Annotated in this window: 98 protein-coding genes, 1 tRNA gene and 7 pseudogenes (2 of these 106 cut by a window edge); 54 read left to right on the forward strand and 52 right to left on the reverse strand. The window is 68.0% G+C overall.

The window, feature by feature from the left end:
• A protein-coding gene (locus SALPAC4_RS0112615) for a type VII secretion protein EccC (RefSeq protein WP_019870634.1) crosses the window boundary here: on the reverse strand, window positions 1-2981 show its 5' portion. It extends 982 nt beyond the left edge of the window; only the first 2981 of its 3963 coding nucleotides appear in the window; its start codon is at window positions 2979-2981; its stop codon lies beyond the left edge, outside the window.
• A gap of 137 nt (window positions 2982-3118) precedes the next feature.
• Between SALPAC4_RS0112615 and eccD the strand changes: the two genes are divergently transcribed.
• A complete protein-coding gene (gene eccD / locus SALPAC4_RS0112620; RefSeq protein ID WP_019870635.1) occupies window positions 3119-4507 on the forward strand; it encodes a type VII secretion integral membrane protein EccD in 1389 nt (462 codons plus the stop codon).
• Between the two features lie 9 nt (window positions 4508-4516).
• Here eccD and SALPAC4_RS0112625 read toward each other — a convergent pair whose 3' ends face one another.
• Entirely contained in the window at window positions 4517-5278 is a 762-nt protein-coding gene (locus SALPAC4_RS0112625; protein ID WP_027644562.1) for an SUKH-3 domain-containing protein, read from the reverse strand.
• A gap of 134 nt (window positions 5279-5412) precedes the next feature.
• On the opposite strand from SALPAC4_RS0112625, the gene eccB reads away from it, so the two are divergent.
• The 3 genes from eccB to SALPAC4_RS0112640 all read left to right on the forward strand — a co-directional run bounded on the left by eccB (window position 5413) and on the right by SALPAC4_RS0112640 (window position 7643).
• On the forward strand, window positions 5413-6861 hold the full coding sequence (gene eccB, locus SALPAC4_RS0112630) for a type VII secretion protein EccB (protein ID WP_019870637.1): 1449 nt from the start codon (window positions 5413-5415) through the stop codon (window positions 6859-6861).
• 145 nt (window positions 6862-7006) lie between these two features.
• A complete protein-coding gene (locus tag SALPAC4_RS0112635; RefSeq protein WP_018731503.1) occupies window positions 7007-7336 on the forward strand; it encodes a WXG100 family type VII secretion target in 330 nt (109 codons plus the stop codon).
• Window positions 7337-7355: 19 nt separating this feature from the next.
• On the forward strand, window positions 7356-7643 hold the full coding sequence (locus SALPAC4_RS0112640; protein ID WP_018731502.1) for a WXG100 family type VII secretion target: 288 nt from the start codon (window positions 7356-7358) through the stop codon (window positions 7641-7643).
• Window positions 7644-7751: 108 nt separating this feature from the next.
• On the opposite strand, the gene mycP is transcribed toward SALPAC4_RS0112640, so the two are convergent.
• Window positions 7752-9047 (reverse strand): type VII secretion-associated serine protease mycosin, encoded by a 1296-nt coding sequence (gene mycP, locus SALPAC4_RS0112645; protein ID WP_033664946.1) that lies wholly within the window; start codon window positions 9045-9047, stop codon window positions 7752-7754.
• A gap of 135 nt (window positions 9048-9182) precedes the next feature.
• Here mycP and SALPAC4_RS0112650 point away from each other — a divergent pair, with 135 nt between their 5' ends.
• The 11 genes and pseudogenes from SALPAC4_RS0112650 to SALPAC4_RS0112690 all read left to right on the forward strand — a co-directional run bounded on the left by SALPAC4_RS0112650 (window position 9183) and on the right by SALPAC4_RS0112690 (window position 25442).
• Window positions 9183-9593: a YbaB/EbfC family nucleoid-associated protein gene (locus tag SALPAC4_RS0112650; RefSeq protein WP_019870639.1), complete on the forward strand. Its 411-nt coding sequence runs from the start codon at window positions 9183-9185 to the stop codon at window positions 9591-9593.
• The gene (locus SALPAC4_RS0112655) at window positions 9590-9928 is read left to right on the forward strand and encodes a hypothetical protein (RefSeq protein WP_018733852.1); all 339 of its coding nucleotides are present in this window, start codon (window positions 9590-9592) and stop codon (window positions 9926-9928) included. The genes SALPAC4_RS0112650 and SALPAC4_RS0112655 overlap by 4 nt, the downstream gene beginning before the upstream one ends.
• Window positions 9929-9973: 45 nt before the next feature.
• Window positions 9974-13429: pseudogene (locus tag SALPAC4_RS28490) on the forward strand (YwqJ-related putative deaminase); the annotation flags it as partial.
• Window positions 13430-14378: 949 nt separating this feature from the next.
• Window positions 14379-14717: a hypothetical protein gene (locus SALPAC4_RS28495; RefSeq protein ID WP_019870640.1), complete on the forward strand. Its 339-nt coding sequence runs from the start codon at window positions 14379-14381 to the stop codon at window positions 14715-14717.
• Window positions 14718-15578: 861 nt separating this feature from the next.
• The gene (locus SALPAC4_RS0112665; protein WP_019870641.1) at window positions 15579-15902 is read left to right on the forward strand and encodes a hypothetical protein; all 324 of its coding nucleotides are present in this window, start codon (window positions 15579-15581) and stop codon (window positions 15900-15902) included.
• Between the two features lie 57 nt (window positions 15903-15959).
• Complete coding sequence (locus tag SALPAC4_RS28500) at window positions 15960-16286, forward strand: hypothetical protein (RefSeq protein ID WP_027644561.1); 327 nt, start codon at window positions 15960-15962, stop codon at window positions 16284-16286.
• A gap of 281 nt (window positions 16287-16567) precedes the next feature.
• Window positions 16568-16885: pseudogene (locus SALPAC4_RS29130) on the forward strand (toxin glutamine deamidase domain-containing protein); the annotation flags it as partial.
• Window positions 16886-17027: 142 nt separating this feature from the next.
• On the forward strand, window positions 17028-17318 hold the full coding sequence (locus SALPAC4_RS0112675) for a hypothetical protein (protein ID WP_019870643.1): 291 nt from the start codon (window positions 17028-17030) through the stop codon (window positions 17316-17318).
• 152 nt (window positions 17319-17470) lie between these two features.
• Window positions 17471-23125 (forward strand): calpain family cysteine peptidase, encoded by a 5655-nt coding sequence (locus SALPAC4_RS0112680; protein WP_020629225.1) that lies wholly within the window; start codon window positions 17471-17473, stop codon window positions 23123-23125.
• Window positions 23126-23178: 53 nt separating this feature from the next.
• Window positions 23179-24756, forward strand: coding sequence for a DUF6406 domain-containing protein (locus SALPAC4_RS0112685; RefSeq protein ID WP_033664945.1), 1578 nt, complete (start codon window positions 23179-23181; stop codon window positions 24754-24756).
• A gap of 23 nt (window positions 24757-24779) precedes the next feature.
• Window positions 24780-25442 carry a hypothetical protein gene (locus SALPAC4_RS0112690; protein ID WP_019870645.1) on the forward strand — a complete coding sequence of 221 codons (663 nt, stop codon included), beginning with the start codon at window positions 24780-24782 and terminating at the stop codon, window positions 25440-25442.
• Here the strand turns inward: SALPAC4_RS0112690 and SALPAC4_RS0112695 are convergent.
• The 3 genes from SALPAC4_RS0112695 to SALPAC4_RS28505 form a co-directional block, all read right to left on the reverse strand.
• On the reverse strand, window positions 25412-25957 hold the full coding sequence (locus SALPAC4_RS0112695) for a hypothetical protein (protein WP_019870646.1): 546 nt from the start codon (window positions 25955-25957) through the stop codon (window positions 25412-25414). The genes SALPAC4_RS0112690 and SALPAC4_RS0112695 overlap by 31 nt on opposite strands.
• A gap of 160 nt (window positions 25958-26117) precedes the next feature.
• A complete protein-coding gene (locus SALPAC4_RS0112700; RefSeq protein ID WP_027644559.1) occupies window positions 26118-27419 on the reverse strand; it encodes a choice-of-anchor A family protein in 1302 nt (433 codons plus the stop codon).
• A gap of 63 nt (window positions 27420-27482) precedes the next feature.
• A complete protein-coding gene (locus SALPAC4_RS28505) occupies window positions 27483-27716 on the reverse strand; it encodes a hypothetical protein (RefSeq protein WP_223874748.1) in 234 nt (77 codons plus the stop codon).
• Window positions 27717-28022: 306 nt separating this feature from the next.
• Between SALPAC4_RS28505 and SALPAC4_RS0112710 the strand changes: the two genes are divergently transcribed.
• Together SALPAC4_RS0112710 and SALPAC4_RS0112715 are read left to right on the forward strand one after the other, a co-directional pair.
• Entirely contained in the window at window positions 28023-29171 is a 1149-nt protein-coding gene (locus SALPAC4_RS0112710) for a branched-chain amino acid ABC transporter substrate-binding protein (protein ID WP_019870649.1), read from the forward strand.
• Window positions 29172-29321: 150 nt separating this feature from the next.
• A pseudogene (locus SALPAC4_RS0112715) lies at window positions 29322-29744 on the forward strand (class I SAM-dependent methyltransferase); the annotation flags it as partial.
• 118 nt (window positions 29745-29862) lie between these two features.
• On the opposite strand, the gene SALPAC4_RS0112720 reads toward SALPAC4_RS0112715, so the two are convergent.
• The 10 genes from SALPAC4_RS0112720 to SALPAC4_RS26525 form a co-directional block, all read right to left on the reverse strand.
• Window positions 29863-31968 carry a recombinase family protein gene (locus tag SALPAC4_RS0112720; RefSeq protein WP_019870651.1) on the reverse strand — a complete coding sequence of 702 codons (2106 nt, stop codon included), beginning with the start codon at window positions 31966-31968 and terminating at the stop codon, window positions 29863-29865.
• Between the two features lie 28 nt (window positions 31969-31996).
• Window positions 31997-32443 (reverse strand): hypothetical protein, encoded by a 447-nt coding sequence (locus tag SALPAC4_RS0112725; protein WP_223874749.1) that lies wholly within the window; start codon window positions 32441-32443, stop codon window positions 31997-31999.
• Between the two features lie 17 nt (window positions 32444-32460).
• Complete coding sequence (locus SALPAC4_RS27955) at window positions 32461-32616, reverse strand: hypothetical protein (protein WP_016815046.1); 156 nt, start codon at window positions 32614-32616, stop codon at window positions 32461-32463.
• Between the two features lie 167 nt (window positions 32617-32783).
• Window positions 32784-32996 carry a hypothetical protein gene (locus SALPAC4_RS27750; protein ID WP_032718128.1) on the reverse strand — a complete coding sequence of 71 codons (213 nt, stop codon included), beginning with the start codon at window positions 32994-32996 and terminating at the stop codon, window positions 32784-32786.
• Window positions 32997-34553: 1557 nt separating this feature from the next.
• Window positions 34554-35678, reverse strand: coding sequence for a hypothetical protein (locus tag SALPAC4_RS0112750; RefSeq protein ID WP_018794742.1), 1125 nt, complete (start codon window positions 35676-35678; stop codon window positions 34554-34556).
• Between the two features lie 123 nt (window positions 35679-35801).
• Window positions 35802-37019, reverse strand: coding sequence for a methyltransferase, FxLD system (fxlM, locus tag SALPAC4_RS0112755; protein WP_012180843.1), 1218 nt, complete (start codon window positions 37017-37019; stop codon window positions 35802-35804).
• Entirely contained in the window at window positions 37016-37885 is an 870-nt protein-coding gene (locus SALPAC4_RS0112760) for a thiopeptide-type bacteriocin biosynthesis protein (RefSeq protein ID WP_019870653.1), read from the reverse strand. Before SALPAC4_RS0112760 ends, fxlM begins: the two co-directional genes overlap by 4 nt.
• Window positions 37886-37899: 14 nt before the next feature.
• Window positions 37900-39162: a lanthionine synthetase C family protein gene (locus SALPAC4_RS0112765; protein WP_027644557.1), complete on the reverse strand. Its 1263-nt coding sequence runs from the start codon at window positions 39160-39162 to the stop codon at window positions 37900-37902.
• Entirely contained in the window at window positions 39159-42188 is a 3030-nt protein-coding gene (locus SALPAC4_RS0112770; protein ID WP_027644556.1) for a lantibiotic dehydratase, read from the reverse strand. The genes SALPAC4_RS0112765 and SALPAC4_RS0112770 overlap by 4 nt, the downstream gene beginning before the upstream one ends.
• A gap of 110 nt (window positions 42189-42298) precedes the next feature.
• Window positions 42299-42433 (reverse strand): FxLD family lanthipeptide, encoded by a 135-nt coding sequence (locus tag SALPAC4_RS26525; RefSeq protein ID WP_016815038.1) that lies wholly within the window; start codon window positions 42431-42433, stop codon window positions 42299-42301.
• A gap of 516 nt (window positions 42434-42949) precedes the next feature.
• Between SALPAC4_RS26525 and SALPAC4_RS0112780 the strand changes: the two genes are divergently transcribed.
• Together SALPAC4_RS0112780 and SALPAC4_RS0112785 are read left to right on the forward strand one after the other, a co-directional pair.
• Window positions 42950-43825, forward strand: a complete 876-nt coding sequence (locus SALPAC4_RS0112780) for a helix-turn-helix domain-containing protein (RefSeq protein WP_012180838.1) — start codon at window positions 42950-42952, stop codon at window positions 43823-43825.
• On the forward strand, window positions 43822-44031 hold the full coding sequence (locus tag SALPAC4_RS0112785; RefSeq protein ID WP_012180837.1) for a DUF397 domain-containing protein: 210 nt from the start codon (window positions 43822-43824) through the stop codon (window positions 44029-44031). Before SALPAC4_RS0112780 ends, SALPAC4_RS0112785 begins: the two co-directional genes overlap by 4 nt.
• 113 nt (window positions 44032-44144) lie before the next feature.
• On the opposite strand, the gene SALPAC4_RS0112790 is transcribed toward SALPAC4_RS0112785, so the two are convergent.
• The 7 genes and pseudogenes from SALPAC4_RS0112790 to SALPAC4_RS0112820 form a co-directional block, all read right to left on the reverse strand.
• Window positions 44145-44540, reverse strand: a complete 396-nt coding sequence (locus tag SALPAC4_RS0112790; RefSeq protein ID WP_012180836.1) for a hypothetical protein — start codon at window positions 44538-44540, stop codon at window positions 44145-44147.
• 1 nt (window position 44541) lies between these two features.
• Window positions 44542-45876: a hypothetical protein gene (locus tag SALPAC4_RS0112795; protein ID WP_018794749.1), complete on the reverse strand. Its 1335-nt coding sequence runs from the start codon at window positions 45874-45876 to the stop codon at window positions 44542-44544.
• Window positions 45877-46448: 572 nt separating this feature from the next.
• The gene (locus SALPAC4_RS0112800) at window positions 46449-50906 is read right to left on the reverse strand and encodes an NACHT domain-containing protein (RefSeq protein ID WP_019870656.1); all 4458 of its coding nucleotides are present in this window, start codon (window positions 50904-50906) and stop codon (window positions 46449-46451) included.
• Between the two features lie 411 nt (window positions 50907-51317).
• Window positions 51318-51390: transfer RNA gene (locus SALPAC4_RS0112805), tRNA-Arg, on the reverse strand.
• Window positions 51391-51767: 377 nt separating this feature from the next.
• Window positions 51768-52220, reverse strand: coding sequence for a SitI3 family protein (locus SALPAC4_RS0112810; RefSeq protein WP_019870657.1), 453 nt, complete (start codon window positions 52218-52220; stop codon window positions 51768-51770).
• Window positions 52221-52377: 157 nt separating this feature from the next.
• A pseudogene (locus SALPAC4_RS25310) lies at window positions 52378-52592 on the reverse strand (SitI3 family protein); the annotation flags it as partial.
• Window positions 52593-52936: 344 nt separating this feature from the next.
• Window positions 52937-53833, reverse strand: a complete 897-nt coding sequence (locus SALPAC4_RS0112820; protein ID WP_019870659.1) for a PhzF family phenazine biosynthesis protein — start codon at window positions 53831-53833, stop codon at window positions 52937-52939.
• Window positions 53834-54092: 259 nt separating this feature from the next.
• Between SALPAC4_RS0112820 and SALPAC4_RS25315 the strand changes: the two are divergent.
• The 5 genes and pseudogenes from SALPAC4_RS25315 to SALPAC4_RS0112855 all read left to right on the forward strand — a co-directional run.
• Window positions 54093-54398 (forward strand): annotated as a pseudogene (locus SALPAC4_RS25315) (transposase); the annotation flags it as partial.
• Between the two features lie 877 nt (window positions 54399-55275).
• The gene (locus SALPAC4_RS0112835; protein WP_223874865.1) at window positions 55276-55470 is read left to right on the forward strand and encodes a SidA/IucD/PvdA family monooxygenase; all 195 of its coding nucleotides are present in this window, start codon (window positions 55276-55278) and stop codon (window positions 55468-55470) included.
• Between the two features lie 151 nt (window positions 55471-55621).
• Window positions 55622-56761 carry an ATP-grasp domain-containing protein gene (locus tag SALPAC4_RS0112840; RefSeq protein WP_223874750.1) on the forward strand — a complete coding sequence of 380 codons (1140 nt, stop codon included), beginning with the start codon at window positions 55622-55624 and terminating at the stop codon, window positions 56759-56761.
• A complete protein-coding gene (locus SALPAC4_RS0112845) occupies window positions 56754-57644 on the forward strand; it encodes an MFS transporter (protein ID WP_019870663.1) in 891 nt (296 codons plus the stop codon). Before SALPAC4_RS0112840 ends, SALPAC4_RS0112845 begins: the two co-directional genes overlap by 8 nt.
• A 253-nt stretch (window positions 57645-57897) precedes the next feature.
• A complete protein-coding gene (locus SALPAC4_RS0112855; protein WP_019870664.1) occupies window positions 57898-58830 on the forward strand; it encodes a 2-dehydropantoate 2-reductase in 933 nt (310 codons plus the stop codon).
• A gap of 589 nt (window positions 58831-59419) precedes the next feature.
• Here SALPAC4_RS0112855 and SALPAC4_RS0112860 read toward each other — a convergent pair.
• Window positions 59420-60706: an APC family permease gene (locus SALPAC4_RS0112860; RefSeq protein ID WP_027644555.1), complete on the reverse strand. Its 1287-nt coding sequence runs from the start codon at window positions 60704-60706 to the stop codon at window positions 59420-59422.
• Window positions 60707-60761: 55 nt separating this feature from the next.
• On the opposite strand from SALPAC4_RS0112860, the gene SALPAC4_RS0112865 reads away from it, so the two are divergent.
• From SALPAC4_RS0112865 to SALPAC4_RS0112880, 4 genes are all read left to right on the forward strand, one after another.
• Window positions 60762-61418: a helix-turn-helix transcriptional regulator gene (locus tag SALPAC4_RS0112865; RefSeq protein WP_027644554.1), complete on the forward strand. Its 657-nt coding sequence runs from the start codon at window positions 60762-60764 to the stop codon at window positions 61416-61418.
• Window positions 61419-61432: 14 nt separating this feature from the next.
• On the forward strand, window positions 61433-61801 hold the full coding sequence (locus tag SALPAC4_RS0112870) for a cupin domain-containing protein (protein WP_018820021.1): 369 nt from the start codon (window positions 61433-61435) through the stop codon (window positions 61799-61801).
• Window positions 61798-62094: an antibiotic biosynthesis monooxygenase family protein gene (locus SALPAC4_RS0112875; RefSeq protein WP_019870667.1), complete on the forward strand. Its 297-nt coding sequence runs from the start codon at window positions 61798-61800 to the stop codon at window positions 62092-62094. The genes SALPAC4_RS0112870 and SALPAC4_RS0112875 overlap by 4 nt, the downstream gene beginning before the upstream one ends.
• Before the next feature lie 403 nt (window positions 62095-62497).
• Entirely contained in the window at window positions 62498-62965 is a 468-nt protein-coding gene (locus SALPAC4_RS0112880) for a DIP1984 family protein (protein ID WP_027644553.1), read from the forward strand.
• A gap of 373 nt (window positions 62966-63338) precedes the next feature.
• Here SALPAC4_RS0112880 and SALPAC4_RS29220 read toward each other — a convergent pair.
• A pseudogene (locus SALPAC4_RS29220) lies at window positions 63339-63440 on the reverse strand (SitI3 family protein); the annotation flags it as partial.
• A gap of 202 nt (window positions 63441-63642) precedes the next feature.
• Between SALPAC4_RS29220 and SALPAC4_RS0112890 the strand changes: the two are divergent.
• A complete protein-coding gene (locus SALPAC4_RS0112890) occupies window positions 63643-64020 on the forward strand; it encodes a zinc-binding dehydrogenase (RefSeq protein ID WP_019870670.1) in 378 nt (125 codons plus the stop codon).
• Between the two features lie 29 nt (window positions 64021-64049).
• Window positions 64050-64712, forward strand: coding sequence for a DsbA family oxidoreductase (locus SALPAC4_RS0112895; protein ID WP_019870671.1), 663 nt, complete (start codon window positions 64050-64052; stop codon window positions 64710-64712).
• Between the two features lie 96 nt (window positions 64713-64808).
• On the opposite strand, the gene SALPAC4_RS0112900 is transcribed toward SALPAC4_RS0112895, so the two are convergent.
• Window positions 64809-65738, reverse strand: coding sequence for an adenosine kinase (locus SALPAC4_RS0112900; protein WP_027644552.1), 930 nt, complete (start codon window positions 65736-65738; stop codon window positions 64809-64811).
• Window positions 65728-66009 (reverse strand): hypothetical protein, encoded by a 282-nt coding sequence (locus SALPAC4_RS0112905; RefSeq protein WP_223874751.1) that lies wholly within the window; start codon window positions 66007-66009, stop codon window positions 65728-65730. Before SALPAC4_RS0112905 ends, SALPAC4_RS0112900 begins: the two co-directional genes overlap by 11 nt.
• Before the next feature lie 7 nt (window positions 66010-66016).
• Here SALPAC4_RS0112905 and SALPAC4_RS0112910 point away from each other — a divergent pair, with 7 nt between their 5' ends.
• Window positions 66017-66382 carry a VOC family protein gene (locus SALPAC4_RS0112910; protein WP_018740248.1) on the forward strand — a complete coding sequence of 122 codons (366 nt, stop codon included), beginning with the start codon at window positions 66017-66019 and terminating at the stop codon, window positions 66380-66382.
• Between the two features lie 96 nt (window positions 66383-66478).
• Here the strand turns inward: SALPAC4_RS0112910 and SALPAC4_RS28975 are convergent, their stop codons facing one another.
• Window positions 66479-67138, reverse strand: a complete 660-nt coding sequence (locus tag SALPAC4_RS28975; protein ID WP_080640893.1) for a GNAT family N-acetyltransferase — start codon at window positions 67136-67138, stop codon at window positions 66479-66481.
• Window positions 67139-67147: 9 nt separating this feature from the next.
• Between SALPAC4_RS28975 and SALPAC4_RS0112920 the strand changes: the two genes are divergently transcribed.
• The 6 genes and pseudogenes from SALPAC4_RS0112920 to SALPAC4_RS0112940 all read left to right on the forward strand — a co-directional run bounded on the left by SALPAC4_RS0112920 (window position 67148) and on the right by SALPAC4_RS0112940 (window position 73254).
• On the forward strand, window positions 67148-67498 hold the full coding sequence (locus SALPAC4_RS0112920; RefSeq protein ID WP_027644551.1) for a hypothetical protein: 351 nt from the start codon (window positions 67148-67150) through the stop codon (window positions 67496-67498).
• Between the two features lie 358 nt (window positions 67499-67856).
• Window positions 67857-68543: a heme ABC exporter ATP-binding protein CcmA gene (ccmA, locus tag SALPAC4_RS0112925; RefSeq protein WP_027644550.1), complete on the forward strand. Its 687-nt coding sequence runs from the start codon at window positions 67857-67859 to the stop codon at window positions 68541-68543.
• Entirely contained in the window at window positions 68540-70108 is a 1569-nt protein-coding gene (locus SALPAC4_RS0112930) for a DUF6297 family protein (protein ID WP_019870677.1), read from the forward strand. The genes ccmA and SALPAC4_RS0112930 overlap by 4 nt, the downstream gene beginning before the upstream one ends.
• Before the next feature lie 207 nt (window positions 70109-70315).
• Window positions 70316-70563, forward strand: a pseudogene (locus SALPAC4_RS28980) (helix-turn-helix domain-containing protein); the annotation flags it as partial.
• Between the two features lie 53 nt (window positions 70564-70616).
• Window positions 70617-71975, forward strand: a complete 1359-nt coding sequence (locus SALPAC4_RS0112935; RefSeq protein WP_019870678.1) for an MBL fold metallo-hydrolase — start codon at window positions 70617-70619, stop codon at window positions 71973-71975.
• Between the two features lie 73 nt (window positions 71976-72048).
• Window positions 72049-73254: an NAD(P)/FAD-dependent oxidoreductase gene (locus tag SALPAC4_RS0112940; protein WP_019870679.1), complete on the forward strand. Its 1206-nt coding sequence runs from the start codon at window positions 72049-72051 to the stop codon at window positions 73252-73254.
• A 40-nt stretch (window positions 73255-73294) separates the two neighbouring features.
• On the opposite strand, the gene SALPAC4_RS0112945 is transcribed toward SALPAC4_RS0112940, so the two are convergent.
• The 3 genes from SALPAC4_RS0112945 to SALPAC4_RS0112955 are packed head-to-tail and all read right to left on the reverse strand — an operon-like array spanning window position 73295 to window position 76058.
• Window positions 73295-74404: a HAMP domain-containing sensor histidine kinase gene (locus SALPAC4_RS0112945; protein ID WP_019870680.1), complete on the reverse strand. Its 1110-nt coding sequence runs from the start codon at window positions 74402-74404 to the stop codon at window positions 73295-73297.
• Complete coding sequence (locus tag SALPAC4_RS0112950) at window positions 74401-75093, reverse strand: response regulator transcription factor (RefSeq protein ID WP_027644549.1); 693 nt, start codon at window positions 75091-75093, stop codon at window positions 74401-74403. The genes SALPAC4_RS0112945 and SALPAC4_RS0112950 overlap by 4 nt, the downstream gene beginning before the upstream one ends.
• Before the next feature lie 26 nt (window positions 75094-75119).
• Window positions 75120-76058, reverse strand: coding sequence for a F510_1955 family glycosylhydrolase (locus SALPAC4_RS0112955; RefSeq protein WP_027644548.1), 939 nt, complete (start codon window positions 76056-76058; stop codon window positions 75120-75122).
• Between the two features lie 207 nt (window positions 76059-76265).
• On the opposite strand from SALPAC4_RS0112955, the gene SALPAC4_RS0112960 reads away from it, so the two are divergent.
• On the forward strand, window positions 76266-77822 hold the full coding sequence (locus tag SALPAC4_RS0112960; RefSeq protein ID WP_019870683.1) for a multicopper oxidase family protein: 1557 nt from the start codon (window positions 76266-76268) through the stop codon (window positions 77820-77822).
• A gap of 136 nt (window positions 77823-77958) precedes the next feature.
• Here the strand turns inward: SALPAC4_RS0112960 and SALPAC4_RS0112965 are convergent, their stop codons facing one another.
• Together SALPAC4_RS0112965 and SALPAC4_RS0112970 are read right to left on the reverse strand one after the other, a co-directional pair.
• Entirely contained in the window at window positions 77959-78609 is a 651-nt protein-coding gene (locus SALPAC4_RS0112965) for an HAD family hydrolase (RefSeq protein WP_019870684.1), read from the reverse strand.
• A 92-nt stretch (window positions 78610-78701) separates the two neighbouring features.
• On the reverse strand, window positions 78702-80045 hold the full coding sequence (locus SALPAC4_RS0112970) for an MFS transporter (RefSeq protein WP_223874753.1): 1344 nt from the start codon (window positions 80043-80045) through the stop codon (window positions 78702-78704).
• Between the two features lie 105 nt (window positions 80046-80150).
• Between SALPAC4_RS0112970 and SALPAC4_RS0112975 the strand changes: the two genes are divergently transcribed.
• Complete coding sequence (locus SALPAC4_RS0112975) at window positions 80151-80615, forward strand: DUF885 domain-containing protein (RefSeq protein ID WP_019870686.1); 465 nt, start codon at window positions 80151-80153, stop codon at window positions 80613-80615.
• Here the strand turns inward: SALPAC4_RS0112975 and SALPAC4_RS0112980 are convergent.
• The 3 genes from SALPAC4_RS0112980 to SALPAC4_RS0112990 form a co-directional block, all read right to left on the reverse strand.
• The gene (locus tag SALPAC4_RS0112980; RefSeq protein WP_027644547.1) at window positions 80612-81052 is read right to left on the reverse strand and encodes a hypothetical protein; all 441 of its coding nucleotides are present in this window, start codon (window positions 81050-81052) and stop codon (window positions 80612-80614) included. The genes SALPAC4_RS0112975 and SALPAC4_RS0112980 overlap by 4 nt on opposite strands.
• A 208-nt stretch (window positions 81053-81260) precedes the next feature.
• A complete protein-coding gene (locus tag SALPAC4_RS0112985) occupies window positions 81261-82475 on the reverse strand; it encodes an MAB_1171c family putative transporter (RefSeq protein WP_019870688.1) in 1215 nt (404 codons plus the stop codon).
• A 2-nt stretch (window positions 82476-82477) separates the two neighbouring features.
• The gene (locus SALPAC4_RS0112990; protein WP_027644546.1) at window positions 82478-82996 is read right to left on the reverse strand and encodes a hypothetical protein; all 519 of its coding nucleotides are present in this window, start codon (window positions 82994-82996) and stop codon (window positions 82478-82480) included.
• 104 nt (window positions 82997-83100) lie between these two features.
• On the opposite strand from SALPAC4_RS0112990, the gene SALPAC4_RS0112995 reads away from it, so the two are divergent.
• Both SALPAC4_RS0112995 and SALPAC4_RS0113005 read left to right on the forward strand, forming a co-directional pair.
• A complete protein-coding gene (locus SALPAC4_RS0112995; RefSeq protein ID WP_019870690.1) occupies window positions 83101-84168 on the forward strand; it encodes an FAD-dependent monooxygenase in 1068 nt (355 codons plus the stop codon).
• 876 nt (window positions 84169-85044) lie between these two features.
• Window positions 85045-86376 carry a hypothetical protein gene (locus SALPAC4_RS0113005; RefSeq protein WP_223874754.1) on the forward strand — a complete coding sequence of 444 codons (1332 nt, stop codon included), beginning with the start codon at window positions 85045-85047 and terminating at the stop codon, window positions 86374-86376.
• Window positions 86377-86512: 136 nt separating this feature from the next.
• On the opposite strand, the gene SALPAC4_RS0113010 is transcribed toward SALPAC4_RS0113005, so the two are convergent.
• Window positions 86513-87085 carry a GNAT family N-acetyltransferase gene (locus SALPAC4_RS0113010; protein ID WP_019870693.1) on the reverse strand — a complete coding sequence of 191 codons (573 nt, stop codon included), beginning with the start codon at window positions 87083-87085 and terminating at the stop codon, window positions 86513-86515.
• 70 nt (window positions 87086-87155) lie between these two features.
• Window positions 87156-87932, reverse strand: a complete 777-nt coding sequence (locus tag SALPAC4_RS0113015; RefSeq protein WP_019870694.1) for a hypothetical protein — start codon at window positions 87930-87932, stop codon at window positions 87156-87158.
• A 225-nt stretch (window positions 87933-88157) separates the two neighbouring features.
• Between SALPAC4_RS0113015 and SALPAC4_RS0113020 the strand changes: the two genes are divergently transcribed.
• Window positions 88158-89357 carry an RtcB family protein gene (locus SALPAC4_RS0113020; protein ID WP_027644545.1) on the forward strand — a complete coding sequence of 400 codons (1200 nt, stop codon included), beginning with the start codon at window positions 88158-88160 and terminating at the stop codon, window positions 89355-89357.
• Window positions 89358-89399: 42 nt separating this feature from the next.
• On the opposite strand, the gene SALPAC4_RS0113025 is transcribed toward SALPAC4_RS0113020, so the two are convergent.
• The 4 genes from SALPAC4_RS0113025 to SALPAC4_RS0113040 form a co-directional block, all read right to left on the reverse strand.
• Entirely contained in the window at window positions 89400-90197 is a 798-nt protein-coding gene (locus SALPAC4_RS0113025) for a phosphotransferase family protein (RefSeq protein WP_019870696.1), read from the reverse strand.
• Complete coding sequence (locus tag SALPAC4_RS0113030; RefSeq protein WP_019870697.1) at window positions 90194-90967, reverse strand: class I SAM-dependent methyltransferase; 774 nt, start codon at window positions 90965-90967, stop codon at window positions 90194-90196. The genes SALPAC4_RS0113025 and SALPAC4_RS0113030 overlap by 4 nt, the downstream gene beginning before the upstream one ends.
• A gap of 276 nt (window positions 90968-91243) precedes the next feature.
• Entirely contained in the window at window positions 91244-91564 is a 321-nt protein-coding gene (locus tag SALPAC4_RS0113035) for a DUF397 domain-containing protein (protein ID WP_019870698.1), read from the reverse strand.
• The gene (locus SALPAC4_RS0113040) at window positions 91561-92379 is read right to left on the reverse strand and encodes a helix-turn-helix domain-containing protein (RefSeq protein WP_019870699.1); all 819 of its coding nucleotides are present in this window, start codon (window positions 92377-92379) and stop codon (window positions 91561-91563) included. Before SALPAC4_RS0113040 ends, SALPAC4_RS0113035 begins: the two co-directional genes overlap by 4 nt.
• Window positions 92380-93112: 733 nt before the next feature.
• Between SALPAC4_RS0113040 and SALPAC4_RS28515 the strand changes: the two genes are divergently transcribed.
• The 6 genes from SALPAC4_RS28515 to SALPAC4_RS0113070 all read left to right on the forward strand — a co-directional run bounded on the left by SALPAC4_RS28515 (window position 93113) and on the right by SALPAC4_RS0113070 (window position 98705).
• Complete coding sequence (locus tag SALPAC4_RS28515; protein WP_080640895.1) at window positions 93113-93529, forward strand: flavin reductase; 417 nt, start codon at window positions 93113-93115, stop codon at window positions 93527-93529.
• A gap of 43 nt (window positions 93530-93572) precedes the next feature.
• Window positions 93573-94409, forward strand: a complete 837-nt coding sequence (locus tag SALPAC4_RS0113050) for a polysaccharide deacetylase family protein (RefSeq protein ID WP_050564982.1) — start codon at window positions 93573-93575, stop codon at window positions 94407-94409.
• The gene (locus SALPAC4_RS0113055) at window positions 94406-95581 is read left to right on the forward strand and encodes a UDP-N-acetylglucosamine--LPS N-acetylglucosamine transferase (protein WP_019870701.1); all 1176 of its coding nucleotides are present in this window, start codon (window positions 94406-94408) and stop codon (window positions 95579-95581) included. The genes SALPAC4_RS0113050 and SALPAC4_RS0113055 overlap by 4 nt, the downstream gene beginning before the upstream one ends.
• Before the next feature lie 61 nt (window positions 95582-95642).
• Window positions 95643-96146 (forward strand): S-ribosylhomocysteine lyase, encoded by a 504-nt coding sequence (locus SALPAC4_RS0113060; RefSeq protein WP_019870702.1) that lies wholly within the window; start codon window positions 95643-95645, stop codon window positions 96144-96146.
• Between the two features lie 136 nt (window positions 96147-96282).
• On the forward strand, window positions 96283-97311 hold the full coding sequence (locus tag SALPAC4_RS0113065) for a hypothetical protein (RefSeq protein ID WP_019870703.1): 1029 nt from the start codon (window positions 96283-96285) through the stop codon (window positions 97309-97311).
• An 86-nt stretch (window positions 97312-97397) separates the two neighbouring features.
• Complete coding sequence (locus tag SALPAC4_RS0113070) at window positions 97398-98705, forward strand: MFS transporter (RefSeq protein WP_019870704.1); 1308 nt, start codon at window positions 97398-97400, stop codon at window positions 98703-98705.
• Window positions 98706-98712: 7 nt separating this feature from the next.
• On the opposite strand, the gene SALPAC4_RS0113075 is transcribed toward SALPAC4_RS0113070, so the two are convergent.
• Window positions 98713-99165: an Lrp/AsnC family transcriptional regulator gene (locus SALPAC4_RS0113075; RefSeq protein WP_019870705.1), complete on the reverse strand. Its 453-nt coding sequence runs from the start codon at window positions 99163-99165 to the stop codon at window positions 98713-98715.
• A 95-nt stretch (window positions 99166-99260) separates the two neighbouring features.
• Between SALPAC4_RS0113075 and SALPAC4_RS0113080 the strand changes: the two genes are divergently transcribed.
• Window positions 99261-100181, forward strand: a complete 921-nt coding sequence (locus SALPAC4_RS0113080) for an SMP-30/gluconolactonase/LRE family protein (RefSeq protein WP_019870706.1) — start codon at window positions 99261-99263, stop codon at window positions 100179-100181.
• 913 nt (window positions 100182-101094) lie between these two features.
• Here the strand turns inward: SALPAC4_RS0113080 and SALPAC4_RS0113090 are convergent.
• The 5 genes from SALPAC4_RS0113090 to SALPAC4_RS0113110 all read right to left on the reverse strand — a co-directional run bounded on the left by SALPAC4_RS0113090 (window position 101095) and on the right by SALPAC4_RS0113110 (window position 107043).
• Complete coding sequence (locus SALPAC4_RS0113090; RefSeq protein WP_080640897.1) at window positions 101095-102366, reverse strand: MFS transporter; 1272 nt, start codon at window positions 102364-102366, stop codon at window positions 101095-101097.
• 126 nt (window positions 102367-102492) lie between these two features.
• A complete protein-coding gene (locus tag SALPAC4_RS0113095; protein ID WP_019870709.1) occupies window positions 102493-103332 on the reverse strand; it encodes an SDR family oxidoreductase in 840 nt (279 codons plus the stop codon).
• Window positions 103333-103427: 95 nt separating this feature from the next.
• The gene (locus tag SALPAC4_RS0113100) at window positions 103428-104207 is read right to left on the reverse strand and encodes a glucose 1-dehydrogenase (protein ID WP_018728930.1); all 780 of its coding nucleotides are present in this window, start codon (window positions 104205-104207) and stop codon (window positions 103428-103430) included.
• Between the two features lie 26 nt (window positions 104208-104233).
• Window positions 104234-106024, reverse strand: a complete 1791-nt coding sequence (locus SALPAC4_RS0113105) for a glycoside hydrolase family 15 protein (protein ID WP_019870710.1) — start codon at window positions 106022-106024, stop codon at window positions 104234-104236.
• 35 nt (window positions 106025-106059) lie between these two features.
• Window positions 106060-107043 carry an NAD(P)-dependent alcohol dehydrogenase gene (locus SALPAC4_RS0113110; protein ID WP_019870711.1) on the reverse strand — a complete coding sequence of 328 codons (984 nt, stop codon included), beginning with the start codon at window positions 107041-107043 and terminating at the stop codon, window positions 106060-106062.
• Window positions 107044-107179: 136 nt separating this feature from the next.
• On the opposite strand from SALPAC4_RS0113110, the gene SALPAC4_RS0113115 reads away from it, so the two are divergent.
• The 4 genes from SALPAC4_RS0113115 (at window position 107180) to SALPAC4_RS0113135 (ending at window position 110094) form a co-directional block, all read left to right on the forward strand.
• Window positions 107180-107887: a TetR/AcrR family transcriptional regulator gene (locus SALPAC4_RS0113115; RefSeq protein ID WP_019870712.1), complete on the forward strand. Its 708-nt coding sequence runs from the start codon at window positions 107180-107182 to the stop codon at window positions 107885-107887.
• 231 nt (window positions 107888-108118) lie between these two features.
• A complete protein-coding gene (locus SALPAC4_RS0113120) occupies window positions 108119-109297 on the forward strand; it encodes an alpha/beta fold hydrolase (RefSeq protein WP_019870713.1) in 1179 nt (392 codons plus the stop codon).
• A gap of 145 nt (window positions 109298-109442) precedes the next feature.
• Window positions 109443-109733 carry a putative quinol monooxygenase gene (locus tag SALPAC4_RS0113130; RefSeq protein ID WP_019870715.1) on the forward strand — a complete coding sequence of 97 codons (291 nt, stop codon included), beginning with the start codon at window positions 109443-109445 and terminating at the stop codon, window positions 109731-109733.
• 70 nt (window positions 109734-109803) lie between these two features.
• Window positions 109804-110094 (forward strand): putative quinol monooxygenase, encoded by a 291-nt coding sequence (locus SALPAC4_RS0113135; protein WP_019870716.1) that lies wholly within the window; start codon window positions 109804-109806, stop codon window positions 110092-110094.
• Between the two features lie 55 nt (window positions 110095-110149).
• Here the strand turns inward: SALPAC4_RS0113135 and SALPAC4_RS0113140 are convergent, their stop codons facing one another.
• The 3 genes from SALPAC4_RS0113140 to SALPAC4_RS0113150 all read right to left on the reverse strand — a co-directional run bounded on the left by SALPAC4_RS0113140 (window position 110150) and on the right by SALPAC4_RS0113150 (window position 112802).
• Window positions 110150-111247: an AEC family transporter gene (locus SALPAC4_RS0113140; protein WP_020113497.1), complete on the reverse strand. Its 1098-nt coding sequence runs from the start codon at window positions 111245-111247 to the stop codon at window positions 110150-110152.
• A gap of 160 nt (window positions 111248-111407) precedes the next feature.
• Window positions 111408-111992: a ClpP family protease gene (locus tag SALPAC4_RS0113145; RefSeq protein WP_019870718.1), complete on the reverse strand. Its 585-nt coding sequence runs from the start codon at window positions 111990-111992 to the stop codon at window positions 111408-111410.
• A 204-nt stretch (window positions 111993-112196) separates the two neighbouring features.
• Window positions 112197-112802, reverse strand: coding sequence for a helix-turn-helix domain-containing protein (locus SALPAC4_RS0113150; RefSeq protein WP_019870719.1), 606 nt, complete (start codon window positions 112800-112802; stop codon window positions 112197-112199).
• 211 nt (window positions 112803-113013) lie between these two features.
• Between SALPAC4_RS0113150 and SALPAC4_RS0113155 the strand changes: the two genes are divergently transcribed.
• Window positions 113014-114036 carry a potassium channel family protein gene (locus tag SALPAC4_RS0113155; protein ID WP_027644543.1) on the forward strand — a complete coding sequence of 341 codons (1023 nt, stop codon included), beginning with the start codon at window positions 113014-113016 and terminating at the stop codon, window positions 114034-114036.
• A 102-nt stretch (window positions 114037-114138) separates the two neighbouring features.
• On the opposite strand, the gene SALPAC4_RS0113160 is transcribed toward SALPAC4_RS0113155, so the two are convergent.
• Window positions 114139-114633: the 3' end of a 2-oxoacid:ferredoxin oxidoreductase subunit beta gene (locus SALPAC4_RS0113160; protein ID WP_019870721.1), read on the reverse strand. It continues 540 nt past the right edge of the window; 495 of the gene's 1035 nt are visible here — the last part of the coding sequence; the start codon falls outside the window, past its right edge — the gene reads right to left on this strand; its stop codon occupies window positions 114139-114141.

Below are 114633 nucleotides of genomic sequence, written 5' to 3' on the forward strand. Positions count from 1 at the left end.
CCGAAAACGTCCCGGACAGCCGGGCGCAGGTCCATCCAGCGTCCGGCGGTAACGATCAGGTGAATGCCGAAGGAGAGCCCCCGGTTTGCGATGTCGCTGATCGCTGGCTCAAGGTCCTCGAACTCGGTACGAATCGTGGACCAGCCGTCAACGACGAGGAAGACATCGCCGAACGGGTCGTCGGTGTGCTGGCCGTGCCGGCGAGCGCGCCGGTACGCGGCCATCGAGTCCACCCCGCGCTCACCGAACCGCCGCTCCCGCACACCCATCAGCAGCTGCAACTCGGCGATCGTCCGCCGGACCAGACCGGCGTCGAGCCGGGTCGCCACCGCGCCGACGTGCGGCAGGTCGCGCAGGGAGGAGAGCGCGTTGCTGGTCAGGTCGAGGCAGTAGACCTGTGCCTCACGTGGCGTGTGGGTCAGCGCCAGGGAGGTGACGATCGTCCGCAGCAGGGTGCTCTTGCCGCTCTGTGGACCGCCCACGATCACCGCGTGGCCGGCGGCGCCCGCCAGGTCAAACCAGAGCACGTCCCGACGCTGCTCGAACGGCTTGTCGATGATGCCGGTGGCCACCTGGAGCTCGCCGACCAGGCCGGCGTGCGCCACCGTCACCCCCCGGTCCGGGTCCGCGGTCAGCGGTGGCAGGAGCTGGTCCAGCGTCGGCGGCTCCGCGAGTGGGGGCAGCCACACCTGGTGGGCCGGCGTACCGCGGCCGGTGAGCTGGCTGACCAGGATGTCCAGCAGGCTTTCGCCGCTGCCCGCGGCGGCGTCGGGTTCCGGCGTCACCTCCTTCTCGGTCGGTGTCACCGGCGGCGCGACGTAGCTGGTGCTGTACTCCAGCACCCGTGTCTCGCTGTCACCGGCGGCGACCGCCGTCGCCGTCTCACTGCGGTAGACGCCGGAGACGTACGAGGCCCTGAACCGGACCAGCGGTTCGGTACCAAAGCGGAGGTAGCCGTGGCCCGGCGAATTGGGCAGCTCGTACGCGTCGGTGGCGCCGAGTACCGCCCGGCTCTCCATGGCGGAGAAGGTCCGCAGCCCGATCCGGTACGACAGGTGGGTGTCCAGGCCACGCAGCCGGCCTTCCTCCAGCTTCTGGGTGGCCAGCAGCAGGTGGACACCGAGCGACCGGCCAACTCGACCGATCTGCACGAACATTTCAATGAAGTCTGGCTTGTCCCGAAGTAGCTCGGAAAACTCGTCGCAGATGATGAGCAGGCTCGGCAGGGGAGCCAGGGGCGCCCCCGCGGCCCGAGCCTTCTCATAGTCGCGCTGCGAGGCGTAGTTGCCCGCCGCGCGCAGCAACTCCTGCCGGCGTACCAGCTCACCGTTGATCGCGTCGGCCATGCGGTCCACGAGTGGCAACTCGTCAACGAGGTTGGTAATGACCGCGCTGCTGTGTGGGAGGGCGTCCAACCGGGTGAAGGTCGCGCCACCCTTGAAGTCGATCAAAACGAAGTTCAGGTTCTCCGAGTTGTGCGTGGCGGCGAGCGCCAGCACCAGCGTACGCAGCAGCTCCGACTTACCGGAGCCGGTCGCGCCGATCAGCAGGCCGTGTGGGCCCATGCCGTCCTGTGCTGACTCCTTGAGGTCGAGTTCGATCGGAGCGCCGTCGGTGCCGGTACCGATCGGCACCCGCAGCCGGTCCCGGTTCGGCCGTGGCTGCCAGGCTGCCTCCAGGTCGAACTCGTGCGGGTTACCGATGTTGAGCAGGTCGACCAGGCCCACATCGGCACTGAGGGAGCTGTCACCGCCACGGGACGCGGCCGACAGCCGCAACGGGGTCAGCTGCATGGCGAGGGCCTCGATCTCGGTGAGCCGGCACTGGTCGGCGCGCCCGATCTCAGTCGTGCCATCCACAGTGGTGCTCTCGAGCTTGTTGTCCGCGGTGACCTCGAGCACCAGTCGAGTCCGATCCAGCAGCCGCGGCGCCGGGTTGGAGAGGTCGAGCAGGGTGACGCCCTCCACGCCGCCCTCGGTCATCAGGTGATCTGAGGCAGCGATGTCGCCGCCGTCAATGACGACCAGGACGTGCGGCCCGTTCACCTGGGAGGTGCTGCCGGTGGGGTTGTAGCGCGGCCGGCTGGCCAGCACGTCGTCGAGCATCGCCTCCAGCCCGGCGGCCGAGGGCGCGACGAGCCTCAGCTGGCCGAGCGCGTCGGTACGACTCGGGTGCAGCCCATGCGGCAGCCACTTCGTCCACTCCCACGCAGCCCGCTGATCCGGGGCGACGCAGATCGCCACGAGTAGGTCGTCCGGGGCGTGGAAGGCGGTGGCCTGGGCGAGCATCGAACGGACCAGGCCTCGTACCGCCTCGTCGTCGCCGCGCAGGTGCACCCGGGCGAAGCCGTTGAGGGCCATCGTCAACGGCAGGTCCGGCACCTCCCCGTAGGTAGTCAGGAAGCGGCGCAGGGCCAGGGCGCACATCGGCTCGAGCTTTTCCAACGTCGTCCCCGGTGGCGGGACCAGTGGGGTGGAGAGTTCCTGCGACCCAAGCCCGATCCGAACGGTCGCGAAATCGACGTCTCCCCGTCGGCGCTCCCACAACCGTGGGCCGACCGGAACGGACCAGAGTGCACTCGGCTCCGGGTGCCGGTAGAACGCGGCTTCGCGTTGCTTCTGAACGGTCTTGAGAACCCGACGGCGCTGCCGAGACAGGTGCGTCATGTACTCGCGTCGTTGCTGCAGCATTTCCTGCTTGCTCGGACCACCGGAGTTGTTGGCGATCTGCGAGGCGAGCATTCCGATCGCGGAGAGGCCGAAAAGGCCTCCGGCGACGTAGCGAATGGTGTTGCCACTCTGGCCGGCGAACATCAGCGCCATCGCGAACGAACCGGCGAGCATCGGCAGCATCATCAGCATCTGCCCCCAGCTGCGCCCGCCCGGCGCTGGCACCTCGGGCGGCGCCTCCAGCAAGACCTCGCCGGACGGGTACTCCGGTTCCGGTTGCCGAGCCGGGCGTTTCACAACGATGGTGCTCACTTGTCAGACCTCCCCGCTGATGCCTGGACTCGATCGAAAGGAACCGGTGCCCACGCCACCGCACATGGTAGGTAGCCTCTTCTCGTCATGACAGCCGCGGGCCCGTTTTGGTCCGCTCCTCGTCGGAGGGGGCGTCAGTGGTTACCCAGGCCGGAACCGGACTCGCACGCATCGCCATCGTCGCCCCAGACCGGCGACTCGATCTAGCCCTACCGGAGCACCTACCGCTGGTTGGAATGCTGCCTGCCGTGTTACGCCAGGCAGCGGAGCACCCATCAGACGGGACGGCCCACGGGGGCTGGATGCTACGCCGCACCGACGGCACTGCCATTGATCTGAACCGTACGTTGGCGGCGCAGAACATCCGAGACGGGGAGACGCTGCACCTGGCGCCGCGCCGTACCGAATGGCCAGAGCTGTCGTACGACGACCTGATGGAGGCGGTCGCCGCCGGCGCGCGGCGCCGCGGGATCGCCTGGAATCCACTCGCGACTCGCCTGACCGGGCTGATTGTCGCCAGTGCGCTGCTGCTGACCGGCCTGGCCGTCATCCTCGGATCGGAGGAGCCCGGCTGGCTCGGTGGCGTGATCGCTCTCAGCGCCGCCGCCGGGCTGCTACTGGGCGGGATTGTGCTCTCCCGGGCGATGGCCGACTCGCTCGCCGGGGCGGTGCTGGCCGCCGCCGGCCTGCCCTATGCCTTCGTCGGCGGGGTCCTGGTGATCGGGACCGGGGAATCCGTCTGGGCGCTCGGCGCGCCACACATACTGCTCGGCTCCGCCGTCCTGCTCCTCACCGGCCTACTCGGCATCCTCGGGGTGGGGGATGCTGCCCGGGTCTTCGTCGCGGCGGTCTACGCCGGAATCTGGGGCATGCTCGGCGGGTTGTTCGCCCTTGGCTCGCTCGACGCCGTACAGGGCGCGGCGATCGTGGTCAGTGGGGTGACGCTGCTGCTGCCGGCGATGCCGCTGCTCGCGGTGCGGCTGGGCAAGGTACCGATGCCGGCGCTGCCCCGGACCGTTGAGGACCTGCTGCGCGACGAGCCGCAGCCGCGGCGGGAGGCGGTCTACCAGGCGACTGCCCGGGCCGACGAGGTGCTCACGGGCATGATCTTCGGCTCGATCGTGGTCACCGTCGGTTGCCTGATTGTGCTGACCGCGGCGGGTTCGGTCTCCGCTCTGGTGTTGACCGGAGTCGTCTCCCTCGGCTACCTGCTGCGGGCCCGACTGGTGTCGACCGTGCGGCATCGGGTGCCCATGCTCGTCGGAGGGCTCGTCGGGCTGGCCCTGTTGCCCCTGGTCGGCGCGGCTGATGCCGAGACGGTGGTGCGGGTGCTGGCGGTGCTGCCGGTGGCGATGGTCGCGGCCGGGATCTCGGTGAGCGCTGGGCTCGCCTACAGCCGACGAGCCCCGTCCCCACGCCTGGCCCGGTTCGGGGACTTCCTCGATATTCTGCTGCAGCTCGCGGTGGTGCCGGTGGCGTGCGGTGTGTTGGGCCTGTACACGTTCATGCGTGCCTTGAACGGCTGAGCCGCCGGGCTAGTCGTCGGTGCGCCAGGTGAGGTCACTCGCCTCGGGGACATCGTCGCCGCGGATCAGGGTGATGAGGGCGCTGTCGATGTCTGGGCCGATGAAAAAGTCGTCGGCCCAGTGCAGTTGGAACACCCTTCCCTGAGCGTCGATGACAAGCTCGGATGGCCCGTCGGCGTTGTTGCCGAGTGGGAAGACAGGGTTGTCGTACTCTTCGGCGAAGATCTCGGAGCCTTCGGCTAGCACTCCCCCAGTCCTGGTGGGTTGAATGCCGCTTGCGAATCCACCGCCTGGCTCCCCGTGTCCCCCAAACTGCGGAAGGATCAGCCCACCGAACTCGACCAGGGCGGCCCGGGCGGCGGGAAAGCACTCCAGGCCCGCGAGTTCGTCGGCGAAGCGCCTCAGCCACAGGTCGACGGCGGCGGTCATGTCCCGACCAGGGAACCACCCGGCTTGGTCCAGGATCTCGCGCACGTCCGGCGGGAAGCGGCCCTCGGCGGCGCGGTACCGCGCGTACTTCTCGGCGACAACCGCGCCGGGCAGCGACGGCCACTGGGACACCTCCCCGGTCTCTCGGTCGACGACCACGACGAGGTGTCCGGTTTCCGCTGGGGGCAGGGGCGTTCCGTCCGCCGCTCGCTTCAGGGGTTCGGAGTGGGAGATGACGAAGCCGAGGTCGAACTCGTAGAGGTTGAGCAACGGCAGCGGGCCGGGCAGAGTGACGGCGGCCCATCGTCGGAATCGGGCCATCGCCTCGCTACGACTGATCAATGGAACTCCTCGGGCAGTTGAGGTGATCTGAAGGTGGCGTCGGCCGGGTGCCGGGCCCACGGTTGTCGTCGCGGTGCCTATCGTAGGCATCGCGGTCCGACTCCACCTGTGCCGACCGCGCAAGGGGAGGTGCCATGCCATCGCGGCGGGACCAGGTCCAGTCGTACCAGTTCTTCGTCCAGCGGATGACCTCCGCGCTCGTGGCTCGGGAGCCCGATCCGGAGACCGCCGCGCCATTTCGGCGGCTCGGTGGTGCTGGCTTCGCGAGCCTCATGGTGGCGGTGCTCTGCCTCGCCGCGGTGGGTGTCTACGGCTTGCTGCGCCCCGGCGGCGCCACCAAGTGGAAAGAGCAGGCGGCCGTCATTCTGGAGAAGGAGACCGGTACTCGGTTCATCTACCGGGAGGGCCGCCTGTACCCGGTGGTCAACTACTCGTCGGCGCTGCTGGCGTTGGGGAAGGCGGCGCCCACCGTCTCCGTTTCCCGCAACTCGTTGGTCGGCACGCCGCGCGGCACCCCGATTGGCATTCGCGACGCGCCGGATGCGCTGCCCGACCCGAAGCGGCTCCGCTCCGGGCCGTGGACGCTCTGCACCCAACTGTCCCGCGACCCGGCGGGTGGGGACGTCGCCACCACGGTGCTGATGGTCGGAACGGCATCCGACGGTGGGCGGGAGATGGGCGACACCGCGCTCTTGGTTCGCGCCACCACGACGAACGGCCTGTATTTGATCTGGCATGACCACCGGTACGAGATCAGTGACGAAAATGTGGTCCTTGAAGGACTCACCATGACCACGGAGCCCGTGGTCGAGGTGGGCGGAGCGTGGCTGAACGCCCTACCCGCCGGTGAGCCGATCGAGATACCGGAGGTGGCCGACCGAGGTGAGCGATCCGAGGCATTGCAGGAAGCTCGGATCGGCCAGGTCTTCGTCGTGGAGAGCCAGAACGGTGGCCGTCAGTACTACCTCGTCGAGCGAGGTCAGCTGCGGCCGCTCACCCAGCTTCAGGCCGAGGTGCTGTTGGCGGACCCGGCGGCCACGCGGGCCTATCCGGATGGGGCGCTACCGGAGCCGATCTCGCTCTCGGCCGGCGCCGCGGCGGCGGCGCCCAAGGCGCCACCGCCAGCTGGGGGGCCGCACCGCGCACCTGGCGAGCGTCCCGAGATCGCCCAGGAGGCCGACGACCGGCCAGCCATCTGTGCGGCCTACCAGCCGGGGCGGAGCGAACCGACCCTCCTGTTAGGAAATCAGTTAGAGCCGGTGCAGGATCCGGTGCGCACCGCCGAGCAGAGCAACACGGGCATCCCTCTCGCTGACCGGGTGGTTATCGAACCCGGGCACGGTGTCTTGGTTGCGGCCATGCCGGCGCCGGAGGCTTCGACGGGAGCGCTGAGCCTGGTTACCGATCTCGGCTACCGGTATCCACTGGCCTCGAAGGAGGTGGCGGAGATGCTCGGCTATCGCGATGTGCGTCCCGTTGAACTACCAGCGAGTCTGGTCGACCGGCTACCTGCTGGTCCCGCACTCGATCCGGCCGCCGCGAAGCAGGCGCTCGGCCCGGACCAGCCAGGGCTACCACAATAGAGTCTGCCGCTTCAGAAAGGTTGGCTGGCCTAGCGCAGGCTGGACAGAACCCGTTACGGTTTGTATGGCAAGCGGTGCGAGCGCGCCGCAACGAGGCCGCCTCTGCCAAAGTGAGGCGATCGATGAGGACGGGGGTGACTCCAGCATGACGATGCGTACCGACACCGGCTTGATGGTGAAGACCGAGGGCGAGGTAAACGCCGTCGCCGACCGGCTCACCGGCAATCTGAACCAGCTAATGGACCAGCTTGCGCCGCTGTACGACCAGTGGAAGGGCGCCGGTGCGGGCTCCTTCCAGCAGGTGCGCCAGCGTTTCGACCAGGACATGGCGCGGCTGAACGTGGCACTGCGAGCGATCGCCGAGGCGGTTGGTTCTGCCGGTAAGGACTACGACGTCGCGGACGAAGCGATCAAGTCCGACATGGATTCCGCGGGCGCTACCGCCGGGCAGATCACCGCGGCGCTGAAGCTCTGACGGGGAAGAAGGTTCCGAGATGGAGATTCGGTACAACTTCGGTGCGCTGAACGCCGCGGCAGACAGCTGTGGCAGTAGCATGAAAAACATGAACGGCGAGCTCGAAGGGCTCAAGTCCAGCATCGCACCCATGCTCGCCACCTGGGATGGTGACGCACGCGAGGCGTACTTCCGCCGGCAGAGCGAATGGGAGTCTGCCGCGAACGACCTGCGTGACCTGCTTGGTCGGATTGAGCGAGCGCTGCGTGAGTCGGCGGCCAACATGCAGGCCCGCGAGGCGGCAAACCGGGCGAAGTTCGGCGGCTGAGCCGCTGCGAGTGATCCGATGGCCTGGCCCTGTGCCGGGCCATCGGCTTTTGCGGTCCAGCCCGACTCCTGGCCGACCCGAGAGTGCGGAGGCCGCGTCGAAGGGCTGTCAGTCGCGGGGTAGCGAGCTGGGCACCCGGAAGAACACCTCTTCGGGCTCATCGATCTCCGGACCCGAGGGCGTCGGCTCCCCAGGGCGAGTCGGGTGCCAGCGGAGACGCCGTCCCCGCGGTAGCAACGAAACGATTGCGCCGACCACGAGCGCTATAGCCGCTAGTGACAGTCCACCCCAGAGCCCCGCTCGGCGGAAGTCGTTCCACCGCTTTGTCCGCTCCTGAGCCGCTGCGTTGTAGGACGGCTCGGGCAATGGGTCCGCGGCCACCGGACCTGCGCTGCTCAACCGCTCGGTAACCGCGCGGTAGGGGCTGAGCACACCCTGCCCGTACCCCTGCTCTGGACCTCCCCGGGCCGGGTCGGCCGTGGCTAGCAGCCGGCGCGAAACCTGCGAGGCGGACAACTGTGGCTCGGCGGCACGGATCAGGGCCGCCGTCGCACTCACCAGTGGGGTCGCGAAGCTGGTGCCGCTCCAGACATCATGGCCGTTCACGCGGGTGGCCGCGACCACCGCACCACCCGGGGCCACCAGATCGACATAGGGCCCGACCTGTGACTGCTCCACCCGTGTGCCCTGCTCGTCGATCGCGCCGACACCGATCACACCGTCGTAGGCAGCCGGATACGGCACCGGGTCGGGGTACTCGCCGTTGCGATGGAGGTTTCCGGCGGCGGCGACCAGGACCACATCCTTCGCCCGCGCGTAGCGGATCGCGCTCTCGACAGCGGAGTCGGGGCGGTAGAGCGTCACCGACATGTTGATCACATCTGCTCCGTCGTCGGTAGCCCGACGGATAGCCTGTGCGAAGACCTCGGGGGAGACGCTCTCACCTTGGGCCTCGTCGCCCTCGTTACCGGCCTGTTCGCTGACCCGGATCGGGACGATGGCGGCTTCCGGAGCCATCCCATGGAAGCCGATACCCTCTTGTGGGCGGGCGGCGATCAGGCTGGCAACCGCGGTGCCGTGGGAAACACAGTCGAAGTCGCCACCGCTGGAACCACGGAGGGCATCGAACCCGGAAGTGACCTGACCGTCAAGCTGTGGATGGTTGCCGTCGGAGCCTGAGTCCACAACAGCTACTGAGACACCAGCTCCGGTGCTGAAAGGCCATACCCGTCGTGGGGCTAGCCACTGCTGGTGCCAAGGGGTGTCACTGATGATTTGACCCGGCTCGCTCGGATTGGTGCAGGAGCCCGGGGCGGCCGCGGCTGGCGCGTGTGGCATCAGGATGGTCGAGCTGACCAGCGCTAACAGGAGTGCACCAACACGCTGATGACGGTTGCGGAGCATGTCGTGCTCACCTCTCCTTCGCACAACGCCGCTGCATCCTAACGATTTCGGGACAGTCGCCGGGGCCCCGGTATCGCGACAGGTTCAGTATCGTGGGCTGTGCCGAGTGCCGACGGCTGGTGACGCCGGGTAGACGTGCGGGGAGAGGACGTCGTGGACATTGAGGCCTTGCGCGCTCGCGCTGATGAGCTGATGGCCCAGTTCGAGCGGATGCGGTCCGGCGTGGGCGATCTACAGCAGCAGCTGAAGGCGGTAGACGTCACTATGGTATCGGAAGACGGCTTCGTGACAGTGACGGTTGGTCCTAATGGACATGTAACCAAAGTGGAGTTCGACCCGCGGATCTATCGGCGGCCGGACTCGAAGGAACTTTCCGCCACGGTAACGGAGACGATCCAGCGGGCGACGGAGGCGGCGCTGGCGGAGGTTGAGGAGCTGCTTCAGCCGTTCGTGCCGGATGGTCAGTTTCAGGCATACCTGGATCATGATCTGGCGGGTGTCTTTGGTCAGCTTGACCGCGACATCTCCCGGGAGGGGGACCGATGAACGGCCCGAATGACACGTTTGTCAACCCGGACGGCGCGCGTGATGGTGCCCGTCAACTCGATGCGGCCGGCGCAGCGCTGGCTCGCGGTTGGGCGGAGCACGCGGCCACCATTTCCACGCTCAATGCGGCTTCGCCGTGGGGCACTGACGATTACGGCAAGGAATTTAACAAAAACTACCTGGAGGGCGAGGCGCCTGCTGCTGGTGTTCTTGAGGGTGGCCAGGCGATTGTGGGACGGGTTCAGGTGCTTGGTGCGATTGCTTTGGCGGCCTTGGCGGGGACTGTTGAGGTGGATGAGGCGGTCGCGGAGTCTTTCGGCGGCGGTGACGCCTGACATCCCGGCGGGCTCGGGTGTGTAGGGGAACGGGGGCGTGACGGGATGGCGGTGCCTTTTCCCGAGAGTCTGATTGCCGAGTATCCGACGGTGTGGGAAGCCGTCTGTTGGGTGAGTGCTGGTGAGGCGTGGCCGAAGGGCGACGAAGATCAGTTGCGGGAGCTTGCTGAGGCGTGGCGGGGGCTCGCTGAGGTGGTTCGTGGTGCCCGCCTTGACGCTGATATGGGGGCTTTGAGGCTTCTTCAGAGTTGGGGTGGGGGTACGGGGGAGGCGTTTAGTCAGGTCTGGAATCAACTGGGTGTTGATCCGGATATGGGGTTGCCGCTGATTCAGGAGGCTGCTGCCGAATTCGCGTTTCGTGCCGATGATGCCGCGATGGAGATCGAGTATGCGAAGCTGACGATTGTCATCGCTTTCTATGTCACGGTGATCGCGGTTTTCGTGTCGATGATGATGGCCTTCCTGGGCGGGGTCTCGGCGGTGGGTATTCCCGCGGCTCTGGCGGCGGGTCGGCAGGCGGTTACGGTCGCGGCTCGGCGGCTGGTCGCTCAGTTGGGGCGGCATGTTGCTACTCGGGCTGGGCGGCAGTCGGCGCTGCGTGGTCTTGGTGGTCAGATCGGTCAGCGACTCACTCGGGAGGGGCTGCGGGGGGCCGGGCGGCGGTTCGCCCTGGAGTTGGCTGAGGAGGTAGGTGAGGAACTCCTGATTGATGTGGCTGCGCAGGCGTATCAGATGAATGCGGGTACGCGGACGCAGTGGGATGTGAGTCGTACTGTCACCGCGGGGTTGGGCGGTGCTTTTGGTGCGGTCCTCGGTACTGGGCTGAGCGCTGGTACTCGTTTCGCTCGTAATAATGTGGCGCCGCGGCTACCGGTGTCGTTCAGTCCGCCGTTGATGGACTTTCGTGGTGCGGGGGTTGTTCGGTGGGGTGGTAAAACCCTTGCTGCTGGGGTGCAGAACGCGATTATTTCGCCGGCCGCCAGCGTTTTGGCTCATCGGGTGGTTGCGTCGGAGTGGAGCGTGCCGGGTGGGGACGCGCTGCTGGGCGGGTTTGCCAGTGGTGCTGGTCGTGGTGGTGCCACGATGGCAGCCAGTAGCGGTGGTAGCGCGTTGGCGGACCTCAAGAACAGGTTGACCGGGTCCGACCCCGGTCAGCTCAAGGGTGCTGGACCGGACGCCGGTATAAGTAGCGTACCGACTACCGGACTCGGGTCGATCTCACTGGCCCCACCACCAGCGGTGGACCCGGCAGCCCCCACCGGTACTGGTCAGGGACAGACCCCCACCGGTACTGGTCAGGGACAGACCCCCACCGGTACTGGTCAGGGACAGACCCCCACCACTGGTAGTGCCGGGTCTGCTGCCTCGCCCACGGGCGACACCGCCAACGCCAGCCTCAGCACCGATCGAGCTACTTCTGACGCCTTCGCCGCCGACCCCGGTGCCGACCCGGGCACCCACACCAGCTCGGGCCCCAGCATCCACACCAGCTCGAGTGCCGGCACTGCTTCTGAGGCCGGCACTGGTCGAGGTGGCGCCGATGCGGGCTTCGAGGCCGGTTCCGGAGGGCGGTCAGACCTGGCTACCGGCGGGGTCAGGGACGGTGGGTCCAACGCCGACAACACAGTCAGCTTGGCGGGGCACTCCGCTGCCTCCACCATTCAGAGCGCTCTGTCGCCGTCCACCGACGGAAACACTCGGGGACACTTCCCACCGGCACCACAATCCGCAACCCCAAACCCGGTCCCGGCGCCTGCAGCCGCCCCCAACGCCACAACGGGCACCTCCACCACCAGCGCCTCCGTCCCCGGCCCTGGTCTCACGCCCGCGGCTCCCCACAGCGGTGCCACCACAAACCCGACAACGACCGGGACGCCCGCACCATCACCTAGGCAACCAACACCCACCCCCGCCGCTCCGACCGCTATCCCTCCCACCAGCGGCGCTTCGGGCACGAGCACTTCCCCAGCCAGCGTGAGTAGCCGGAGCGGGACATCCCACCCCCCGGCGGCAGCAGCGGCCTCGCCTGCCACGAACCCTTCGCCGACCAACAGCCAACCGACATCCACCAGCAACCCGAAAGCGACACACGCAGCCCGGCCCACCCCACCCACCGCCAACAACCCCACACCGACCACCACACCAACCGTGCCGACAGCAACCGGCACCAACCCTTCGGCCACACCCGACCCAGCAAGCCGCATTCCCAATCAACGGACACCGACCAATAGCCCGACGACCACCGCACCAACGCGCACCGGAGCGCCGGCTGCTGACACGGCTACTGGGGTCAGCGGCGGCATCGAAGCAGACGGCCCGACCGGGGTTGCCCGCTCCACGCGTCCGACCGGGGGCGGTACCCACAGTTGGCAGGGCGAGTCATTCACCGTTAGCGGAGATCCGAACGGTCGGGCGGCCAAGCAGACGCTTGTCGAGGCCTCTCGGAGATTGGCTGAGGCCGTTCGGAAAGCGGTCAAGGGTAAGGCTATATCCAAGGCCAAGATGCCGGGTGTGGCGGGCGCGTTGATGATGCCGAACGGGGAGATCACGACCCACACCAGCATGGCTGCAAACAAGAGCACGAAGCCGCCGACCCGGCCGGCGGTGCATCCGCTGGTGCAGGCCACCCTCGATCGAGTCAAGGCCGCCCTCGATGCGAAGCCGGGCAAGGGGCATGGCACGGGGGCCGGGCACGGCAAGTGCGCTGAGGTCGCTCTGGTTTCTGACCAGCTCTACCGGCTGGAAGTAGAGTGGCGGCAAGCGGGCGAGCCCGGAAGACTGGAGCAGTACGCCCTAGACGCGCTCAGCGGCGCGAAAATCGTGACGCACCAGGTCAGTACCGGTTGGGATGAAAAGGGCACCCGTCACGACTTGGGCCACTATAGAGCGCCGTGTCGCTCTTGCCGGCACCTCTTGCCCCAGTTCGGCATCGAGCCGATCTCTGATCCCGAGCGGTCACCGACTGTCTACCAGCCGCCGGTGCCAGGAGTGGTGGGCAACGGGCCGCCCCTGAGTGACCGGCGTCCTTACGGTGAGCCCGGGGGGTTGGTCCCGCCAGAGTCGGCCCATCAGCAGGCACTGGAAGAAGCCGTGCCGCGCGATCCGAAGACCGGGCGGCCGGAAGTGCACCCGGATCCGAGGCAGCGAAACTGGGTGGGCAAGGTCAACGACGGAGGCCCGACAGTTGTCGGTAGAAGCCGAAACTGTGCCGATGTCGGGCTCTCCTTCCTCTCCACCTGGTTCGGCCGACCCGAAGTGGCGGCAGCCACCCCCCAAGGGGCGCAGTTAGAGCACGGCAGCACCGCCCGGCAGGAACAAGCATTGCGTGGCAGCTTCAGCTATCACGGCACCGGCCTGTCCGGGTTGGGCGGCGTCGTTGCTGCGCTCCGGGAGGCCGGCGCCGGATCGGCTGCCCTGATTATCACCACGAATACGAATTCTGATGGTCCGGGTCACACCTGGAACGCCGTAAATCTGGATGGAGAAGTTTTATGGGTCGATGCCACCTCGGGGGAATTCACTGAGGGTGAGCCGATCCACGCATCCTATCGGGCAAATGTATTTGCTGTTACCCTCGATGCTGAGGGTGACCCTTTCGTGTCCAGTGGCGTTCCGCAAAACATCGAAAGCGTGGCCGGACAGTATCTTCCCGCCTTGTCGGATGCTGACCGAACGGCCTTGTTTGGTGAGCGTGATGCGGCGCGGTCGGATGCCAAAATAATCCTCGGCGAGCTGCAGGCCGCCGCTGCGGCGGTTAATACGCGATTTGGCCTGACCGGTGACGATGCGCTGCGTACGCTGGGCGAAGAAAATATGGTCAAGGATGCGGAGTCGCTTGCGCGAAAGTACCAGACAGATTTCGCAACTGTCGGGTATGACGTGCCCTCGGCCCTGGCCGCGATTAATGACGTGGTCCGGTTTTCGCTGCGGGGGCCGGAGTCCGAGTTGTACGGCCCGACTGTCGATGGCGTTATTTCCTCACTCGAGGAAAAGGGCTACCGGTTCGCGAACGCAAAAAACTTTTGGCGGCCTGGAAATCGATTCTTTGGCCTGAACTGCACGTTCGTATCTCCGGGGGGTCGTACCTTCGAACTGCAGTTCCCGACCGCTACCAGCTACGCCATCGGTAAACGCACCCACGTCCCCTACGAAATTATGCGGGATCCGATGCAGTCGGTGGCGGACCGGGTGCACGCGTTCCTGGACATCCTCGCGACAAACGTTTCTCAAGGCGTTGCCACACATATGCCGGGTGGCCTGGACGCGAAGCGATTTGGTCAGGCGGTCGACACTACCTTCGCTAAGTGGATCATGGGTAACAGCCCGTTGTGGAGCGAGTACCTCCACTGGCTCGGCGAGCAGCCCCACACGTTCGCCGATGTAGCCGCTGCGCGAGGATTGACCGCGTCCGACCTTCCGGGTCTGGACTTTGACCGGATTGGGGACACGCATGGAGACGCTGAGGTTCAGATACTTCCTCCTGAGACGGCCGGACGACCCGACCGGCCCGCCGGCCAACCTGATCGCGGAGGCCATCAGTCTGGGCCCGACGCAGGCGGTGATCTGGGATCGGGCGACCAACGCGTGGACCTTCCGTCCGGACGTGGCGGCTTCGTTCCTCTGGTCGAAACCGGAGGAGCGCGAGGAGCACGAGGTCCAGGCAGTCGACCGGGCCACGGTGGAACGGGAGGCGATCCACTTCACGACGGTTCCGCTGCCGACGGAGGCGGAGTTGACGGAGATCTGCCGCGAGGCGCTACCGAGGTGGCTTCGGGAGGCTCGGAAGTAACCAGCCCCGAGTCCCTGTCGGGGCGCCCGGGGAGCGCGGAGGGCGAGTATCTCGGTGTCCTGTCGGACGCCGAGCGGGTGATTCTTTTTGATGGGCTCGCCACGGCTCGTCAGGATGCGGATTCGCTCCTCGGCGAGTTACGGGGGATCGCTGCTGAGGTCAACGCGCACCTTGGGCTGACCGGCACGGATACGCTGCGGACGCTGGGTGAGGAACACCGGGTCAAGGGCGCGGAGTCGCTGGCCCGGAAATACCGCACGCAGCTGGCGGCATTGGGGGAGGGTATCGGGTCTGCTCTGGCCACGGTCAACGACGTCGTTCGCTTCTCACTGCGAGGGCCAGAGTCCGAATTGTATGGCCTGGCTGTAGACTCCACTCTTACCGCCTTGGAGGCTAGGGGCTATCAGGTCGCTAGTCTGAAGAATTTCTGGCGCTCCGGTAATCGATTCTTTGGCCTGAACTGCACGCTAGTCTCCCCGGGTGGTCGTACCTTCGAAATCCAGTTCCCGACCGCTACCAGCTACATGATCGGGAAGCAGACCCACACCCCGTACGAGATCATGCGGGATCCGGCAGAGCCTGCGGCGCGCCGGGTGCACGCGTTTTTGGACATTCTTAAGATCAACAACTCCTGGGATGTGGCTGCCCGGATGCCGGGTGGTATGCATGCTGTGCGATTTGGTCAACCGACCGATAACAGCTTTGCGAAGTGGATCGGGGCAACTAAGCGGGCCCGCTTGTATAAGGAATACCTCGATTGGCTCGGACGGCAGCCCCACACGTTCGCCGATGTGTGCGCTGAGCGAGGATTGACCGCGTCCGACCTGCCGGGTCTGGACCATGACCTGATAGGGGAGACGCGTGGAGACGTTGACGTTCGGCTATTTTCTCCTGACGCGGGACCCGGACGGCCCGCCGGTCAACCTGATCGCGGACGCCGACACCATGGGCCCGACACAGGCGGTGATCTGGGATCGGTCGACCGACGCGTGGACGTTCCGCCCGGACGTGGCGGTGGCATTCCTTTGGGAGGACCCGGAGGTGGGCGAGGTCCAGGAGGTCGACCGGGCCACGGCGGAACGGGAGGCGCTCCACTTCACGACGGTTCCGTTGCCGACGGAGGCGGAGTTGACGGAGATCTGTCGCGAGGCGCTACCGAGGTGGCTGCGGGGCGCCCGCAAGTAGCCAGCCCCGAGGTCCTGTCGGTACCCGAGACAAATCCCGCCGCCCTGGGGAGTGCCGATGGCCGAACCGATATTCCGCTACCACCTGATGTTTCGTCTCGACGCTCCGGAGATTCCGGTCAACGTGATCGCGTTGCTCCGGAGCAGCGGACCCACGCAGGCCGTGATCTGGGATCGGCCGACGAACGCATGGGCGTTCCGCCCGGACGTGGCGACAGCGACGCTGTACATGGAGTCGGAGCACGCCCTGACCCGAGCGGTCGACCGGGGCACGGCGGAACGGGAGGCGCTCCACTTCACGACGGTTCCGTTGCCGACGGAGGCGGAGTTGACGGAGATCTGTCGCGAGGCGCTACCGAGGTGGCTGCGGGGCGCCCGCAAGTAGCCAGCCCCGAGGTCCTGTCGGTACCCGAGACGAATCACGGGATGCCCGATACGCGATCCATTGGGCCGGGGGAGCTGGCTCCACTGGAGGATCCGCGCTATCAGCAGGACGTCCAGCGGAGCCTACGGACGGCCGAGGGCTTCGCCTACCTGGCCGACCCGTCCACCCATCCCTACGGTCAGTTGATCAATGACGGTGGACCGACCGAGCAGGGCCGCAGCAACAACTGTCTGGACTGTTCGCTGTCCGCGTTGTCCAGCTTCTACGGTGACCCGCAGGTGTCCCAACCGCGCTGGCCGGACCTTCGTCCTGACGGCTCCGTCGATCGGGAGTCGGGGGAGCGCAGCGGGCTGGACCGTGCCGAGGCCTGGCTCGGCGGCGACATTTTGGCCGGCTGGACAGGGGATTTGCCGGGCGCGCCCGCGGAACGGGCGGCAGCCGTCGCGCAGCAGTACGAGTACCTGCACCAGTGGATAGCGGACGCTGGTCCTGGCGCCTCGGCATTGGTGGTGGCGGAATGGCTTATGGTCGACTGGGGTACCGGCGAGCTGCTGCTGGATGAGCAGGGCAACGTCCAGAGCGAGGGCTCTCACGCGTTCGTGGTGGTGTACCCGTATGGGGCGACTGGGCCCGTGTGGTGGGACCCGCAGCACGGCATGACATCGCCGGAACCACCGGCTGACTATCGCGCCGATACCTCCGCGCTATGGTCGCTCAACCTGTCGATAGAGGGGACATCCAGTGACCGAGAACGAGGCGATGGCCCTGATCAGGCGTCTGCTGGGAACCACCAACGACATCAATCTGTACCCGTTCGAGTTCGGATGGCTGGCCAAGGAGCAGCTGTCGGCGGAGGAGCGGGCAGCCGGGATGCACGTCGGTCATGGGAGCTTCATCATCGACCAGACGGGGATCGTGACCGCGCAGTCGAGTCTCCCGGTGCGGTTACTGATCAAGCGCTACATCGAGGCGCGGCGGGAGGGCCGGATCGCGGGGCGACAGGTCTGGCCGAGGGTCAACCAGCCGGGCTGAGCCCAACCGGCGCAGAGCCGACCGCAGCGAGCACGGTCGCGGCCCGGTCCGCCGACTCGAGGGCTGATCAAGGGTCGGGGCAGGAGCGTTCGGGCCAGGGGCCGTCACCGGCCGCGGGCACTTCGGTTGCGCCGCCGCTGACCCCCGCTGACGTGGCCGAGCTGGCGACGATCACACACCAGGTCCGGACGGCGAACAACTTCTCCCGTGCGGCTGTCCGGCGCGAACTCGCTGCCACTGTGGATCGCCTCGGGCTGCGCGACGGCATGCTCGGCGCGGAGCAGCGGATGGCCACCCTGCCCACCGAGGTGCGGGCGGCGCTGGCTGATGTGACCAACCAAGCTTCGAGCCAACCGAGCGAACGTTCCCGGCTACGCCCGGATCGCCGTACCGCCGAGGCGGAGGGGCGTCCCGTCGGCCTGCCGCGGATGCGGACGTACCTCGGCACGCATTTCACCGTGAACTCGCTCCTGCTCGGCCTGGCGACGACGTTCACCCTCACCGCCGGCGGTCGACCCGAGCTGGCCCTGATGCTGGGTGCCGGTGCGTTCGTGGGCGCTGTCACCACGGGTCCGGCGAAGTGGCTGGCCAAGCGAGCGGGGCTGGCGGCCGAGGACCGTCGGGCCCGGTACGACGCCCGCCAGGAGGCCCGAACCGCGGCGGAGGAGGACGCCACCACCGCGGCGGCGCTCGCCGCCGGCACCGCCGATGTGACCTCGGCGGCCCAGGAGCTGGGTACGGCGGCCACCGGGCTCGATGGACAGGTATCGGCGGTTCAGGAGCAGCTACGCCGGGACGAGCACAGGTATCGGTTCAGGGGCTCTGCTCGCCAATTCCCGCCGGCGAGTAAGGACGCTGCGGCAGTGGCCGACGACAGCCCCGGAACCGGTACGACCTCGGCTGGCGTCCCTGGTGGTTCGACCGACGCCGGACTGACCCCGCGCGAGCAGGAGCGCCTCGCCGAGCTGCGTGGCCTCGCCGCACGCCACGACGGGGCGCGGCCATGGGCTCGGTTCGGCACCGGCCGGGAGATCCGGGCAGTGCTGGACAGCCTCGGGTTGCGGCAGGGAACGCCCGGCGTGGAACAGCGCCGGGACCTGGTGCCAGCAGACGTACGACCACTCGTTGATCGCTTTGGCGACTCGCGTACGGCCGCCGTTCAGGATCGGGTTCGGGCCGCCGTTGACCGCTACCCGGCCGACGGGCAGCGGCCGAGCGTGGTGGCGCCGTGGTGGTCGTCAATGGTGGAGAACGTGCCGAACCTGCTGACAGCCGCCACCGTGGCGGGAGTCGGTAACGTCCTCGGCGAGCTGAGACTCGGTTGGTTCGGGATCGCGGGCGCGCTCGCCGCGGCGGCGAGCGGGGTGGCGGTTGACCCGGTGGTCGCCCGGCGGGAGGCCACCGCCAGGGATGCCCGGGACAGCTGGGATACCGACAACCCCGCGATGCCGGCAGCGGCGCTGCTGTCCCAGGCCGCCGAAGCGGTCGCCGATCCAATCAGCGCGGTGACCGACCGCGCCGCCACCGCCGTGCGCCGCACGACCGAGCTGGAGCAGCGCCTCGCCGACCTGGAGCGCCGGGTCGCCGACTCGCAGCGGCGCAGCGGCCTCGTTGGCTCATTCCGTCGCCTGCTCTTCGGCGACCCGGCCTGGGCCGGACTGCCCGCGTCGAAGGACGCCAACGCAAGGTCAACGGGCGCCAACCCCGAGTCGACGGGTGCTACTTCCGAATCGCGGGTGTCCACCGGCTCGGAAACACCGACCGTTCCGGGCGCCGCGGCGTCGGTCGACCCACGTGGCCGGGCGTCGCTGCAACTGCTTGCCGAGCTCGCCGTACGGCATGAATCCGTCGGCCCGTTGGCACGCCTGTCGGTGGCCCGGCAACTGCGGATCTTAGTTGACCAGCTCGGTCTGCGCGAAGGGACACCTGGTGCGGACCAGCGGCGTGAGCAGGTACCGGCCGAGCTGCGGCCAGCGGTGGAACGGCACGGGCGGCTGAGCGTGACCAGCCGGGCGATCGAGCGGTTCAGTAGCCCGCCGCCCTCGGCGACGGACAGCGCTCAACGGCCGAGCGACGTGCGGAGCCTCCGGGTGCGCGCGGTCGAACAGACTCTCGGGCCACTGGTACAAGGCGGCGCTTGGGTCGGGGCGGCCAAGGCCGCCCAGGTCGCCGCGGGGGCCGCGCCCAGCAAGATCCTGGCGGGGGGACTCCTCGGCCCGCTCCGCACCCTACTGCTCGATCGTGCCGAGGCCCGGGTCAGAGACGCTCTACGGGCCTGGGACCTGGCCAACCCGAATCCGGCGATGGAGCCGCAGGCGCGGGTGGCGAGGCTCGCCGACCCGTCGGCGACGGCCGTGACCAACGCCGCTGGGCAGCTCGACGTGACGTCCCGGCGCCTCGAGGAGATCAACGCGGCGCTGGGCCGGCTGGCGCACGAATCCACCCCCGCCGCCGAACCGGCTGTCGGCCCGGCCGACCCGGTTGCCATCCCGGGCACCGGGGAGACGTTGGACGTAGCCGTTCCTGTCTCGCTGAGCAGGGCGGATGCCTGGGAGTTGCAGACGGCCGCACACCAGGTACAGACGGCGGACACGCTCTCGTTGCGGCCGGCCCTGCGCGAGCTGCACGCGGTGATCGACCGGCTGGGTCTGCGGGCGGGCATGCTCGGGGCACCGGACCGGATCGCGCAGCTGCCGGACGCGGCCCGGCAGGTGGTCACCGAGTTCGGCGGTGACCGCGCCGGTCGTGGGCGGCAGCTCCGGACACTCCGGGCCGGGCGGCAGACCGCCGAGAACGCTCGTCCGCCGGGCGTACCGCGCCTTCGGACGTACCTCGTCTCGAGCGCGCTGACCACCGCTGCTACCGCCGGGGCGGCCACCGCAGTCGCCATCGCGGTGGCGAGCCCGCTGGCACCGGTGATTCCGATCGCGGCAGCCGTCGCCGCTCCGGTGGTCGGGGCCGCGAGGTGGCACGCCCTGCGGCAGGGTCTCGCCATTGACGACCGGCGCAGCCGGTTTGACGCGCGTGTCAACGCCCGGGACGCCGCTGATCAGGTGGACCAGGTCGTTGACCGGCTGAACGAGCCCCTCGCCGGGTTGGGGCAGGCGGCCAACCGGCTCGAGGGCCAGCTCAGCGCTGCCGAGGCGGCCACCGACCAGCTGACCGAGCGGTTGGCGGAAACCCATCGCCGGGTGGGCCTGCTCGCTCGCCTCTTCGACATCGTCGGCTGGGGATCGGCAGCCCGGACGGGGACCCACCCGGAAACCGGCGCGGTCCGGGAGAACAACGGCAGCCCAGCAGGTTCTCCCGACTCCGGGCGGATCACGGCGGCGGCCGTACCGAACTCGGACTTCCACGGTCTGGGGCGACCCGTCGCCGACCCGGCTGCGGTGCTGGCCACCGCCCAGGCCGCACTGCCGCGAGTGGGTCCCTACGCCGGGGTGGACTACATCGGCCAAACCGGACCGAGTCGCTTCGAGATCTACGCGGCCGGACGGTTTTCGTTCCGGGTGCTGCTGACCGCCGGCCCACTGGCCGATGGGGTGGTGGCCCAGACGACGCGTAACTCGGACGGGTCGTTCACGGTCACCGTCTCGGACCGGGCGGTGGACCGTGTGGTCACCCGCGCGCTCGCGCACGAGATCGCAGAGCTGGCGGCGCTGTACGATTCCCGGCAGATCTATGCCGGACCCCTCGACCCGGGGAACGTCGACGGGCTGATCGACCCGGCCGGGCTCACCGCGCACGACCACGGGCGGATGGCCGAGGTTCGGCTACTCGCCGCCGAGTACGAGTCCGCCGACGCGGGTACCCGACTCGCCCTGCGTACCGAGATCGATGCCCTCGCCGATCACCTTGGCCTGCGAGCGGGGGATCCGGCGGCACCCGCCCGATGGGCCGTTCTCCCGCGGGACGTAGGTGCGCAGCTGATGCGCCTGAGTGCGGCCTCGGTGACGCAGGAGTCGGTCGCCAAGGTCGTGCGTGGTATCCCGGCGACAGAGGTCGAAAAGTATCGGTGGATCGACTATCGCGCCCGACTCGCCCCGGACTTCCAGGTGCCGTCGAGCACTGAACTCCAGGCCCAGCTGCATGAACTGATGCTCCAGGGTGAACAGGAGCAGGCCAGCCTGCCCCGAATGCCGGCCTACGCCGGGCAGATTATCGACCTGCCGCCGGCTCAGTTGAGCCTGATCCGGGACGTGGACCCGAAGCTCGCCGACCGAATCGCCGCCGAAGGCATCTACGTCAACCTGGTAGGCCGGTTTGACGTGCGCCCGTACGTGCTCGCCCACGCCCCGGAGTTCTCGCTGGCAGACTCGCGGTCCGCCTTCGACCTGGGCGCGGAGGCGGGGCGGCAGTCGCTGCTCGCGGAAGACCGGACCCGAAGCTATGTCGCGATCCGCGCCAACTTCGGCGCGCGCCCCGCCGCCATGGCGCAGCTGAACGCGAATGAACTTCACTACATGACCAACGCTCGGGCACTGGCACTGGTGCCGGGCGTCCTCGCTCGGGCACTGCACGCGCTGGTGCCCGGTGCGCCGCCGCTGGACCTGGAGGTGACCCCGACAGCCACCGCTGGCGAGGTCACTGTGATCGCCGACCGGGTCGCCCTGCCGGCTGAGGAGCCGGGTGAGCCCGCGCCGGAGTACGGCCGGGCGCGCGACGTGCGGACTGGGCAACCAGCCCCACTCTTTGACGGGCCGCCCAAGCGGGAGCAGGTGCGGCAGGGAGTGCTTGGCGACTGCGGGATGTTAGCCAGCATGGCGGCTGTAGCCGGGCACCGTCCGGAAGCGATCGCGCAGCTCTTCCAGCCAAACCCGGACGGCACCGTGGACGTGCTGCTGCACGAGAGCACCCTGCTCGGTGATTCGATCGAACCGACCGGCCGGCGGCTACGGATCACCGTGCACCCCGACGTGCCGATCTGGGATCCGGTGAGCGGCGAGTCGGCCTACGCCGACCAGAGCATGAATGGCAGCTCGTGGGCGGCGCTGCTGGAGAAGGCACTCGCGGCAGTGGATCGGACCTGGAGCGTCGAACGCCACCTGCAGTGGCAACGGACCTGGGCCGGATGGGAGAGCCCGAACGACCCGCTCGTGGCCGCGCCGACCGGATACGCCCGGTTGAATGTCGGCAGCCACCGGCAGATGCAGGCCGAGCTTCTCACCCAGCTCACCGGAGTAGCGAGCCATGTTGCATCCTTCGACCCGACGCCGGGGCGGGAAGCCGCTGTCGAAGCTCGGCTGGAGGCATTGCTGGCTGCGCGTAGCCCGGTGCTCACCGCCACCTTTGGCGAGGATCATTATCCGGTCGCGATCCGCGATCAGCTTCCGCATGGGCTCGTCCCCGGACACGCATACGAGGTGGTGGCGGCCGGCGACGGCCTGGTGCAGCTGCGTAATCCCTGGAACGTCGATCATCCGACGCCGATGACGGTGCGGGAGTTCCTTGATCTGATGAGCGAGGACTTCGCCTACCTGGAGCCGCCGCAGAGCCCGCCGACTCCGCCCACCGCCTCGGTCCAGTTCTCCCACCCGCACACCCTCGGGCAGACCGTGGTGGAGGAGCTGGGGTATGCCATCGCCTACTACGCCCTGTTCGCCGGCGACGGTACGGTGATTGGCTTGGCGGTGTCGGAGTCGTCTGCAGGGAGAGAACGCACCCGGCGCTGGACGGCGCCTGGGGCGCAATCCGCTGCGGGAAGCGCGCTGCCGGTCAGCCGGGCCGAGGCCGAGCGGATCGCGTCGGAGGTGCTCGGCTTCACGCTGCCCGACGAGGCGGCACTGCACGACATGCTGGAGGGATGACCGTGCCGACACAACAGCGGGGAGGAGAGCCGTTGCGCTCCTTTACGGACAGGATGTCCATCCGAAACAACACGGTGTCGAGTATCGGGCCGGCGCGGCTCGCCGTTCCACGGCTTGATGGAGGTCCCCCGGTCCGGGCAGAAGTCGTCGTGATGCCCCATGGGGCTGAGGAGTCCCCTCATTACGTAGTCGTCTTGGGCGATACCTTCCCCGTGGGGGAGGAGACCTGGCGCTTCGCGGACGTCGACATGAAGAACGCGCACGAGTGGCGCGTCGTCGTCCGGCGGGTCGACGAGAACGAGGTGATGACGCCACCGACTGGCCGGGTCTGGAAATCCGCCCGGCTGTGCTCCTATGGTCAGCTCGACGAGGCGCAGCTTCAGGCGGTGGAGGCCGAGCTCGGCACTCAACTGCCCCCGAGCTACCGGAGGTGGCTGAAGCTAAACAACGGGGCGCAGCCCGAGATGGAACATCACATCCCCGGTCGGCCGTTCCTGTTCATCCCGGAACGCCCCCTGTTCGGGGTGCATCCGCAGCATCCGTCACTGGACCTGGTGCAGGCCCAGCGTGAACATCGGGACCCCTGGTTGTCGCCGGACTGGTTGGTCATCGCAAACCTCGCCGGAGGACTCCTGGTCCTGTCGCTGCGGATGCGCGACATGGAGCGGGAGGGCATCTACTTCCTGCCCGACACCGGGTTGAGTGGACCGATCGGTCCCGAGGGTGCCGCGGGACGGGAGCGGCACCTCGTTCCGGTGACCCGCTCGATGGGAGACCTCCTCGGTCGGATCACCCCGGTTGACGTCTCCGACCTGCCGCCGGCTGAGATCGTCTGGCCTGGGCAGCCCGGCCACTCCGCCCAGGAGGCGCAGTCGTGGGCCCTCCGCCCGGAGGAGTTTCCCCCGCCGGTAACCCTCCGCCCGGAAAAGCACCCGCCGTCAGTGAATCGGCCGCAGGAGCACCCGCCGTTGGCCGTCCTGCCGGACAGCCGACCGCCGGCCGCGGAGACTCCGCCCGGGCCGGCTCAAGTGGTGCCGGTGGGGGAGTTCTTCGGCACCTTCTACCCGACGGTCGGTTCGCCCGAGCGTATCCACCGGGTCCGGCTCGGCGCGGAGGTGTGGGAGTTGGACAACGAGCGCTTCATTCTCTGGGCGCTGGCGCATGGGGCTGGTGCCCAGCCGGCCGAGCAGCCCCGGACCGTCTCGGCGGTACGCGACGCGGCGGCCAGACAACTGCCCGGCGTTGACACTGGGCCGTTGTTGGACGGGCTGATAGCCGAAAGACTCCTCGTTGAGGTCGCCCCGGCGGAGGCGGTGGAGTTCGCGCGTCGGCACCGGGTCGGCGCCCGTCTACTCGGGCTGGGCAACAGCGCCGAGGAACCCTGGCTCTGGTCGATCGGCTTCTTCGAGCACCCGATGGTGAAGGTGACGCGCACCGTCTACAACCTGTGGGAGCGGGCCCCGTCCGGGGAGAGTCTCTGGGCGATCTGCCAGGCGCTCGCCGCCGAAGAACGGGAGGCCAACGCCACCGACCCAGACCTGTTCGACCCGGAACGGATGCTCACCGCGTTCCTGCAGGAAATTCACCAACTGCTCGTGGCCAGCGTCATCTACCTGGAGCCGCTGCCGTGACCGACACGACGAGGAACCCCACGATGGTCGAGCCGTTGATCCTGCCGGTGGGGCGCTACACCGGGGAGTTCTTCCCGAGCGTCGGCGCCCCGATGAAGTACAACGCCCTGAGCATCGGCCGGTTCTCGATAACCATTCCCGACCCGGAAGCCTTCGGGGTGTGGGCCGCGGCGCACTGCCCGGTGGATCGGCCCGGCGCGACCTGGAACCGGGCGGCGGTGATCGAGGCCGCTGAGCAGATCGGTGTGGTCAACCCGAATCGATTCGTGACGGAGTTCCTGGAGGATGGCCTCCTGCTGGAGATCGACCTGGACGCGCCGGACCTGGAGGACTTCGCTCGCGCGTACCGGGTGCTGCCGCTCATGGTGTCGCTGGGTAACACCCCGGACGATCCACTGAACTACGGCATCGGAATCTTCGGTGCCGCCCCGGTGCTGCGGCTACCGGCGTTGGCCCACGACGTGTGGCAGTGGAGCAGCACCGGCGCCAACCTCTGGGAGGTCTGCACGGCCTTCGCCGACGCCGGCGCTCGAGCGGAGGTGGCGGATGCCCGTGAGCACAACCCCCGGTGGGTGCTGCGTGAGTTCCTGACCACCCTGCCCCTGCTGGTCGGGGCGTTCGCCGCCTGCCTGGACGAGGCCCGTCGCGATCCGGCTCAACCGATCGGCGGCAGCATCTCGGTGTAGGCGTCACGAACCGCGGCCAACCGGTCGCGCCGGAAGCGGCCCGGGTCCCGTCGGTGTAGGTCTCGTCCCCGTTCGCTGGTGAAAGCGCTGGCCGGCACGGACTCCGCGCCGGGTGGGACGAACTTGAGCACCTCGTCAACGGCCGCGACGGCCCGGAACAGCGTCGCCTGGGCCCGCTGCCCCGCCTCCGCGGTCGCCCTGCCCGCCGGCACCAACCGGGCGTACGCGTCGGCCGCCCAGAGCCACTCGCCCGGGTCGAGAAGCTGCGACGGCTCGGCCGCGCCGTAGTGGAAGCCGCCGGACGGGGCCAGGGTGGGCTCGGCGGGCAGTCGGAAGGTGAACTCACGGGCTCGGCCGCAGGCCGGGCAGGGGCCGCTGTAGCGGGCCGCCAGGTCGCCGTCCTCGAGCGCCACGACCGCGCTCTGCCGGTCGAACCGGGTCTCCCCACAGGTGCAGGGCCGCAGGTCCATGTAGAGGTGCGCCTCTGCGTTCGTGCGACTCGCAGGCAGGATCATGCGCTACACCGTACCGATTCTGGTGCTCAAGAGAGCCCCGCGCCAGGTGGCGGTCGTCGCGGACCGGCGCCACCTGGCGCGTTCACGGGTTGGTTACGGGACGGTGGGACGGCGGGGTTGGTGTCGGGGCGGCACTCGCTGCTGCCGCCCCGACACGCGCTCAGCTTCCGGCGTTGCGCCGTCGCCGGTGTGTGAGCCCGAGCGTGAGGAGGAGGGCGGTGCCTGTCAGCACGGCCAGGCTGCCGGTGAAGAGCATTGACCCGCTGGACGAGCCGGTGATTGGTAGGCCGGTCCCGGTCGGGCTTGGCGTGACGGTCGGGGTCATCGTCGGATCGGCGGTCGGCGTGCCCGTCGGTGTGGCGGTCGGCGTCGCCGTCGGGCTGGCCGTCGGGGAACTGCTGTCGCAGGCGAGCGTCGTGCTGAAGGGGTAGTCGTGGATTTCCCCGCCGCGGTGCTCCAGGGTGCGCGCGATGATGCTGCCCTCGGTGTTGCTCTGGTCAAGGTCGGTGAAGTCGGCGCGGGGCGCGTAGATCGTTCCTTCGACCGTGGCGCCGCCGGGCGCCAGGGTGAGGGCGGTGGCGGTGGGGAAGTTGAACAGGATGAATCGTGCTTCGGGCCCGCCGATGCCGGCGAAGTTCGGTGCGGTCCAGGCGAAGGTGTCCCCCACGTCGGTGGTGCTGACGTTGACCAACAACGGGCTGCTCGCGGTCGGCTGGTCGGCGAAGGTCAGGATGCCGATGTTGTCCAGATCAGTCGAGTTGATGTTGAGCACGTTGGTGGTGTTCGCGCTCAGGTTGATGACGGCGTTGGTCCCGGGCGGGATGGGGGAGGAGATCGGGTCGCCGTTCGGGTCCCGCAGCACGACGGTGTTCTGACACGTCGCGAGCTCGGTGGAGTTTGACCGGAAGGTCTGGAACGCCTCCGCGAAGTCGATCACCGAGACCGGCCCGACACTCGGTACCGACTGGTTGGTGACGAGTTCGATCCGGGGCGAGGCGTCGTAGTCGTTGGCCGGCAGGATTCGGGTATTGGCCGGTACGTTGTTGTTGTCAAAATCCCGGACGAAGGTGTCGTTCAGGTTTCCGATCTTCGCGTACCCGTTCTGCAGGACTTGGAGGCGGGTGGCGGGCTGACTGTTCACGAAGTCCACCTGCCCGTCCACCACGAGCGCCGTTGGGTTGTTCTCCCCGGGGGCGAAGAAGTTTCCCGCGCTCACCGTGGCCAACTGGTACTGCGAGAATACGAGGTTCCCGCCGACGGCGAGCGTCCCCTCGTTCTCCGTACCGATCAAATTCGCGTTTCCCTCCGTCATGACCAGGAATCCTTGGGTGGCCTGGACGGGGTTGATCGGGCCGACGGGCGCGGCACTGACCACGTTGCCCATCATCACGAGTGCGGTGGCGGCGGCGACCGCGGCGGTCGCGGCGGCGCGGGTAGTAACCACCCTTGCGCTCTTGTTCATGATTTCCCATCACATTGACGACTATTTGCCCTACTCAGAGATAATAGGCGGCAAATGGTCGATTCATGTGTCTTGGCCTGCCCGGGCCTGTCGAGCCGAGACCGCGTGACCAGGCCGCGAACAGCGCGCCCGCCACGACGGCGCATAGCTCGTCGCCAGCGCGACGGCGCCGGCGAATGTGGTCAGTGACTTCAGGAGAAGGCGTCCGTGCTTCGTGGCAACCTCGCCGACCAGTCTGGCTGGCACGAACAGCACCGGCACCAGGATGGCGCCCAGCACGGCCACAAGCAGCACCATCAGCGGTCCGCCGAGCGATCCACCCAGCGGTGGCTGGATCGGCTCGTCGCCGCCGATGTACGGGCCTCGGGCCAGCTGAGAAGGATGGTGCAGGTTCAGGTCATATCGGCGTTTGTGTTCGTAACGGTTTGACAAGCGTGGCTTCGAGGGCTTCCGGGACTGTTTGTCGGCCCAGTACGCTCCGCCATCACGAGCCGTAGCGGGTGTGCGCGCTCACATCGAGGTGGGGAGGCTGTCGTACTGATGCGGGTCGCCTTTGCCTCGGGGTGGGCGCGGAACTCCTGCGACTGGAGGGGGTCTACAGCCATGAGGCGTAAGTACGTACGGGCGCTCAGCGCCGTTGGGTTGTCGGCAGTCCTCATTGCCGCGACGGGCTGTCAGGCGGCGGAGGACGACACCGCCGGCAGCAGTGACTGCGGTGGCAAGATCGCCATGTTCGGTGCCTACAGTGGCCCGAACTCGGGCCTGGCGCTCCCGGCACTCAAGAGTGCCCAGCTTGCGGTGGAGCAGCACAACGAGGCGAACCCGGACTGCGAGGTGACCCTGCAGGAGTTCGACACCAAGGGGGACCCGACCGAAGCCACGCCGGTCGCGAACAGGGTCGCTGGCGATGAGTCCTTCGTGGCCGTCATCGGTGGTGGGTTCTCCGGTGAGAGCAAGGCGACGATGGCGGTCTACGAGGCGGCCGAGATGGTGATGGTCAGCCCTTCGGCGACCGCGATCGAGTTGACCGCGGGCGGCAACAAGGTGTTCCACCGGGTGGTCGGTAACGACGCCGTCCAGGGGGCCGCCGCCGCCGTCTACCTTCGGGACGTGGTGCAGGCCAAGAAGGTCTTCGTGATCAATGACGGCACCACCTACGGCGCCGGCATCACCGATGAGCTGACCGAGGCCCTCGGCGACTTGGCGGGCGGTGCCGACCAGGTGCAGGAGAAGCAGGTCAACTTCGCCGCCACCATTTCGAAGATCAAGGCTGCCGCGCCGGACGCGATCGCCTACGGCGGCTACACGAACGAGGCGGCTCCGCTGGTGAAGCAGATGCGGGAGGCCGGTATCACGACGACCTTCCTCGGCTTGGACGGAATCTACGACCCGTCCTTCCCGAAGGGCGCCGGAGCCAGCGCCGAGGGTGCGATCGTGACCTGCCTGTGCCTGCCGTCGGAAAAGGCCGGTGGCACCTTCGCCGCCGACTTCGAAGCGAAGTACGGCATTGCTCCAGGTCCCTTCGGTGCCGAGGGTTTCGACGCCGCGAACGTGTTGATCGAGGGCCTGGCCGAGGGCAACACCACGCGTGCGGATCTGCTGGCGTGGGTCGACTCGTACGACAAGGAGGGGGTCTCGAAGTCCCTCAGGTTCGATGAGAACGGTGACGTGGACGAGTCCCGGGTGGTGACGTGGGCCTACGAGATCAAGGATGGTGAGATCACGGCCCAGCAGGAGATCAAGCTCAGCTGAGCCAGGCTTACCGTCGCGCGGTCGGGGCTTCCCCGGCCGCGCGACGGTGTCGTGTGGCGTCGGCTGCTCCGCCAACCCGAGAGCCCGTACCATCGGGCGTGGTGAACCTGGAGCAGGTCCGGCAGGCATATGGTTCCGTCGCGGAGCGTCGACGTGGTCCCGGAGTTCATCGCCCTTGCGCGGCGAGTTCACCCGAGCGGCAGCTACCAACTCGGGTCGTTCGAAAGTCTCGCCGTCGCCGACCACTCCATCGCCGGCATCCTGGCCTGGGGCTCGGCAATCCATCTGCCGCCGGAAGATCTCGACGGCGTGCTCACGGAGTTCCGGCGGGTAATGGCCCCGGCCGGAACGTTGGTGCTGGCCTTCTTCATAGGTAACGAAGTCGCCGCCTTCGACCACAAGGTGGTGACCGCCTATCACCGGCCCGTTGACGATTTCTCTGAGCGACTCGCGCGAGCTGCCTTCGCGGAAGTTGAGCGCCTCCAACGGCCCAACGAGGGCACTCAGCGGCCGCACGCCGCCATCGCGGCGATCGCGGCGATCGCGGCGATCGCGGCGATCGCGACCGAATGATGAGCTGAGTCGGCAGGTCACCGCGCACTCACATCGACATGGCAGGAAGGTCGATTGGTGGCTGACCTCCGCGCCAACACCTCGGGCGGCGATCCAACGGCGCGGGTCACAATCACGGTCACGCATGGCGGCGATGGTGATCGGGTACTTGCTCCTGATCGTGCTCGGTCGAGGAAGGGCGTTCGTTGGGCATGAGTGAAATGATCGATGCCGGCGATGCCGGCGAGGTCGATGCCGGCGAGCGGGGCCGGATCGCTCGTGGTGAGCGCCGGTGGCGGCACAACACCGCACGGGTCAATCGGCCGACGCGGGATCTGTCCGCTGCCCAGTTGGCGCTTTGCTGATCTTTGAGGTGCCCCCGGCGGGGCATGTCACAGAACTGCAAATGGTCGCTGCCCCCGCCGTCGTTGTCGGCGGGGGCAGCGTCGTTTGCGCTGGTATGGCGGTGGGTGGCGGGGCGGGGGCCATCTGCGGTAGCGCGGGTTAGCCGGGCCAGGTGTGGGGCGGCGTGTTGGCTGACGGTGGCTCGGAACGCGACCTGGTTGGTGCGGACGTCGTGGTAGATCTGCACGGCGAAGGCGTCCAGAAGGCGACGAAGACGGTCCGTGGGTAGCAGGCTGAGTTTGATTTCCATCTCGGGGAGGTCGGCGAGGATGTCGGCGTTGCCGGGGTCGTTCGGCGTGGTTTCTTCGAGGTGGGCGAGTTCAGCGGTCTTGATCTCGCGGTCACGGTCGAGTTGGGCTCGGCGTTCGGAGATCTCCGCGAACACGCTGCCGTCTGGGTCGTCGTTCTCCTCGATGACCCGTAGGAGGCGACGGCGGCGGGTGGTGATGTCGTCCAGAGTCCGCCGTAGTACGGCGATCTGTTGCCGTTGCTCGTCGGCTGCCTGTTGGGCGGTGATGTCGAGGCTGCGTTCGGCGAGTCGTACCCGGTCGGGGCCGAGGACGTAGGTGTTGAAGAACCGATCGGCGAAGTCGAGCAGCACCTCCTCGGTCACGGAGATCATGCTCGGGTGCCCCTCGGGGATGGCCCTCTCTCGGGGTTGGCAGGAGTAGTAGGTGTATCCGGTGACGGTGCGGCCGAACATGCGCCGCTGGCACGGGGTGCACCAGACGTAGGAGCGCAGCGCGTAGACCCGTTTGGTCTGCCTATGCCGGTTGGGGGTCCCGTGGTGGGCGTCGGCGCGTGACCGTTCTCGGGATCGGCTCACGTTTTGGGCGGCGAGGAACGTCTCGATCGGCACGATGCCCGGGTGGGTGGGCTGCGTGGAGACGACCCACTGCTCACGGGGGTTGACCTTGCCGGGGTGAAGCTTGTCTTTGGTCGAGCGCCGATTCCACACCATGTGGCCGGTGTACTTGGGGTTGACGAGGATCTCGCGGACCGCCGAGCCGGTCCATCGTCCGACCGCGCGGGTGGGGTCGACGGGTTGTGGGGGCGGGTAGCGGTCGAGGTCGGTGTTAAGCCGCTCGGCGATGGCCCGGTAGGACAGCTTCTCGTCGATGCGCCAGGCGTAGATCTGCTCGACCACCGGCCCTCGGTCGGGGTCGATCTTCAGCTTGGTCTTGTGCTTGCCCTCGGCGCGTTTGGCGGGGACCGGGTGTTTGTGCTTCTCGGCGAGGTAGCCGTACGGGGGCTTGCCGACGTTCCAGCCCTGGGTGGTGTGTTCCTCGAAGCCGTCCCACGACTTCTCCAGCATCTCGATCATGTACCACTCGGCGACGCCCTGCTTGGTGCGACGCAGGAGGATCTGGGCGGCCCGTTTACGGCTGTTCGACTGCATGACCGGCTCGTCGGCGGCCAGCAGCGGCACTCCGGCGAGTTCGAGGTCGTGCTCGATCTTGGTGCCCTGGTGGGTCCAGCGGGCGATGCGGTCGATCGATTCGCAGATGACGACGTCGAAGCGGCGATCGGGTGAGGTGGCCTCGTCGAGCATGTCGGCGAGGCCGCCGTCTCGTTGCACGGCGATGTCGAACTTCTGCCACGCGGTGCCCCGGCCGCGTTGGCTGAGTTCCTTGCGGGAGGATTCCACGTCCCAGAACCACGCCACGATGACCATGCTGGGCAGCAGAGCCCGTTCGGAGTTGGTCAACTGTCGGGGGATCGACAGGGTGGGGTCCTGCTGCTCCTCGGTCGAGGTACGCCCGAGGAACGCGACCCGTATCGTCCGCTTCGGGGCGGTGGTGGCGGGTGGGCGGAGCCAGTCGGGCAGGGTGCTCGTCACAGGTGGCCTCCGTCGCGGATGAGTTGGGTCAGCACCTTGATGTAGTCGACGCTGCGTAGTCGCCAGGGCATGACTGGCAGTCGGTCACACCGTCGCGGATCTCGGGGGCGTGGAGGAACTCGATGCCGGCGACCGCGAGCGTGCGCAGGAGCGCTGTACTCGTCACCGTGCAGCGGGACAGGCGGTGGACGTCGGTGCTGATCACGAAGTCGAACCGGCGTTCTGGCCGGTTCGCCTCGGTGAGCAGGGCATCCAGACCACCGTCACGGCTGATCTCCCGCTCGTTGTCGAGGATCAGGGTGGCGGGTGCCCGCCGGTAGTCAGGCCGGGTACCGAGGTCGAGGAACACCGCCGTGATCGCGCCGTCAGGCAGCACCGAGACGCACTGCTGGTACTGACCGCCGACCACGAAGGCCGCCGTGGCGAGGTCGCTGGCCTCGACGGTCCGGCCGTAGAACGCCACACGCGGGAGCACTGTCGTGGGGTGGATGTTCATGCCTCGGCCAGGGCGCCGGTCGTGCGGTCAGCGACTCCCGGTGAGCAGATGGGGACGATGACTGCCCCATCGTTCGGCGCGATGGCCGGTGTGTCGCGGGGGCCGTAGACGACGATGCGCCCGGTGTCGTCGCGGGTGACGGTGGCGTACATGACGCGCGTACCTCCTGGGGCGGTTGGTGTCTGGTCAGGCCCCGGGCCGACCGCCGGTGCTGCCGGTCGACCCGTGGACGTCGATCACCGCTCAACTCCGTGCATGGATCAAGACCGCCCCGAGGGCCACACCGGCCACGGCACACCGAGTGGCGGAGGGCGACCGGTCAGGCGGGCTCGGCATGATGCTGCTGGTCGTGCAGCCAGGTCAACACGTCGAGGACCACCTCGGCTTGCAGCACGGCCAGCCGCCGACCGGCCTCACCATCGAGCACGGTGACGTCGAATCGCACCTCCGGCGCATCACCGCAGGCAATCGTGCCCTCTGCCGACTGCCCGTCACCGCAAGCCGGAGACTCGCGATCGGGCGAGGTCGGCACCCCGCGATGTCTACCGTCGTCCGCCTGCGGGGCGGACGGTCCGTGCCCGTCCGGTACTTCTGGATCGGGGGTGCAAGGGACGTGGATAGGGGGAAGGAGCAAACCGTCCGTTGCCGGCTGGGGCCGGTCGCCGGGGGTGGTGGAGCTGGGTTTCGGCATGGGCGTGTGGGCCACGTCCGCCGACAAGCGCTGACACTAAGGGATTACAAATTCGGGCCTCCAATTGGAAAGCGCGCTCCGTGCCGAACAACTCGCATCGCCCGCCGACGCCCGGTTGAACAAGATCCTCAACGGGTTGAACACACAGGTCAGACCCCTGATGTGCCGACTTCCGGTGGCACGGGAGCGGCGTGGAGCGCCAATGTGATCAGTGACAGGTTGCACAGAATCTTCGCCCACTTGAACAAGATCATCTTCTGCTGGAGTGCGTGTCCTGGCCGACCGCCTCGGGCCGTGGACGAGATCGCCTTGTGGTGCGGTGCGCCGGCACGACCCGTACGCGCCCCCATCCGCCGCCCCGGACGGTCGGTGACCCCGTCCGCTCCTCGTCCTGCGAGGCCGTCCGCACCAACCAGCACGACCCCGCCGTCCCCGTCCGCCGTCCGCCGTCCGCGCCGGACGGCCTCCGTCCCCGTCGCCTGCTCGCCCTCTCCGACCGTCCCCACCGCATCAGCGCTCGTCCCATTGAGGGGTGACCAGCTGTAAGCCCCAAGCCCGAATCCTCGGCGCCCGCTGAGCTTGCATCGGTCGAGCTATCGGCCGCGAAACACGTGCTGTTCAGGGATGAGGGTTCTAACGAGAGGTCTAACGAGCGATCCAACGAGGAACGCAACGACCACGAACAGCCGGGTCAGAACGCCCCCTTCAACACGTCATACAAGCACGTCAACGGGGGTGAGGAGGGCCGGTGGACCGGAACCGACTGATAAGAGATATCCCTCCTACCCGCACATCTGCCACCGGCAGTCCCCGCCTGGCGGCGTCCGTCGTGGCCACCGAACTCGGCCGACTCACCCCCGAGAACGCCCCCTGCTCGGCGCACTTCCAGTGACCGAACTGCGGGATGCCCGTGCGCGCCTATGCCTCGGATTCCGTCCCGGGCAGCTCGTGACCGTCGCCGTCGGTCGCCGACGCGAACCACGAAGTCGGGGCAGCACCCACCGTGGTTGACGCGGCGCGGCGTACCCCCGAAGCGCCCGGTCGACGGCGCGGCAGAAGTCCATACTTGATGATCGTGGTGCCGGCCTCTTGGCGTCCGGAGCACGGCTCGACCTCACCGCACGTCACACACTCTCCGGACGGTCGGACCGTGAGGTGGCGTTCGAGTTCTGCCTGGGCTCGTTCGACCTCTTCCAGTGCCACGCTGGCCAGATAGGTCGTGCTCACCGTGGCCTCGACGATGGCGTAACGCGCAAGGCGCGCAATCGAACGAGTGCCGGTCGCGGGCTTGGGCCGAGCGGCGTGCCGTCTACCCGTAGCGCGAGACCTTCCTCGTTCGACGACTCGTGGCCGTGCATCCGGACCTGGTCACCGACACGGGTGACTCGTGGCGTCAGATCACTGCGTCCGTGCATGTAATCCTGCTCCCCGACCTCGATCACGTTGCCTAGCGATTACGGCTCCGGCCAGATCGAGCGCCACGGAAAACGGATCAATCGCCCTAGCGGGCAGGGAGCCCTGGTCTAGCCCGCTCGCCTTCAGCAGCGGGCGTAACGCCTCTTGGTGTTCGACCTCGACAGCCGGGTGATTGATGAGGTCACGTGCCGCCTTGGCGTCCTCGTCGTGGATCGCATCTGCCACCAGCTGTTTGGTCAGGTTGTCTACGACATCGATTGGCAAGCCCACCGAGAGGTCCAGGGCCGTCAGCCCGAGGCGAACGCGGAACACTGCGAGCCCGGGAGTTCGCGGTACGGCAGACACTCGCTCGATGAGGTCAGCGTGGTCGACGGCGACCGTCCCCACGGCCAACTCCTGCCAGATCTTGAGGAGCCCATGCACTGTTTGCTCCCACGGCGCCTCGATCTCGGTGGCCGCAAGGAGAGCCGCTGCTGACGGCCCTTCGTCCCGCAGCAGATGAGCGACGATCGCGACCTGTCGTCCATCAACGAGCGTCGGTCCGATCCCGTCGTACCGGCGTACATGGGTCACGGCGTCGTCCCACCGTCCGGCGAGGGTGAGGGCACGGGTTCCGTCGGAGAGCAGCGTGCCGCGCAGCCAACTGATAATCGGACTCAGTTCTTCGGGATCGGCGGGAAGTTGTCGAGGATGTATCTCCAGGCCGTCCAGAAAAGCGGGAGTGCCGCCGACGATGGCCGTGTACAGGTGGGTGAGTAGGCGGTACGCGCCGTCGCCGTCGCCGTCACGAATGCTCAGGCGAGCGAGGTTGACGACTGGTTCTAGAGCGAAGCGGGCCGTGTAGCCGTTCAGCGGGGCTCGGCTGAGGTAGAGGCTGGCGTGGCGGCGGCACCAGGCGCGTGCAAGATTGGGGTCCCCGCAGTCGGAGGCGACGAGGGCCGCCCCGTTGAACACCATGGACGCCTTGTCCGGGTCGCTCTCGCGGTGTGCGGTCTCGGCGAGCCTGACGAGCCGGTCTACCCGAGCGTCCAGTGGTTTCGCGGGCGGTCGTTTGCGGGCGACGAGAGGGAAACGGGCCGCAATGGTGGCGGCACGAGACGGAGTCATGGTGTCCTCATCCGCTGCGGAAGGGCCGCATGTGGGCAACGAGGTGTGTTCAGGTCGTACGTGACGGCTCAGCTGCGCTCGTCCACCGGGGCGGGACAGGACACCGCCCCGGCCTGGATGCGGTCAGAAGGAGATCGTAAGGATGGTGTCGGCTCGGCTGATGTCGCCGTGGTCGGCGGGCCGGGTTCCTGCGCGGTGCGCGGTGACGGTGAGCTGGTTGGGGCGGTTCGCCTCGTCCCATTGGTCGAGCAGGTTGGTCAGTTCGGTGGCGAGCGTGTTGGCGTCCGGGCCGTGGGCGATTGCGCCGAGTTCGTGGTGGCCGTTGCCCGCGTCCTGGAAGGCGAGGTAGGCGACGGTGCCGCCGTGGTAGATGGCGGCCCCGGCCCACCGGTAGGCGGGGGTGACCAGTCCGCTGGTGCGGGCGGTATCACCGACGCCGAGGCGGCCGAATGGCTTGTTGGCGTGCACGAGGAGCCACAGGTCGAGGTGGCCGATCGGGTCGGCGTCGCTGGCCTGGATGCCGGTCCAGCGTTCAAGCCGGGGGTGACTCAGCGCCTTGGCGAGGGCGGCGCGATCGGGCTGGTCGGTGGCGTCGAGTTTGAGGACAACGTCGGCGTCGAGGCGTACGTGATGATCGATGTGTTCGGTGCTGCCGCGCATGGGGACGAATCCGCAGACCAGCGGCGTCGTGGTGCTCACCATCGTCGTGGGGCTGGTGCGGTCGAAAGCGAAGCAGCGGGTCAGGCCGCTTTCGTGTACGCGCAGGGGTACGACGATGCGGCCGTGGTCGGCGAGTTGTTCCCACCAGGCGGCGGCAATGTCCCAGGCTCCGGCGGTGACGATGATCCGGTCATAGGGCCCGTGCTTGGGATCGCCGAGGGCACCGTCGCCGCAGATCACCTTCACCGTGTCGTAGCCGGCGCGGTCGAGGCTGACGCGGGCGCCGTCGGCGAGGTCCTGGTCGAGTTCGATGGTGACGACTGTGCCGTCGGGGCTGGTCAGTTCGGCGAGCAGGGCGGCGTTGATGCCGGTGGCCGCGCCGATCTCCAGGACACGGTGTCCGGGTTGTGGGGCGAGTTGTTCGAGCATGTCCGCGACAAGGCTGGGGCTCGACGCGGACGACAACGCGGCACCGCTGGGGTCTCGTTTGGTGACGATCTGGCGGCGGGTGTACACGGTTTCCAGGTCGACGCCGGGGAGGAACTGCTCGCGGGGCACCGTACGGAATGCGTGCGCGACGGCAGCGGAGCGGATGTGGCCGCGCTGTTCGAGCGTGCTGGCGAGTTGTTCGCGCAGCGTCGCGGCACTCGACGTTCCCGGTGCGGTGGGGGAAGTGTTCACTGCGTTGACCCTACTTCCGATCTTGGCGGCGGGTTGATAGCCGGATGGGTGTCCAAGGGGTGGTGGAAGGTGACGGTCACGGCCGCCGTCGCGAGTAGCCAGGTGTCAGCGGCGGAGATGCCGAGCCGGTTGAACAGGAACAGGAGGTGGTGGGTCAGCACCTCGCGTAGATCGCGGGTCAGCGCCCCACGTCGGTCGAGGAGGCCGAGGTCCGTGCCCGCCTGCTCGTGGGCTTGTGGCCATTGCGGGGTGATGGCCAGAGGGCTTCTGGCCGTGTCGTCGGCTGCGGTGATCAGGCGCTGCACGGCCGCGATGAGCCGTGGGCTCGGCGCGGGGGCGTTCGGTTGGTGCCGGCGGGAGGCGAGAAGCCGCCAGACGTCGCCCTGCTCGGAGAACTCCAGTCCGGCGGCGCGCATGAGGCGAGTGGCGAGCAGGACGCCGAGTTCACGCCGGTGGGTGCCGCCGGCGGTGGCGAGATGGCCGAGGATGTGGCGGCTGTCGGCGTGGAAGAGGGTGTGGGCGATCGTCATGGCCTGGTCCCCGCCGAAGGCGTACGCCTCGGGCCGGTAGATGGGCTCGGTGACATCGCGGATGCGGTCGTCGTCGGTGATGGCGGCGAGGAGGGCGTAGACTTGGGCGAGCCGGTCGCCCGGCAGTAGCCGCAACCGCCACGTCTCGCTCTTGCGGATGAACCAGAAGGCGACGATCGCGCGGTGGTCTTCCGCAGCGGTGAGTTCGGGGGCGAGCCGCGTTGCGGCGTAGTCCTCAGCGGTCTGCCAGTCCGGAAAGATCAGGTTGAGCTGGCGCCATCGGCTCACCGGCGACACGCCTGGTGGCTCGGTGTCGGGTTCGGATTCGAAATCCACGACGCTCTCCTTGTCTAGTTGATCAGCAGGCTGGTGGCCCAGCGGACGTCGGTGCCGGTCGCGACGGTGTGCAGGGTGAGGGCGATTCCGGCGGGGCCGGTGATCAAGCCGGATCGTGTCGGGGTGGTGTCCGTGGCGTGCTGGATCAGCAGGCGCACGATCTGGGGTAGCTGTTCCTGGAGGCTGGTGGTGCGGGCGTCGGCGGCGGCAGACCAGGCCGTAGCGGCAAGCCCTGCCCAGCCGTGACACAGCGACGGATCGACGATCCGGCTGAGTTGGCGGGGATCGGCCAGGCAGAAGGTCAGGGCCTCTTCCGCCGCCTCTTGCCGGGCGGCGTCGTCGAGAGCGATCCCGGCCAACTGCTGGGCGCGGGCGACTCCAGGGGTGCCGTAGCACCAGGACGGCCGCGCCGGTCCGCCCATGGAGGGCCTCCCGGCGTGCAACTCCGCGAGGGTGACCTTCTCCGGCCACCATGGACCCGCAGGGCTTGCCTGCTGCCAGCAGTCGAGCCACGCGCAGATCCGGCGAATGGCCTCCGCGTGCCCCGGTACCCGAATGTCCTGCCGCATCGCCAGCGCCAGGAGAGCCAAAGGGCCGGCGATGCCGTGCGCCATGCCGACGTTGGCATGCCCACCCTGCTCCGAACCTTCGCGGTCGGCGGGGTCTGCGCTCCACCACCCCGGCGCGAGTCGACCTGCGGCGTCGTCGGTCTGCACCGGCTCGGTGAGCCGGACCAGGTACGCCAGTACCCGCCGGAGCAGATGTCCGTCCGGGGCGCGGCGCAGCAGGTGGGCTCCCAGGCCGGTCAGCCCACGTACGAGATCGAACTCCGACAGCGAGGGCCGGGTACGCGCCGCGAGGCGTGCCGTGGCAGCGACCAGGCGGCGTTCCACCAGATCGTCGAGGGCATGATCAAGCGCGTCCAGGGCTGCCGGGCGGGAGTGCGGCATGGCCATGGTCAGCGCGTGGGTGACAGCGGGTGCGCCGAACCAGAGTCCGGCTCCGCTGCCGTTGTTCAGCGGGTCAACGGTCGCGCGTCGCAGCCATTCATGGACCGGTCCCCACCCACCGTGTCCGGTCTGCGCTCGCACCCCGTGCAGGAGTGCCACCCCAGCGGCACCCCGGGACAACGACTGGGCGTACCAGCGGGTACTGCGTGGCCCGTAGTCGTCTGCTGCGAAACCCGGGGGCGGCGGCTCGGTCAGGGTGTCGGTGATACATGCGGCCATCGCCTCGGCCGCCCGTAGCAACGGTGTTCTCAGCGCTTTTCCGGTCATCGGGATGCTCCTACGGCGCGAACCCGGCGGCGCACCGCCGCCAGCGCGACATGACGGGCCAACCGATACGTGAGCTGCTCGGCGTCTTCGTCCGGGCCGAGAGCGCGAACGACGTGCAGGTGCATCAGCGACGCGAGCACCGAGGCGGGGGTGAGCGGGCCGGCGACCGCGGACAGCTCGGCGGCGTACCGGGTTGCGGCCCTGGAGCGTTCCTGCCATGCCTGCTGGATGGGCTCGGGAAGTTTGCCCGGGTCGAGGGTGACCGCTTGACGCAGCACGGCTCGCTGGATCGGTGCCTGCCCGGTCTGCTCGGGGCGCGCCACCAGCCACTCGCATCCGTCGGTGCGACTGCCGAGCATCGAGGCGGCCAGATCGACCATGCTCAGGGCGGTCAGCGCCTGCCGATCGATCCCAGACTCGGGCTGCGCTACCAGCTGCTCCAGGGCTGCGGTGGAGTCGGCGGCGAAGAGTTCCTCGGCCGCTGCCAGCGCGGTGCCGCAGCCGTAGCGACCGGACTCGGGATGGTAGGTGTCCAGGCTCCAATCGCCAGCAAGGCGTTGCTGTCGGAGCCCGGCGACCCACCGCCCGACCCGTACCGCCGCGTCGCCGTAGTCATCGGTGTGCAGTCGTAGTCGAAGATGCGGAGTGGAGCGGCGCAGGCGCACGAACCACCACAGCGGCGGCTCGGGCCAGTCGGCGAACAGCGCGGGCAGCCCCCGCATCAAGACCAGCTCCATCGTCGAAGGCTCGACGGCCACCGAAGCGGACAGCAGGCCACTGGCACCCGGGATAATCGGCTCGGGGGGAGCGGGTGGCGGCCATGCGCCTCGCGCGGTAACCGCAGCCGGCGCGGCAGCGGGCGCAACCGTCGAGGCAACGGGCACGACGATCTCGTGGGCGCGGCCTGAGAGCCAACCGAAGTCCTCCGGGCTCGCCGCGTCCACCACGGTCACCGGTCCGGCGCTGGCGTCCAGGTGGGCACGCAGCAGGGCACGATCCATGGACTGATCGAGGTGGAGCCGAAGCCGCTGGTCGCCGTTGCCGACCTGCACCCATGCCGGCAGCCGCAGCCTCGTCCGCAGTGCTTCCCAGGCCGTCAACCATTCGTCATCGCCTGCTTCCGCACCGGGCAGGGCCGCCGGATCGACCCGCCACCGGGCCGCCGCCAGGAGGACACGGCCGTACCTCAGCGCGGGTCGAAACGGCAAGCAGGACGCCGCACCCCAGTCGAACGGTTTCAGCCGGGCATCCGTGGCTCGCGGCAACTCCAGGAGAAACCGGCCGAGCAACGGCATCGTGTGTACGGCAGCCGCGTGCCCCACTGTCGGCTCCACCACCCGCCGCCGCGACATCGACACCAGCACCAGCCGATCGCAGCCGGCGGTCACACCGAGGTCGTCGAGGCCAATCACGTTCTCGGCCACGTGCCGGTGCTCGGCCAGGCTGACCAGCCACGGCAGTACCTGCCGGGAGTTGAGCACGTTCTGGCTGTGTAGCTTGCGCGGCGGGAAGCTCAGCTGCGCCGGCATGGCCCCGGCCACCGCGACCGGAAGGCGGGCGAACTCCCGGCACATCAACTCCCGATCGGCGTAGGGCAGCCGGTCGAGGAAGCGCCCACTCGTCGCCATCGCCGAGCGGCCCATCCCGGTCAGCGCGACAGTGAACCGTCCCTGTGTCAGCGCCTCCAGCGAGACCGCGCGGACCTCTGCCGAAACGTCGACGTGAGGGCTGACAGACCCGGTGACCCGGCCAGTGCCGGCAAGCCATTCGACGGCCGCGTCATCGAGAACCACCTCACGAGCACCATCGATCACCACCTGCTGAGCCATCGCGAGCAGACGCTCGTCACGGTCGGACAGCAGAGCCACCGGCGCATCGGCCACAGTGGCGAAGTGTGCTGGGAAGCCCAACCCGACGAGCGGATCTACCAGCCGAGCGAGCGGCACCACAGCCGTCATCCCGTAACGGTCGACGAACCGGGCACGGTACGCACACCACTCGGGCCGCCCCGCCGGATCCGGCGTCAGCCGTCGTAGCACCTCCACCGAAGCGGCGATCTCGGCGGCGAGCTGCTCCGGCAGGGCGACCTGATCCGCGAGCTGAAGGTCCACCGCGAGCGGCTGGGTGGCCGGTGCCACTCTGCGCATATCGTCGGCGAGCCCACAAAGGTACGTCGTGCTTCCTGCGCTGGTACCACCGAGACGATCACGCAGCGAGCGCAGTTCGGCCCGAAGGGCTCGCTGTCCCCCAGGAGCACCGTCGAACATCGCATCGAGGGTGTCCAGGACATGCCTGATCGGGTCTGTGCACGTCGATGGTGGTCGGAGAGCGGAGATCAACACGCCGTGGTCCACCAGGCCGGCAACCATCGCGTCAGCGGACGCGCGTGGGAAGCCGGGAAACGCAGCAGCGACCGCGTCGACCAGCTCAGCCCACGGCAACGGGGTAGGGGTGAGTGACATCGCCAGCCGTACCGCTGCGGTGCTCCTGACCGAGGTCGACTCCGTACGTGCGGAGGCGTGCGGCCGGCGCGCCCCGACGATCCGAGACCCGTTCACCAGCGCCAGGTTGTTCGCCTGCACGGGCAGACGGCGGTGTACGTCGGGATCAGCTTCCAGGCGCGCGATCAGGGACGCGAGCCAGCTCGCGTCCGGCCGTACCCGGATCGCCGGCTGTCCTGCCGGCACCACCGCCGCCACCGTGTCGAATCGCAGGGTCGCCACCCCCGAGAACAACCCGAAGGGCGTCGCACGCCGCTGCGCACGGACCAAGTACCGCGCCAACGCCAGCGCCATCCGCCACCCTCGGTCCGGAGCAGCGCTTCCGCTGGCGAGGACTGCTTCTACGCGAGCAGCGAACTCGGGGCTGGCGGCCCAGACAGCTTCGGCCAGGCCGACCTTCCGCCACGTCGCTTGCAACCAGTACGCGATACCGGAGGCACCGCTCCGGCCCGGCCAAGGCGCTGGGCTGTCGGGCCATGAGTGAGCGGCAATGCGGATGGCCGCGGCATCGACCGACCGAAACATGGGCTCCTCCTTCCGTTCCGAAGCGTTCCTCCGGGGGACTGGCTGGTTGTGGGGGTGCCGGTTCCGGCAGGCATCGGGGGAACGCCTGCCGGAACCAGCGGGGGTGTTCGTCAGCAGTCGCTGCCCTTCACGGTGTCGCAGCCGTCGTCCGTGTCGGCCAGCAGCGCGGCGGCGACCGGACCCTCCGTGACGATCTGCACGTCGAGCTCGAACGGGTCGTTGCTGACGGCGAGCAGGCTGTTCATGGAAGCCTCCAATGGGACTGGGATGATGGTGGGCAGGTAGCCCCCGCAGCTACCGGCACGTTGGCTGGCGGATCGATCCGCCTTTGTGGAACGGCGTCCATGAGAACTCGCGACGTTCGGCCTGCCCGCCGCCACGCCCTCCTTGGCAGTGACAGCGGGCAGGGGCCTCAGGTATGCCGGATGGCGATCAGCGCTCGTGGCGTCCATGCCGCTCCTCCCGCACCTTGGACGTGGGGGTCCGCCGCGAAACTGTCGCCACGTGACCCCACTTCAAGCCGTATACACATCGCTTGTTGTGTTTCCACGATCGCGGTTTGTGCGTAACCCCGGGAACACCGACCAATGGGGAAAGTTATGGGGAGACTTACCGGTCGTCGTGTGCTTGAACAGGGGTTTCTACGCGGAGAGGCATGGTCGGCGCTAGCGATGATCGGTAAAACAGGCGTTACGCTCTCGTCGCCGGGGTCCAGGCAGGATGGAGTACCTGGCTATTCGCGTCTCTCGCCGGGGGTATCGGTGATCAGTCCATATGTCCGTCGTCGCCGGCTCGCTACCGAACTCGTGCGACTACGAGAGGAGCACGGCTACTCCGCCGAGCGGCTCTGCAAAGAGGCAAAGATCGCCAAGCAGAAACTGAGCCGTTTGGAAAACGCCAGAGTCCGACCAGATCAAGACGAGATCATGCGAGTCCTCGACCACTTTCGGGTTGACGAAAAGCGGTGGGAAGAGATCATGGCCATCGCTCGCGAGTCCCAGGAGAACGGCTGGTGGGAAAAGTTCCGCGTCGAGATGGGACCACGCCAGGCCCTCTACGCGGACCTGGAAGCCGGTGCGGAGCACATCGCCGAGTACCACATCACCCTGCTGCCGGGCCTGCTGCAGATCCCGGCGTACACCGAGGTCCGCGCGGTGGCAGATCGTGCTGCCTACCCCACGAGATTCACGGTGGAGCGAGCGCTGGAAGCACGAGCTGCCCGGCAGCGGGTCCTGGACAGACCCGGCGGACCCACCTACGAAGTGATCATCGACGAGCTCGCGATCCGTCGGCACGCCGCACCGCCGGAGATTGTCCGCGCGCAGCTCGATCACCTGATCAACGTCGGTCACGATAAGCAGAAGACCACGATCCGGGTACTGCGGCTGACCGCGCGAATCGCTGGCAACGCGGTACCCCGGTCGTCGTACTTCAGCTACCGATACCCCGACCCGAGCGATCCGGTAGTCGTCGCGGTCGACACCATCACCAGCGACCTCGTCCTCACCGACCCGGACGAGGTTGCCAACTACGCCTCCCTGTACGAGCGACTGCGTTCCGCGGCCCTCAGCCCTGCCGACAGCCTCGACTTCCTCGCCAGCGTGGCGGAGGAACTGCCCGACTACACCAGGAGATGACCATGCACCCCGAAAAGTTCACCAACTGGCGGAAGTCCAGCCGCTCCGGCGGTGGCGACAACTGCATCGAGGTCGCCGTCGCGCTCGACGGCACCGTGGGCATGCGGGACTCGAAGGACCGGACGGGACCAGTGCTGGGGTTCACCCGAGGTGAGTGGACGGCGTTCACTGACGCCATCCGCGACGGTGAGTTTGACGCCTACTGAGCTGCTGCCTCGTCGGCGCGCCCGGGAAGCCGGGCGCGCCGTGCTGACCTCGGCCGACGTGCGTTTCACCCTTGCAGGCGCAGCTCATGCTGGTCGGCGTAGTGTCCGTCCGCTCAGCGCGTCGAGACGAGCGCCTGCTCAATGTGTTCGAAGATGTCTGAGTTCGTCTCCTGGTGCCACTCCGGCATGTCTGACCAGTCGGCTACGTAGGAAGCCTTTGGGCTTGCGAAGTGTTTGAATATCTGCACAATCCAGCACAGTGCGACGAAGCGTCCTTTCTGCTCACGGGTCAGCTTCGTGGTTGCGCCGTCGGCCACCTCGATGAACTGGCGGACCTGCTCATACACAGCAGCGGCACTCTCCCGTTCCCATTCGGGCGTATCTTCCCAGGGCGTGACGTAGCCCGGTTTCGGTGCGCCGGGGTAGTGCTTGCGGACACCCGCGATCCATGCCTCGCGGAACACGCGCCCCGGTTCTTCGACCTGCACGCTGGTCCTCCCTCTGGTCATGTCAGTTCCCTGCCCTTGTCAGGGCGCTGATCTGGCGGTTGAGATGCCGTACGTGAGTGTCGGCAAGGAACGGCTGCAAGCGGTGGTGTAGTTGGTTAAGTTTGGAGCCGACCACGCCCGAGCCGCTTTGGCGGGCAGTGTCGAGGGCGGCGCTGCCGTAGAGCACGATCTGGTGTACGTCGCTACGTTGGACTCCGACCAAGGCGAGGTCCGTCAGAACGGTTCCGCGTCGTCGCGTGGAGAGGGTCTGCGACAGAGCGCCGGACAGCACCGGCTCGGCCAGGTCTGGCCGCCTCAACTCGACGTAGCAGGCTCCGCGTTCCTCGGCGAGCCGGGAGCCGTCGAAGCGCAACCAACCGCCGTTGTGAACCTGGCCGGGCAAGTGGTTGACCTCTTCAGCTTGGTCGAGCGCCCGCCGGCATCCGCCCAGGTCACCGAGGCCCGCGAGAGCCTGCGCCTGCACAGTTCGTGCCCAGTGCCGGGTCGACAGCGCGCTGTCGCCGTTCTGGGCCAGGTCGGCGGCAACGGCCAGCATCGGTGCGGCGTGCCGGAAGTCGCGCTCGTAGACGCTGATGAAGGCGTGACGGATCATCGCGCACGTCCAGAGGTCGTAGGCAGCGGCTTCTCGCGCGGCGGTCGCTGCCAGGGTGTAGCAGTGCGCGGCCTCGCTGTACGAGTTCGCGTCGAAAGCGACCTCGCCGGCGAGCTGAAGCAGGTCAGCGGTGACCCCGCAGAGCCGACGGTGCACGGGTGTCGTGTGGGATCGGCGTAGGTTGGCGGTGAGCATCGTCAGCTGACGGTTGACCAGCGGTGATATTGCCGCCTTGGACTCGGCCGCGCCGAAGGCCGCCCACAGCTGGGCGTTGAGCCCCTCGTACTCGTCGAGGGTCGCTGGGTCTAGTCGCCTGTTCCCGTCACTCGAGGACTCGATGCGCGCCCAGTCGAGCTGGCTGCCCGGGACGGGCGCGGCCAACAGCGCACCTGTCAGACTCAGCAGGCGTAGCAACTCGCGGCGGTTCATATCGCCAGTGTCCGTGATCTCCCCGCCGATCAGCGACTCACCCGGGTCATCATCGGCGGCGGCGAGCGCCTCACCCGGAAGTATCCGTTGCGCAACGGGGTCAGTATGGCGTTGGCCACGGGTGATGTAAAAACCTAGGTCGGCGTCCCGCGATGCCTTCAGCACCGCACGGAACGCCTCCCGGGTCGTGGGCTTGGGCCAGCGGTGTTCTCCCCGCTCAAGTTTGCCGACGTGGTTGGCGTCCATGCTGGTTCTCGTGCTGTAGGTGTCCCACAGGTAGTTGTTGACCGCCTCGGCGACCTCCTGCCGCGACATCCGACGGCCTGAACCGCTCGGGGACAGAAGTCGGCGGCGGGCGTCGCTGAGCAGGGTGTTGGGGCCATCTGACACACCCGACTTCCGTGCCAACCCATCGCCGCCCGTCGAACTCGCTGGTAGTCCTATCAGGCGGCCCTGCGAGATCGCTGCCACCCTCATCCCTGGCCTGCCGGACCTCGGCTTCCCCTGCCGAACGAGGCGATCCGACGGTCCGGTTTGCCGGAATGCCACGCCAGAATGCCAGCGTGACTACCTGATTACAAGACGAACTACCATCGGAACGTCAGGCTGACGGACCGCAACCGTCCGGGTGGCCTGCTCGCCCCTGACAGGCACGGCAGTGCCACCAAGGGCTGCCGCAACCAAACGGGCCTACTGATCTGCCGCCGAGCGAGCGTCACGGTGAGTGATGGAGTTCGGTGGAGATCGACGTGCGGTCGTGTCGAGATAATTGCGGTGGGAGACACCTCGACCAATAGGCAGCCGGATCGCGCGATGTTCGATCCGAGGTGTGTTTTTCTGCTCCTTTAGCGCAAACCATTCGGTCAAATGACGAGACAATCTCGCGCTTACCGCTCTGATTCCCTAACGACGTCGGTGACGCCATATGCTCCGGCAGCAAGCAGCCGATCCAGCAGGTCGAGCACCCTTGAACGGCTTTCTTTTGATGTCGTCTGGGCGTACGCCCGCACCAGCAGCTTCCCCACTTGCCGCGCATCAGCCGCGGCACCGGTCCTGACATCTCCGGCGTCTGCGCCGGAGACATCAACGAACCGCTCGCAGCACAGCAGTACCAAGTCATCGACCTGATCCGGTGCGCGCTCCAATGTGATCAGCAACTGCGGCAGAGCGTCGACGAAAGCGGCAGATGCGATAAGGCTGGTGAGCGTTGCCTTAAAGGAACGGAGTTTTTGTCCCCGCAGCGCGCCGGCGACTTTGGCAGCTGCCTTGTGGACGTCCTCCCGCGAGTCCTCCATGAATTGTTCCAGGGCCCGCCTCGCCACCTCGATGTTGCCGGTCTCCAGGAGGCCGAGAGCACATGTGGTGGCCGCTCCTGCGCGGGCGGGAACGTCGTCCATGCCGAGTACATAGTCGAGCAGGTCCGACCTGCCCCACTGCATGGCTGCCAGAGCAGCCAAATGGCCGCCGACCTGTCGGGTCTCGTAAACAGGCGATCTAATCATCCGCTCGATCACCGGGCCTGCGACATCGGGATTCTCGTAACCGAGGTGTGCGGTTAGCCGTCCGACCGCTTCGGTGGCCAGTAGCATGTCATCTGCATCGACAAGAAGGTGGAAGGCGCGCAGCGCGTCTCGTCGAGCATGCCTGATGCTGGCATGGATGAGGTGAGCCACACAGGCGCGCACCGTGGTCGCCCGGTCCGACGCCAGGCGATCGAGCATGGGCAGGACCAGTGCCGTCCGGGAGCCATCGGCGTCGTGCACAAGGAGATCACCCAGAACCTCCGCGTTGCTGCCACGTGCAGAGTTGGCCCCTGAGCTGTAAAGGTCCTGACCGCCAGTATGGTCACGGTTGGTATGCCACACCTTCAGGCTGCCGTCTATGGGATCACTGGCGTTGGCTGCTCGGTCGAGCACGATCTCCATCACATCCTGCGGTACTAGCTTGAGGTACTTCCGCAGCGCCCAGCCCACCCAGCGGTCGTTGGCTGGCTGGCCGAGCGCAGCAATGTGGCGGACCGTCTCGAAGACTGCGGCAGGGTCTGCCCTGCCCTCCCCCTGAGCTAAGCCAATTAGGACGGCAGTCCCGTAGGCCGGGTGGGTCTCGGTGGTGAATCGCAGTGCCAGGCGTGCAAACCTCTCTGGATCGGCAGCAGTCTGTTCTTGGAGAACGCCTGCCTGTTCCTGAGCACCGCCGGTAAAGGTTCGCCAGTCGATCTTTCCGGCGTTGTGCTTGACCATCGCGCGCAGCCACTGCTCGTCATTCATTTTTTCGGCAGCATCGCGAGGGATTGGTGGGCCGACTGAACCGCCCGTTACGCCTTCCGGCTCAGGCGGCTGGTCGGTACCTATCCTCCGCCGCAGTTCGCCGAGGCGACGTCGTCCCACTTCCGAGAGACGCGTTTCATGCAGTGCCGATAACAAGCAGAACATGTACCAACCTGGACGGCGCTTCTCCCACGAAAAGCGGAGTGCCAGGATAGCGCTTTCGAGATGCCGGAAGGACTCTTCGGCAACGAACGGACTCATAGCCTGGATGACCTGCCGTGCGGACCAAACTCCGTTCGAGATGTAGCCACTCATGAAACGGTGGCTGCCTTGAAGCAGGAGGTCTGCTGCCCACTGCGCAAGCGGTTGCCCTGCCGTTCTCAATCCTTCGTATAGCAGCCATTGCGCCGCTTCATGTGAGTCAGCCGCAAGAAGGTCCAGAGTGGGCCGCGCCGCAGCAAGATCGCGCTCCACCTCTAGGCGAATCGCCGCTGCCGCCCCTGCCAGGAGCGCCTCATCCAGCTCATCTGGGTTGTTGTTCGGTAACCGATAGCTGAAATGCCTGTCCCGCAGGGGACGCTCATCTCGGTCCTTGTACACCGTCAGGGCCATCACCCGCAGCATGTGGGGAATGATGAGCTCACAAAATGACTGCGGGGCACCATCAGCGGCCAGTTGCACCAGCTTGACTGCGCCGTGATCCCGGTCGAGCAACGCAACAACCTTGCACTCATCGTTCAAATTCAATGCCCCGGGTCGATCAACCAGGAAGGCGGCGAGTAGCTCTACAGCCCATGCCGGTTGATGCTCGCCTAGGTCGTTCGCAGCAAGCCAAAGTTCGTGCTCTGCGCCGTCGTACTTCCCTTCTCTGACAGCCTCCAGAACGAGGTCGAAAAGATTCCGGTTTTGGCGGAGATCAGCGAAGCGCACGACCCATTGAAGCCAACCCGGATATTCGGCCTTCGTAAGGTGAGATCGCAAAATATGCGCCAGCCGATCGGGGTGACGCTTGGCTGCCGCCGCCATAAGATCCAGAGCGTGCGAATGATCTACCTGATCCGCCGCGCCTAACCACTCCTCGATCATGCCTTCGGTGTCGAGGCGTTCGAACCAACTGACGTGGCCGAGTGAACGCCATAGCTGATTTTCAAAGGTCGGGTGTGCCTCCAAAACATTGGACACCATCGCCCATTCGCCCGCCGTCGGGCTATCGAGTGCCCCAACGAGAGTGAGGGCCACGTCCTTTATGTGATAACGTACGGCGGAGCTCGTCAGCAGTGCTTCGACCTCTGTCAGGAAGCGGTTGGATTCCAACTCACGCAGGTAGTTCACGATCTGTCGAACCTGTGCTCGCCGGAATAGTTCTTGCTCGCTGCCCTCAAGGAACTCAACGAGTGTTTGGTCACGCCTCGTCCACACACGGGCGAAGGCATAGTCGAAAAACGACTCGTGAAAAAATGAGATTTGCTGGCCGTCGCGAACCAGAACGTGCTCTGAAACCAGAACATCCGCATCAACCGAGAGGTCACCGTCGTCGAGCACGGTAACTGGTACTGAAAGTTTCTGCCTCCCGCTTATCGCCTCGGCGAGCGTCGAGACAACGTGGTTGAACCGGACCGAGGCTCGCCTCTGTGTGCAGTCGATAAGCTTGCGCTGCCAGAAAGCGTCAAGCAGATGATTGGTCGTTTGGAACGAGAGGGCGTTCGCCTCATCGGCTATGTGCCGGAGTAGTACCAAATTCAACGGTGAGCTGAGGAGCTTCTTTTGTTGAACATTGAGAGTCGACGCGTCGAGGCCCATTGCCCGAACCGCCTCCACGACCTGCACGTCAGACAGCTCCCCGACGTGGACACGGGCCGATCGTTTCTCGCTCACGAGCTCCCGGATGCGGTAGTCATTATCGACATCAAACTTGCGACAGGCGAGGACGACACGCATTTCCGGGAAGGCAGATGCCTCACGTACCAGATTGGCGACGGCGTCATAGTTGGTCGGCACTCGTCCGGAGACCAAGCTAACGGCGTCCAGTTGGTCAACAATCAGTACACACCCACGCTCCCCCGCAACCGCCGCGAGCGCAGTCACGGGCGAGACGTCCAAGCCGACTCTACGCCCAAGGTCCGTCGTGGTAGAGAAGGGATCGATTCGATCCAGTCGGAACCCGAGGACGGGCATTCCAGTGCCTCGCAACGACTGAAACACCTGATGCAACGCAGCTGTCTTGCCTCCGCCCGCAGAACCTGTCAAAAGAAACAAACGGTCCGGGCCATTGAACGAGTCGAGAAGTTGGGTCGCTTCCGTCCGAGATATCGTGGGCTGAAGGAGTTCACGCTCTATGCTGACGGCCCATCCGACAGTTATTGACTCGGCCTGCTCGACCATCACCTTGCCACGCCGGGCATCAGAACGCTGGAGCCCATACCGGTTCAGCTCCGCGTCAATCTTGGCGACATCGAGGCGAACACCGAGGTTGTTGAGAACCAAGTCGCCAAGGCCGGCTGCGGCTAGCGTCCCCGCCGCACCCTCTAGCTGCAACTCGGCCAACGTTGCGTTGACCTCGATGATGTCGTCTTCGCTCGGCCAATCGATCCAGAACCCTCTGAGTAGCCGCCAAGCGAGCTCAGCATCCCCGAAGATATCGGGCGAGCAGAGACCATCAAACGCCTCGCGTAGGTCTTTGTTCGTTAGCCAATCACTCACCAACTCGGTGGCACCTTCGGCACGTCTTGCCCGACTTGCCAAGCTCTTGAGCGTCACGGCCGGCACGATGGATATGAAGTGGAACTGTCGGCCCGCGTCGACATGGTGCCGGACGTTCGCCCATACGCCTTTGTCGTGAAGAGATTTCACCGTCCAGCTGTTGGCGTTGTAGTTCTGGCGCTTCAATTGGTGAACCTGGACGACTTCACCGCGCCGGTAGGTGAATTCAACGCCCAAGGCGAGGTCATGAAAATCCTCGACAGTTACGGACTCTGCCCTGCCCGCGAGCACATAGAGGAGGTGCCGGACCGTCCACGCGCCCTCATAGCGATTGCCGAACTTGTCGGCCTCGCCGCCGGACCGGGGACTCACGAGCATTCCTCCGTCGTTCGCAATTCGGGCGCACACCCTCGACCACATCAGTGTTGCGGTTCCGCGAGAGCGGGAGTATATACGACGGCACGAGCGAGACGGGGGCTGTGTTTCTTTGTAGTCCCCGTCGAGCAGCCTGGCAGGTCCTGTGGGTGATCAACCATGCGCGCCCCGGGATGAGCTGCCCAGCAGAGCCCGCTTGGAAGCGTGCTTGGGTGGAAGGCGCTGTTCGCCGGCCCCGCAAGACCAGCGCCTTGTTCTGCCGCGATCCGGGCGCGTTCGGCACCCGTACACCCACCCGACGTCCGATGCCCCGGCCGAGCGGCCGGGGCATCCTTGATCGTCTACTCCAACGCGAAACTGGCTTCCACGATCAGTGATCGACCGGTTGCGTTTCGCGTTTGCAGTTCTGTGACGTGCCCCCGGCAGGAATCGAACCTGCGACACACGGTTTAGGAAACCGTTGCTCTATCCCCTGAGCTACGAGGGCGCGAGCGCCCAGTCTAGCGACCCGGGGTTCACCTGGGGTGGCAGGGAGTGGCCCGCGTTCACCCGCGTCACCCGGACCCCTGTTCGCCCAGCCCAGGAGCGCACCCCGAGCACACGTACCCCGGGTTGCGACCGGCGGTCGGCCCCAGTGACCCGTGTTGGCACCGGTTCACCCGTGTTGGCATCCGCTGGAGAGCACACACCGCGCACATCGTCGAAGATCATGTGGGCTGCCCTCTCCTAGCTGGGCATCGCGTGCCTCGGGGGATTCGACCAGTTCGTCATCAGCCGCGTGGTGGCCAGTCGTCGCTGTCGCGGTTCAGGTCCTTTGGGCCGAGGGGGACGTCGTCGTCAGCGAGTCACTCGTGCGTGGCCGGCTCATGGGATGAGGTCGTCTCTGCTGTAGTGGCTCCACCAGGTATGCCGGTGTCTGCGGAGTTCGCCGGTGGTGCGGGTCAGCAGGAGCCAGTTGCCGTTCTGGACCAGCGCCGCGTCCTCCTGTCGGGCGGTCAACACCTGGGCCACGGCCTTCATCATGTTCGGGATCCCCTTGTCGACCAGGTCGTCAGCCTTCATGGAGAAGTCGATGTCGACGTACGTTTCCGGCTCCCACCCCCAGCGGGTGCCGTCGTCGGCTTCGGCATCGAGATGGCCGTGGCTCCCTGAGGAGACGGTCAGCGCGTATCCACGGGTGTCGTAGAGGCGGGCACTGAACAGCCGCAGACGGGTGCCGCTCGGCCTCGGCCTCTCGGTGACATCGGCCGCCACGAGATCAGCCACGTCGTTCAAGGGGAGGTCGCCCGCCAGGGTCAACCTGAACTCGACAGCCATCTCGACGGCTACCCTCCGTCTCGATCAACGATTTGCACCATCGTGCTTACTCGCCGTTACCGAACCGTGTGCCTTCGCGGCTACGCGATGCCGCGTCAGACGACGCCTCGCACAGGCGAGCCAGAACAAGCCCTTGCCACCCCGATTCATAGACGCGTCAGGGGTAGAGAATCCTGTCGTAGTCTTCGTCGTACCAGCCGTCGGTGTTGTGCTTTTGAAGGGTGCCCGCGACACGGGTCAGCATCAGCACGTCGCCGTTGAGGGTCAGGGCCGCGTCCTCGGCCCTGCTGGCGAGGGTCCTGGCCACGGCCGCCAGCATGCGGGGCTTGCCCATGTCGGCCAGGGGTCCTTGCCCATGTAGAAGCTGACGTCGCGCGAGCGCCATCCGCGACCTCGTCTGGAGCGAGCGGCACGTCAACGACTCCGCTCCCACATTGATGCGTAACCTCGACGCTGTTCTACTCCACGCGGCGGGACTGAGCCGCGACTACGAGCACCGGGCCACCGGCGGCTGGTTGGCGGCATGGCCGGAGCCGACGGGGGTGGGGTGCTGGTCGAGATGGCCGGGACACCACTGGCCCCCACGGCCTCGACGACGGTCGCCAGAAGCCGGGGGTGACGATCCGACCTGGTCATTGCCACAAACGGCTTCAGTGACCAAGGCGTACCGCCGACAGCGGCGCGGCTGCAGGCCGCTCGGCGCCCCTCAGGGGAGGTCAGTGTGAAGCGGCCATCTCGACGGTGCCACCGAGCCAGCAGCCTTCAATCCCGGTCTTGGCTTGTCGGAAACGCACCGTAATCAGTGATGGGCGGCCCATGGCCTGGCCTTGGCGTACACGTACTGTAGTGCCGGGTGTAACCCTTGCGGAGGGAGTTTGCAGGAGTCCGAACGCGAGGGCCGCGGACGCGACACCCGTAGCCGCATCCTCCGGATATCCGGCCGACCGCGGGAACTGGCGGGCGTGCACCACCCGCCCGCCGGATTCGTCGCTCTTTTCCGGGAAGGCGTACGGGTAGAGTCCGGTACTGCCCAGGAGGCCGCATAGTGACTCGACCTGGTCGAAGTCCGGCTGGAGTCGGTGCAGGACCTCGGTGCTGGCTAGCGGGACGAGCGTCTTGATCCGGCTGGTGACGGCGTTGACAATCGGTGCGGAGTCGAGGTCGCTCGCCGCAATCCGCAGCACATTCAATAGTGTCCGAACGGCGGATTTGTCGTCAAGGGTTTGCACCCGGCCCGCCGGCTGGCTGATTTCCACCAGCGGCGGGTCGCCTTCACCCGTGATGTGAGCCTCTACGACACCGCTTGGCGTCGAGATCCTCGCCATGCTGCTGGGAAGGCGGCCCACGCGATGCAACAGCCACGTGGCGCCGACAGTGGCGTGCCCGCACATCGACATCTCCTCGTTGGGCACCCAGAAGCGCATGGCGAAGTCGCATCCGGATTCGGCCGGGGCGGGTAGGACGAACCCGCACTCGAACCCGTACGAACGGGCGACGGCTTGCATCTCGTGGTCAGACAGCCGGGCGGCGTTGAGTACGATGGGCGCAGGGTTCCCGCCACCGGGACCATCGGGAAACACGGTCAGTAGATGTATGTCAGTGCTCACGGCCATACTTTCCCAGACTCAGGTCGTCATCGTGGCTCGCCCTCCAAGAGGGTGGCGTAACTGCTGCTCCTCGACGCGGGCCTGACGGAAGAACCGGTCCACGATCATCGTGCTCACTGGACACACTGACCATTGGCTCAACGCTCGGCCGTCCAGCGAACGTACGGGCGCAAACTCCAACTCAGTACCGCGTCCTGGCAGGGCCGCGACGGCGCCAAAGGCGCACTACTGGCCACCTACGCGGCCACCCCGATCCGACACCGGCTTCGCCGACACCGGCTTCGCCGGCCGCCTCGTCGACTGGGCCCGCGACCTGCTGCGCACAACCGTCGAGATCGTCCGCAAGCCCGCCGACCAACGCGGGTTCGTCGTTCACCCACGCCGCTGGGTCGTGGAGCGGACCCTGGCCTGGCTCACCGCCCACCGTCGCCTGGCCCGCGACTACGAAACCCACCGCGCGACGTCCGAGGCCATGATCCGATGGGCCGCCCTCGGCGGCATGCTCCGCCGCCTTGCCCGAGGCGAAGCCGCCACCCGCCAACAACGCCTCACCTTCAACACACCCGACTGACAGCAAAGTGAAACGCGCTCTCAGCCGGCTGTATGCCGATCGGGGCTGCGACTACGAAAAGCTACCGCCACTACAACGGCGCCACCTTGCCCACCTGTAGATGAGCAGCCGCACTGCCAATCGGTCCCCTGTTCTTTCGATCCGTCGCTGCCCCTAACCCATGCGACGGCTTTCTGCAACATTGAGGCGTTCCGGGGTTGAGCGGGTGAACGTAACCCGCCGACTAGTCTAACGGCGTGGGCCGTTATGTATCCGTTATAAACATCGCACCCGTGCGGAGAGTGGCTATAGGTTGCAGCAGCTTGTTACCAACTCCATCACTGAATACGTCTAATTAAGACAAAGCTCACCTTCGCCCTAACAATGCGTAGGTCGGTGGCACTCTGCGTGTGGGGTCGCTGACGGGCGCGGCGTGCGCCCTTTTGGGAGCATGTATCCGATTTTAGGTTTTTGTTACAGCTATATGCTGTATGGCTCGTGCGCTATGGTGCTGCTACTACTCGTCCTTTGGGCGTGGGCTTCCACTTAACGCCCGCTTGCCTCAATCCGACCTGAGAGGAATTCGCCTGGGCCCACCTCCCTCCACGGCAGTAAATGCCGTGGCGGCAGGCGGTTTCCATCTATCTATGAGTGAAACTTCGAAACGCTTTTGCCGTCTTAGGTACCGCTGAAAGTTACTGGCAACGACGTTCACACGGGGAAACAGCAATTGCGCGTCTTGGTTTGCGGAACCAACCGACCCTGCCACCAACGCCTGGCTGACGACGGGCACGAGCTCGTTTTGCTCAATTGCGCCGGCTCCCGCATGTCCGCACCGTCGACGTGTTGCGTCAGCCCGGCAGCGCTGCGGTGCCAGTACGCCATAGCTTCGACCGCACTGCCCTCGTGGTGGTGGTCGGCGACACGGCGGAGCAACGCCCGCTTCGACCAGGTTTCGCGCGCGGAGTTCCGCGGCTACCTCGAATGGGTCGCCCAGTCCCACGACAATATCGCCTTCGGCGAGAAGGTTCTCGCCGTTGATTTTCACACCGACAGGTTCACTATCGAAACGTCGAGCCGGCGCAGCGAATGAACATCGACTTGTCAAAGCTGCGGCCATAGAGTCCCGTGTCCCGGCCCGTCGTGCGACGGGCCGGGACACGGCACGAGGGGTGGAAACTTTGGAACAGAAGCATCTACTGGTCGTCGGGGGCCTCGACCACACGCTTGCCCGGATTGAGAAGATGGGCGTGCGCTACTCTATGCTGCAGACCCCCATTAGAGTCAACGAACGGCAGTATGGCGGCGCCCAGCGGTACGCCGTAATGGACTACGAGCGCCTCGACGAAACGCTGGCACTAGCGCGGGCCTGGCACGGCGTTGATCCGTTTGACGCGGTCGTGTCCTTCACCGAATACGGACTCGAACCCGCCTCTCGCGTCGCGGCCGACCTCGGCGTGGCCGGAGACAATCTCGCCGCTGTTCGGGTCACCCGATCCAAGCCCGCCACGCGCGCCCTGCTCAACAAGCATGGACTCAGTCCGGTACGCCACCGCAGCTGCGCGAGCGTGGCGGACGCGCGGGACTTCCAGCGGGAGCTGGGCGGTTGCCCGATAATGCTCAAGCCGCCCGCAGGCGGCCTCAGCGAGGGTGTCTACCTTGTTGAAACACCCGAGCAGCTAGACGAGCGATGGGCGTGGACCCAGGGTTTCACCGACGAAGCGATCCTCGCCGAGGAGTTCCTCAGCGGACCGGAATACAGCGTTGAGTCGATCTCCCGCAATGGTGTCCACGAGGTCGTGGTGATCACCGAAAAGCTCACGACCGAAGTCCCACGTTTCATCGAGCTTGGCCACCAGGTGCCGGCCCGCCTCGGCGAGGCCGCCTGGGAAGGCATTGTCGATCTGGTCACCAGGTTCCTCAACGTCATCGGGCAGCGCACCGGCCCTGCGCACACCGAAATCCGGATGACCGCCACCGGCCCCAAGATCATCGAGTCCCAGACCCGCTTCGGCGGAGACCAAATCTGGGAGCTCTGCGAACTGGTCAGTGGGGTCGACCTCATGTCGGAGACGATCGCGTCCCTGCTCGGCCTGCCTGCACCGGATCGGGTACCCGCTGCGGCTGCCGCTGCCATACGTTTCTTTTCCTACGAGGACGTTCATGTCGTGGACGTCGCCGGCATCACCGCGGCCCGGTCGGCCCCTGGAGTGGTGCGCGTGCTGTGCACGCTCACGCCAGGCCAGGACCTGCACGCGCTGGTCTCGTCCGACTCGCGCCAGGGTTATGTCCTCGCGGTCGGCGACAACGTCGAGACCGCGGTGGCCCGAGCGACGGCCGCACACGACCTGGTCCAGGTGGCCACCGAGGCGCGCCATGGCTGAGCGGCCCACCCTGCGCACCGCCTACATCGCGGTGCACTATTTCATGACCAACCTGGGTTTGTTCGGCCTGCTCTCGACCCTGGTAGTGACGCTGAACGCGGCTCGGTTCTCCGCGCCGCAGATCGCCGCGCTCGTCATGATCTTCACGATCACCAACAAGATCGCCAAGATCCCCCTCGCGCCGTGGCTCGACCGCATCCCCGCCGCGAGCTCCGTGCTCATCGGCTGCCTCATGGCCGCAGCCGGATTCGTAGGCCTACGTGCGGTTACCGGCATGACGCTCACGGCAGTCGCGTTGATACTTGCGGGAACCGGAGTTTCCATCAACGCCCTCGCCAGCAAGCAGCTCGCAGCGATCGCTAGCGACGACTTGGCCAACCGGGCTCGGCTGTTCTCCCTCATCAACGTTGCTGTTAATGTCGCATCCGCTGTCGCCGCACCTGCCGCGCTTTTCTTTGCCGCACGCAATAAGCAGGGCTACGTACTGCTCGCGGTCGCGGGCGTCTACTGCCTCGCCGGTATTGTCACCTTCCTGCGGTACTCCGTCGGCCGCTCCTTCACCGCCGGATCGTCCGCCCGCACCTCGGTACGCGACTACTGGGGCATCGTCCGCCTGCCTGGCATGCGCTCCTTTCTCATCATCAACTTCTTCGGCTGGCTGCTTTACGGTCAACTCTTCAACGCCCTAGCCCTGCACGTCTCGCAAACACTCGACTCGGCGGACAGGCTCGGTGTCATCGCATACCGACGGCTCACCGATCACGGGCTCAGTGCAATGTTCTGGCTGTTCGCGGCAGGACTGGCGCTCGTCTTCGCAGGGCTGACGCAGCGGCTACGCGGTTCCAGCGTCGGCCTGCGTGAACTTGCCCGGACGGCCGCATGAATCGGCACGCCGTTCGCGTATGGGCTATACACCCTGCGACTGGAGGTTGGTCCAACGCAAGGGCACGCTGCTCGGGGCCCGAAGCGGTCCGCCAGGGTGCGTCCACGCGGCGCACAGTCGACCTGAACTCCTCCCCCCGGAGCGTTGTTCCTGGTCCACGAGGACCCGTGCGAGATCGAACGGGCGTGCCGGACGTTGCGGATGCTGGAGCAGGAGCTGCTATGACCGCCGCAGGACTGGGAGGACGACAACGATGAAGATCGCGGTGATCGGCGCCGGTGCGATCGGTGGCTACTTCGGCGGCCGGTTGGCGAACGCGGGCCACGAGGTGGGGTTCCTGGCCCGTGGCGTGAACCTGGAAGCGATGCGGCGCCAGGGCCTGGTGGTGCGCAGCGTCGCCGGCGAATTCGTGATGCCGGAGGTGCTTGCCTCGAACGACCCCGGTGACCTGGGCGTCGCCGACGTCGTCCTGCTGGCGGTGAAGACCTGGCAGCTCGATGCCGTCCTCGACAGCCTGAACCCGCTCGTCGGAGCGGACACGGCGATCCTCACGACTCAGAACGGGGTCGACACGCCCGACCGGGTCGCGCAGCGGTACGGGCGGGCGGCGGTGCTGCCCGGCAGCGCGAAGGTCTTCGCGAGCCTGGAGGCGCCCGGTCAGGTCCGGCACGTCGGCGGACCGGGCCTGCTGACCTACGGCGAGTGGGACAACCAGGTGACGCCGCGGGTCGACGGCCTGCGCAAGGTGTTCGACGACGCCGGCGTACCGACGGCCGTGCCGGCCGACATCTGGACCGAGCTGTGGTCGAAGTTCCTCTTCGTGGTGCCGTTCGGCGGGCTCGGCGCCGTGACGGACGCCAGCATCGGTGTGCTGCGCACGCGTCCCGGCACCCGGCAACTGCTCGTCACGCTGATGGGCGAGATCCGCGATGTGGCCCGGGCCATGGAGGTCGACCTGCCGGCCGACATCGTGGAGCGCACGTTGGCCTTCGTCGACCAGCAGCCCGCGAACGGCCGCTCGTCACTGCAGCGGGACATCCTGGCGGGTCGCCCGTCGGAGCTGGAGGCGTGGACGGGGGCGGTGGTCCGGCTCGGCGCCGCCACCGGCACCGCGACGCCGGTCCACGACATGGTGTACGAGCTGCTCTCCGCCCGCGTGGAGCAGTCGGCGCTGGCCCCCGGATGACCCCGGTCCTCGCCGCTCCGTTGCCCCTTTACGAGTTGGAAGCCTGATGGACACCACCACTGTCTCTGCGCCCGGTGCGGACGCTGACCTAATGAGATCAACCGAGCGCTGACAGGACCTGTCAGACAGACTCGGTCCGGTAGCCGCCGGCGGGTGAGCACTCGGTGTTTGACCAGAGCTGTTGTGAGTTCTGAGGGCAGATCGTGCCCGCGTTGGTGGTCGGGAGACAGAACCGCAGCACACCGCGGTGTTCGGGGCGTTGCTCTCCCCGAACGGGCGGTACGTCTGGGCCGGCCGGTCGGGATCACCGAGATGACGGTCGCCGCCGACCTCGCCATCCACGGCCCCCACCCGCCAGTCCGGCCGTCCCGACTACGGCCCTGCTCCGGCATTGCTGATCGCGGCAGGGGCGGTCCTCGTCGCACCCGGATCCGCTTCAAGAGTCTGCCGCGGACCCACACCGACTGGCACCACACGATCGAACCCAACGACCAGGGCGGGTACGACGTCACCTGGCGACTGGAGGCGCGCGGCCCTCTCTCGATCCTGACCCTTCCCGTCACGTGCCAGGTACCTCGTTCAGGGCGGGTCAACGGCCTCCGGCGCGGTCGAGGTACCGCCGATGCAGCGCGTACCAGGCAGCGCCGATGGCGAGCACGCCGATTCCCGCCCCAACGCTGGCTGGGGGCAGGCTGGCTGCCAGCGTGACGCAGCCGGCCAGCCCCAGCACGGCGAGCAGCCGTACCGGCAGCCGACGGCCCGGGTCACGGCCGAGGGTGAGCGCCGCGGCGTTGGTGATTGCGTAGTAGACCAGCACGGTGCAGCTGGAGAAGCCGATCGCCCCGCGGACGTCACCGACGAGGACCACGGCCGCCACCACCACGGCCACCGCCAGCTCAGCTCGGTATGGCACTTGGTGCACCCGGTGCACGGCGGCCAAGCCGACCGGCACGTCCCGTCGGCGGCCCATCGCCAGCAGGGTCCGACCCACGGCGGCGAGCAGCGAGAGCAGCACCCCGATCACCGCCACGGCTGCGCCGGCCCGGACCACCCAGGACAGGCCGGGCAGCCCGACGGCGGTCACCACGTCGGCCAGGGGAGCGGCGGAGGCGGCCAGCCGGTCCGGGCCGAGCACCCCCAACGTGATCACCGCTAGTACCAAGTAGATCGCCAGCACCATACCCAGCGCCAGCGGCACCGCTCGGGGGATCGTTCGCCTCGGGTCGCGTACCTCTTCGCCGAGAGTGGTTATCCGGGCATACCCGGCGAAAGCAAAGAAGAGTAGCCCTGCGGCGGTCAGCACACCGGGCGCACCGGCACCGCCGACGTCGCTGAGCACCCGGCCGCCGACCGAACCGACGCCGCCGATCCGCTCCGCTGCGAAGCCGGTCAGGCCGACCACCGCGACCAGGGACAGGACCCCCAGCACCACCCCGACCAGCACCTTCGTGGCCCGCGCCGTCTTCCCCACACCGCGCAGGTTCACGGCGGTGACGGCCGCGATGGCGATGATGGCAACGAGCCGGGCCCGCTCCGGCCAGAGGTACGCCCCAACCGTCAGCGCCATCGCCGCGCAGCTTGCGGTTTTCCCGATCACGAAGCCCCAGCCGGCCACGAACCCGGCGAACGGGCCGAGCCGCTCCCGCCCGTAGACGTACGTGCCGCCGGACTCGGGGTAGCGGGCCGCCAGCCGGGCCGAGCTGGTCGCATTACAAAACGCTACGAACCCGGCCAGCGTAAGTGCCACCAGCAGTCCGGTCCCGCCGGCCGCCGCCGCAGCTGGAGCGAACACCACGAAGACGCCCGCGCCGAGCATCGCCCCCGTCCCGATGACCACCGCATCAGTTACCCCCAGCCGCCGCGCCAACCGCTCCACGGACCAGACCCTAGGGGGCCGAGGTGAACAGCGTGAATTTTACCCAAACTGGCTTGTGTATATTGGGCTCGTGACGAGTCGGCGAACAGCCCTGCGGCAGGTCCTCCACCGGGCAGCCGGTGCCATGACCGCTCAGCAGGTCGCAGACGAAGTGGGCTGGCCGGTCGAGACCACCCGGCTGCACTTGGAGGAGTTGGTTGGCGCGCAGCTCGCCGAGCGCGTACCCGGTGCTCCTCGCGGCCGTGGCCGCCCACCGATGACCTATCGCGCAACCGTCGGCATGGACACCGCCGGACCCACCCGGTACCGCTTGCTGGCGGGGCTCCTCGCGCGTACGTTGCGCGAGCAGCCGAATGGTCGCGCACTCGCACGTGCCGCCGGACGGGCGTGGGCATCCGAGCAGCCGACGGAGGCTATCGACGGCGCCCCACTCACTCGGGCCGCAACCGCGCTCACATCCCGCTTCGATGCCCACGAGTTCGCGCCAACCGCCACGCTCACCGGGAACCGCGCCGACATCACGTTATGGCACTGCCCCTTCCTCGACCTCATACCTGACTACGGCGATGTCATCTGCTCCCTACACGACGGCATGGTGGACGGGATCACCCGCGCCGCTGCCGGGGCATCGGTGGCGGCCCAACTCACCGCTTTCCCGCGACCTGACTCGTGTCAGATCACATTGACCCGCCGCACCCGAAGGAAAGACTGATGCCCACGACGCCAATGAAAAGTCTGCACGAACTCGGACAGGAACTCTTGACCCGCGCCCACGAAGCTTCGTCCGGGCGCGCCGCGGCCACGCTCAACGCCGATCACCGCAGCCTGAAGCAACTAGTGCTGGCACTGCGGGCTGGATCGGCGTTGAGTGAGCACGAGAACCCAGGACAGGCCACCCTGCAACTGTTGTCGGGAACAGCCACCGTGAGCACCACCGAGATGACGTGGCACGGCTCCGCGGGCGACTACCTGGTGATTCCAGATCACAAACACGACCTGCGAGCGGTCAGTGACGCTGTTGTCATGCTGACCTTCGTCAAGGATGCCAACCGGCCTGAGCCACCCGCGGCCGCCGACCTGAGGAGCGACACATGAGCATCGTCAAAATTAATGCGATAGACATCGTCGAGGGTCACGGTGACGAATTCGTCGAACGGTTCTCGGCACGCCCCGGCAAGATCGAACATGCGGACGGATTCGAGGGCTTTCAGGTGCTGCGTCCCACCGACGACCGCACGACCTGGTTGGTGGTCACCCAGTGGCGTGACAGTGAGGCGTACGACGCCTGGTACGCCACCCGCCCGCATCGCGCCCCCGAATCGGTGACCTACGCCAACAAGTGGGAGCTGTGGTCCTTCGACGTCCTCACCGCGGCGAATCCCGCCTGAGGCCGCCCCTGCCTGGCCGGGGTCAGAACTACCCCGGCCCGGCGGGATCAGTCCGCGGATGTGCCCGAAACCGGTCCAGACCCGGCGTCGACAACCGCATACATCATCGAGGGTCGCGAAGGGTTCCCGCTTCCTGCGAACTGGCCCTGGCTGGCCGGTGGGAGATGGCCCGGCGGTGACGGTGCCGAGCTTCGAGTGCCGAGGTGGGAAGTGACCCGACTTGGGGCGAGCGTGCGGAGGTTCGGTGGTGGGGCACGTCGTTGTCGCGAGATGTCGTACTGACTCTGGTTGGGGTTGCGCCGCCACATCCGCTGATGGGGGTAGCGGCGGTGGGCGTCCGACCGCCAACCCGTCAGCATTAATGGGGCAGCGGTGCTGATCTTCGTTGGTCATAATGGTGTCCATGAAGCTTGCTGAGGCATTGGCGCTGCGTTCGGACGCGGCGCGCCGCGCCGAACAACTCCGTGCCCGCATCACGGCTAGCGCCCGCTATCAGGAGGGTGAGACGCCAGCTGAGGACGCCTCGGCGCTCCTAGCGGAGGCGGGCGAGGCGCTCGGTGAGCTGGAGTCGTTGATCCGGCGGATTAACCGCACCAACGCCGCCACCGTCGTACGGGAGGGGGGCACACTTACCGACGCGCTCGCGCGTCGCGACGTGCTCCGGCTGCGGCACCGCGTGGTCACGTCCGCCGCGGATGCCGCCGCGGGTGAAGGCCAGCGTGGGTATCGGCAGCTGCGCTCGGAGTTGACGATGGTTCCGGCGCTGTCGGTGAGCGAGTTGCGCAGGCAGGCTGACGACCTCGCCCGGCAGTTACGCGAGGTGGACACGTTAATCCAGCGGACGAACTGGGAGGTCGATCTGCTCGACTGATGTTGCGGAGCAGGTAGCCGACGTGGAGGCGTGCACGTACCCGCGAGCCGGCGGGCAATCCGGCTCACTCCCGGCGCGCCGAGGGCAGGCGCAGGGGTTCAATTCCCCGGCATACATCGCATGCCCAGCACAGCACACAGGTGACGGCGCACAGGGCACGGCACACCACCGGGTGCAGATCCACGACGGTGAGGGCGGGACAGGGGACTTCCGCAATCTCGTACAACAGGGCCGGCTGCCATGACCTCGGCAGGGGATGCGCGGCTTCCGCGCGGAGCCATGCGTCTTCGCCGAGGGCAGCGCCCCGAAGGCTTACGCCTTCCGGAGATGGCGCTCTGAGTTGGGCCAGCGAGGATGTCGCGGAAGTGGCTCAGCGGAGGGTGAGGACACGGGCCACGGCCGACATGACTGTTGGGGCCACGTCTTCGGGTGGGTTGTTCTTGCCTAGGTCGAAGATGATGTTGGTGTAGGTGTCGTGCGCCATCGACGACAGCAAGATTTGCGCGGAGCTCGGTCACGCCCCGCGCTGGTCGCTTCGACGGACTTGTCGAGGTGGTCGCTTGGTGCCGGCACAACCCACAGTGGTGGAAGCCGCTGGTGGGCCAGGGCTGATCCGGGCGTATCCGCGCCGGAGGTGGCTTGACCTCAACCACGGTTGAGGTGGAACGGTGCATCTCATGGCAGGGGCGGCGGTCCGGGCAAACCTGAAGGGTCCGGGGAACTGCGTGGACGGGCGCCGGCCGCAGCGAGCGCTAGCCGGGCCGGCCGGGCGACAGCCGGCGGTCACCGTGCCGGTTCGGACGGTTTTCGGCCCGTCGGCCCGGTCCGCGGGGGCTGTCCCGGGTGAGTTGGCGCTGCCGCTCCGATCACGCAGCCGCACTGCCATCTTCAGTCAGCGCAGCCGTGACCGGCTCGCGGAGCTCGTGGAGTTGTACGACCGGGGTGAGCTTCGCATCGAGGTCTCCGGCCGCTATCCGCTGCGCCGGGCGGCCGACGCCCACCGCGAGATGGAGGGCGGCCATGTCCACGGCAAGATCGTCATCAATCCGATCTGAACTCCCAACCGCGACCCGGAGGCCGCCCCGTGCAGCTGGAGATCTTTTTCGACATCCTGTGTCCCTGGTGCTACATCGGCAAGCGACGCCTCGATGCCGCCCTTGAGGACTTTACGCATCGGGAGGGGACGCACATTGTCTGGCGGAGCCTGGAGCTGGCTCCCGACGAGGGGCGTGAACCCGGGCCCACCGCGGCGGAGGCGATGACCGAGTGGATGGACCCCGCCGCGGTGCAGGCGCGGATCGCGCTGATCCAGCGGGAAGGCGCCGCGGTCGGCCTCCCGCTGGACCTCACGAAGGCGCGCCCGGTGAGCACCTTCGACGCGCATCGATTGGTCCACCTCGCCGATCGCGGGGGCCGAGCCGACACACTGCTGGAGCACTTGTACCGGGCCTACCACGTCGAGGGTCGTAACATCGCCGACCCTGGGACGCTCACCGAGTTGGCCGGTGCGGCCGGGCTGGACCAGACGGAGGTGGGCACAGTGCTAAAGACGGATGCGTACGTCGGCCGGGTGGCCGGTGACCGGCAGCGGGCCGCGGTACTGGGCGTCCGGGGCGTGCCGTCGCTGAGCATCGATGGTCGCCCTGCGTTCTCCGGGGTGCGACCGGTCGCGGCGCTACGCGCGGAGCTCGACGGGGCCCGCCCGCCGGCGGCGGAAGGGACGCCTCGCGCGGTTGTGGAGGGCTGACCGTCCTGGCACCACGCCCGCACCGGTGCCGGGGACGCGCCGGCCACGCCCGTACGCGAAGGTCGAAGTGCCCGTCATATCCGCTCCCGGGCGCCGTCACCAGCGGCGGCCTCGACCCGCGGGCGGGTCCAGTTCCGCCGCCCGGGCGAGCAGCGCGCTCCGGTCGATGGAGTCGACGTTCGTCGGCGCCACGGTGCAGGCGTAGGCCCCGGAGATCGCCCCGTACAGGGCACACCGCCGCGCCGGCTCCCCCGCGAGCCAGCCGAACAGGAAGCCTGCGGCGAAAGCGTCGCCCGCACCGTTGGAGTCCACCACCGGCGCTGGCGGATCGACCGCCGGAACATGGCTGAACTCGCCGTCGACCAGCAGGTACGCCCCCTCGGCTCCGGCGGTGGCCACGACCGTGCGGGCCCGGCCGCGTTCGATGATGCGCCGCATCGTCTGCTCGGGGTCGGCCAGTGCGGCCGACGACACGAAGACGAGGTCGGCCGCGTAGGCGAAGTCCTCGTGGTACGGCTCGTTGCCGTCCCAGTTGTGCAGGTCCGTGGAGATGGTTACCCCCGCCGCGCGCAGCGTGGGGAGGGCGAAGGCGCACGGATGGGTGATCGACACGTGGGCGTGCCGGCTCGCCGTGGCGAGGGCGGTGACCGTCTCCACCGGGAGCCGGTCCCCCGCCTCGGATCGGCTGCTGTCGTACAGGGACAGCCGCCGTCCGTCCGGGGCGACGAGGTTGACCGCACGGCGGGTACCGGCCCGCAGCGGAAAGACGGTGAGCGGGATGCCCCGCTCGGCGTGCAGGGCGCGGACTAAGTCGCCCTCGTGGTCGTCGCCGATCACATCGATGTGGTGGGTATGCAGGCCCAGGGCGTGGACCGCCATCGCCACGAAGTCGCCGGTCTGCCCTGCCCGGGTCGTGATCGCCGGCACCAGGTAGCTGTCGGCGAACGGAAGGGGCAGCTGCGGTGCGTAGACGATGGTGTCCACGCCAGCGCCGCCTAGGACAAGAACGTCGATCTCAGTGTTCACAGGTGCTCCTCAGGGGACATGGTGCGGCACCGAACAGAGCTCCTCCGAGCATGAACCAGGGACCCCAGCACCTCGCGTACCAGCGGAGTTCGGTGGTCATCGTCTCACCCTTGGTCAGGGCGCTCAGTCCGAAGCCGACGAACGTGCCGCCGTGGCCCAGCAGCACGACGCCAAACAGCTCCAGCACCACTGCCGTCCACAGGGCCGCGAGGAGCATCCGGTCGCCCTGCGCGCCGGGGGCAGCATGATCGATCGCAGCCGATGCGCGCACCGTGACTATGCTCATGCCCATGGCACTCGAATGGGAGCAGATCATCGTCGACTCCTCCGACCCCATCGCCCTCGGGCAGTGGTGGGCCGAGGCTCTCGGCTGGGTCGTGGTCGACAAGACCGAGGAAATCGTGGAGATCCGGCCCGAGCCGGACCGGTTGCCGGGGCTGCTCTTCGTCCCCGTCCCTGAGGGCAAGACGGCGAAGAACCGGCTCCACCCCGACTTCCGCCCCGACGACCAGGAGGCCGAGGTCGCCCGGCTGATCGCCCTCGGTGCCCGGCGCGCCGAGCCCGCGCAGGAAGGGCAGCACTGGGTGACCCTCTTCGACCCGGAGGGCAACGAATTCTGTGTCCTGTCCGAGCCGAGGAGCTGAGCGGGATCACTCACCTTATTAGATGAACGTGCCGGAACGTTCGCCCAGGCACGCGGTCGCGGGCCGTCGAGGGCTGCCTCTGCCATCCGCCGACGGCTACAGCGACGCCGGTAGCACCAGACGCATGGTCGGGGAGTGCGTCGGCGTAAAGCCCAACGCCCGGTAGAGCGACTCGCCGTCGCGGGAAGCCCGCAGGTCCACTCTCGTAACTCCCCGTTGCTGATACCAGCCGAGAAGCGCCTGCATGCAAGCCCGCGAGTAGCCACGTCTACGGCAGTCACGATCCGTGGCTACGTTGAAGATGTATCCCACGTTACCGCTGGGGTTATCCGGACTACCCAGGCGATGCTCTATGACACCGACCGCGCACGCGGCCAAACCCTGGGGCGCCGTATTCCTTTCGACCACGAAGGCCGCCAGCGAGGGGAGCGGATCAGCGAGCCGCTGCTGCAGCGTCTCCGCTGCGGCTGCAGACCATCTCCCCGGTTGTGGATCGGCCCCGTCCACATCCGCCAGCATCACTCCACGCAGCCGCACCAACTCCGCTGCATCCTCAACTTCGGCTCGACGGACCTCAACCACGGCTGGGACAGTACTGACGACATGATGTCCGACGCCACCGACTACCAGCGGTCCGTACCGAGGTCCGGGCGGAAGTCGTCGTGATGCGCCATGAATCTGAGGAGTCCCGCCAACGACTGCCCACGTCGGGTGTGTGCGGTCCGATGAGACGCGAGCATCACCAGAGTGCCGCATAATCCGCTCATGACCTCTACCGGCTCCGCACGGCTGTCACTGTGGTCCACAGACTCCTTCCTGTCGATCGGCTCCCACGGCTCGGTACTGTCCATCGGCAGTGTCGGCTCGATCGCCTCCATCGCCAGTATCGGATCGGCTGGATCGATCCTGTCCGTCGGCTCCGCGCTGTCGACCGGTTCGGCGCTGTCCTGGCGGTCGCGCTGGTCGCTCCTGGCCGACCAGTCCTTCGGCGCCGCGCTGGCATCCCGCAGCAGTGTCCGCGCACGGACCGGGCCGCCCGCGGCGCTGGCAGCCGTCGCGCTCGCCGCCTACGTCGGCTACCTGGTGGCACGCAGCCGCCAACCCGACCCAAGTTGATCCCTTGTCGGCGAGGTGGCAGGCATCCGGCGGCGTACGAGGCTCGGCGTAGCGCGAAGGTCGAGCCGCGATTCGTCGGCGAGATGTCCAGTGGCTGCCCTCGTAGTTGCCTGGTTATGGTGCCAGGCACCCTGCCGATGACATTCGGCCACGCCAGTCGGCGGGTCCACGAACTGGGTCGATGGAGCGGCCCCCGCACGCCTCGACTGCCGTAGCCCCGTGCTGCCGGAATCGGCGATCAATCCTCATCCACACCCGTTTTCCCGACCGTCTCCGTCCGTACAGCCAGTAGCGTGTCCATGCGCTTACATCCGACGCAACAGCCGTAGCCGTACCAATGGTGAGCAGGAAGGCCCCGATGCTTCTCGAGAGCCGTGACCTGTCTGTCGGCTACCGGGGCCAACCCCTGTTCGGCGCCTTGCGGATGGGCGTCGACTCCGGCGAGGTGCTGGTGGTGACCGGCCGCAACGGCAGCGGCAAGTCCTCGCTTCTCCGGTGCCTCGCCGGCCAGCAACGGCCACTCGCCGGCGCGGTAACGCTCGAGGGGCAGCCCGCCGACGACCGTGAGCCACGGTTCCGCCGCTCCGTCGCCGCCCTTCTCGACGCTGGTGCCTGGTACCCCAACCTGACCGTCGCCGAGCACCTGAGCTTCGTCCAGTTGGTCAACGCCCCTTTGCCGGAGGACTGGTTCACCGCCGCTGACCTGGCGGCGGCGCTCGCCCTCAACAGCTTCGCCGACACTGTTCCCGGTCAACTGTCGTCCGGGCAACGCCAGCGGCTGGCGGTGGCTATGGTGCTGGCCCGTCCGAGCCGGCTCCTGCTGCTCGACGAGCCGGAACGGCACCTCGACGAGTCTGGCCGGGACAGCGTCGGCCGCCTGGTGACCGAGTACGCCGATCGAGGGGGCGCGGTCGTGCTGGTCACCCACGACGCCTCGCTCGCTGTCGGACCGGGCTGGCGGACGCTCTCGCTGGACCGGGACGCCGCCGAGGGGCCGGCAGTCGCGTCGGGGAAGCGGGCCCGTCGACGCAGCGGAGCACGATGAGCGTGGTGCGGCGTGCGCCCGCCGGTCCCGCGGTGTCCAGCGTGCAGCCGGTGCGAGCCAACCCGCCCGGGGCGTCACGGCGGTGGCTGAGGCAGCGCCGCCGTCAGCACGGGGGCGGGGCCGGAAGCCTCTATTTCGTGGCGCTGTCCGTCCTGGTGGGCATCGCTGTCGTGGCCGGTACGCTGCCCCGGCTGCTCAGCGGCGACCGAAGCGCCGCAGATTCCGCAGCGGCTCTACCGCTGCTCGCCGTGGGTCTGCTGGGATACGCCTTCGCCCTGACACTCGCCGCCAGATTCGGTCCGGTCACCGCCACCCCGGCGACATTGGCGTGGTGGTTGGCCAGTCCCGTCGACCGGCGACTGCTTCTGCTTCCCGGCGCCGCGATGGTGTTGTCGGTCGCCGCCGTCGTCGGTGCGCTGCACGGTGCCTTCGTGGTTACGGTCATTGGCGCAGCTGAACAGACGGCAGCGGCGCTGATGGTGGGTGCCGGCATTACCGGCGGCGTGCTGACCGGGGCCCTCGCCGTGGTGATCCAGACCGTGACCGACGCCGCGGCGGCGGTGCTGGAGCGGGTCGCGGTGCTCCTCGGCGCGGTGGCCGCGGTCCTAACCATGGTCCGGACGCCGGTGCCGGCGGTGCCGGCGTGGGCTGGCCCGTGGGGCTGGCCGCAGGCCGCCGCCGAGGGCCGGGGCGGGTCCTGGTTACCGTGGGCGGTAGCCATGGCCCTGGCGGTGGCCGCGGTCGGCGTGTGGCGGCTCGACCGGCTTCCCCTACGTCGGCTCGCTGCCGGCAGCACACTGGGGGCCATCGCGGGCGCGGGACTGGTCACTGTCGACCCGGGCATCGCCTCCAGGGCCGCCGAGGAGCGCCGGTGGGCTACACGTTCCCCGAGGGGCGGTGGGCTGCCAGGTATCGCCGGCCCCCGCGCCGTGGTCGGCCACGATCTCATTGTGGCCCGCCGGTCACCTGCGGGTCTCCTCGTCGCCGGGGCGACGCTGCTGATGCCGACCCTCTTGGGGTTGCTCACCGGCTGGGGCATCGTACTGGCCGCCGGCTGGCTGCTGAGCGGGCTCGCCGCGGTCGCCCCGTCCACGGTTAACGCGCGACGGGACCGGGACCTGCCGGCATTGCGTCGGCTGCTCAATCTCTCCGGCCCGACCCTGGTCGGTGCCCGGTCAGTACTGCCGACGGTCCTCGCGGTCAGCTGGGGTATCGGCGCGGGCGCCCTGCTCACGGCCCGGACCCCTGGCGCGGAGGGTTGGGCCTGGCCGGTGTTGGGCGCCGCCGCCGGGCCAGGACTGGCGGCGGGAGCGCTCCGGGCCGCGCGACGCGGCGCGGTCCGCCACGAACTGCCGCCGATCGTCACCCCCATGGGTATCCTGCCGACCGGCCCACTGCACTGGGCCGCGACCGGCTACGACACCGCCATCTTGTTCACCACGCCGACCCTGGCCGCCTTGATCACCGGCGTACCGGCCGCCATGATCCTGCCCCAGGTGATCATCTCGGTGGTCGGGGTGGTTGCGTTCGTGCTCCTCGCCGGCCGGGGTGACGGGCGGCGGTGAGGGGTGCCAGGGCGGCGGTGAGGGTGTCAGGGCGGCGGTGTCTTGGCGGTCGGCCTTGAGCCCTGGTCATCGCGCGGACAGCCGGTGGGCACATGAAAATTGTTTCCGGCGTTCCTGGTTGCGCCGGGCTAAACCCCTGGGTGACCCTATGGGTGCGATGTTCATGCAGCTCGATGTTCTGCTCGCGAGGAGCTGAAAGGCGGTGCCATGGGCCAGACCCTGCGGACGCTTCAGCCATCTCTGTCCGAGCGCCACTTTTTTGGGGCTGCACTCCGCCGGCCGCGTGACCGCGCGAACCTCTCGCAGGTGCGGCTGAGCGTCATGATCCGTTCCGGTGCGGACCTGGTGTGTCGCGTGGAGACAGTCGACCGGTTCCCCTCCGGTGGGTTTACCGAGGTCGGCGATAGGGCTCTGGCGACCGGGTGCCCCGATGCGTCTGCTACCGCTGCTCGAATATCAACATCTGACGGACGGGCACGCGCATCTTCGCCAGGGAGGAGTTGACCCCGTGGTGGACGTGGCAGTGGTGCAGACCAGCGAGCTCGGTGACCGCAGCTACATCGCCCACGACGGGCACGTCGCGATCGTGGTTGATCCGCAGCGTGACCTGGACCGCTTGCAGACGGTTCTCCACGAGCGTGGGCTGCGCTGCGCGATGGTGCTGGAGACGCACATCCACAACGACTACGTCTCCGGCGGCCTGCAACTGGCCCATCAGCACGATGCGCCGTACGCGGTCAACGCCGCCGATGAGGTGGCGTTCGAGCGGCACGGCGTCGCTGATGGTGACGAACTGTCGGTGGGGGGCATGCGAGTGCGGGTGGTGGCGACCCCGGGACACACCGACACCCACCTGGCCTTCGTGATTAGCGGTGGCCCCGGGCCGGCGGCGGTATTCACCGGCGGCTGCCTGCTCTACGGCAGCGTTGGGCGCACCGACCTGGTCGACCCGGCCCGCACGGAGGAACTGACCCGGGCCCAGTATCGCTCGGCACACCGCCTCGTCGACCTGCTCGACGACGACGCCCGAATCTTTCCGACCCACGGATTCGGCAGCTTCTGCTCCGCCGGATCCAGCTCCGGTGGCGAGGACAGCACGATCGGGCAGGAGAGAGCCCGCAACGATGCGTTCACCGCCACGAACGAGGACACCTTCGTGGCGCAGCTGGTCGCCGGTCTCACCGCCTACCCGGCCTACTACGCGTTCATGGGTGCCCGCAACCGTGCTGGCGCCGGACCGGTCGACCTGTCCGCCCCGCAGCAGGTAAGTCCGGCCGAACTGCGGGAACGGATCAGCGCCGGGGAGTGGGTGGTCGACCTGCGCGACCGGACCGCGTACGCCGCCGAGCACCTCGTCGGCACCATCAGTATCGCCCTGAGCCAGCAGTTCGCCACGTACCTCGGCTGGCTCATTCCCTGGGGCATTCCGCTCACCCTGATCGGTGAGACCCCGCAGCAGATTACCGACGCGCAACGCCAACTCGTGCGCATCGGCATTGACCGGCCCGACGGTGCTGCCACGGGCAGGCTGCGCGACCTGGCCGACGGTGTGGCCACCCACAGCTACCGGCGGATCACCTTCGCTGGACTCGCCGCAGCCCAGCAGGCCGGCGAGGCCCTGACCCTGCTGGACGTGCGGCGCGCTGACGAACGCGCCCTTGGCGCGATTCCCGGCTCGGTGCACATCCCGCTGCACTGCCTGCTGGATCGGCTCGGTGACGTTCCACCCGGCCCGCTTGCGGTGCACTGCGCCAGCGGGTTCCGGGCGGGCATCGCCGCCAGCCTGCTCGACCGTGCCGGCCGCGACGTCGTCCACATCGACGACGAGTACGCCGTCGCTGTCACCGCCGGCCAGGCCACCGGCTGAACACCCTGACCGACCCCATGCCGCCGGGGGAGCGCCACCCCGCCGACGGCCTCACCCACAGGGAGGCAGCGTCATGACCGCACCGGCCGTTCACCATCGCATCCTCATCGTCGGCGGCGGCAGTGCCGGCATCGACGTCGCCGCCCGGCTCCGCCGGGCGAGAGTCCCCGACATCGGCCTTATTGATCCCGCGGAAACCCACTACTACCAGCCGCTCTGGACCTTGGTCGGTGGCGGATGCGCCAAGGCCAAGGAGAGCGCCCGCCCGCAGGCGTCGGTCATGCCGAAGGGCGTCGCCTGGATCAAGGATGCCGCGCACGCCATCGACCCGGACCAGCAGACGGTCACCACCGCTGGTGGGATCCGGGTCCGCTACGACCATCTCGTCGTGTGCCCCGGCATCCAACTCGACTGGGACAAGATCCCCGGCATGGCGGCGGCCATGGACACTCCGCTGGTCTCCAGCAACTACACGTACGCCACGGCGCCGAAGACGTGGGAACTGATCCGAAACCTGCGCTCCGGGACCGCGGTGTTCACCATGCCCGCCGGGCCGATCAAATGTGCCGGCGCCCCGCAGAAGATCGCCTACCTGGCCGCGGATCACTGGCGTCGACAAGGCGTTCTCCGGAATATCCGGGTCGTGCTCGTGCTACCCACCCCAACCATGTTCGGCGTCCAGGTATTCGCCGACGAACTCGAACGTGTCGCCGCCCGGTACGGCATCGAGGTCCACAAGAACAGCGAGCTCGTCGAAGTCGACGCCGACAGTCGTCAGGCGGTGATCGCCGATCACTCCAACCACAGTAGACAAACGATTGGCTACGACCTCATGCACGTGGTACCACCGCAGTCAGCCCCCGACTGGCTCAAGCGGACCACCTTGGCCGACCCCGAAAACCCGGCCGGCTACGTCCACGTCGACCGGAACACGCTGCAGCACACCCGGTACCCGAACGTGTTCGCCCTCGGCGACGCCGGGTCCACTCCGAATTCCAAGACCGGTGCCGCGATCCGCAAGCAGGCACCGGTGGTGGCCCGCAATCTCACCGCCACGATCAGGCGCGAGCTGCTGCCGGCGGCATATGACGGGTACGCATCCTGCCCGCTGACCACGGCCCGCAACAAGATGCTGCTCGCCGAGTTCGACTACACCATGCAACCTGCACCCAGCATTCCGTTCCTCGACACCACCCACGAACGCACCGACATGTGGTATCTCAAGCGCTACGGACTGCCGGCCCTCTACTGGAATCTCATGCTCCGCGGCCGCGCCTGAGGCGCACGGGTGGATGGCTACCCACTGGATGGTCGTCCGGTCAGATCTGCGCCTGTCCCGCTGATGGCAGGACCACCCGGACGATCGCGCCGCCGTCCGGGATGTTCTCCGCCCGTACCCGCCCACCGTGGGCACTGACCACGGCCCGCACGATGGCGAGCCCGATCCCCGAGCCGCCGTTGTTCCGGTCCCGGGCCGTGTCGACCCGGTAGAAGCGTTCGAAGACGTGCGGGAGGTGCTGCGCCGGGATACCGGGACCGGTGTCGGCCACCGCCAGCTCCACACCTCTGGCACCGCTGATCACCTGCACCGTGACGGTCCCGCCCTCGGGTGTGTGCCGTAGCGCGTTGTCCAGGAGGTTGCCGAGTACCTGCCCCATCCGCTGCGGATCGACGTTGACCGGTGGGGAAGGGTGAAGGTCACTGCGCAGCGTCACGCCCTTGCCGGCGAAGCGGGGCCGCACCGCGGCCACGGCGTCCCGGACCAGGTCCGCCGGGGCCGTCTGTACCGGGTGCAGGTTGAGCTGATGCGTCTCGGCGCGGGAGACCGCGGCGATGTCGTCGGCGAGGCGGTGCAGCCGCGCGGTCTGGGCCCGCAGCACCGACTGAAGGTTCTCGTCGTCAACGGCGACACCGTCCTCAGCTGCTTCGAGGTAGGCCTCGATGGTGGCGAGCGGGGTACGCAGTTCGTGACCGAGGTCGGCGAGCAGCCGGCGCCGGGTCGTCTCGACGGTCTCCAGGCCTTCCGCCATGGTGTTGAACGAGTCGGTGAGGGTCTTGAGCTCCTTGCCGAGGCCGGGGTCGGCCATGCGGACGTCGTAGTGTCCGTCGGCGAGGCTGGCCGACGCGTGCGCGAAGTGAGTGACCGGGCTGGCGATCCGCCGTGTCGCGTACGCGCTGGCCGCCAGCGCCGCGACCAGCGCGGCGAGGAGACCGACACCGAGCGCGAGCGCGTTCGCCGAGGCGTACGCCCGCTCGACGTGCCAGCGTGCCTCAGCGCTGACCTCCCCGCCGACCTGCCCGAGGTGCTCGTGGAAGATCCGTGGCCCCACCGCGCCGGCGACCAGTGCCAGGGTCAGCCCGCCGACGGCGAGCGCGAGCACCTGCGCGGCGAAGAGCCGCACGGCGAGGCTGACGCGCCAGGAGTTCACGACTGCGGTCCCATCCGGTAGCCGATGCCCCGGACAGTGCGGATGAACCGGGGATGGGCGGGGGCGTCGCCGAGTTTGCGCCGCAGATGGCCAATGTGCACGTCGACCAGGTGCTCGTCGCCCACCCACCCTTCACCCCACACCGCGGTGATCAGCTCGGCGCGGCTGAGCGCGACATTCGGTCGGCCGGACAGAACTGCCAGCAGATCGAACTCGGTGCGGGTGAGCGGCACGGGCACCTCGTCGAGGCGGGCTTCACGGGCGGCTACGTCCACCGCCAGCGGACCGAACCGACGCGGTGCCGGCTCCGGCCGGCCGTGGGGCTGGCGTGGGCGACGCCGCATCGCTGCGACGCGGGCGACGAGTTCTCGAGGGCTGAACGGCTTGGTGAGGTAGTCGTCCGCCCCGACACCGAGCCCAGTCAGCTTGTCGGCCTCCTCGGTGCGGGCGGTCAGCATGACGACGTAACAGTCGCTGAACGACCGCAACCGCCGGCATACCTCCACACCGTCGAGGCCGGGCAGCATCAGGTCCAGGACGACGACGTCGGGCTCGTCCTCCCGTGCGGCATCCAGCGCCGCCGGGCCGTCGAAGACACAGCGCACCTGGTAGCCATCACGCTCGAGATAGCTCGCCACGACCTTGGCGAGGCTCCGTTCGTCGTCCACGACCAGCACCCGCCCACTGATGTCCTGACCCCTCGCGGCCGTGCTCCTCACGTCGACGCGTACCGGTCAGTCCAGGCAGCACCGCCGTCGGTACTGGCAACGATCCGGTCACCGGCGAGGGCGGCGAAGAGGGTGTCGTCCTGCACAGCGAAGCTGTGCGGCTCACCCGGCACCGCTCCGTGCCGCTGCCACTGCCCCCCGCCGTCGGACGACGACCAGACCGCTCCGTCCGGGGCAACCGCCCACACGCCGGTGTGGTCCCAGGCCAGCAGGCCGACAGCAGGAGCGTCCGGCACCGGCTGCCAGCTGCGGCCGCCGTCGGTGGAGCGCTGCAGGCCGTCGCGACCGACGGCGAGGACTGTTTCGCCGTCGGTCGGGCTGACCGCGAACGCGCCGATCGTCGTACGGGAACGGCGCTCCCACTGCCGCTGGTCGGCGCTGACCATGAACTCGCCGTCGACCGAGTTGTAGCCGTAGACCGAGCCGTGAGCGACCTGGAGCCCGTGGAAGTCCGCCGTACCGGTAAGCGACTTCTCCCGCCAGGTCACGCCGCCGTCGGTCGACTCGATCAGGCCCACGTTGGCCGGGCCGTGCGTGGAGTGGCCCGAGGCCAGGTAGTGCCCGGGGCCGACCATGGTGAAGCCCATCAGGTCCAGGTAGTCCGCTGACACGCGTACGGCGGTCCGCGGAGAGTCGATGCGGTACAGCCCGACGTGCGTGGCGACGTGCAGGGCGCCGCTACCCGGGTCGACCGCGATCCCGTGGACGTGCCCGAACCCCTGGTTTCCGGCACCACCTGTGGGGTCGCCGTTCGAAGATCCCTGACTGCGCAGGGCGAACGTCACCACGGTGATGAGGATGGCCAGCACGGCCAGCGCCGCGATGATGATCGTCCGCGGCGGTGTGGCCAGCCCACTGCGACCCTGCGGCTTTCGCCCGGATCCGGAGCTACTGCGTGGTCGCATCGGCGGCGACGTCCTGCTCATTGGCTACGTTCACTTCCTCGTCGTTGATGGCCCGTGCGAGGTGGCCCCGGTGTTGGACCAGGGTGACCTCTCGTCCCCACCAACCATGGCCCGAAGCCAGCCGGAAAGACCCCTTCGGGGCCATGAAGATTCTCTGAAGAAGCGGCCCGCTCCCTACTCGCCGGGCCGGCGGTCGATGACGCTGGAGATGCACCCGAAGGAGCCTTTATGCCATCGCTGCTCACCCGCCGGCACGTGATCGCCGGGATCGCCGGGGCCGCCGGTCTCGCCGGCACCGCCGGAGTCGTCGCCGTCGCCGCTAACCGCAACACCCCGAAACTGGTCGACCCCCACGCCGAAGCCATCCGCCGCGTCGAACTGGCCCGGCAACGCCCTGGCGCCGCCACTATCCGCGCCACCCTCACTCCCCGTCCGGTGACTCTGGATCTTGGCGGTGTGACAGTCGACACCTGGGGGTATACCGAGGACGCCCCCGGTCCGCTGATCAGGGCGAAGGCCGGTGACCGGCTCCGCGTTGACGTGGTCAACGAGCTGCCTGCGGACACCAGCGTGCACTGGCACGGCATCGCGCTGCGCAACGACATGGACGGCGTTCCGGGGGTCACCCAGGATCCGACCGGCGTGGGCGGGCGTTTCACCTACGATTTCACCGCGCCCGATCCGGGAACCTACTTCTACCACCCGCACTCCGGGGTGCAACTCGACCGGGCGCTCCACGGTGTCCTGATCGTGGACGACCCCGACGACGCGGGCCGCTACGACCAGGAGTGGATCGTCGTCCTGGACGACTGGGTCGACGGCACCGGGCGCACTCCGGACGACGTGCTGGCCGCGCTCGGCGACGGCACCGACGGGATGCACGGCGGGCACGGCGACGACACCGACGGGATGCCCGGCGGGCACGGCACGACCGGCATGGACCACGGCGCCGGGATGCCGATGGGCGGCAGCATGGAGTCCATGATCTCGCCGTTGCTCGGCGGCGCGGGTGATGTCGACTACCCGCACTACCTGATTAACGGTCGAGTGCCGGCCGCCCCCGTCACGCTCACCGCCCGGCCCCGCCAGCGGGTACGCATCCGACTGGTCAACGCCGCCTCCGACACCGCCTTCCGGGTGGCGCTGGGCGGGCACCGGCTCACCGTCACGCACAGCGACGGGTTTCCGGTCGTCCCGGACATCACTGACGCACTGGTCGTCGGTATGGGTGAGCGGGTTGACGTCGAGGTCGTCGTCGCCGACGGGGTCTTCCCCCTGGTCGCGGTCGCCGAGGGCAAGACGGGTCAGGCGCTCGCCGTGGCCCGGACCGGAGACGGCAGTGCACCGTCAGCCGAGGTACGCCCCGCCGAGCTCGACCGCCGCGTCATTCTTACCAACCAGCTGCGGGCCGCGGACACGGTACGGCTGACCCAGCGCGAACCGGACCGGACCCATGATCTGGTCCTCGGTGGCGGCATGATGCCCTACCGCTGGACCATCAACGACAAGACCTTCACCGACGCCGAGCCGCTCCTGGTCGGGGAGGGGGAACGGGTACGGCTACGGATGACCAACCAGACGATGATGTTCCACCCCATGCACGTGCACGGGCACACCTTTGCCCTCCATGAGGGCGGCCCCCGCAAGGACACCGTCATCGTGACCCCGCACCAGACCGTCACCGTCGACCTCGACGCGGACAACCCCGGACAGTGGATGACCCACTGCCACAACATCTACCACGCCGAGACCGGCATGATGATCAACCTGGCCTACCGGCTGTGAGCTGGCCGGACCATGACTGGTCCGGCCAGCGTCGTCGGCGCGAGTTCCTGGACTCGTGCCAGCCGCCGCCAAGGTGTAGGCCCACTTCGGCGCGCGATCCCGATTGGTCCCGTAAGTGGGCGCCACTGGTCCAGGGTCAGGCGGCGTCCAGCAGAGTCGGGAGTTTGCGCATGTCGTCAAAGACCACCGTGCCGGGGCCCTCCAGTCGGTGCGCGGGGGTCAGGCCGCCGGCGTAGCCGAAGCAGCGCATCCCGGCAGCGCGGGCTGCTTGGACACCGTAGTGGCTGTCCTCGACCACAACACATCCTGCGGGCGGTACGCCCATCGCCGCCGCCGCGTGCAGGAACAGGTCGGGAGCGGGCTTGCCGTGGGCGACCTCGGTCGCGCTGAAGATCCGGCCGGCAAAGCGCGGATACAGGCCCGTGCGGCCCAGGGTGTGGCGCATCTTTTCGTGCGTACCGCTGGAAGCCACGCAGGTTGGCAGGGTGATCTCGTCGAGCGCCTCGTCGATCCCGTCCACGGCGGTTAGTCCGGCGTCCACCGCCTGACGGTGCGCCAGGTCGAATCGTTCGGCCCACCGGGCAGCCACCTGCTCTCCGAGGCGGGCCGCGATCTGCTCACCGATGGACGCGCTGGACCGGCCGATGAACCGTTCGATGACCTCCGCCTCGGTCAGCGGCCAGCCCAGTTCCGCACCCAGCGTGGTGTTGACGCGGACCGCGATCCGCTCGCTGTCCACCAGCACTCCGTCACAGTCGAAGATGACAAGCTCGACGGGAGTGGTCATGGGTCGCTCCTATCTGGATCAGCGATTGGTAATAGGCCTGGCGAATTCGAGTGAGTTCCGGACCGGGCCGCTCTCAGGGGAGTCGCTCGTGCTCAGGCATCAGTCCCGGCCAGGGCCGGCTCAGTGGGCGGCGGTGCGAACGCGGCGGCCAGCTCGGCCCGGTGCCGACGCAGCAACCAGGCCATCCACACCCCGACAACCAGGCATCCGACTCCACTGACGGCGAAGACGGCGGGCACGTTCGTGGTGGCCGCCAGCACTCCGCCGGCGAGGGCGCCGATCGGGATACCACCCCAGACCAGCGTCCGGTACGAGCCCTGCACCCGGCCGAACAGCTCCTCGGGGATGAGCGCCTGGCGCAGCGACATCGAGAGTACGTTGCCGATCATGACGAAGAACGCGCCGAGGCCGTACAACGTGCCGCCGAGGATCGCGTTGTCGGTCAGGCTCATCCCGATCAGCGGCAGTGGGAACAGCACGGCGGTCAGGCTCAGGGTGAGGACTCGGCCCAACCGCCGGCTCACCGCTGGCGCGACGAGGCCGCCCAGCAGGCCGCCGACGCCGGCGCCCAGCATCATCAGGCCGAAGTAGGTCTCCGATACCCCTACCACCTCGAGCACGTAGAGCACCAGCACCGCGTTCGGCATGCTCTGCAGTGCCGAGGTGGCCCCGTTGATCGCGGCGAACTGGCGCAGGAAGCGGTTGCCCCACAGCCAGCGCACGCCGGCGGCCAACTCGGCCCGGAACCCGGCGGCCGGGGCGCCGGTCCGATCCGGTGTGAACCGACCGGCCACTGTCATCATCATCAGCGCGGCGACCGCGTAGAAGGCCATGTTGCCGAGCAGCGGTGCGGCCGCGGCCAACCCGAAGATCAACGCGCCGACCGGTGCCCCGACGAAGGCCTGCATGCCGGTCTCCGCAGTCACCAGCAGCCCGTTCCCCCGATCCAACTGGTCTCGGCGCACGATCTGCGGCAACACGGCTCGGGCAGCGCTGTCGTAGAGAGTCTCGGCGACGCCGAGCGTGAACACCACCACGTACAGCAACCAGATCGACGCCGTGCCGGTCGCGACCATACTGGCCAGCAGCGCGAACAGCACCGCGCGGAAGAGGTTGGATCGAACCATCACCCGGCGTCGGTCGGACCGGTCAACCAGTGTCCCGGCCGGCAGTGCGAACAGCAGCCAGGGTAGGAAGGAAAGACTGGTAACGGCCGAGATCAGCAGGGGATCGCGGGTCAGGCTCGCCGCCAGCAGTGGCACGACGGCCCGGCTCACCCCGTCGGCGAGATTCGATGCCGCGCTTGATCCGAACAATCGCCAGAATGCCCCGCCGAGCCGGGGGTCTACCGGCTCCGGCTCAGCTGCGGAACGTGCCGCTGTCGGCCGTTGCTCGCCGTTCCTGACGGAGGTCAGCTTTCGCTTCGACAAGGACATCGACGGGAACCTAGCACGCCATCTGGCCCGCCGCCCTCCCATGTGTCGCGGGCAGAGCGTTGCCGTTGACCCCGGCCGCGAGGGCAAGGCTCTAGCATTGCCGCCATGATCGAGGACGTCGCGGATCGACTCCTGTCTGAGCTGTCGGGTCTCGATCCGTGCACGGCGGTCGTTGAGGCGGGCGAGCAGGATGTCGATGGGCTGACCGACTACGGCCCGGAGGGGCATCAGGCCCGCGCCGACCTCGCAGCCCGCGCCCTGGCCGAGCTCAAGGTCCTGGGTGCCGCCCTGCCGGCGGTGACCCCGCTGTACGCCCACCTCGCGGAACGGCTGCATACGCGGATCGCCCTGCACGACGCGGGGGAGGACCTGCGGGAACTACACGCCGCCGCCACCGGTCCGCTCTCGCTCATCCGGCAAACGGTCGCGGCCGCCGTTCCCGGCCACGGCGTCGAGGGGGCGGCCTTCGAGGAGGGCTGGGCTCGGGTCGGCGCACGCGTGGCCGCGATCCCCGCCGCCCTGGATGGTGTTCAGACCACGATGATGCTGACTTCCCGATCGTTTCGCTAGCTACCGTCTTGTTCGGTAGTGGAGCCGTCGGATGTCGGCTGATCGAGGATGTCCAGCATCTGCAGTACCTGACGGCGTACTGCTGGAGTCATGTTGCCGGCTCGCATCGCGATCATCCGTACCTGTCGATCGGCGAGCTGTCGACGGAACTCCTGGGATTCGTCCTCTTCATCCAGGAAGTAGGAAGCGGTGATGGGCGGGGTTTCGTCGGCCCGCCGTTGGTCGAAGAAGCGGGCGATGGCCCTGAGTACCGCGACGGTCGGGTTGGTGTTGGTGCCGGACCGGAGGGTCGCCAGGTAGACCCGGGACACGGTGGTGTCGTGGGAGGGGTCGCCGCTGATGGCCCGCGCAACCTGGGGGGTTGAATATTCGCGCCGGCGGCCCTGTTTGTCGACCCAGGTCACCGTGGCGAACAGTTCGTTCAGCCGCCCCGCCACCGTCGACTGTGGTAGCAAACCCGGGCCTGACCCGCGGTCGGTGACCGAGGCCGGGTTGGCCCCGCTCGCGGTCGTGCTGCTGTCCTCCCGGGTCATGTGTCACCTCTGGTTAACAAGTTCACGGAATGAATCAGTTGACCATGGTAGGGGTAAAATATAGTGTCGCATCGGTGGAGGCGCGCCCGGTCTCCTGGTGGCATCCGGCCGATCACGGGGCGGCCGAGATCGAACTGGAGTCGGGCGTGCTTCGATCACTGAATCGATGTTCTCTCATCTGACGAGCGATGCGAACCAGCGAGCGGGCGTCGGAATCCAGGTCGTGCCCGCCGTCAATCACCGGCGGTTCGACGGCCGCCACCGGTGGGTCCGCGTCTCGCGCCCGTAGTGCCGCCCTGATCATCTTCGCCCGGGCGATATCCGCGATGTCGGCATCAGGCATGCCCGCCTGACGTAACTCCGCCTCGATATCCGCCGTCGCGGTGCGGTCATAGTATGGGGCGAGTTGCACCAGTCCGTCACGGATCTCGATCACCCGTCGATAGAAGCGACGATGGGTGCCGTACTGGCCGAACAGCTTGTACCAGGGTCGCGCCTCAAGCCGCGACAAGGCCAGGTCGGGGAAGGCCTCGTGCAGCGCCGACCACAGCGGCTGCAGTTCGCGGTACTGGCGGCGATGCACCCGCCAGATTGAGGCGGCGGCCAGCATGCCGGTAAACGCCGAGTAGCTGACGCCGACAACAAAGGTCAGCGTGCCGACGCCGACCAGCGTTACGTACGTACCGTGGATCGCACCGACGGCGGGCGGGGGAAGGGCATCCACGAGTTGTGCCACGGCCAGCGCCGACTTGGTCAGCTCTGCGGCGAGGAACATGCCTACGGCCAGGCAGATCATGACCAGCCCACGCCGTAGCCGAGTAACTCGAGTGACCCGGGCGAAGCCGACACACCAGCACAGGGTCTGGGAGTGGACGTAGCCCAGGTAGCCAAGTACGGCGAGCACGAACGCCGCGGCGTGTGGATCGTCAGCGACCGCGGTTGAGGCTGGCGAGGTTTGGACGGCGAGCGGCGCGGTGCTCCAGGTGGCAGTCACCATCGCCAGGGCTGCCAGCAGTATCAGCGCCTCCGAACGTACCCGGCGTTGAGCCGCTGGGCCACGCACCGTATAGGTGAAGAAGGCCAGGAGGAGGTATGCCGCCGTCATGGTGCCGAGATTGATGGTCAGGGAGTGTAGGCCGGTTGCGACCTGGTCGAGCAGGCCCGACACCGACGGTAGGGCGAGGGTGAACATGGCGGCGACACAGGCGATACACGCTGTCAGGGCCCGCAGTGGGTGATCATCGGGAGCGCGGGACAGCTGGATGCTCTTGTTGACCACTCCGATCCAGAGCGTTACGACCACCGCCGCCAGCAGGGCAGGAGCCATCGCTACATCCAGCCATGGTGGTGATCGAGCGACGTACCGATCCGGTCGACTCCCGGGTGATCGTGGATGAAAGCCGAGCGGTGTAACGGATTCAGCACACTGGCCCACTCCAGGATGACCGTCGCCACCAGCTCAGCTTCCCGCTCGTTGGCGGAGTCGTAGCAGGTGCGACGTAGGGCGCGGGTGGTGCCGTCCGGCTTCGCCGGCGTGAGTAGGTCGAGACCCTCGTTTTCGGTCTGGTCGCTGGGGTGATCGGCGATTATGTGACCGATCTCATGCAGGATGATGTGGTCCTGGTGCGGCGGTGTTGTCTCCTTTTGGAAGAACACGATATCCGCGGACTCGGCCATTACCCACAGCCCGAACGGACCTGGAACCTGGATCGGGTAGGGCACCAGGCGGATCGGCCGGCCACGACGGTCAGCAAGTCGGCGACAAAGCTCCCGCACGTCGAGTGGTGGACGAATGTCCAGTTCCCGCAGCAGTGCCCGGCAACTCTTTCGTAGTGCCCGCTCTCGCACCGTCGCTCCACTCCAGACCGTCAAGTGTGCACTACCGAGTGCGACGCAGAATACCCCACTGGGTCGGCTGGCCGGTACCACCGATGTCTCGTAGCGTGGCTCGCGTGACCACTGCTCTCATCGTCGGGGGTGGCATCGCGGGCACCGCCACCGCCATCGCCCTGCAGACCGTCGGCATTAGCTCCGTCATCTTCGAGGCATATCCGAGCGGTGGTGAGGATGCCGGCGCTTTTCTCACCGTCATGCATAACGGCATGGCGGCACTTCACGAGATTGAGACCGACCGGGTGGTGATCGACGCCTCGTATGCGGCGAACGCTGTGTCGCTCCTTGACGCCAGTGGCAGTCTGCTGGAACAACGGGCAATTGATCCACCAGGACGGACGCTTACCCGGGCGACGCTCTACCGGGTGCTGCAGAGTGAGGCGACTCGCCGTGGAATCCGCATTGACCATGGTCGCCGGCTCGTCAACGCCACAGTTGAAGCCGGCGGTGTCCGGGCCTCCTTCGCTGACGGGAGTGTGGTCCAGGGCGACCTCCTCGTCGGTGCGGACGGGCTCCATTCAGTGGTCCGTCGCCTCATCGACCCCGACGCACCACGTCCGCGCTACACCGGCCAGCACGTCGTCTACGGGTATGCGGCGGGAGACCGGGGCCGCACGGCACCCGACGCCTACCACATGATGTTCGGCAGCCGGGCCTTCTTCGGGTACACGACACCGCCGGCCGGGCGCACCTGGTGGTTCGCCCGGCTCAACGCCGCCGAGTTGACCGAGCGGATCCAGCCTGAGGACTGGCGGCGCCGCGTACTGGATGCGTTTCGCGACGACGCCGGGCCGGCAGCGGAGATCGTCGCGGCGACCGGAGACGGCATCGTGGGTAGCAACTCCTACGACATCCCCACCACGCCGAAGTGGCACAACGGATCGATGGTGTTGGCCGGTGATGCCGCGCACGCGGCATCACCGGCCGCCGCGCAGGGCGCCTCGATGGCGCTGGAGGACGCCGTGGTGCTGGCGCGCTGTCTGGCAGCGCACGGCGACCTGAACCAGGCCTTTGCCGCCTATGATTCGCTGCGCCGGGAGCCAACTGAGGAGACGGTGGGCGCGAGTGCCCAGATGAGCAACAACGGGACCCGGCCACCTGCGGGGCCTAGTAAGACGGCTGGCTGAGCACGACAACTTCGGCCACTGGCCCGACGCCTCGGGCAGCCACTGAGCCTTTCCGCGTATCGGGTCGGGAGGTTGGATGATCAGGTGGCTTGTTGGTGGTCAGGGCGTCAGGGCATCAGGGTTAGTTTCGCTGTCGAGCTGCCCCACCGGTGGGACCGACGCCAAGGCTCGGCCCGGGCTGCCGCGAGCAGGTGCTATAAGCCGGAACAGATCGAGGTGTCGATCGAGGCGGGTGCGCCGCCACGAGTCGACCAACGAGGACGCACCGGCTCCGCCGACGCAAGACACGGTCGGCGCGGTCCTTCGCCGGTGACCAGGGGTGGCCCACGCAGTCCTTCGGCGGTGACCAGGGGCGACCGGCGCAGTCCTTTCGGCGGTGACCAGGCACCGGCGAGCTGTTGGGCGGGCGCGGGGGATTCCCGCGCCCCATCCATGAGGGCAGCTCGACAGCGGGCGGCATAGCACCGCCTGGTCCCCGCAGGACGAGGCTTGGTCGCCCGCCCGGATTCCCGCCCGGTTGCCCCGGCGTGCCCGGTGACGGCTGAGCGGGTCGGCCAGGTACCGCACGGATCCTCGCGTACCGACGGCACCGCGGTGTTCGTGGAACTCATGGTGCCGCAGGACCTCAATGAAGCCGATCTCTGGTAGGGCGCCCTCAGATCAAGGTCCTGCGGCATTTTCGCTGCAGCGACGTCCCGGCCGATCCGGACAAGCCGGACCGGCACCTACCGCGCTGGCCTCGTTGCCCGGAATGGCTCGCTGAACCAGCGGCCATCCGAAGCCCACCAGTACCGATTGAGCCCGGCTACGAGCCGGGCCATAGAATCCCGGCGGCCTGGTTGATTGGCTGATCAGTCAATGCCCCGAGGGAGCTCCGTGACATCGTTAAGGCGTGGTCTCGTTCCACTGCTCGTGGCGCTCGCGTGGGTCGGACTCTGGGCGGTGGCGCTCCGGCCGGCGGTGGGTCCGACCAATGATGGCTACCGGTACGCGCGCATCGCCCTCGAACTGCTCGGCGAGTCACCAGCTGACGCTCAGCGTGATGCACTGTCGGCCTACTGCGGCAAACTGTCTCGCTGGGAGGCCCGTCGCGCGTCGGTCAACCCCCTGACCATGTATGACTCTCCTCAGATCGCCCAACGTAGTCAGGCGTGCGTCGCTAAGTACCCGGACGGGCTGACACCGAACAAACCGCGCTACGAGGCGATTTTCAGCGACCGGGTGGGCTACCCGGCCCTTACCACCCCGCTCGTGGCGATCCTCGGGGTCAACGCTGGACTCACGGTGACCTCGGTGCTGTGTACCGCGATCGGGGGGCTTTTGATCGTCCGCCTGTTGCGGGAGATCGGTGTGCCCCAACACCTGGCGGTTGCCGGTCAGATCGCCTATTACGGCTCGCCAATCGGATACTGGGGTGCCTATCCGTTGACCGAGGGGCCGGCGATGGCGCTCACCGTGGCCGCTCTGCTCGGCGCGGTGTGGCTACTACGACAGCGCACCGCAGCCGGGGTGTCACTGCTGCTCGGCGCGCTGGCTGCGGGTGCCCTGATCCGATTCTCCACCTTCTTGCTGATTGCGGCCGGGCTGGCCGCGGCCGGGCTGCTCCTCTTGGCTACCAGTCGGCGGCATCGCCACGTCGGTACCGGGCTGGTCGTCGGCGTTGGCAGCGTGACCACGGTCGGCATCCTCACCGGCGCCAAGCTGCTCGGTCTGTCAGGTGCGGGGGAGACACTGCAGGACAAGTGGACCGACCACTTCACGCGTCCCGATGTCGCCGACCCCTGGCAGCGGTTGGTGGACCTCAACATCACCTATTGGTCCCAGTGGCTGCAGCAGGAGCTGCGGTCGCCATGGCTGCTGCTCGGTCTGGCCTTTGGTGCGTGGGCGCTCCTGCGCCACGATCGTGCTTTGGGGTGGCTCACGCTGGCCGTCGCCAGCACCGGACTGGCCACCCAGATCGCCCACCCGGTGGTCAGCCAGGGCGACCGGCTCCACATCGCGCTGTGGCTCGTGCCCGTGGTCGGCATCCCGCTGCTACTGGCGAGGAGGGGGCGGGCCAGCAGTCCCGCGGAGCCTTTCGCCCCGGTCGCCGCTGCTCCGATACCGATGCCCAGACCACCGTCCGATCGGCCCGCGACGGGGCAAGAGCGGCAGCCAGAGTGGCCCGGTGCCGGTACAGCAACGTCGCCATCCAGAGCGCGACGATGAAACCCCCGGATCCACGGACGGCGAGGGCGGTGGGAACGAAGAACACGGAGCGACGGTGCCACCCACGAGACCGCCGACGCCGGGTCAATCGCAGTTTCGGCGATGGTGTCGGCGAAGGCTCCCGGGAGGGCGGTGCTCACCCGTCGTTGTCGAGCCGGGAGTGGAGGTGCATGTCGTGCCAGCCGTCGATGTGGTGGCCCTCGGCGCGTTTCGTGCCTTCCAGGGTGAAGCCGGCGTACTGCGCGACCCGGCAGGAGGCCTTGTTTGCCGTGGAGTGGCAGAGCTCGACGCGGTGTAACCGGAGAGTGTCGAAGGACCAGGCGGTGACCGCGGACAACGCGCGGGGGGCGACCCGACGACCGCGCGCCTCCGGCAGCACCCAGTACGACACCTCGGCCAAGCCCTCGGCAAGGTCGACCCGGCGCAGGCTGATCTGCCCGACGACGTGTCCCGCAGCCAGCACGGCCCAACCGGCCCCGGTCTCCCCGCTCCACCGGCTGGACCAGGCGGCTATCCAGTCGCCAGCTTCGTCGTGGGTCATCGAGCGGCAGTGCCAGCGCTGAATGGTGGGGTCGGCGTAGCCGGCCACGACGGTACGCCGATCTGCGGGCCGCCAGGGGCGAAGCAAAAGGTCCTGCGCGGAGAGCTCGGGTTGCGTCAGTGCCGCCATCGAGCCCGCTGGCAGTGCGGGTGTGGAGAGCAGTGGCATGTGTCGAATGTAGAGCACTCGAACAGGTCCGGTTTCGGCGTCCTGTTGCTCGCCGGTGGCCCGCAGGTATTTAGGGGTCGGGCCGTGGCACCCACCAGTCGCCGAGGGTTTCATGGAGGATCAGTAGGACGACGCCGTACAGGATCGCCGCGAAGATGCCGATGCCGAAACCAAGAGCGCCGCGGTCTCGCCGCTCGCCGTTGCCGTGGGCGGTGGTACGAGCGGGCGGACTGGCCCACGGATGCTCCCGGGCCAGCCAGAACAACAGGCCGAGACCCTGCGGGGTGAGGCAGATCAGCCAGAACCAGAACCATCGGGTGCCCAGGCGTGGGGGTGGGCCGGCGACCACAACGCCAAGAGTGACGACGGTGAAGAGGAGGGCGATCCATCCGCCGACGGGTGTGCGCTGGGGGAGGGCGCCGGCTCGGTCTTCGATCCCGGACGCGCGGAGGTTCTGCGCGATGCCAACAGCTCCGACGCCGGAGAAGCCCTCATTGTCGATGGCACCGGTAACGACTACCTCGTTGAAACTGGTGGTGTCGGTCCAGTGCACCCGGCCGTCGGAGGTCTGCCACGCGAAGAGGGGCCCGAGCTGGCTGGAACTCTGCCGCAGGACGGGAGCTCCGAACCAATGCCGGGATTCGTTACCCCCCCAGTGGTCACCCCACTGGTATGCCACCACACGGCCGGCGGTGGCGTCGGCCGTCGCCCTTTCGTAGCTCTCTTGCCGGGGCGCAGTCCACCAGGCCGTGACCGAGCCGATGAGCCACAGCAGGACCAGGGTGAGCCGGAGCGCATTCCACCACGGTCGGGTCCGGTCTACCGTGCTGAGGACGCCCACTTCCATGGGCGCATTGTTCCAGGGCGGGACCGAAACGGCGTACCGCCAGGTCTGGCTTGCCTCCGATGGCTCGGCGCCGGTACCTGATCGCTGCCGCAGATAATCCGGTGATCTCGGCGGTTGTCTTCGCGATACTGGGCGGACGAGGTCGAGACCGTAGTCGCCGAGCACGAGCACGCGACCCGGTTTCCGGTAGACCTGTGAAATCGTGACCGTCGGGAAGTGCCAATCATGACGTACGCCGTGCTGCCCTCCACCCGGGCTCCGGTCCGGGTGTGGACCGATCCGTACAGCATCGAACCGCAGGCCGCTCAGCAACTCCGCAACATCGGCACCCTGCCCTGGGTGCAGGGCGTCGCCGTGATGCCCGACGTGCATTTCGGTAAGGGCGCCACCGTCGGCTCGGTCATCGCGATGCGGCAGGCCGTCTCGCCGGCCGCCGTTGGCGTCGACATCGGCTGTGGCATGTCGGCCGTGCGGACCTCGCTGACCGCGGCCGACCTGCCAGACGACCTCGCGGGGCTGCGGCACGCCATCGAGGACGCGATCCCGGTCGGCTTCGCCCAGCGAGACAAGGCGGTGAACCCGCGTCGGATCTGGGGGCTGGCGCAGGCAGGGTGGGACGATTTCTGGCGGCGCTTCACCGACCTGCACGCCGGAGTCGCCCGGCTGGAAGGCCGAGCGATGAACCAGATGGGGACCCTCGGCGGCGGAAACCACTTCATCGAGGTCTGCCTTGAGCAGGGTGGCGTGGATGCGGGCCGGGTGTGGTTGATGCTGCACTCCGGCTCCCGGAACATCGGCAAGGAGCTGGCGGAGCGGCACATGGCTATCGCCCGGCGGTTGCCGCACAACGCCGCCCTGCCCGACCGTGACCTGGCGGTCTTCCTCGCCGGGACGGCGGAGATGGACGCCTACCGGCGGGACCTGTGGTGGGCGCAGGAGTACGCGCGGCGCAATCGCGCGGTCATGCTCGCGCTGCTCTGCACCGTGGTCCGGGACCGGTTCCCGCAGGTGAGCTACGACGAGCCGATCAGCTGCCACCACAACTATGTCGCCGAGGAAACCTACGACGGCGTGGAGGTGTTGGTCACCCGCAAGGGCGCCATCCGGGCCGGTGCGGGAGAGCTGGGCATCATCCCCGGATCGATGGGGACCGGGTCCTACATCGTGCGGGGTAAGGGCAACGAGGCCGCGTACTGCTCCGCGTCGCACGGCGCGGGCCGGCGGATGTCCCGGGGGCAGGCCAAGCGGAGCTTCACCACCGATGATCTCGCGGCGCAGACCGCCGGGGTGGAGTGCCGCAAGGATGCCGGGGTCGTGGACGAGATTCCCGGCGCGTACAAGGACATCGAGGCTGTACTGGCGCAGCAGACCGACCTGGTCGAGGTGGTGGCGCACCTCAAGCAGGTGGTCTGCGTGAAGGGGTAGGTAGGCGGAGCCGTGCCGCCGAGGCCGGACGGAGGGCTCCCGCTACCGCCTGGCCTGGTGGTAGAGGCGCTCCAGGAGAGCGATGAGGGTGGCTCGTTCGGCCGCGATGCCTTCCGCGAGGCGAGCCGCGGCCTGTACCGCCAGCCAGGGTCCCGACTGCGGTAGTGGCTGGGCCGAGCCGGCCCGGTAGGCGCGGATGTAGCAGCGGGCGAACACGGACCGGCTGCTCCTGACCAGCGTGCGAGCCACCCGCGAGGTCTCCGGTAGCGGAGCGGAGTAGCGCAGGAGCAGCTTCGTTCGGGCATGGTCGGCTGCTGGGGCGCCGCGCGTCGCGTTGGGCCAGTCGATGACCGCGGCTCGACCATCGCTGAGCATCAGGTTGCCGGGGTGGTAGTCCCCGTGGCAGAGGCGGTCCCCCTCGGGCAGGTCGTCGAGGAGCCGTAGCGTGTGGTCCCGGAGCCGCGTCGGCATGGTGGCGTCGGTGATGCGGGCGGCCAGGACCGAGCGGAGCTCGGGCAGGTCGGCGGGGGCCGACACCTGGTGTACGGCGAGGTGGGTGGCGGCCAGCGTGCGGGCCATGCCGAGCATCCGCCACGGCTGTCGCTGCAACTGGGTGAGCATGTCCGCCCCGTCCAGGCGTTCCAGCACCAGGCCGACGCGTCCGTTCCACTCCACCGTGTCGGCCAGTTTCGGGGCGATGCCGTGCCCTGTCAGCTTGGTCAGCGCTCCCGCCTCGGCGCGGTGTCCGAGCAGCCCGGGCCGGTACAGCTTGATGACCGCGTCGTCGCACCACGTGTGTACGTCCGCCTCCCGCCCAGCGCCGATCTTGGCTCCGATCATTGTTGTGCCCTTTGCCGGGGTGTCCGGCTGGCCTCGATCAGGGTCCTGGTGGAGTGCGCGACGAATGCACCGTGGGTGCGGATGTGGGCGTCGAGCCGTTCGAGTCGGGCGCGGTGCCGCTCCACAATGAAGTCGGGCACCCACCAGGCGCACTTGCGCAGGGTGTAGACGACCGCGCCGATGTCGAAGAATTCCATCCGGCAGCGGGCGGTGCGCAGCTCCACGATCTCCAACCCAGCGCGCCGCGCGGCGGCGACCTCCCGGTGTGGGTCACGAGCGAAACGCTCGTGGGGCAGGGGGCCGCGAAAGTACTCGATGAGTTCGAACGCGGAGGCGGGCCCGACATGCTGGGCGAGGTAGCTGCCCCCGTCCTGGAGCACCCGGGCGATTTCGGACCAGTCGGGGCGGACGGGGTGGCGGCTGGTCACCAGCGGGAAACTGGCGTCGGCAAAGGGCAACGGTCGTCCGGGTTCGACCGCGACGACCGCAACGCCGCGGGGCTGTAGCAGCGCTCGGGCGCGCTCCACGTTCGGCGGCCAGCCCTCGGTGACCACCATCCGGGGCGCCAACCGGGGCACCTCGGCGAGGACCTCACCGCCGCCGGTGTCGATGTCCAGCGCCGCGGGGGAGTGGGGCAGCCGGGACGCGAGCAGGCGTGAGTAGCGCCAGGGCGGTCGCTGCTCGGTGGCCCGACCGTCGAGCCAGTCGAAGCTCCAGCCGGACACGTCCGCCGCTGCTGCCTCGTCAACCAGTTCCTGGAAGGCGCGCATCTTCGAATTCTGACCGTGCCGTCAACCGGTTTGACCTTGCCGACCGAGGCCCATGACCGTGCTCACGATCGGGTGTTCGCGGCCCGCTCACCAGCCGAGCACAGCCGGGCTCGAAGCCGTTGTCGGCTGTCTGGAGGGTGATACCTGACGTTGAGGACCGGGCATGCGTAAGCCCCCAGCACGCCAGCGCTGGGGGCTCAAGTGCTTGTCAGCGCCGGGCGTGCGTAACGACCGCCTGCCACGCCTCCGGACCGAACACCAGCGTGACCATCAGGTCTATACGCCTACCGGTGCACATTCTCCATCGTTGATCCCTGCTCGGAACGCGGTCCACTCTGCCGACGTGAACCGCAGCTCCTGCCCGTCCTTGCAGACCTGGACGCCGCTGGGTAGCTGGATGACCCATGGGTGCTCGTGGCCCGTCCCCACCGCCCGGATGAGGTCTTCCCACTCGGAGTAGGTGGCGGCCAGCTCCGGCCCAGCCGGGTCTTTGCTGTCCCGGATGTAGACCGTGTGGGCTGTGTGCGCCCATTCAACACAATTGCCACCGGAGCCCCCAGATCGGGTGCTTTTACGGTACTCGCGGAGCTGAGTCATGGCTGATACTCCAGGATCGGAACGGCTTGGCAGCAGACAAGCCTGAAAATCGTTTCGTACCGGGTGATCTCGACGCCCTTTTGCAGGTACGCGGCGGAGCTGGGCGAGTCGAGATAGACAACTGACGGGTCCTCCGCAGGGTCCGGAAAGTCCAGGATCACGAACGCGGACTCCATCGCGGCGTGCGCGCCAACTGTGAGCGGTAGGACCGAGATGGTGGTGTTGGGTCGGGTTGCCACCTGACGCAGCCTGGTGATTTGCTCGGCCATCACATCCGACCCGCCGACCTCGCGCCGCACCGCCGCCTCGTTGAGTACGACATGCAAGGCTGGTGGTTGGGGGTCGGCCCGCGTGAGGATCGCCTGGCGACTGATCCTCAGCGAGACGCGGCTTTCGATTTCGTAGTCGCTGTCGTCGGGGTTGCGCGCCTGGTAGACGGCGCGCGCGTACTCGGGCGTCTGCAACAGACCCGGGATCAGTTCGGACTCGTAGGTCCGGATCGTGGCCGCAGCGGGCTCGATCTCCAAGTAGAGACTGAACCACTCCGGGACCTCGTCGCCATAGACGTGCCACCAACTCTGACCGCCCGTCGCCAAAGCGAGCGCGGTCAGCTGCTCGGTTTCGTCCGCCGATGCCTGGTAGTGCGCACACAGCACCGCGACATCTTGGGGTTTGACCGGGTGCCGTCCGGCCTCCATTTTGAACAACTTCGCGCGGCTGATGCCGAGCCGCCGATGCGCGACTACCTCGTCAACCGATGCACGGGTGGTGTCGCGTAGCCGGCGCAGTTGCCGGCCGAGTTGGCGGCGGACCACGGTCGGGCCAGCTGCTGGGGCTGGAGTGGGCATATTCCTCTCCTCGTAATCCCTGGCCACACCCACAGTGTCTCAACCTGAGACCGCACCGTTGGCGCTGGGGCCAGTAGAACAGCGGCGCGAGGCCAGTGGAACAGAAAGCGGGTCGTGATACTTGTGTCGTGAGAGTATCACTGCGATAGTCGAGTGGAGTTCGGTCACCATGCGCAATCAAACCGAACCCCTCGGGAGTTAGTGCGATACCTCGTACTCCCGGTCTTTGCCTGATCAGAGAGGGGAACAGACCATGGTTCGCTGGCTACTTCGCCGCTGCCGACGCCCCGCACCGTTGGACGTCACCGGCCGCACCACCCCGTACGCGGCGTGCGCTAGTGCCCTCCACCCGAAACGCCCAGCCAACCAGCCCATGTGGATGACCCAGCCCACCGTTGCCAGCCCCCAGGTAGGCCGCGTGGGCTGGCTCACCCCGGCCCAGCAGTGGCGAGCCAACGGAGGCCGCTGGTGACCGCGTACCGGCCGTCCGCCCAAGCCGCCGCGCGGCGAGGCTGAAGGGGACGTCGATGGTTGTCGTTGCTACTGCCGTGGTCGTTGGGCTCGCCGTTGGCGTGGTCCTGGGCCTGGTGACCAAGAGCCGTTCGGGCAGTTGGTGCCCCCGGTGTGGTGACCTCAAGCGCTGCCTACGTGACCACGACACGCGCGGGAGCCGGCCGTGGTGAGAAAGGCACATGACCCGATGCGCCCGCTCTGGCGGTGCCGGGCCTGCGGCGCCGACTGGCCCTGCCAGCCCGCGCGGCTCGCGTTGCTGGCGGAGCATCGCGGCAGGAGGTCAGCGCTGCTGGCCCACCAGGGCAACCTCCTGGCCGAGGCATCTGATCAACTATCCCGACTCAACGGCACCAGACCGGACCTCAGGGAGAGGTTTGTCGGCTGGTGCTGGCGGGTCGAACCCGAACACCCCACAACCAGCGCCTTCGAGTCGGGAGACCCGGACCTGGACCTGGTGTTTCGCGGCATCGAAATAATTATCCGTAGCCACTGGGGAGGACGGACCTGCCCCCGGTGCGTGACCACAGGTTGTCCGCATCTCGACTGGGCCGACGGCTGGCTGGCCAGCCTACGAAGGTCATCGGAAGGCCACCCAAGCGGGTAGCGGAGCCCGAAGCGGGTATCGGAACGCCGTGGTAGGTGGCGTCGTGGCAGGTGGCGTCCGGGTCGGGGGGCCCGATCTTCGGCGTTTGCTGGCGGGGACGGCCGCCGTCGCCGCGGGCGGGGCGGTGGGCCACGCGTTGCCGGTGGTCACCGCCAGCGGTGTGCTGCGGCGCCGGTGCTGGCCCCGGCTGGCCGGGGTGGGCGCGGCCAACCGGATCGCGTTGACCTTCGACGACGGGCCACGCCGTGCCTCGACCGCCCGGTTTCTGCGGGCATTGGAGCGGGCCGACGTGCGGGCTACCTTCTTTCTGCTCGGCAGACTGCTCGACCGCGATCCCGGACTCGGACGGGAGATGGCGGCCGCCGGGCATGAGCTCGCGGTGCACGGATGGGAGCACCGGAACCTGCTGTGCCGATCCCCTGCCGCGACCTACGCCGACATTGCCCGCGCTCGGGATGCCGTCGCGGCCGTCACCGGAGCCGCACCGTTGTGGTACCGGCCGCCGTACGGCGTGCTGACGATCTCGGCGTTGCTGGCCTGCCGGCGGCTGGGCCTGACCCCGCGCCTCTGGACCGCCTGGGGACGCGACTGGGACGCCACCCGGTCTCCGGCGGCGATCTGGGAAACCATCGTGAAGGACCTCGACGGTGGGGGCACGCTGTTACTGCATGATTCGGATCATGCGTCCAGCCCGGGTGCCTGGCGCGGCGCCTTGGCCGTCCTGCCCCGCCTCGTGCGCTGGGCCCGGGAGCGGGAGCTGACCATCGGGACGTTGGGCGCACACGAGGAGCGAGGCTGCCGGGAGCCCGGGGCGGGCGTATGCCGGTCCGGGAGCGACCGGGGCATGGCGACGTACCGGGTGGGTAACCGCAGCCGGTGAAGCCACGGCCGGGCGGGAGAAGTCCGCGCGCCGGTACGTCCCCGGTCGGTGCCGGTCGCGACGACCCGGGCGGCCCGGGTCAGCTGCGGATCCTGCTCGTCTCCGCCGACATCGGGGCGGGCCACGACGCCGCCGCGGCCGAACTCGCCGCCCGGCTCGCCGGCGACGGAGTCGTCGTGGAGCAGCTCAACTTCTTCACGGCCCTGCCCCGGCCGCTGCACCGTCTCGTCCGGGAGGGCTACCGCACCATGCTCCAGCGGTTCCCCTGGAGCTACGACGCGCTCTTCCGGTTCACCGACCGGTCGTCGTCGATGGTCCGGGCGTTCCGGGCCGCGCTGCGGGCGGCCGTACCGCAGATGCTGTCGCGGATATCCGCGGACACCCGCCTGGTGGTGACGACGCACCCGTTCGCCAACCAGCTACTCGGCCCGATGCGCCGGACGGGGCAGCTCACCGTGCCGGTGCTCAGCTACGTCACCGACTTCGTCGTCCACCCGATCTGGGTCGCGCCGGGCGTCGACACCTACTGCGTCATTCACGACGGGACGCAGCGGCAGGCACAGGCGCGTGGGGCGGCTGATGTGCGGGTGGTCAATCCGCTGATCTCCGCCGCTTTCGCGCCCTCGGCGACGGCCTGCCAGCGTACGGCTCGGGCCCGGTTCGGCCTGCCCGAGCAGGAGCGGCTGGCGTTGATCGTCGCTGGCTCCTGGGGGGTGGGCGACGTGGCCCGGACCGCGCGCGATGTGCTCGCCGCCGGCTGCGTCAGCCCCGTCGTGGCGTGTGGGCGCAACGTCCGGCTCCGCCAGCGCCTGCGTACCTTCCCAGGACACGTCCTGGGCTGGGTCGAGGACATGCCCACCCTGATGCGGGCCGTTGATGTGGTGGTGGAGAACGCCGGCGGACTCACCTGCCAGCAGTCCCTGGCCGGTGGGCTCCCCACCGTCACCTATCGGCCGATTTCTGGGCATGGTCGGGCCAACGCGCAGCTGCTCGCCGAGGCGGGGCTCACCACCCATGTCACCAGCGCTGCCGAGCTGGGGCCGGCGCTGACGGAGCTGACCGGCGTGGCGGGCAGCCCGGCCCTTCCCGTCGACAGCGCCACCGACATGGCCGGTCTGATTTCGGAGGTTGTCCGGAGCGGCCACCGGCTTGACCGGAAGCGGTCAGTATGAGCGCGCACTCCTCCTAGGCTGGGGGCGAGTCCGCCTTGGGAGTGACCTAGGAGCCCTGGTTATGCCGCAGTCACACGACTTGGATCATCGGTACGTGGTGCCGCCCTACCTGCGGATCGTCAACGAGCAGACGGTGCCGGGCACGAGCCAGCCGGTCGCGCTCTGGGACTTCCGGGTGGCGCAGCCGAACGTGTCCCAGGTGCCGGGCCCGGTCATGCACACACTCGAACACTTTCTCGGCACCTACGTACGCCAGCACCACCCCACGATCATGAATGTCGCGCCGATGGGCTGCATGACCGGTGTGTACGTGTGGACGGTTGGTCCGTGGAGTTTCGACGACCTGGCTGAGGTCATCGCCGCTGGGCTCCGCTCCATCGAGGACGCGACCGAGGTGCCACTCGCGAACGTCATCCAATGTGGCTCAGCGGAGTACCACTCGCTGGTGGGTGCGCAGGAACTCGCCGCGCAGCTGCTCGCGAAACGGGATCAGTGGGGGGATCCGGGCCCCGACGCCCACGAGGTGAGCGAGGCGGACCTGCGGGAACTCGCAACGGGCCAGTGAGCCGACACCAAGAGCGGGCCAGTGAGCCGACACCAAGGTGGTAACAGGGGAGGAACGTCCCGCGAGAAGGCGAGAATAATTTTACTTTTGTCCCTAGCGGGTCCGGCGGTCGTACCCGCCCGGTGGAGGGGGACGCATGATTCGCCGTCGGTTCATCGCCTGCGGGCTACTGCCGGTCGCCACCGGACTGAGCCTGCTCGCGCCCGCCACACCGGGTTCGGCGCAGCCCCAACCCGGGGCGGACAGCCGGTCGGACCGGGAGACAGTTGACGCTTCCTCGACCGAGCGGCTCGAGATCCGGGCACCCCGCGAATTCAGCGGCATCGCCTGGCTCACCACCGAGGAGAGCGACGGGGTGGTGCAGGAGGTCTTCCTGGTCTGCCACGACACCCGGGACAACGATGCGGAGCGCGACCTGCCGCGACTCTCGATCGTGCGGACGCCCGTCGACCCGAACGGAATCATCGTTGACGAGCTCGACGTCGAGTTTCCCGGTCGTCGGGTGCCGAATGATCTCGAGAGTATCGCCCGGCTGCCCGGCCGGGACGCGGCCCTGCTGGCGGAGAGCAACGCCGACGGCGACGACCCCGACCCCACGATCTATCTCGCCCGGTGGGACCGGGACCTCAACGTCGAGATCGTGAACGCGGTGCCGTGGCCCGAGACGCCCGAGCCGCTGGCGAACGTCGAGGCGACGGCCGTGGTGACGATCCGCGGCATGGACTACTTCGTCTACGCCGAGCGGGCGGAGGGCCAGGACACCACCTTCATCCACATGACTCGCCTGAAGGTGTACGAGGACGGCGAGATCCGGTTTGGTCGGCGGTGGACCTCGGTTCCCTTCACCGCACTCGAACCACCGGGTGGACGGCCCGCCTCCGGCATGGACATCGACCGGTGGGGCAACGTCTACGTCTCATCCGCGTACGACCCGGGTGACCTCGGCCCCTTTGACAGTGCGGTGTACCGGGCGGCGACGGTCCGGCAGGAGGGACGCGGCGGCGTGCGGCTGCGTCCGGTCGAGCCGCCCCAGCAACTGGCGCGCAGCTCGGGCCTCAAGGTCGAAGGCGTGGGACTGGTCGCCGGCACACTTCCGATCTTCATCGGAGACGACGACGAGGACTACGGTGGCCTGCTGCGGCAACTGCGGGTGACCTTCGAGTAGGCCGGTGTCGTTCACCGTGCGTCGGTGGGCGATCCCCCGCCTGGTTGGGGGCAGCGAACAATGTGCCGTTCTGAGAGCATCCCCCGGTGACGATTGGCGATCCTCCCCGTGCCGATGAACGGACAGCGCCGGGCCCACAAGGCCACCTGACTGCTCCGCGTCGGGACGCCGGGCAGCTGGGCACCCCGTTCTGGCAGCTGTGGTCCGCGTCCGCGGCGTCGAACCTCGCCGACGGGATCGTCAAACTCGCGCTGCCGCTGGTCGCGGTCAGCTTGACGGATTCGCCGCTGCTGGTGGCCGGGGTGGCGATGGCGTTCAGCCTGCCGTGGCTGTTCTTCGCGCTGCCGGCCGGCGCCCTGGCCGACCGGTGGGACCGCCGCCAGGTGATGGTGGCCGCGAACACGGTGCGTGTGGTGTTGTTCGGGGTGATGGCGCTGGCCGCGGCCCTGGACGCGGCGTCGATCTGGCTGCTCTACGCGGTGGCGTTCGGTGCCGGTGTCGTCGAGACGCTCTACGACACCTCGGCCCAGTCGATCCTGCCGCAGGTGGTGTCGCGGGACGCGCTGGCGCGCGCCAACGGGCGACTGCACGCGGTCGAGTTGACGGCCAACCAGTTCGTTGGCCCACCCCTGGCGGGGTTCCTGGTCTCCGCGAGCGTGGCGCTGGCGGTGGCGGGGCCGGCGGGGCTGTGGGCGGCCGCGGTCGCGGCGTTGCTCCTCATCCGTGGCCGGTTCCGGGTCGAACGGGAAGCGCCGACCAGCCTGCGCCGGGACATCGCGGAGGGCCTCCGGTTCCTCTGGCGACACCAACTGCTGCGCACCATGGCGGTGATGGTGGGGGTCAGCAACTTCACGATGAGCGCGATCTTCGCGGTGCTGCCGCTCTACGCGGTCGGTCCCGACTCGGCGATGGGGCTCACCGAGCCGGGGTACGGGCTGCTGCTCGCGACCCTGGCCGTCGGTATTGTGCTCGGCTCGTTGGTCGCGGGGGCGATTGAACGACGGCTGGGTCGCTCCGCCACCCTCGGCGTGGCAATAGTCGTCGCCGCCGTGGTTGCCGGCGCACCGGCGTTGAGCGCCAACCCGTTCGTGGTCGGCGCCGTCTACTTCGGGGGTGGGATTCTGGTCGCCACCTGGAACGTCATCACGATCTCGCTCCGCCAACGGATCACCCCCGACCGGCTACTCGGCCGGGTCAACAGCGGCTACCGGATGCTGGCCTGGGGCGGCATGCCCCTCGGTGCGCTCACCGGCGGTCTGCTGGCGGAGTTGCTCGGCCTGCGCGTGGTCTTCGCGGTCATGGGTGTGTTGGCGCTCAGCCTGGTCATCGGACTGATCTGGGTGACCGACAGTGCGATTGACGCTGCCGAGCGGGAGGCGGAGCAGCAGGTGTGAACGCCGTTCAATCCGGGTCAACGCTGACCGGCCGTTCGAAGAACGACTCCAGGACGACGATGGTCTGGGTGCTGGTGACTCCGTCGATGGCGAAGAGGCGCCTCAGGAGGGCTTGCAGGTCCTCGGTGGTGGCGGTGCGTACCTTCACCAGCACGCTCGCCGTGCCGGCGATGATGTGTGCCTCCTGGATCTCGGGTATGGCCGCGAGCGCGTCCCGGGTGGCCGCGTCCCCCATCCACGCGTCGGAGCCGAGCAGCACGTAGGCGAGCACGTCCCGGCCGACCGCGGCCGGATCGACGTCAACGGTGGTACGCCGGATCACGCCCCGCTCGCGCAGCTTGCGTACGCGTTCGTGCGCCGAGCCCGCGGACAGGTCAACGGCGGCGCCGAGGGCCGCGTAGGGCTGGGTCGCGTCCTGCTGCAGGCGGCTCACCAGGACGCGGTCAATATCGTCAAGCATCGAACACCCATCGGGATCGGAACGGCGACGACTTGACCGTACCAGATTCGGAAGGCAGGCTGTGTTGTAGAACAGCATCTGGCAAGGAGGCCGATATGCCTGACACAGTCCCTGCTGAGTTCCGACTGCTGGACGAGCGTTTCCGGGACCTCGACGGTGACTTCGTCCTGTCGGTCCTGCACGGCGACGCGCGTAAGTCGGAAGGCCCGGCCTACTTCGCGGCCGGGCGCTACCTGGTGTGGAGCGACATCCCGAATGATCGGCTGCTGCGCTGGGACGAGACCACCGGCGCGGTCGGGGTGTTCCGCCAGCCCGCGGGCTACGCCAACGGCAACACGGTCGACCGGCAGGGCCGGCTGATCACCTGCGAGCAGGGAAACCGGCGGGTGACCCGCACCGAGCACGACGGAACGGTCACCGTGCTGGCAGATCGCTACCGCGGCAAGCGGCTCAACAGCCCCAACGACGTGGTGGTCCGGGCCGACGGCACGATCTGGTTCACCGACCCGAGCTACGGCATCAACAGCGACTACGAGGGCAACAAGGCCGAGCCCGAGTTCGGCGGCGCGTGCTACGTGTTTCGGCTAGACCCCCGCACCGGGGACCTGCGGGTGGTCGCGGACGACTTCTTCCGCCCCAACGGCCTGGCGTTCTCGCCGGACGAACAACAGCTGTTCATCGTCGACACCCGACAGGAACCCAGCCACATCCGGGTCTTCGACGTCGCCGCCGATGGGAACCTCAGCGGCGGCAAGATCTTCGCCGAGTGTGACTACGGGCGCTTCGACGGGCTGCGCATCGATGACGCCGGTCGGGTCTGGGCCGCGGCCTGGGACGGCGTGCACTGCTTCGCTCCCGATGGCAGCCTCATCGGGAAGTTGCTCCTGCCCGAGCCCGCCGCCAATCTCACCTTCGGTGGGCCGAAACGCAACCAGCTCTACCTCACCGCGGGCCGGTCGGTGTACGCGCTGCGAGTCACCTTCAACGGCGCCCGCTACCCGGAATCTAGCGCCTGAGCCATTCCGGGCAACGAGGCCAGCGCGGTAGGTGCCGGTCCGGCTTGTCCGGATCGGCCGGGACGTCGCTGCAGCGAATATGCCGTAGGACCTTGATCTGAGGGCGCCCTACCAGAGATCGACTTCATTGAGGTCCTGCGGCACCATGAGTTCCACGAACACCGCGGTGCCGTCGGTACGCGAGGAGGCCGTGCGGTACCTGGCCGACCCGCTCAGCCGTGAACGGGCACGCCGGGGCAACTGGGCGGGAATCCGGGCGGGATCCCGGGCGGGCACCCGGGCGGGAATCCCGGCGGGCAACCGGGGGGATCCCGGGCGGGAATCCGGGCGGGCAACCGGGCGGGAATCCGGGGGGCGACCAAGCGTCGTCCTGCGGGGACCAGGCGGTGCTATGCCGCCTGCTGTCGAGCTGCCCTCATGGATGGGGCGCGGGAATCCCCCGCGCCCGCCCAGCAGCCAGCCGGTGCCTGGTCACCGCCGAAAGGGAGTGCGCCGGTCGCCCCTGGTCACCGCCGAAGGACCGCGCCGACCGTGTCTTGCGTCGGCGGAGCCGGTGCATCCATGTTGGTCGACTCGTGGCGGCGCACCTGCCTCGATCGACACCTCGGTCTGTTCCGGCTGATAGCACCTGCTCGCGGCGACCCGGGGTCGAGCCGTGGTGTCGGTCCCGCCGGTGGGGCAGCTCGACAGCGAAGCTAACCCTGATGCCCTGATGCCCTGATGCCCTGATGCCCTGATGCCCTGATGCCCTGATGCCCTGACCACCAACAAGCCACCTGATCATCCAACGTCCCGACCCGCTACGCGGAGAGGCTCACTGAGCTGACGGGCCCATTGTGGCCAGGCGGGTCACCACGAGAGGGCGCATTGCCTCGACGGGAGGCGTCGGTTGCCCCAACTGCAATAAGCGTCATCACAACTTGACCTCTAGAGGCGGATTCTTGATCTCACTGCCTTGGGTGGATCTTTTGAGAAGTAGCATCGATACGGTGACGAGCGCGGCGAGCATGATCGTGGCGATGCCGGAATATAGTAATGTGTCTGCAGCGCCCCAAAGTGTGACCAGTGGGCCGCCGAGTGCCGCACCCAAAGGTGTTGCCGTGGTGGTGACGGCTGACCGGGCTGCCAGGACGGACGTAAGTTCGGAAGCGTCTGCGGCCTGCTGAAAAAGAGAGATAGTGAACGCTGGAAATGGGCCGTAGATCAGTCCGCCGATGGCGAACGAAATCATGGTTGCTGAAGTGTTGTCGGTGATGCCGAAGGGGAGCAGGGCTAGACCCCAGCCGAATATAATGGCGGTGACGGCCGGCCATCTGGGCGCGCGGGCCAAGGCGCCGCCGGCGAAACCGCCGATTACTGCGCCGACCCCGAATGCGGTCCAGAATGCTCCGAGTAGCTGGCCGCTTCCAGCCAGGTTGCCGGTCACGTAGAGCGGAAGCCCAACCTCGACCGGGCCGTACAGGAAGAAGAAGACGGCCGTGATCAGCAACAGGGAAGCGAGTTGTGGTCGCTGCGCGAGTATCCGAAAGCCGGCCACGACGCCAGCCCGCCGAGCGACCGCCAGTTGTTGTGGAAGCTTCAGGCGGGCGACCGTGGTGAGAAGAAGCAGGTATGAGACCGCATTGACCGCGAGGATTGCCGAGCCGTCCAGTTTCAGCAGTATCATACCGGCGATTGCCGGGCCGATGATGATGCTGATCTGCTGGGACACGCTGAGCAGGGCATTCGCGGGAAGCTGACGGCCGTCGGTGAACAACTGACTGACAATGGTGTAGAGGCCTGCGTTCCCCCACGCTGAAAAGAGAGACGAAGCGGCGAGGAGGGCAATGTAGGAAAAGGTGTCGAGCTGGCCGGTGGCGGCCAGCGCGACAATCGTTGCCAGCCCAAGGGCTCGCAGGCCGGTGCTTGCGGCGACCAACTTCTGTGCGCTCATGCCGCCGAACCACCGGCCTAGCACCAGAGCTCCAAGGGCGCCGGGGAGCGTATACGCCGCCAGCGACAGCCCAGCGACAACTCCCCCTTGCCCCGGCTTGGCCAGCTGTAGCGCCAGCCACGGTATTCCTACAAGTGCCATGCCGTCGCCAAGGAAGGAAACAGCTGAAGCGGAAATCAGTCTGGAGTACCGGCCGTCGGTGAGAACAGGGCGATACGCGGAAAGAAGAGGGATTCGGATCTTGCCCAGCATTTCAGTTTCAGGAGTCCTTGGGTGTTCGAACAGTGGAGAACGGCGGTGCTGCGGTCAGTGGTGCGGTCAGTGGTGCGAATCAACCACCGCATCGGGCTCCCGGGCGGCGTTCAGGTGGGGAACGGTTCAGGCGAAGTCGGCGGCGTGATCGGCGGCCCACTGGGCGAAGGTCCGGGCGGGCCGTCCCAGCACCGCCTCGACCTCGTCGGTCACCTGCTCCGGTTTCTCCACCATCGCGGCCCAGCCGGCCAACGCCATCTCCGCGAAGTTGGCGTCCCTGAACGCCTCGACCAGCATCGGGCGGACAGCCTCGGCCGGGATGTCCTCCCACCGCACGTCACGGCCGATCGCGGCGCCGATGAGGCGTACCTGCTCGGCCTGGGTGACCGTCTCCGGGCCGGTGAGCACGTAGGTCCGCCGGTCGTGCTCGTCGCCGGTCATCGCCTCGACCGCCACCGCGGCGATGTCGTCCTCGTGGATCAGGGAGCGGGCCGCGGCGCCGTACGGCCAGCGCACCACCCCCTCGGCGCGAATGGCGTCGGCCCAGCCCAGCGTGTTCGTGGCGAAACCGGTGGGGCGCAGCATCGTCCCGGGGAGGTCGCGTTCGCGGAGGGAACGCTCCACCACCGCCCAGAACGAGTTCGGGTCGGCTTCGGCGGAGGCGGCCGACAGGTACACCACCCGGGGCGATCCGGCGCTGGCCAGCACGTCCGCGAGGGTCGGCGCGAGCGCAACGGTGACGGCGGGGTCAGTGTACGGCCAGATCAGGAAGACGGCCCGGACGCCGTCCAGGTGCGGGCGGAGGGTCGCGGGATCAGCCAGATCGGCGGTGACCGCCGCTACCCCCGCCGGAAGGCTTGCCCGGGTGGGGTCGCGGACGACGGCGCGGACGTCGTGACCTGCGGCGGTCAGCCGCGCCACCACCCGCCGTCCGACGTTGCCGGTCGCGCCAGTAACCAAGAACATGGGTCTCCTCCAGGAACGCTCCGATCGCGATAGGGCGACGGTAAAACCTCAACCAGGGTTGAGGTCAAACCGTTCGCCACGCGTCGGAGCGCGCCCTACGCGCCCTGCCCCTGGTTCTGCATGAGGCCACCGTCCATGAAGTAGGTCGACCCGGTGACATAGTTCGCGTCGTCGCTGGCCAGGAAGACGGCGAGTTTCGCGATCTCCTCCGGCTGGGCGGCCCGCTTCCACGGGATCGACTGCACCTGCTCCTCCAGGTACTGCGGGTCGTCGATCGCGCGTTGGTTGAACGGCGTGAGCACCATGCCCGGCCCGATGTTGTTGACGTTCATGTGTAGCGGGGCGACCTCCAGCGCGATGCTCTTGGCCAACTCCAGCATGCCGCCCTTGCTGGCGTCGTAGTCGGCGCCGCCGGCCCGAGCCACCTCCTGGTGGATGGAGGTGATGTTGATGATCTTCCCGTGTCCACCGTGGTCACGGCGGTGCCGGACGAACCGCCGACAGCAGAAGAACATCCCGTACAGGTTGGTGCGGATGGCGCGGTCCCAGGTCTCGGTGTCCAGATCGGCTACCGGCGTGCCGGATGCGTCCACCCCGGCGTCGTTCATCAGGATGTCCAGCTCTCCGAACGTCGCCAGGGCCTCGTCGAACATCGCGTCGACCTGATGTTCGACGCTGATGTCGCCCTGCACCACCACGGCGCGCCGACCGGCCCGCTCGATCTCGGCCTTGGTATGGCTCGCCCCCGCGTGGTCATGCAGGTAGTGCACCACCACGTCGGCGCCCTCCCGGCCAAATTCGATCGCGGTGGCCTGCCCGATGCCGGAGTCCGAGCCGGTGATCAGGGCGGTTCTGCCCGTCAGTCGTCCGCTCATCAACGTGCTCCTTTCCTCGACTGCCACTACCTACTGGTTCCTGCGGCCTCGACCTGGCCGATGGTCCAGGCGGCGTTGATCAGACCGATGTGGGACAACGCCTGGGGAAAGTTGCCGATCAGGCGCCCGTCGCGTCGGTCGATCTCCTCGGCGAGTAGGCCGAGATCGTTCGCCCGGGCGGTGACGGTCTCGAAGACCTCCCGGGCCCGGTCAACCCGCCCGGCCAGGGCCAGGGCCTGGACCAGCCAGTACGAGCAGATGATGAAGGCCCCCTCGTCCCCGGCCCGGGTCCAGCGTTGCACCAGGCCGTCCTGGACCAGGTCCCGTTCGATCGCATCCACCGTGGCCAGGATCTTGTCGTCGTCGGCGGGGAGGAAGCCGAGGATGGGCATGACCAGGACTCCGGCGTCCAGATGGTCGGAGCCGAACGCACCGGTGAACGCCTTGGTCGAGCTGTTCCACCCCTCGTCCATGATCGCCGCCCGGACCTGCGCCATCGCCTCCGACCACTGCGGGACCTTCGCCTCGGCGTCCAGAAGCCCGGCGAGCTTGACGGCCCGGTCGAGGGCCAACCAGCACATCACCTTCGAGGTCAGGTAGTGCCGCTGCCCCTCGCGCCCCTCCCAGATTCCGGCATCCCGCTCCCGCCAGGTGTCCGCGGCCCGATCGGCCAGGGAGCGGAGCAGGCGGGCGGCGGCGGGCGACAGCTCGGTGAGCTGGTCCCGCAGGACCCAGGCGCACTCGATGACCTCGCCGATGACGTCGAGTTGCTTCTGCAGCCAGGCGTCGTTGCCGACCCGTACCGGGCGGCTGTCCCGGTAGCCCTCAAGGTGCTCGAGGGTGTGCTCGGTGAGATCGCGCTCGCCACCTGGGCCGAACATGATCGGGACGTGGTCCTCCGCCTCCACCGAGCCCACCGACTCGGCCATCCAGTCGAAGAACCGGTGTGCCTCGTCCGGGCAGGCGGCGACCCAGAGCGCCTTCAGGGTGAAGGCGCCGTCGCGGAGCCAGCCGAAACGGTAGTCCCAGTTCGCCTCGCCACCGATCTCCTCGGGCAGGGAGGTGGTGGGGGCGGCGATCACGGCCCCGGTCGGCTGGTAGGTCAGCGCCTGCAGGACGAGGGCACTGCGCCGGACCTGCTCCCGGTACGGCCCCTGGTAGCCCTGGTGCATGCGGTCCCAGGACCGCCAGGCGGCGATGGTGTCCCGCAGCGCCGCCCGTCCGTCGAGGGGAACGGTCGGCGGGTCGGTGGCCCGTCGGTGGTGCAGCGCGAAGACCGCGCTCTCTCCCTCGGCGAGGCTGAACTCTCCCGTCACCACCGAACCGTCGATGGTCAGGTCGCGGTCGCTGGTAAGGGTCAGTCGGTCGGCGCCGCCGGAGATCTCGATTCCCGTCGTTGCGTCGGAGATAGTGGGGCTGACCAGGCCGTACTCGGGCCGGGCCGCCACCTCTACCGTCACCTGTGCCGGGCCGGCGATCGCGTCGACCCGGCGCAGGAGGACGTGCGGCGAGTCGAGGCCGATCTGGTGACCGCGTTCCCCGACCCCGAGGCTGAGCGCGTCGGTCAGCCGCAACACCCCGTCCTGGGTGTGAAAGTCGGTCTGGACGACCATCGTGCCGTCGAGGTAGCAGCGGCTCGTCGTGTACTGCCCGTGCGGTCGGATCCACCAGTGGCCGCCAGCGGAACCGAGTAGCCGCGCGAAGACGCTTGGCCCGTCGAACCGGGGTGGACACCACCAGTCCACCGAACCGTCCGCCGACACCAGTGCCGAGCCTTGGCAGTCGCCCAGAAACGCATAGTCACTGATCTCCGCCACACCCGGCTTCTACCCGCGCTGGCGCCGGTTACGCCTCAGATGGTGATCACTACTTTCGCCCGGGCGTGTTCGCCTTCGAGGTACCGAAGTGCTTGCGGTACCTCGTGCAGCGGGTAGCTCCGGTCGATGACCGGGATGAGGTCCCCGGACTCGGCATGGTCCCGGAGCACGTCGAGGTGCTTCCGGCTGGGCACCGTGGTGAGCACGGCGATGCGGTGTCGGACGAAGGGCGCCAGTAGCCGCCCGCGGGTGATCAGCCAGACCGGCCCGACGAGGCTACCGCCGCGGTAGACCCCGCCGCCGGAGAGGATCAGCCTCCCGGCGGGGGTCAGCACTCGCCGGAGTGCGGTGAGCGAGCGGTTGCCGACCAGGTCGAACACCACATCGTGTGGCTGGGTGTTGTGGGTGAAGTCGCTCCGGGTGTAGTCGACGACGTGATCGGTGCCGAGGGAGCGGACCAGGTCGGTGTTCCGGGCACTGCACACTCCGGTCACGGTCGCGCCGAGCGCCTTGGCCAGCTGCACGGCGAGGGTGCCGACACCGCCGGAGGCGCCGTTGATCAGGACGCGGTGGCCGGTTTCGACCCGCCCGAGGTCGGCCAGCCCCATGAGCGCGGTGACGCCGGCGAGCGGCAGGGCGGCGGCCTGCTGCGGCGTCAGGTTGGTCGGCTTCGGTGCGATCAGGGTCTCGGGTACGCAGACGTACTCGGCGAAGGCGCCGTTGGCGTCGCCGAGGTCGCCGAAGACCGCATCGCCGGGATGGAACTGGTGAACGTTCTCGCCGACGGATTCCACCAGGCCGGCGAAGTCGCGGCCACGGATGCGGGCCCGGGGCTTTGACCGGCCCAGCGCCAACCGCGCCATCCGCGGATCGCCGCGCAGCACATGCCAGTCGTAGGCGTTGAGGGCTGCGGCTTCGACCCGTACCAGCACCTCGTTGGCGGCGGGCACCGGCGGGTCAACCTCCGTGAGGGTGAGCGACTCCGGCGGCCCGTAGCGGTCCTGCACGATGGCCTTCATTCTCCACTCCAAGGTGTACGGCGTACGCCTCCGTCGTGGTGTACGGCGTACGCTGGTGTCTGAACAGGCTAGGTGTACGCCGTACACTCGTCAAGGCGGTTATGGTTTCCAGCACCGCTGGAGACGAGGAAACGAGATGGCTGAGCAGACCGAGGCGCCTCGCCGAACGCCGCTGAGCAGGGAGCGGGTCCTGCGGGCCGCTGTCACGCTCGCCGACGAGGCTGGGATCGACTCCCTCAGCATGCGCAACCTTGCCCAGGACCTGGGTGTCGTGCCGATGGCCCTCTACAAGCACGTGGCCAACAAGGACGAACTGGTCGCCGGCATGATCGATGTGGTCATTGACGAGATCGACCCGCCGCTGGCCGGCACCGACTGGAAGCACGCGGTCCGGGAGCGCATTCTCTCCGCGCGGCGGGTGCTGCGGCGGCACCCCTGGGTGTCCCTCGCCATCGAGTCGCAGCAGACGGCGACGCCGGCCATCCTCGCCTACCTCGACTCGATGGTCGGGACGTTCCGGGGCGCTGGCTTCTCCGTGGACCTTGCCCACCACGTGATGCACGCGATGGGCAGCCGCACCCTGGGCTTCAGCCAGGAACTCTTCGACACCGCACGGAACGCCGGCCGGACCGGCGCGACCACTCCGGCGCCACCGGCGGCCCTACCAGCGCAGTTCGCCGACCGATTCCCCAACCTCGCGGAGATCGCGGTGGTGGCCTCCCACGACGATGCGTCGGTGGTGGGGCGGGGCTGCGATGACCAGTTCGAGTTCGAGTTCGCGCTGGATCTGTTGCTGGAGAGCATCGAACGGCTGCATCAGCAGGGCTGGACATCGTCTCGCTGAGGCCCGCCCGGCCAGTAGGCCCCTGACGCGCCACCAGCCAGGGTAGGGCTGCCCCCAGTAGAGACTGGCCGGTACGCCGTATTTCCTGGCCTGCCCCGCGTTCCTAGGCTCGGGACGACGAGAGCGGTTCTTCGGCCGGTGTGCTGAGGTCGTGCTGCTCTCGACCAGCTTGGGTTGGGATTGGGGATCGCCGTGTTCGGTAGGTCGAGGAAGCTATCTGTCAGTCTCCTCGTGGCGTCGGTGGTGCTGGCTCTCGCCGCACTGGCAGTCGCCATCGGCGGAGCCGTTCCGCGGTCGGACCGCAGGGCCACCCCGGAGTGGGAGCGGCCGTTTCCGGTGGCGGAGAGCGTCTATCCGTTCCAGTCGAGAGTCTACGAGTGGCGCGGGTTCGACTATCACTATGTGGACGTGCCGCCAGCAGCGGGCCATTCCCCCAAAGGTACCGTTCTGGCCGTCCACGGGAACGGCACCTGGAGCATGATCTACAGGAAAATCGTGGACCCGTTGAGCGCGGCGGGATTTCGGGTGATCCTTACCGACCACTTCGGTTTCGGATTCTCCGACAAACCGAGGATCAGTGAATTCGACTACCTGCCGAGTTCGCATGCGACGGTACTGCGGGACTTTGTCGCCGACCTGGCCCTGGAAGATCTCTACCTGGTGCTCCAGGACTGGGGTGGACCCATCGGACTGGCCGCCGGAGTCGCCACCCCGGAGAAGGTACGTGGTCTCGTGCTGATGAACACCTGGGCCTGGCAGCTCGACCACATCGACCAGGGGCAGACCGGGTTCATGCACGCGGTGCATGATCGTGGGCGCCATGCGCAGCTGGAACCGGAGTTCTACACGCAGGGCGAGCTCATCCGCCGCGGTGCGATCGGGCTCGCCGAACGAAACGCGGTGGAAGGGTCGGCGGAGTACGCGGCGCTGCGGGACGCGATGTGGGGGCCCTACCTCACCCTGGAGCCCCCGCATGAGCTGCGCTACCCGGAGGTGACCCAGCCGGTGCACATCTCCGCGATGGCGACCGTCGCGGACGGCGCATTTCTGGATCAACTTGACCGGGACCTGGCCGTGCTGCGCTCGAAGCCGGTCTTCTTCGCCTTCGGCGACGACACGGCCTTTGGGCCGTACAAGGTTGACCTGGCGATTCTCGGCGGCGAACGGGAGCTCTGCCGGCCCGGTTATCACCCGGAGACCGAGGAGGTCACCACCCGGACCAACTGTGTCGACGACGAGACCGGCGCGGCCTACTGGTATCCGCTGGAGCGGTTTCGGTCGGAGTGGCACCCCACCGCGGTCGTCGGGCAGTGGCGGGACAGTACTCACGGCCACTGGGTGCAGGACGAGGTTCCCTCGGTGGTGGTCGAGGCGGTTAGGTCCGTCCATGCGGCCGGTGCCCGACCGTGAGGACGGGTACGCCCACCCCCGCGCGCCCCGGAACCGCCTGATCAGCTTCGAGCCGCATCTGGCGACTTGCCGGGCCGGGTACGGGCTCTTCCGCTAGCGTGAAGAAGTTACGCAAACGAACGACGGGGCGACCAGGGGGTACCGCATGTCACGCCTGACTATTGTTGCCAACATTCACGCCAAGCCGGACCAGGTGGACCTGGTCAAGTCGGAGTTGAAGAAGCTCATCCCGACCACCCGGGCGGAGAAGGGGTGTATCAACTACGACCTGCACCAGGACAATACGGACCCGACCCATTTCGTCTTCTACGAGAACTGGGAGTCGCGTGACCTCTGGCAGGCGCACATGAACGCCCCCCACATGGAGGCGTACGGCGCGGCGACCGCCGGCAAGGTGGATGAATTCGTGGTCAACGAGATGACCGAGATTGACTGACGGTTCGCGAATGGCTCTGTTGGGCTGAGGAAGTTCGATAACGGAACGACCAGGTGGATGGGAGTGCCGAATGTCGCGCTTGACTATTATTGCCAACGTTCACGCCCGGCCGGGCCAGGCGGACCTGGTGAAAGCGGAGTTGGAGAAGCTTGTCCCGTTGACTCGGGCGGAGGAGGGGTGCATAAACTACGACCTGCACCAGGATAACAGCGACCCGGCCCACTTCGTCCTCTATGAGAACTGGGAGTCCCGTGAGATCTGGGAGGCTCACAAGGGCGGCGCGCACTTGCGGCAGTACATGGAGGCGACCTCCGGTAAGATTGATGAATACAATTTCACCGACCTGACGCACATTGATTGACGAATCGTTGGGGGTCGGCTCGGGTCCGCCGTACCGGGTAGGTGGGGGAGCGAGGTCACCCTGCTTGCGCCCAGTGAATCCAGAATGGCAGCAGCAGTAGCGCCGCGACCGAGCTCTTCACCACCAGTGCGGCCGACAGCTCAACATCGACGCCGTAGCGCTGCGCGACGATGAACAGGTTCTGTGGCGCCGGCATCGCCGCGATGAGGACGAGATAGGTCAGCCAGGGGTCGCCAATATCGAAGACATGCGCGGCGGCCAACCAGACCGCGAACGGGAACAGCAGGCACTTGACGGCGATCAACCAGATCTCCTCGCCGGTGGTGTGGCGGAAGCTGACCCCACTGCCGCCCAGGTGCAGACCCAGGGCGAAGAGCGCGATCGGCGCGGCCGCGGCACCGACGAAGTCGAATCCGCCGAGCAGCGGCTCCGGTATCTGGAAGGCCAGCAGGTTGAGCAGGAGGCCGGCGTTACACGCCAAGACGACCGGAGTGTTCAGGGAACCCCACAGCGCCCGGCCCACTCGGCCACGTCGGCTCCGGAGTGGCGACGGCGCTGGTGGCCCGCCGGCCGGCTGCAACGGTCGCGGCTCGCCGGTCGGCTGCATCGGTCGCGGCTCGCCGGTCGGTCGCGTCGGTCGCAGCCCGCCGGCCCCAGCCGAGGCGGGTACGGCCTGGCCGGCCGGGAAGACCTTCACCGGTGCTCCGTTGAGTTCCATGATGGCCAGGACGACCAGGGTGAGGACGCATACCTGGAACAGCAGGACCGGAAAGACCGGCGCTGCGTCGCCAAAAAGCATGATGAACACGGGTACCGCGAAATACGCGGTATTGACCTGGACCGCCGCCATGATCCGCAACGCGAGCTGTCGCGGCTCGCGGGTGGTGGTCAGCCCCGCCAGCACCCCGACCACGGCCATGGCGATCACCGCCGTGACGGCGTAGCCGGCGAGAGCAGGCCAGGCGAACAGGGCGCCCAGGTCGCTGCGGTAGATGTTGGCGAACAGGTAGCACGGCACGGCGAAGAGGAAGGCGAAATCGGCGAACGCCTTCGAACTCGCCGCGCTGACGACGCTCCGCCGGGCGAACAACACACCGCCGCCGAGAGCCAACGCCACCGGCACGAGCTTTTCGAAGACGGCGAGCGCTTCCAACGGGTCGGTCCTCCAACGGATCTGGCCGGCCCGATCCGGTCGGCAGGGGCGTCCCGTGGTTCCGGCGGCGGCTCCGTTGCTATCAAAGAGACAGGGGCCGGCGCCAATCGGCGAGCGGCGGACAACAGCGCCGGCTCCGACCCGACCCATGGGTGGTAGCTCAGCGCGCGAGCTCCGCCGCCTGTGTGATGACGTGGTCGATGAGGCCGTACTCGCGGGCCTGATCCGGGGTGAACCAGCGATCCCGGTCCCAGTCTCGCTGGATCTCCGCCAGCGTCCGACCGCTGTGCTGGGCGATCAGCCCCTGCATGGTCTTCTTCACGTGCAGGAGGTTCTCCGCCTGGATCCGGACGTCCGCGGCGGTGCCCCCCATCCCGCCCGAAGGCTGGTGCATGAGGATCCACGAGTGCGGCAGCGCGCACCGTTTGCCTGCCGTCCCGGCGCAGAGGAGGAACTGCCCCATCGAGCCGGCCATGCCCAACGCCAACGTCGCCACGTCGTTGCGGACAAACCGCATCGTGTCGTAGACGGCCATCCCCGCGCTCACCGAGCCGCCGGGCGAGTTGATGTAGAGCTTGATGTCTCGGTCCGGGTCCTCGGCGGCCAGCAGCAGGATCTGGGCGCAGACCCGGTTGGCCGACTCGTCGGTCACCTCGGTGCCGAGGAAGACTATGCGTTCCTGGAGCAGCCGCTCGAAGACCTGGGAGCCGAAGCCCTGCTGCCCATCGTCCAACATTTTGATCATTAGGTGTTACCTCCAGCGCGTCGGCGGGCGGGGGACCGCCCGGGAGCCGGCCCGTCCAGCGTGCGCGTGCCGGTGCAGGAGGAGGTAGCCGATCTGCCGGCAGCAGATCGGCCCAGAGCAGATCGGTCGAGGGCGGATTGGCCCAGGTGGATCGACCGGGTCGATCGGCGCGGGGGCGGTCCGGTTGGGTTAGCGCCGAGCCCGTTACTGCCGAGCCCGTTGCCGGCGTGCCCGGGTGAGCCGCCGGGCCCGCCACGAGCTTCGTGCGGTGGGGCGGTCAGCCGGTGCCGCAGCGATCAACCGGACTCTTAGGCCGGCACCTCGCCGGTCCGGCTCGAGGATGGAGCGCAGATCTCCCGCCAGGCCGCCGGTTAGCGCGGGCCCGATCGGCGCCAGCCCGACGCCACCGATGGGCAGCCCAGGGGAACCCAGTCGAAGGTGCACCTGGCTGGCACCGCAGGAGGTGGGGCCGCGGCCGCGTAGCCCGGCCCGGACCGAGTGCTGCCGGGCCGGCTCGACGTGGGAGCTCGGCGTGCGGCTGACCTCGCCGATGGTGAACCCCATCGGCTCGGGCCGCTCCAGGCGACGTAGCTCGTCCCGGGCCTCCCCGAGCAGGTCGGAGAGGCGGATCCCGAGCGCCCGGCAGACCGCCGCGAGTACCTCGGAGGAGGCCTCCTTCCGTCCCCGCTCCACCTCGGACAGGTACGGCATGGAGACCCCGGCGGCGGCAGCTACCTCCCGCAGCGTGCGGCCCTGCCGCATCCGGACCCGGCGCAACACCCCGCCGATGACTCGTCTGAGCAACGACATGCTCCGCCTCGCTCTCGTTGGCTGTGGTCCGAGGGGGACAGCTCCCATCATGCCCGCCGGGCGCCCAGATCGACCCGACGCTGCGTCCCCGGTCCCATCATGCCCGTTGGGGCTGTTGTGGCGTCGTGCCGGCCGCCTCGCCATCTGTGCTACCCCCAACCCGTTATGTTGTGGGCGTGCAGGTGACAGCGGAGCTCGGGCGGGGCGAACGGTGATCCATTTCCCGGCGCAACGGCGTGATCCGCTGAGCGCGTTGAGTCTACGGTTGGCCGCGGCCCTCGGGCTCGTCCTGGCCAGCGTCGCCGTCGTGTGGCTCGACCGGGACGGCTATCGGGACGCCAACCGTGACTCGGACGGGCTGAGCCTCCTCGACTGCTTCTACTACGTTGTGGTCTCCCTCTCCACCACCGGGTACGGCGACATCGCCCCGGTCTCGGAGTCGGCCCGCCTGATCAACGTCCTCTACATCACGCCGGCCCGGGTCATCTTCCTGATCATCCTGGTCGGCACCACCCTGGAAGTCCTGACCGAGCAGTACCGGACCGGCCGTCGTCTGTCCCGGTGGAGGAGAGCTGTGAAGGACCACGTCATCATCTGCGGCTACGGCACCAAGGGCCGCAGTGCGATCTCCGCCCTGCTCGAGAACGGCTTCGACAAGTCCAGGATCGTGGTGGTCGAACGCAGCGGCGCCGCCCTGCGGCAGGCCACCTCGGCCGGTCTGGTGGCGATCGAGGGGTCGGCGACCCGCTCGGCGACGCTCAACGAGGCACACATCCGGACCGCCAAGGCAGTGATCATCGCGACGGACAGTGACGACGCCTCGGTGTTGGTGGCGCTGACCGTCCGGCAGCTCACCGCGGGACAGGTGCGGATCATCGCCGCGGCCCGGGAGGCGGAGAACGCCCCACTGCTCAAGCAGAGTGGCGCCCATCACGTGATCGTCTCGTCGGCGACCGCCGGTCGGCTGCTGGGTCTCTCCACCTCCGCGCCGCCGCTGATCGAGGTGGTGGAGGATCTGCTCACGCCCGGTCAGGGGATGGCGCTCGCGATGCGGTCGGCCGAGCGGCACGAGGTCGGCCGCTCCCCCCGCGAGCTGGAGGCTCTGGTCATCGCGCTGGTGCGGCGGGGCAAGGTGGTCACGCTCGCCGATCGAGCCGGTGGGGTCATCGAAACCGGCGACATGCTCGTGCACGTCCGCGACGACCGTCGGACGTCCTCCACCCCGATGTCCTGACCCCGCGCCGTGGGCGCCCCGTGTCGATGTCGGGAGCGCCCGCGCCGCTGCGCCGAGGTTCTGGGCCCAGCTACCCGGCAGCCACCGGGATCAGCCGGCGACTCAGTCGATCGTCCAGGTGTCGCCGCTGTGCAACAGGCCGGCGAACAGCTGCTCCCGAGGTTCGGTCACCGTGGCCCGGGCCGCGTCGAGCTGCTCCTGGACCACGCTGTCGTACGACGGCCGCCGCACCGAACGGAACACCCCGATCGGGGTGTTGCGCAGGTCCAGACCCGGCAGCCGGGACAGGGCGAACGCGTACGCAGGGTCGGTGATGGTGGCATCGTGGACCACGATCTCCTCCGCCGCGGTGGCCGCGGTCTCGCGGACCTCCAGGCCGAAGCCGCCGGGCGGGTGTACGACGCAGAACTGGCCGTCCCGACCGAACGTGATCGGCTGGTCGTGCTCCAGCCGGATCAGCGAGTCGTCCCGGGTGGCGGGCCCCTTGAGCTGTTCGAAGGCCCCGTCGTTGAAGATGTTGCAGTTCTGGTAGATCTCCACGAAGGCCGAGCCCTCGTGCTCGGCGGCGGCCCGGAGCACCGACTGCAGGTGTTTGCG

The sequence above is a fragment of the Salinispora oceanensis genome, assembly GCF_000383575.1.
GTDB lineage: Bacteria > Actinomycetota > Actinomycetes > Mycobacteriales > Micromonosporaceae > Micromonospora > Micromonospora oceanensis.

What these genes read in the sequence shown, in the direction of transcription:
- SALPAC4_RS0112800 (WP_019870656.1), bottom strand. Translation starts at nt 50,906, where the DNA reads ATGCTCGTGAGTCCCCGGTCCGGCGGCGAGGCCGACAAGTTCGGCAAT.
- SALPAC4_RS0112965 (WP_019870684.1), bottom strand. Translation starts at nt 78,609, where the DNA reads ATGACCACTCCCGTCGAGCTTGTCATCTTCGACTGTGACGGAGTGCTG.
- SALPAC4_RS0113150 (WP_019870719.1), bottom strand. Translation starts at nt 112,802, where the DNA reads ATGTCGTTGCTCAGACGAGTCATCGGCGGGGTGTTGCGCCGGGTCCGG.
- SALPAC4_RS0113030 (WP_019870697.1), bottom strand. Translation starts at nt 90,967, where the DNA reads ATGCGCGCCTTCCAGGAACTGGTTGACGAGGCAGCAGCGGCGGACGTG.
- SALPAC4_RS28495 (WP_019870640.1), top strand. Translation starts at nt 14,379, where the DNA reads ATGGAGACGCTGAGGTTCAGATACTTCCTCCTGAGACGGCCGGACGAC.
- SALPAC4_RS0112820 (WP_019870659.1), bottom strand. Translation starts at nt 53,833, where the DNA reads ATGGCCGTGAGCACTGACATACATCTACTGACCGTGTTTCCCGATGGT.
- SALPAC4_RS27955 (WP_016815046.1), bottom strand. Translation starts at nt 32,616, where the DNA reads ATGTACGCCACCGTCACCCGCGACGACACCGGGCGCATCGTCGTCTAC.
- SALPAC4_RS0112910 (WP_018740248.1), top strand. Translation starts at nt 66,017, where the DNA reads ATGCTCATGCCCATGGCACTCGAATGGGAGCAGATCATCGTCGACTCC.
- SALPAC4_RS0112960 (WP_019870683.1), top strand. Translation starts at nt 76,266, where the DNA reads ATGCCATCGCTGCTCACCCGCCGGCACGTGATCGCCGGGATCGCCGGG.
- SALPAC4_RS0112750 (WP_018794742.1), bottom strand. Translation starts at nt 35,678, where the DNA reads ATGACTCCGTCTCGTGCCGCCACCATTGCGGCCCGTTTCCCTCTCGTC.
- SALPAC4_RS0112840 (WP_223874750.1), top strand. Translation starts at nt 55,622, where the DNA reads ATGGGCGTGCGCTACTCTATGCTGCAGACCCCCATTAGAGTCAACGAA.
- SALPAC4_RS0113015 (WP_019870694.1), bottom strand. Translation starts at nt 87,932, where the DNA reads ATGGAAGTGGGCGTCCTCAGCACGGTAGACCGGACCCGACCGTGGTGG.
- mycP (WP_033664946.1), bottom strand. Translation starts at nt 9,047, where the DNA reads ATGCTCCGCAACCGTCATCAGCGTGTTGGTGCACTCCTGTTAGCGCTG.
- SALPAC4_RS0112655 (WP_018733852.1), top strand. Translation starts at nt 9,590, where the DNA reads ATGAACGGCCCGAATGACACGTTTGTCAACCCGGACGGCGCGCGTGAT.
- SALPAC4_RS0112770 (WP_027644556.1), bottom strand. Translation starts at nt 42,188, where the DNA reads ATGTTTCGGTCGGTCGATGCCGCGGCCATCCGCATTGCCGCTCACTCA.
- SALPAC4_RS0112700 (WP_027644559.1), bottom strand. Translation starts at nt 27,419, where the DNA reads ATGAACAAGAGCGCAAGGGTGGTTACTACCCGCGCCGCCGCGACCGCC.
- SALPAC4_RS0113095 (WP_019870709.1), bottom strand. Translation starts at nt 103,332, where the DNA reads ATGTTCTTGGTTACTGGCGCGACCGGCAACGTCGGACGGCGGGTGGTG.
- SALPAC4_RS0112975 (WP_019870686.1), top strand. Translation starts at nt 80,151, where the DNA reads ATGATCGAGGACGTCGCGGATCGACTCCTGTCTGAGCTGTCGGGTCTC.
- eccB (WP_019870637.1), top strand. Translation starts at nt 5,413, where the DNA reads ATGCCATCGCGGCGGGACCAGGTCCAGTCGTACCAGTTCTTCGTCCAG.
- SALPAC4_RS0112845 (WP_019870663.1), top strand. Translation starts at nt 56,754, where the DNA reads ATGGCTGAGCGGCCCACCCTGCGCACCGCCTACATCGCGGTGCACTAT.
- SALPAC4_RS0112890 (WP_019870670.1), top strand. Translation starts at nt 63,643, where the DNA reads ATGGCAGGGGCGGCGGTCCGGGCAAACCTGAAGGGTCCGGGGAACTGC.
- SALPAC4_RS0112695 (WP_019870646.1), bottom strand. Translation starts at nt 25,957, where the DNA reads ATGATCCTGCCTGCGAGTCGCACGAACGCAGAGGCGCACCTCTACATG.
- SALPAC4_RS0112940 (WP_019870679.1), top strand. Translation starts at nt 72,049, where the DNA reads ATGACCGCACCGGCCGTTCACCATCGCATCCTCATCGTCGGCGGCGGC.
- SALPAC4_RS0113075 (WP_019870705.1), bottom strand. Translation starts at nt 99,165, where the DNA reads ATGCTTGACGATATTGACCGCGTCCTGGTGAGCCGCCTGCAGCAGGAC.
- SALPAC4_RS0113130 (WP_019870715.1), top strand. Translation starts at nt 109,443, where the DNA reads ATGTCACGCCTGACTATTGTTGCCAACATTCACGCCAAGCCGGACCAG.
- SALPAC4_RS0112955 (WP_027644548.1), bottom strand. Translation starts at nt 76,058, where the DNA reads ATGAGCAGGACGTCGCCGCCGATGCGACCACGCAGTAGCTCCGGATCC.
- SALPAC4_RS26525 (WP_016815038.1), bottom strand. Translation starts at nt 42,433, where the DNA reads ATGAACAGCCTGCTCGCCGTCAGCAACGACCCGTTCGAGCTCGACGTG.
- SALPAC4_RS0112640 (WP_018731502.1), top strand. Translation starts at nt 7,356, where the DNA reads ATGGAGATTCGGTACAACTTCGGTGCGCTGAACGCCGCGGCAGACAGC.
- SALPAC4_RS0112795 (WP_018794749.1), bottom strand. Translation starts at nt 45,876, where the DNA reads ATGTCGCGGCAGGAGGTCGCCGAGGCGGTCAACAACTACCTGTGGGAC.
- SALPAC4_RS0113090 (WP_080640897.1), bottom strand. Translation starts at nt 102,366, where the DNA reads ATGCTGGGCAAGATCCGAATCCCTCTTCTTTCCGCGTATCGCCCTGTT.
- SALPAC4_RS0112870 (WP_018820021.1), top strand. Translation starts at nt 61,433, where the DNA reads ATGAAAAGTCTGCACGAACTCGGACAGGAACTCTTGACCCGCGCCCAC.
- SALPAC4_RS0113065 (WP_019870703.1), top strand. Translation starts at nt 96,283, where the DNA reads ATGATTCGCCGTCGGTTCATCGCCTGCGGGCTACTGCCGGTCGCCACC.
- SALPAC4_RS0113060 (WP_019870702.1), top strand. Translation starts at nt 95,643, where the DNA reads ATGCCGCAGTCACACGACTTGGATCATCGGTACGTGGTGCCGCCCTAC.
- SALPAC4_RS0112690 (WP_019870645.1), top strand. Translation starts at nt 24,780, where the DNA reads ATGGTCGAGCCGTTGATCCTGCCGGTGGGGCGCTACACCGGGGAGTTC.
- SALPAC4_RS0112790 (WP_012180836.1), bottom strand. Translation starts at nt 44,540, where the DNA reads ATGACCAGAGGGAGGACCAGCGTGCAGGTCGAAGAACCGGGGCGCGTG.
- SALPAC4_RS0113035 (WP_019870698.1), bottom strand. Translation starts at nt 91,564, where the DNA reads ATGACTCAGCTCCGCGAGTACCGTAAAAGCACCCGATCTGGGGGCTCC.
- SALPAC4_RS28500 (WP_027644561.1), top strand. Translation starts at nt 15,960, where the DNA reads ATGGCCGAACCGATATTCCGCTACCACCTGATGTTTCGTCTCGACGCT.
- SALPAC4_RS0112880 (WP_027644553.1), top strand. Translation starts at nt 62,498, where the DNA reads ATGAAGCTTGCTGAGGCATTGGCGCTGCGTTCGGACGCGGCGCGCCGC.
- SALPAC4_RS0112635 (WP_018731503.1), top strand. Translation starts at nt 7,007, where the DNA reads ATGACGATGCGTACCGACACCGGCTTGATGGTGAAGACCGAGGGCGAG.
- SALPAC4_RS0112985 (WP_019870688.1), bottom strand. Translation starts at nt 82,475, where the DNA reads ATGGCTCCTGCCCTGCTGGCGGCGGTGGTCGTAACGCTCTGGATCGGA.
- SALPAC4_RS28975 (WP_080640893.1), bottom strand. Translation starts at nt 67,138, where the DNA reads ATGCGGCACTCTGGTGATGCTCGCGTCTCATCGGACCGCACACACCCG.
- SALPAC4_RS0112765 (WP_027644557.1), bottom strand. Translation starts at nt 39,162, where the DNA reads ATGACCGGAAAAGCGCTGAGAACACCGTTGCTACGGGCGGCCGAGGCG.
- SALPAC4_RS0112920 (WP_027644551.1), top strand. Translation starts at nt 67,148, where the DNA reads ATGACCTCTACCGGCTCCGCACGGCTGTCACTGTGGTCCACAGACTCC.
- SALPAC4_RS28505 (WP_223874748.1), bottom strand. Translation starts at nt 27,716, where the DNA reads ATGGTGCTGCTTGTGGCCGTGCTGGGCGCCATCCTGGTGCCGGTGCTG.
- SALPAC4_RS0113135 (WP_019870716.1), top strand. Translation starts at nt 109,804, where the DNA reads ATGTCGCGCTTGACTATTATTGCCAACGTTCACGCCCGGCCGGGCCAG.
- SALPAC4_RS0113020 (WP_027644545.1), top strand. Translation starts at nt 88,158, where the DNA reads ATGACGTACGCCGTGCTGCCCTCCACCCGGGCTCCGGTCCGGGTGTGG.
- SALPAC4_RS0113110 (WP_019870711.1), bottom strand. Translation starts at nt 107,043, where the DNA reads ATGAAGGCCATCGTGCAGGACCGCTACGGGCCGCCGGAGTCGCTCACC.
- SALPAC4_RS0112855 (WP_019870664.1), top strand. Translation starts at nt 57,898, where the DNA reads ATGAAGATCGCGGTGATCGGCGCCGGTGCGATCGGTGGCTACTTCGGC.
- SALPAC4_RS0112970 (WP_223874753.1), bottom strand. Translation starts at nt 80,045, where the DNA reads ATGTCCTTGTCGAAGCGAAAGCTGACCTCCGTCAGGAACGGCGAGCAA.
- ccmA (WP_027644550.1), top strand. Translation starts at nt 67,857, where the DNA reads ATGCTTCTCGAGAGCCGTGACCTGTCTGTCGGCTACCGGGGCCAACCC.
- SALPAC4_RS0112710 (WP_019870649.1), top strand. Translation starts at nt 28,023, where the DNA reads ATGAGGCGTAAGTACGTACGGGCGCTCAGCGCCGTTGGGTTGTCGGCA.
- SALPAC4_RS0112930 (WP_019870677.1), top strand. Translation starts at nt 68,540, where the DNA reads ATGAGCGTGGTGCGGCGTGCGCCCGCCGGTCCCGCGGTGTCCAGCGTG.
- SALPAC4_RS0113025 (WP_019870696.1), bottom strand. Translation starts at nt 90,197, where the DNA reads ATGATCGGAGCCAAGATCGGCGCTGGGCGGGAGGCGGACGTACACACG.
- SALPAC4_RS0113100 (WP_018728930.1), bottom strand. Translation starts at nt 104,207, where the DNA reads ATGAGCGGACGACTGACGGGCAGAACCGCCCTGATCACCGGCTCGGAC.
- SALPAC4_RS0113145 (WP_019870718.1), bottom strand. Translation starts at nt 111,992, where the DNA reads ATGATCAAAATGTTGGACGATGGGCAGCAGGGCTTCGGCTCCCAGGTC.
- SALPAC4_RS0113010 (WP_019870693.1), bottom strand. Translation starts at nt 87,085, where the DNA reads ATGCCACTGCTCTCCACACCCGCACTGCCAGCGGGCTCGATGGCGGCA.
- SALPAC4_RS0112810 (WP_019870657.1), bottom strand. Translation starts at nt 52,220, where the DNA reads ATGGCTGTCGAGTTCAGGTTGACCCTGGCGGGCGACCTCCCCTTGAAC.
- SALPAC4_RS0112785 (WP_012180837.1), top strand. Translation starts at nt 43,822, where the DNA reads ATGACCATGCACCCCGAAAAGTTCACCAACTGGCGGAAGTCCAGCCGC.
- SALPAC4_RS0113080 (WP_019870706.1), top strand. Translation starts at nt 99,261, where the DNA reads ATGCCTGACACAGTCCCTGCTGAGTTCCGACTGCTGGACGAGCGTTTC.
- SALPAC4_RS0112875 (WP_019870667.1), top strand. Translation starts at nt 61,798, where the DNA reads ATGAGCATCGTCAAAATTAATGCGATAGACATCGTCGAGGGTCACGGT.
- SALPAC4_RS28515 (WP_080640895.1), top strand. Translation starts at nt 93,113, where the DNA reads ATGCGCCCGCTCTGGCGGTGCCGGGCCTGCGGCGCCGACTGGCCCTGC.
- SALPAC4_RS0112685 (WP_033664945.1), top strand. Translation starts at nt 23,179, where the DNA reads ATGTCCATCCGAAACAACACGGTGTCGAGTATCGGGCCGGCGCGGCTC.
- SALPAC4_RS0113115 (WP_019870712.1), top strand. Translation starts at nt 107,180, where the DNA reads ATGGCTGAGCAGACCGAGGCGCCTCGCCGAACGCCGCTGAGCAGGGAG.